The 112,046-nt window shown below is 68.9% G+C and carries 107 protein-coding genes, 4 tRNA genes and 2 pseudogenes (1 of these 113 running past the window's edge); 57 read left to right on the forward strand and 56 right to left on the reverse strand.

Annotated elements, in window-relative coordinates; genetic code table 11:
- Both EPL04_RS14725 and artA read left to right on the forward strand, forming a co-directional pair.
- The coding region (locus tag EPL04_RS14725; RefSeq protein ID WP_134671958.1) for a PGF-CTERM sorting domain-containing protein at positions 1–335 on the forward strand (335 nt) is incomplete at its 5' end.
- Positions 336–536: 201 nt separating this feature from the next.
- Entirely contained in the window at positions 537–1,469 is a 933-nt protein-coding gene (gene artA, locus EPL04_RS14730; protein WP_245154589.1) for an archaeosortase A, read from the forward strand.
- On the opposite strand, the gene dph5 is transcribed toward artA, so the two are convergent.
- Positions 1,470–2,243 carry a diphthine synthase gene (gene dph5 / locus EPL04_RS14735; RefSeq protein ID WP_134671960.1) on the reverse strand — a complete coding sequence of 258 codons (774 nt, stop codon included), beginning with the start codon at positions 2,241–2,243 and terminating at the stop codon, positions 1,470–1,472.
- Positions 2,244–2,358: 115 nt separating this feature from the next.
- On the opposite strand from dph5, the gene EPL04_RS14740 reads away from it, so the two are divergent.
- Positions 2,359–3,339: a class I SAM-dependent methyltransferase gene (locus tag EPL04_RS14740; RefSeq protein WP_134671961.1), complete on the forward strand. Its 981-nt coding sequence runs from the start codon at positions 2,359–2,361 to the stop codon at positions 3,337–3,339.
- Positions 3,340–3,439: 100 nt separating this feature from the next.
- Positions 3,440–3,514: transfer RNA gene (locus tag EPL04_RS14745), tRNA-Thr, on the forward strand.
- A 99-nt stretch (positions 3,515–3,613) separates the two neighbouring features.
- Here the strand turns inward: EPL04_RS14745 and EPL04_RS14750 are convergent.
- Both EPL04_RS14750 and EPL04_RS14755 read right to left on the reverse strand, forming a co-directional pair.
- On the reverse strand, positions 3,614–3,865 hold the full coding sequence (locus tag EPL04_RS14750) for a hypothetical protein (RefSeq protein ID WP_134671962.1): 252 nt from the start codon (positions 3,863–3,865) through the stop codon (positions 3,614–3,616).
- A gap of 61 nt (positions 3,866–3,926) precedes the next feature.
- Positions 3,927–5,018 (reverse strand): pyridoxal-phosphate-dependent aminotransferase family protein, encoded by a 1,092-nt coding sequence (locus EPL04_RS14755; RefSeq protein ID WP_134671963.1) that lies wholly within the window; start codon positions 5,016–5,018, stop codon positions 3,927–3,929.
- Positions 5,019–5,139: 121 nt separating this feature from the next.
- On the opposite strand from EPL04_RS14755, the gene EPL04_RS14760 reads away from it, so the two are divergent.
- The 7 genes from EPL04_RS14760 to EPL04_RS14790 are packed head-to-tail and all read left to right on the forward strand — an operon-like array spanning position 5,140 to position 13,918.
- Positions 5,140–7,023 carry an ATPase, T2SS/T4P/T4SS family gene (locus tag EPL04_RS14760; RefSeq protein ID WP_134671964.1) on the forward strand — a complete coding sequence of 628 codons (1,884 nt, stop codon included), beginning with the start codon at positions 5,140–5,142 and terminating at the stop codon, positions 7,021–7,023.
- Positions 7,020–8,702, forward strand: coding sequence for a type II secretion system protein (locus tag EPL04_RS14765; protein ID WP_134671965.1), 1,683 nt, complete (start codon positions 7,020–7,022; stop codon positions 8,700–8,702). The genes EPL04_RS14760 and EPL04_RS14765 overlap by 4 nt, the downstream gene beginning before the upstream one ends.
- A gap of 32 nt (positions 8,703–8,734) precedes the next feature.
- Positions 8,735–9,199 carry a DUF7283 family protein gene (locus EPL04_RS14770; RefSeq protein WP_134671966.1) on the forward strand — a complete coding sequence of 155 codons (465 nt, stop codon included), beginning with the start codon at positions 8,735–8,737 and terminating at the stop codon, positions 9,197–9,199.
- Entirely contained in the window at positions 9,180–9,566 is a 387-nt protein-coding gene (locus EPL04_RS14775; RefSeq protein ID WP_134671967.1) for a DUF7285 family protein, read from the forward strand. Before EPL04_RS14770 ends, EPL04_RS14775 begins: the two co-directional genes overlap by 20 nt.
- Entirely contained in the window at positions 9,563–10,390 is an 828-nt protein-coding gene (locus tag EPL04_RS14780) for a DUF7284 family protein (RefSeq protein ID WP_134671968.1), read from the forward strand. Before EPL04_RS14775 ends, EPL04_RS14780 begins: the two co-directional genes overlap by 4 nt.
- Positions 10,387–13,452 (forward strand): DUF7286 family protein, encoded by a 3,066-nt coding sequence (locus EPL04_RS14785; protein WP_134671969.1) that lies wholly within the window; start codon positions 10,387–10,389, stop codon positions 13,450–13,452. The genes EPL04_RS14780 and EPL04_RS14785 overlap by 4 nt, the downstream gene beginning before the upstream one ends.
- A 37-nt stretch (positions 13,453–13,489) precedes the next feature.
- Positions 13,490–13,918, forward strand: a complete 429-nt coding sequence (locus EPL04_RS14790; RefSeq protein WP_134671970.1) for a DUF5791 family protein — start codon at positions 13,490–13,492, stop codon at positions 13,916–13,918.
- Positions 13,919–13,950: 32 nt separating this feature from the next.
- On the opposite strand, the gene EPL04_RS14795 is transcribed toward EPL04_RS14790, so the two are convergent.
- Together EPL04_RS14795 and EPL04_RS18850 are read right to left on the reverse strand one after the other, a co-directional pair.
- Positions 13,951–14,616 carry a hypothetical protein gene (locus EPL04_RS14795; RefSeq protein ID WP_134671971.1) on the reverse strand — a complete coding sequence of 222 codons (666 nt, stop codon included), beginning with the start codon at positions 14,614–14,616 and terminating at the stop codon, positions 13,951–13,953.
- Positions 14,617–14,670: 54 nt separating this feature from the next.
- Entirely contained in the window at positions 14,671–14,832 is a 162-nt protein-coding gene (locus EPL04_RS18850; protein WP_167599491.1) for a hypothetical protein, read from the reverse strand.
- Positions 14,833–14,943: 111 nt separating this feature from the next.
- Between EPL04_RS18850 and ligA the strand changes: the two genes are divergently transcribed.
- The 5 genes from ligA to EPL04_RS14820 all read left to right on the forward strand — a co-directional run bounded on the left by ligA (position 14,944) and on the right by EPL04_RS14820 (position 19,330).
- On the forward strand, positions 14,944–16,620 hold the full coding sequence (ligA, locus tag EPL04_RS14800) for an ATP-dependent DNA ligase LigA (RefSeq protein ID WP_134671972.1): 1,677 nt from the start codon (positions 14,944–14,946) through the stop codon (positions 16,618–16,620).
- Between the two features lie 123 nt (positions 16,621–16,743).
- The gene (locus EPL04_RS14805) at positions 16,744–17,082 is read left to right on the forward strand and encodes a DMT family transporter (protein WP_134671973.1); all 339 of its coding nucleotides are present in this window, start codon (positions 16,744–16,746) and stop codon (positions 17,080–17,082) included.
- A gap of 74 nt (positions 17,083–17,156) precedes the next feature.
- Positions 17,157–17,906, forward strand: a complete 750-nt coding sequence (locus EPL04_RS14810; protein WP_134671974.1) for an MBL fold metallo-hydrolase — start codon at positions 17,157–17,159, stop codon at positions 17,904–17,906.
- 39 nt (positions 17,907–17,945) lie between these two features.
- Positions 17,946–18,404, forward strand: a complete 459-nt coding sequence (locus EPL04_RS14815) for a hypothetical protein (RefSeq protein ID WP_134671975.1) — start codon at positions 17,946–17,948, stop codon at positions 18,402–18,404.
- A 107-nt stretch (positions 18,405–18,511) separates the two neighbouring features.
- Complete coding sequence (locus EPL04_RS14820; RefSeq protein ID WP_134671976.1) at positions 18,512–19,330, forward strand: zinc ribbon domain-containing protein; 819 nt, start codon at positions 18,512–18,514, stop codon at positions 19,328–19,330.
- Here the strand turns inward: EPL04_RS14820 and EPL04_RS14825 are convergent.
- Positions 19,327–20,412: a DNA topoisomerase IV subunit A gene (locus EPL04_RS14825; protein WP_134671977.1), complete on the reverse strand. Its 1,086-nt coding sequence runs from the start codon at positions 20,410–20,412 to the stop codon at positions 19,327–19,329. The genes EPL04_RS14820 and EPL04_RS14825 overlap by 4 nt on opposite strands.
- Positions 20,409–22,799, reverse strand: a complete 2,391-nt coding sequence (locus tag EPL04_RS14830) for a DNA topoisomerase VI subunit B (RefSeq protein WP_134671978.1) — start codon at positions 22,797–22,799, stop codon at positions 20,409–20,411. Before EPL04_RS14830 ends, EPL04_RS14825 begins: the two co-directional genes overlap by 4 nt.
- Positions 22,800–23,057: 258 nt before the next feature.
- Here EPL04_RS14830 and gyrB point away from each other — a divergent pair, with 258 nt between their 5' ends.
- Both gyrB and gyrA read left to right on the forward strand, forming a co-directional pair.
- Entirely contained in the window at positions 23,058–24,977 is a 1,920-nt protein-coding gene (gyrB, locus tag EPL04_RS14835) for a DNA topoisomerase (ATP-hydrolyzing) subunit B (protein WP_134671979.1), read from the forward strand.
- The gene (gene gyrA, locus EPL04_RS14840; protein WP_134671980.1) at positions 24,974–27,466 is read left to right on the forward strand and encodes a DNA gyrase subunit A; all 2,493 of its coding nucleotides are present in this window, start codon (positions 24,974–24,976) and stop codon (positions 27,464–27,466) included. The genes gyrB and gyrA overlap by 4 nt, the downstream gene beginning before the upstream one ends.
- On the opposite strand, the gene EPL04_RS14845 is transcribed toward gyrA, so the two are convergent.
- From EPL04_RS14845 to EPL04_RS14855, 3 genes are all read right to left on the reverse strand, one after another.
- Entirely contained in the window at positions 27,467–28,132 is a 666-nt protein-coding gene (locus tag EPL04_RS14845) for an HAD family hydrolase (protein WP_134671981.1), read from the reverse strand.
- A 146-nt stretch (positions 28,133–28,278) separates the two neighbouring features.
- On the reverse strand, positions 28,279–29,199 hold the full coding sequence (gene rocF, locus EPL04_RS14850; RefSeq protein WP_134671982.1) for an arginase: 921 nt from the start codon (positions 29,197–29,199) through the stop codon (positions 28,279–28,281).
- Positions 29,200–29,295: 96 nt separating this feature from the next.
- Positions 29,296–30,225, reverse strand: a complete 930-nt coding sequence (locus tag EPL04_RS14855) for an NAD-dependent epimerase/dehydratase family protein (RefSeq protein ID WP_134671983.1) — start codon at positions 30,223–30,225, stop codon at positions 29,296–29,298.
- Between the two features lie 154 nt (positions 30,226–30,379).
- On the opposite strand from EPL04_RS14855, the gene EPL04_RS14860 reads away from it, so the two are divergent.
- Together EPL04_RS14860 and EPL04_RS14865 are read left to right on the forward strand one after the other, a co-directional pair.
- Positions 30,380–30,913 (forward strand): Rrf2 family transcriptional regulator, encoded by a 534-nt coding sequence (locus tag EPL04_RS14860; protein ID WP_134671984.1) that lies wholly within the window; start codon positions 30,380–30,382, stop codon positions 30,911–30,913.
- A 223-nt stretch (positions 30,914–31,136) separates the two neighbouring features.
- On the forward strand, positions 31,137–32,294 hold the full coding sequence (locus tag EPL04_RS14865) for an NAD(P)/FAD-dependent oxidoreductase (protein WP_134671985.1): 1,158 nt from the start codon (positions 31,137–31,139) through the stop codon (positions 32,292–32,294).
- Positions 32,295–32,315: 21 nt separating this feature from the next.
- Here the strand turns inward: EPL04_RS14865 and EPL04_RS14870 are convergent, their stop codons facing one another.
- Together EPL04_RS14870 and EPL04_RS14875 are read right to left on the reverse strand one after the other, a co-directional pair.
- Complete coding sequence (locus EPL04_RS14870) at positions 32,316–32,750, reverse strand: adenylyltransferase/cytidyltransferase family protein (RefSeq protein WP_134671986.1); 435 nt, start codon at positions 32,748–32,750, stop codon at positions 32,316–32,318.
- Positions 32,747–33,253: a Mov34/MPN/PAD-1 family protein gene (locus tag EPL04_RS14875; RefSeq protein ID WP_134671987.1), complete on the reverse strand. Its 507-nt coding sequence runs from the start codon at positions 33,251–33,253 to the stop codon at positions 32,747–32,749. Before EPL04_RS14875 ends, EPL04_RS14870 begins: the two co-directional genes overlap by 4 nt.
- Before the next feature lie 107 nt (positions 33,254–33,360).
- Between EPL04_RS14875 and EPL04_RS14880 the strand changes: the two genes are divergently transcribed.
- The gene (locus EPL04_RS14880; protein WP_134671988.1) at positions 33,361–35,262 is read left to right on the forward strand and encodes a DHH family phosphoesterase; all 1,902 of its coding nucleotides are present in this window, start codon (positions 33,361–33,363) and stop codon (positions 35,260–35,262) included.
- On the opposite strand, the gene EPL04_RS14885 is transcribed toward EPL04_RS14880, so the two are convergent.
- The gene (locus EPL04_RS14885; RefSeq protein ID WP_134671989.1) at positions 35,259–36,905 is read right to left on the reverse strand and encodes a phospholipase D-like domain-containing protein; all 1,647 of its coding nucleotides are present in this window, start codon (positions 36,903–36,905) and stop codon (positions 35,259–35,261) included. The two genes, EPL04_RS14880 and EPL04_RS14885, sit on opposite strands and share 4 nt — an antisense overlap.
- 79 nt (positions 36,906–36,984) lie before the next feature.
- Here EPL04_RS14885 and EPL04_RS14890 point away from each other — a divergent pair, with 79 nt between their 5' ends.
- Positions 36,985–37,227, forward strand: a complete 243-nt coding sequence (locus tag EPL04_RS14890; protein WP_209019640.1) for a hypothetical protein — start codon at positions 36,985–36,987, stop codon at positions 37,225–37,227.
- Positions 37,228–37,315: 88 nt separating this feature from the next.
- Here the strand turns inward: EPL04_RS14890 and EPL04_RS19540 are convergent.
- The 3 genes and pseudogenes from EPL04_RS19540 to EPL04_RS14900 all read right to left on the reverse strand — a co-directional run.
- Positions 37,316–37,372 (reverse strand): annotated as a pseudogene (locus tag EPL04_RS19540) (hypothetical protein); the annotation flags it as partial.
- Between the two features lie 76 nt (positions 37,373–37,448).
- The gene (locus EPL04_RS14895) at positions 37,449–38,711 is read right to left on the reverse strand and encodes a HEAT repeat domain-containing protein (RefSeq protein ID WP_134671990.1); all 1,263 of its coding nucleotides are present in this window, start codon (positions 38,709–38,711) and stop codon (positions 37,449–37,451) included.
- A 57-nt stretch (positions 38,712–38,768) separates the two neighbouring features.
- Entirely contained in the window at positions 38,769–39,494 is a 726-nt protein-coding gene (locus tag EPL04_RS14900; RefSeq protein ID WP_134671991.1) for a protein sorting system archaetidylserine synthase, read from the reverse strand.
- A gap of 113 nt (positions 39,495–39,607) precedes the next feature.
- Here EPL04_RS14900 and EPL04_RS14905 point away from each other — a divergent pair, with 113 nt between their 5' ends.
- Positions 39,608–40,048, forward strand: coding sequence for a plastocyanin/azurin family copper-binding protein (locus tag EPL04_RS14905; RefSeq protein WP_134671992.1), 441 nt, complete (start codon positions 39,608–39,610; stop codon positions 40,046–40,048).
- Between the two features lie 39 nt (positions 40,049–40,087).
- Here the strand turns inward: EPL04_RS14905 and EPL04_RS14910 are convergent, their stop codons facing one another.
- From EPL04_RS14910 to EPL04_RS14925, 4 genes are read right to left on the reverse strand one after another with little or no spacing between them, the layout of a single operon-like run.
- A complete protein-coding gene (locus tag EPL04_RS14910; RefSeq protein WP_134671993.1) occupies positions 40,088–40,723 on the reverse strand; it encodes a 30S ribosomal protein S3ae in 636 nt (211 codons plus the stop codon).
- Entirely contained in the window at positions 40,720–40,989 is a 270-nt protein-coding gene (locus EPL04_RS14915) for a KEOPS complex subunit Pcc1 (protein ID WP_134671994.1), read from the reverse strand. The genes EPL04_RS14910 and EPL04_RS14915 overlap by 4 nt, the downstream gene beginning before the upstream one ends.
- Positions 40,986–42,137, reverse strand: a complete 1,152-nt coding sequence (locus tag EPL04_RS14920; RefSeq protein ID WP_134671995.1) for an exonuclease RecJ — start codon at positions 42,135–42,137, stop codon at positions 40,986–40,988. The genes EPL04_RS14915 and EPL04_RS14920 overlap by 4 nt, the downstream gene beginning before the upstream one ends.
- Complete coding sequence (locus tag EPL04_RS14925; RefSeq protein WP_134671996.1) at positions 42,138–42,605, reverse strand: 30S ribosomal protein S15; 468 nt, start codon at positions 42,603–42,605, stop codon at positions 42,138–42,140.
- 297 nt (positions 42,606–42,902) lie between these two features.
- Between EPL04_RS14925 and EPL04_RS14930 the strand changes: the two genes are divergently transcribed.
- Together EPL04_RS14930 and EPL04_RS14935 are read left to right on the forward strand one after the other, a co-directional pair.
- A tRNA-Ala gene (locus EPL04_RS14930) sits at positions 42,903–42,974 on the forward strand.
- A 381-nt stretch (positions 42,975–43,355) separates the two neighbouring features.
- Complete coding sequence (locus EPL04_RS14935) at positions 43,356–43,694, forward strand: HalOD1 output domain-containing protein (protein WP_134671997.1); 339 nt, start codon at positions 43,356–43,358, stop codon at positions 43,692–43,694.
- A 51-nt stretch (positions 43,695–43,745) separates the two neighbouring features.
- On the opposite strand, the gene EPL04_RS14940 is transcribed toward EPL04_RS14935, so the two are convergent.
- Positions 43,746–43,937, reverse strand: a complete 192-nt coding sequence (locus tag EPL04_RS14940; RefSeq protein WP_134671998.1) for a hypothetical protein — start codon at positions 43,935–43,937, stop codon at positions 43,746–43,748.
- A gap of 48 nt (positions 43,938–43,985) precedes the next feature.
- A complete protein-coding gene (locus tag EPL04_RS14945) occupies positions 43,986–44,309 on the reverse strand; it encodes a HalOD1 output domain-containing protein (RefSeq protein WP_134671999.1) in 324 nt (107 codons plus the stop codon).
- Positions 44,310–44,540: 231 nt separating this feature from the next.
- Between EPL04_RS14945 and EPL04_RS14950 the strand changes: the two genes are divergently transcribed.
- Complete coding sequence (locus tag EPL04_RS14950; protein ID WP_134672000.1) at positions 44,541–46,043, forward strand: DUF7289 family protein; 1,503 nt, start codon at positions 44,541–44,543, stop codon at positions 46,041–46,043.
- Here EPL04_RS14950 and EPL04_RS14955 read toward each other — a convergent pair.
- The 9 genes from EPL04_RS14955 to EPL04_RS14995 form a co-directional block, all read right to left on the reverse strand.
- Positions 46,040–46,774, reverse strand: coding sequence for a DUF7289 family protein (locus EPL04_RS14955; RefSeq protein WP_134672001.1), 735 nt, complete (start codon positions 46,772–46,774; stop codon positions 46,040–46,042). The two genes, EPL04_RS14950 and EPL04_RS14955, sit on opposite strands and share 4 nt — an antisense overlap.
- Positions 46,771–47,232 carry a DUF7266 family protein gene (locus tag EPL04_RS14960; protein WP_134672002.1) on the reverse strand — a complete coding sequence of 154 codons (462 nt, stop codon included), beginning with the start codon at positions 47,230–47,232 and terminating at the stop codon, positions 46,771–46,773. The genes EPL04_RS14955 and EPL04_RS14960 overlap by 4 nt, the downstream gene beginning before the upstream one ends.
- Positions 47,229–48,149, reverse strand: coding sequence for a DUF7261 family protein (locus EPL04_RS14965; RefSeq protein ID WP_134672003.1), 921 nt, complete (start codon positions 48,147–48,149; stop codon positions 47,229–47,231). Before EPL04_RS14965 ends, EPL04_RS14960 begins: the two co-directional genes overlap by 4 nt.
- On the reverse strand, positions 48,143–48,787 hold the full coding sequence (locus tag EPL04_RS14970; RefSeq protein WP_134672004.1) for a DUF7288 family protein: 645 nt from the start codon (positions 48,785–48,787) through the stop codon (positions 48,143–48,145). Before EPL04_RS14970 ends, EPL04_RS14965 begins: the two co-directional genes overlap by 7 nt.
- Positions 48,781–49,224 (reverse strand): DUF7287 family protein, encoded by a 444-nt coding sequence (locus EPL04_RS14975; RefSeq protein ID WP_134672005.1) that lies wholly within the window; start codon positions 49,222–49,224, stop codon positions 48,781–48,783. Before EPL04_RS14975 ends, EPL04_RS14970 begins: the two co-directional genes overlap by 7 nt.
- Positions 49,225–49,226: 2 nt before the next feature.
- Positions 49,227–51,260 (reverse strand): type II secretion system F family protein, encoded by a 2,034-nt coding sequence (locus EPL04_RS14980; RefSeq protein ID WP_134672006.1) that lies wholly within the window; start codon positions 51,258–51,260, stop codon positions 49,227–49,229.
- A complete protein-coding gene (locus EPL04_RS19240) occupies positions 51,257–54,739 on the reverse strand; it encodes a type II/IV secretion system ATPase subunit (protein ID WP_245154590.1) in 3,483 nt (1,160 codons plus the stop codon). The genes EPL04_RS14980 and EPL04_RS19240 overlap by 4 nt, the downstream gene beginning before the upstream one ends.
- Before the next feature lie 172 nt (positions 54,740–54,911).
- Positions 54,912–55,607, reverse strand: coding sequence for a DJ-1/PfpI family protein (locus EPL04_RS14990; RefSeq protein ID WP_134672007.1), 696 nt, complete (start codon positions 55,605–55,607; stop codon positions 54,912–54,914).
- Positions 55,608–55,850: 243 nt separating this feature from the next.
- Positions 55,851–55,925: transfer RNA gene (locus EPL04_RS14995), tRNA-Met, on the reverse strand.
- A gap of 177 nt (positions 55,926–56,102) precedes the next feature.
- Here EPL04_RS14995 and EPL04_RS15000 point away from each other — a divergent pair.
- Complete coding sequence (locus tag EPL04_RS15000) at positions 56,103–58,409, forward strand: DUF2298 domain-containing protein (RefSeq protein ID WP_134672008.1); 2,307 nt, start codon at positions 56,103–56,105, stop codon at positions 58,407–58,409.
- Here EPL04_RS15000 and EPL04_RS15005 read toward each other — a convergent pair.
- From EPL04_RS15005 to EPL04_RS15020, 4 genes are all read right to left on the reverse strand, one after another.
- Entirely contained in the window at positions 58,394–58,624 is a 231-nt protein-coding gene (locus EPL04_RS15005; protein WP_134672009.1) for a DUF7576 family protein, read from the reverse strand. The genes EPL04_RS15000 and EPL04_RS15005 overlap by 16 nt on opposite strands.
- Before the next feature lie 56 nt (positions 58,625–58,680).
- Entirely contained in the window at positions 58,681–58,980 is a 300-nt protein-coding gene (locus EPL04_RS15010; RefSeq protein ID WP_134672010.1) for a HalOD1 output domain-containing protein, read from the reverse strand.
- Positions 58,981–59,159: 179 nt separating this feature from the next.
- Complete coding sequence (locus EPL04_RS15015) at positions 59,160–61,895, reverse strand: PAS domain S-box protein (RefSeq protein ID WP_134672011.1); 2,736 nt, start codon at positions 61,893–61,895, stop codon at positions 59,160–59,162.
- A 108-nt stretch (positions 61,896–62,003) separates the two neighbouring features.
- Positions 62,004–62,516, reverse strand: coding sequence for a hypothetical protein (locus EPL04_RS15020; RefSeq protein WP_134672012.1), 513 nt, complete (start codon positions 62,514–62,516; stop codon positions 62,004–62,006).
- Between the two features lie 167 nt (positions 62,517–62,683).
- Here EPL04_RS15020 and EPL04_RS15025 point away from each other — a divergent pair, with 167 nt between their 5' ends.
- Positions 62,684–63,106, forward strand: a complete 423-nt coding sequence (locus EPL04_RS15025; RefSeq protein ID WP_134672013.1) for a CBS domain-containing protein — start codon at positions 62,684–62,686, stop codon at positions 63,104–63,106.
- 172 nt (positions 63,107–63,278) lie between these two features.
- On the opposite strand, the gene EPL04_RS15030 is transcribed toward EPL04_RS15025, so the two are convergent.
- The 4 genes from EPL04_RS15030 to EPL04_RS15045 form a co-directional block, all read right to left on the reverse strand.
- Positions 63,279–63,349, reverse strand: a tRNA-Gly gene (locus tag EPL04_RS15030).
- 97 nt (positions 63,350–63,446) lie between these two features.
- Positions 63,447–64,097 carry a class I SAM-dependent methyltransferase gene (locus EPL04_RS15035; RefSeq protein ID WP_134672014.1) on the reverse strand — a complete coding sequence of 217 codons (651 nt, stop codon included), beginning with the start codon at positions 64,095–64,097 and terminating at the stop codon, positions 63,447–63,449.
- A 62-nt stretch (positions 64,098–64,159) separates the two neighbouring features.
- Entirely contained in the window at positions 64,160–66,304 is a 2,145-nt protein-coding gene (locus EPL04_RS15040; RefSeq protein ID WP_134672015.1) for a type II secretion system F family protein, read from the reverse strand.
- Complete coding sequence (locus EPL04_RS15045) at positions 66,301–67,965, reverse strand: type II/IV secretion system ATPase subunit (protein ID WP_134672016.1); 1,665 nt, start codon at positions 67,963–67,965, stop codon at positions 66,301–66,303. The genes EPL04_RS15040 and EPL04_RS15045 overlap by 4 nt, the downstream gene beginning before the upstream one ends.
- A 164-nt stretch (positions 67,966–68,129) precedes the next feature.
- Between EPL04_RS15045 and EPL04_RS15050 the strand changes: the two genes are divergently transcribed.
- From EPL04_RS15050 to cdd, 8 genes are all read left to right on the forward strand, one after another.
- Entirely contained in the window at positions 68,130–68,603 is a 474-nt protein-coding gene (locus tag EPL04_RS15050) for a DUF5793 family protein (protein ID WP_134672017.1), read from the forward strand.
- A gap of 293 nt (positions 68,604–68,896) precedes the next feature.
- Positions 68,897–70,285 carry a phosphomannomutase gene (locus EPL04_RS15055; protein WP_134672018.1) on the forward strand — a complete coding sequence of 463 codons (1,389 nt, stop codon included), beginning with the start codon at positions 68,897–68,899 and terminating at the stop codon, positions 70,283–70,285.
- A gap of 91 nt (positions 70,286–70,376) precedes the next feature.
- Positions 70,377–71,501, forward strand: a complete 1,125-nt coding sequence (locus EPL04_RS15060) for a BMP family lipoprotein (RefSeq protein WP_134672019.1) — start codon at positions 70,377–70,379, stop codon at positions 71,499–71,501.
- A 103-nt stretch (positions 71,502–71,604) separates the two neighbouring features.
- Entirely contained in the window at positions 71,605–72,621 is a 1,017-nt protein-coding gene (locus EPL04_RS15065) for a BMP family lipoprotein (protein ID WP_245154591.1), read from the forward strand.
- Positions 72,622–72,698: 77 nt separating this feature from the next.
- Positions 72,699–74,255: an ABC transporter ATP-binding protein gene (locus EPL04_RS15070; protein WP_134672021.1), complete on the forward strand. Its 1,557-nt coding sequence runs from the start codon at positions 72,699–72,701 to the stop codon at positions 74,253–74,255.
- The gene (locus tag EPL04_RS15075; RefSeq protein ID WP_134672022.1) at positions 74,252–75,490 is read left to right on the forward strand and encodes an ABC transporter permease; all 1,239 of its coding nucleotides are present in this window, start codon (positions 74,252–74,254) and stop codon (positions 75,488–75,490) included. Before EPL04_RS15070 ends, EPL04_RS15075 begins: the two co-directional genes overlap by 4 nt.
- Positions 75,487–76,569, forward strand: coding sequence for an ABC transporter permease (locus EPL04_RS15080; RefSeq protein WP_134672023.1), 1,083 nt, complete (start codon positions 75,487–75,489; stop codon positions 76,567–76,569). Before EPL04_RS15075 ends, EPL04_RS15080 begins: the two co-directional genes overlap by 4 nt.
- A 246-nt stretch (positions 76,570–76,815) precedes the next feature.
- Complete coding sequence (cdd, locus tag EPL04_RS15085; protein ID WP_134672024.1) at positions 76,816–77,208, forward strand: cytidine deaminase; 393 nt, start codon at positions 76,816–76,818, stop codon at positions 77,206–77,208.
- Here cdd and EPL04_RS15090 read toward each other — a convergent pair whose 3' ends face one another.
- On the reverse strand, positions 77,209–77,676 hold the full coding sequence (locus EPL04_RS15090) for a hypothetical protein (RefSeq protein WP_134672025.1): 468 nt from the start codon (positions 77,674–77,676) through the stop codon (positions 77,209–77,211). It lies immediately after the preceding gene.
- Between the two features lie 93 nt (positions 77,677–77,769).
- On the opposite strand from EPL04_RS15090, the gene EPL04_RS15095 reads away from it, so the two are divergent.
- Entirely contained in the window at positions 77,770–78,591 is an 822-nt protein-coding gene (locus EPL04_RS15095) for a nucleoside phosphorylase (RefSeq protein WP_134672026.1), read from the forward strand.
- A 6-nt stretch (positions 78,592–78,597) separates the two neighbouring features.
- Here the strand turns inward: EPL04_RS15095 and EPL04_RS15100 are convergent.
- The 3 genes and pseudogenes from EPL04_RS15100 to ribH all read right to left on the reverse strand — a co-directional run bounded on the left by EPL04_RS15100 (position 78,598) and on the right by ribH (position 81,712).
- Positions 78,598–80,010: pseudogene (locus EPL04_RS15100) on the reverse strand (sugar porter family MFS transporter).
- 161 nt (positions 80,011–80,171) lie between these two features.
- A complete protein-coding gene (locus tag EPL04_RS15105; RefSeq protein ID WP_134672027.1) occupies positions 80,172–81,314 on the reverse strand; it encodes a pyridoxal phosphate-dependent aminotransferase in 1,143 nt (380 codons plus the stop codon).
- Positions 81,311–81,712, reverse strand: a complete 402-nt coding sequence (ribH, locus tag EPL04_RS15110; protein ID WP_134672028.1) for a 6,7-dimethyl-8-ribityllumazine synthase — start codon at positions 81,710–81,712, stop codon at positions 81,311–81,313. The genes EPL04_RS15105 and ribH overlap by 4 nt, the downstream gene beginning before the upstream one ends.
- Before the next feature lie 80 nt (positions 81,713–81,792).
- Here ribH and EPL04_RS15115 point away from each other — a divergent pair, with 80 nt between their 5' ends.
- From EPL04_RS15115 to EPL04_RS15185, 16 genes are all read left to right on the forward strand, one after another.
- The gene (locus tag EPL04_RS15115) at positions 81,793–83,574 is read left to right on the forward strand and encodes a flippase activity-associated protein Agl23 (protein WP_134672029.1); all 1,782 of its coding nucleotides are present in this window, start codon (positions 81,793–81,795) and stop codon (positions 83,572–83,574) included.
- 69 nt (positions 83,575–83,643) lie between these two features.
- Complete coding sequence (purK, locus tag EPL04_RS15120; RefSeq protein WP_134672030.1) at positions 83,644–84,795, forward strand: 5-(carboxyamino)imidazole ribonucleotide synthase; 1,152 nt, start codon at positions 83,644–83,646, stop codon at positions 84,793–84,795.
- Positions 84,792–85,409 carry a 5-(carboxyamino)imidazole ribonucleotide mutase gene (purE, locus tag EPL04_RS15125; protein ID WP_134672031.1) on the forward strand — a complete coding sequence of 206 codons (618 nt, stop codon included), beginning with the start codon at positions 84,792–84,794 and terminating at the stop codon, positions 85,407–85,409. Before purK ends, purE begins: the two co-directional genes overlap by 4 nt.
- A 249-nt stretch (positions 85,410–85,658) precedes the next feature.
- Entirely contained in the window at positions 85,659–86,069 is a 411-nt protein-coding gene (locus EPL04_RS15130; RefSeq protein WP_134672032.1) for an NADH-quinone oxidoreductase subunit A, read from the forward strand.
- Complete coding sequence (locus tag EPL04_RS15135) at positions 86,066–86,773, forward strand: NADH-quinone oxidoreductase subunit B (RefSeq protein ID WP_134672093.1); 708 nt, start codon at positions 86,066–86,068, stop codon at positions 86,771–86,773. The genes EPL04_RS15130 and EPL04_RS15135 overlap by 4 nt, the downstream gene beginning before the upstream one ends.
- Positions 86,770–88,434, forward strand: coding sequence for an NADH-quinone oxidoreductase subunit D (locus EPL04_RS15140; protein ID WP_134672033.1), 1,665 nt, complete (start codon positions 86,770–86,772; stop codon positions 88,432–88,434). The genes EPL04_RS15135 and EPL04_RS15140 overlap by 4 nt, the downstream gene beginning before the upstream one ends.
- Complete coding sequence (locus EPL04_RS15145) at positions 88,434–89,516, forward strand: complex I subunit 1/NuoH family protein (RefSeq protein WP_134672034.1); 1,083 nt, start codon at positions 88,434–88,436, stop codon at positions 89,514–89,516. Before EPL04_RS15140 ends, EPL04_RS15145 begins: the two co-directional genes overlap by 1 nt.
- Positions 89,516–89,977: a NuoI/complex I 23 kDa subunit family protein gene (locus tag EPL04_RS15150; protein WP_134672035.1), complete on the forward strand. Its 462-nt coding sequence runs from the start codon at positions 89,516–89,518 to the stop codon at positions 89,975–89,977. The genes EPL04_RS15145 and EPL04_RS15150 overlap by 1 nt, the downstream gene beginning before the upstream one ends.
- A 58-nt stretch (positions 89,978–90,035) precedes the next feature.
- Positions 90,036–90,302 carry an NADH-quinone oxidoreductase subunit J gene (locus tag EPL04_RS15155; RefSeq protein WP_134672094.1) on the forward strand — a complete coding sequence of 89 codons (267 nt, stop codon included), beginning with the start codon at positions 90,036–90,038 and terminating at the stop codon, positions 90,300–90,302.
- Positions 90,299–90,700 carry an NADH-quinone oxidoreductase subunit J gene (locus EPL04_RS15160; RefSeq protein WP_134672036.1) on the forward strand — a complete coding sequence of 134 codons (402 nt, stop codon included), beginning with the start codon at positions 90,299–90,301 and terminating at the stop codon, positions 90,698–90,700. Before EPL04_RS15155 ends, EPL04_RS15160 begins: the two co-directional genes overlap by 4 nt.
- The gene (nuoK, locus tag EPL04_RS15165; protein ID WP_134672037.1) at positions 90,700–91,002 is read left to right on the forward strand and encodes an NADH-quinone oxidoreductase subunit NuoK; all 303 of its coding nucleotides are present in this window, start codon (positions 90,700–90,702) and stop codon (positions 91,000–91,002) included. Before EPL04_RS15160 ends, nuoK begins: the two co-directional genes overlap by 1 nt.
- A gap of 4 nt (positions 91,003–91,006) precedes the next feature.
- A complete protein-coding gene (gene nuoL, locus EPL04_RS15170; RefSeq protein WP_134672038.1) occupies positions 91,007–93,043 on the forward strand; it encodes an NADH-quinone oxidoreductase subunit L in 2,037 nt (678 codons plus the stop codon).
- Positions 93,044–94,573 (forward strand): complex I subunit 4 family protein, encoded by a 1,530-nt coding sequence (locus EPL04_RS15175; RefSeq protein ID WP_134672039.1) that lies wholly within the window; start codon positions 93,044–93,046, stop codon positions 94,571–94,573.
- Entirely contained in the window at positions 94,574–96,067 is a 1,494-nt protein-coding gene (locus EPL04_RS15180) for an NADH-quinone oxidoreductase subunit N (RefSeq protein WP_134672040.1), read from the forward strand.
- A gap of 137 nt (positions 96,068–96,204) precedes the next feature.
- Positions 96,205–96,378: a hypothetical protein gene (locus EPL04_RS18855; protein ID WP_167599492.1), complete on the forward strand. Its 174-nt coding sequence runs from the start codon at positions 96,205–96,207 to the stop codon at positions 96,376–96,378.
- Between the two features lie 97 nt (positions 96,379–96,475).
- A complete protein-coding gene (locus EPL04_RS15185) occupies positions 96,476–97,963 on the forward strand; it encodes a DHH family phosphoesterase (RefSeq protein WP_134672041.1) in 1,488 nt (495 codons plus the stop codon).
- Positions 97,964–97,984: 21 nt separating this feature from the next.
- Here EPL04_RS15185 and acs read toward each other — a convergent pair whose 3' ends face one another.
- The 10 genes from acs to EPL04_RS15235 all read right to left on the reverse strand — a co-directional run bounded on the left by acs (position 97,985) and on the right by EPL04_RS15235 (position 107,859).
- Complete coding sequence (acs, locus tag EPL04_RS15190; protein WP_134672042.1) at positions 97,985–99,976, reverse strand: acetate--CoA ligase; 1,992 nt, start codon at positions 99,974–99,976, stop codon at positions 97,985–97,987.
- A 115-nt stretch (positions 99,977–100,091) separates the two neighbouring features.
- Positions 100,092–100,310: a hypothetical protein gene (locus tag EPL04_RS15195; protein WP_134672043.1), complete on the reverse strand. Its 219-nt coding sequence runs from the start codon at positions 100,308–100,310 to the stop codon at positions 100,092–100,094.
- A 41-nt stretch (positions 100,311–100,351) separates the two neighbouring features.
- Positions 100,352–102,052 carry an acyl-CoA mutase large subunit family protein gene (locus EPL04_RS15200; protein ID WP_134672044.1) on the reverse strand — a complete coding sequence of 567 codons (1,701 nt, stop codon included), beginning with the start codon at positions 102,050–102,052 and terminating at the stop codon, positions 100,352–100,354.
- Positions 102,053–102,137: 85 nt separating this feature from the next.
- Positions 102,138–102,965 (reverse strand): CBS domain-containing ParB/RepB/Spo0J family partition protein, encoded by an 828-nt coding sequence (locus EPL04_RS15205; protein ID WP_134672045.1) that lies wholly within the window; start codon positions 102,963–102,965, stop codon positions 102,138–102,140.
- A gap of 65 nt (positions 102,966–103,030) precedes the next feature.
- Positions 103,031–103,303 (reverse strand): DUF7520 family protein, encoded by a 273-nt coding sequence (locus EPL04_RS15210; protein ID WP_245154592.1) that lies wholly within the window; start codon positions 103,301–103,303, stop codon positions 103,031–103,033.
- 218 nt (positions 103,304–103,521) lie between these two features.
- Positions 103,522–105,330, reverse strand: a complete 1,809-nt coding sequence (gene ctaD, locus EPL04_RS15215; RefSeq protein ID WP_245154593.1) for a cytochrome c oxidase subunit I — start codon at positions 105,328–105,330, stop codon at positions 103,522–103,524.
- A 168-nt stretch (positions 105,331–105,498) separates the two neighbouring features.
- The gene (locus EPL04_RS15220) at positions 105,499–105,723 is read right to left on the reverse strand and encodes a DUF6684 family protein (RefSeq protein WP_134672047.1); all 225 of its coding nucleotides are present in this window, start codon (positions 105,721–105,723) and stop codon (positions 105,499–105,501) included.
- A 49-nt stretch (positions 105,724–105,772) separates the two neighbouring features.
- The gene (locus tag EPL04_RS15225) at positions 105,773–106,132 is read right to left on the reverse strand and encodes a DUF7541 family protein (protein WP_134672048.1); all 360 of its coding nucleotides are present in this window, start codon (positions 106,130–106,132) and stop codon (positions 105,773–105,775) included.
- Between the two features lie 24 nt (positions 106,133–106,156).
- On the reverse strand, positions 106,157–106,492 hold the full coding sequence (locus tag EPL04_RS15230) for a DNA-binding protein (RefSeq protein ID WP_244605497.1): 336 nt from the start codon (positions 106,490–106,492) through the stop codon (positions 106,157–106,159).
- A complete protein-coding gene (locus tag EPL04_RS15235) occupies positions 106,489–107,859 on the reverse strand; it encodes a hypothetical protein (protein WP_134672049.1) in 1,371 nt (456 codons plus the stop codon). The genes EPL04_RS15230 and EPL04_RS15235 overlap by 4 nt, the downstream gene beginning before the upstream one ends.
- A gap of 106 nt (positions 107,860–107,965) precedes the next feature.
- Between EPL04_RS15235 and EPL04_RS15240 the strand changes: the two genes are divergently transcribed.
- A complete protein-coding gene (locus tag EPL04_RS15240) occupies positions 107,966–108,217 on the forward strand; it encodes a hypothetical protein (RefSeq protein WP_134672050.1) in 252 nt (83 codons plus the stop codon).
- Here the strand turns inward: EPL04_RS15240 and EPL04_RS15245 are convergent, their stop codons facing one another.
- Positions 108,218–108,478 (reverse strand): MTH865 family protein, encoded by a 261-nt coding sequence (locus EPL04_RS15245; protein WP_134672051.1) that lies wholly within the window; start codon positions 108,476–108,478, stop codon positions 108,218–108,220. It abuts the gene before it with no gap.
- A gap of 150 nt (positions 108,479–108,628) precedes the next feature.
- Between EPL04_RS15245 and EPL04_RS15250 the strand changes: the two genes are divergently transcribed.
- Positions 108,629–109,210 (forward strand): DUF7553 family protein, encoded by a 582-nt coding sequence (locus tag EPL04_RS15250; RefSeq protein WP_134672052.1) that lies wholly within the window; start codon positions 108,629–108,631, stop codon positions 109,208–109,210.
- A gap of 99 nt (positions 109,211–109,309) precedes the next feature.
- Positions 109,310–109,900, forward strand: coding sequence for a plastocyanin/azurin family copper-binding protein (locus EPL04_RS15255; protein WP_134672053.1), 591 nt, complete (start codon positions 109,310–109,312; stop codon positions 109,898–109,900).
- Here the strand turns inward: EPL04_RS15255 and EPL04_RS15260 are convergent, their stop codons facing one another.
- Together EPL04_RS15260 and EPL04_RS15265 are read right to left on the reverse strand one after the other, a co-directional pair.
- Entirely contained in the window at positions 109,901–110,431 is a 531-nt protein-coding gene (locus EPL04_RS15260; protein ID WP_134672054.1) for a type II toxin-antitoxin system RatA family toxin, read from the reverse strand.
- Positions 110,432–110,503: 72 nt separating this feature from the next.
- Positions 110,504–110,869: a DUF7344 domain-containing protein gene (locus tag EPL04_RS15265; RefSeq protein ID WP_134672055.1), complete on the reverse strand. Its 366-nt coding sequence runs from the start codon at positions 110,867–110,869 to the stop codon at positions 110,504–110,506.
- 201 nt (positions 110,870–111,070) lie between these two features.
- Here EPL04_RS15265 and coaBC point away from each other — a divergent pair, with 201 nt between their 5' ends.
- Positions 111,071–112,046, forward strand: partial view of a bifunctional phosphopantothenoylcysteine decarboxylase/phosphopantothenate--cysteine ligase CoaBC gene (gene coaBC, locus EPL04_RS15270; RefSeq protein WP_134672056.1) — the 5' portion only. It continues 215 nt past the right edge of the window; 976 of the gene's 1,191 nt are visible here — the first part of the coding sequence; it begins with the start codon at positions 111,071–111,073; its stop codon lies off the right edge, out of view.

The following is a 112,046-nucleotide window of genomic DNA, read 5'->3' on the forward strand; positions in this document are numbered from 1 at the left end:
GCACCCAGCTGACTCGTGTCTACGCCGAGGGCGGAGACACTGACGACGAAGTGACTGATGCGGTCCTCGTCGAATCGATGTCCGACGACGACGGCGAAGGCGACGAGACCACGACCGAAGAGACGACTGAAGAGACGACGACTGAAGAGACGACGACGACCGAAGAGACGACCACGACTGAAGAGACGACCACGACCGAAGAAGAGGAGACGACCGAAGCGACCGAAACCACGGAAGGTGACGGTGGCGACGGCGGTATCCCCGGCTTCGGCATGGCTGTCTCGCTGGTCGCGCTCATCGCGGCCGCGCTGCTGGCAGTCCGCCGCAGCAACTAACGCAACCTAACCACCGAACCCTCCCCGGGTTCGATTCAACGTGCCGTGCGATTCGCGGTTCCCATTCTTTCGCAGACCCGACCCACGTAGCGACGGCGCCCGGCGCAGAAACGGTACGTTTCGCGTGAGCTAAGCCGCGGTTACCGGTCGCGGTCGGAGCCGTCAATGCTTTATCCTTCGCGGACTTGGTACCGCTTAACTGTGACTTCCGCGTTCACGGACGCGCTCGCGTGGCTGACCGTCGGACTGTTCGCCGCGGCCGTCGCCTACGACTGGTACGAGGGCGAGCGCGGTCGCGGTCGGGCGCGCTATCTCGCCGCCGCGTCGTGGGTGGTCTTTGGCGTCTTCTGGGCCGCCCTCTTCCCGCACTTCGCGTTCGAGCAGCGCAGTTTCATCGAGGGCGCACTGAGCTTCGCGGCGCTACCGGCGTGTCTCTACGCCGCCTACCTCCTCGTCGACGGCCGCGAGACTCTCTTTCTGCTCTCGCGGGCGGTCGCCATCATGGGGCTGATCTACCTGCCGTTCACGATGATCACGCCCGCAAAGCACCTCCTGATCGAGACCGTGGCGGCCCAGGGGGCGTTCGTCATGGACGCGATGGGCTACGAGTTCGAGGTCATCAACCACGGCCGCGAGATTCAGGGCACGTACCTGTTCGTCCACCCGACGAAGGGCGAGTTCACCACCAACGTCCTGCTGGCCTGCACCGGCCTCGGGAGCATGGCCATCTTCGGCGGGCTGATCGGCGCGGTCCGGGCCCCGCTCGGTCGGAAGCTCCGGGCGCTGGCGATCGCGATCCCCGTTATCTGGGGGCTCAACCTCGTCAGAGTCGTGTTCATCACGCTCGCGTTCAGCTTCCAGTGGTTCCAGATCTTCGTCGACCCGATCAGCGGGCTGGTGGGCTACCAGAACCCCAACATGGTCTCCTATTTCATCTCCGATCGGGTGCTCGCCCAGAGCCTCTCGGTCGTCGCGCTGGTGGGCATCGCGTGGGCGGTCGCCCGCGAGGTCCCCGAACTCCTCACCGTCGCCGAGGACGTGCTGTACATCGCGACCGGCGACGACTACGACCTCCACGACGCCGTCGGGACCGACCGCCCCGTCAGGGCCGACGGCAACGGCGAAAAACGGTAGTCACTCGACGTCGAGCAGTTCCTCCGGCGCGCCCGCGAGCGTCCCGAGCGCGTCGGCCTCGATGTGGTGGAGGTCGCCCGGCACCACGAGCAGGTGGAGCGGGTCGCCGAACTCCCGATCGGCGAGCGCCGAGAGCCGATCGGCGGCGACCAGCGGTTCGGGGCTTCCGGCCCGCGCGACCACCACGCCGAGCGCGTCGCCGTACTCCGCCGCGAGCAGGCCGGCCGCGTGGTCGGCGGTCATGTACTCCTCGCGATCGGCTTTGATGTCGAGGTACACCAGCGTGTGGAGCCCGCGCTCGCGGTTGTCGTCGATGGTGTCGGTGACGCTGGCCGGCAGTCCGTCGGCGCCGTGGGCGTACTCGAAGGGGAGCGTGGTCGCCTTCCCGAACCGGTAGTTCTGGAGTCCCGTAAGCCCGCTGGCGGCCGACTCGGCGGTCGGAGCGTGGACGATCCGAGTGTCGATCCCCCGGTCTTCGGCGCGCAGTCGGAGGTCGACGTGGGTGGTCGAAATCATCGTGTCGCCGGCGGTGAGGAAGACGGCGTCGCCGTCCTCGGCCGCCCGGAGGACGGGCTCGGGGTCGCGCTCGACGCCCGCCCGGTCGCGAACGTCGATGTCGACGCCGTGGTACGATTCGAGGTCCTCGACGGTCGCGCCGAGGAGCCTGCTCGTGTAGAACTCCGCGAACACCCGATCGGCGCTCCGGACGGCGTCTCGGCCCTCGACGGTGATCGAGCGCTCGTCGTAGAGGCCGAGTCCGACGAAAGTGAGCATACCAGGGCTACGAGCGGACCGGTGTATAGCTTTTCGAGTGCGGCCGAGCGAGCCCGGCGTCGCCGTCGGCCGGCGAAGCGTCAGGGTTAACGCCGGACCGACCCAACGCTCGGTCATGGAAGCGCCGTGCGTGCGCGTCGACCGCGAGCGCGGCGAGGAGACTCGCCGCAGGCTCGCGGACGCAGACCTCGTCGCCGAGGACCGCGAGATCGAATCCGAGGACGGCTCTCTGTTCGTGCCGGTCACCGACCCCGAGGCGGTGCCCGAGGACCTGACCGTCGTCGTCCGCGAGGTCGACGAGCGACGCACGCAGGACACCCCCGCCGACCTGCTCGGGTTCGAACCCTCCTACGAGCGGCTCGGCGACATCGTGATCGTCGACGAGGACGACGCCGACCGCGCTCGCGAGCTCGCCGACGCGGTGATGTCGTCGGACGTTCCGGCCGAGACCGTCCTCAACCGCGCCTCGAAGGTCAAAGGCGAACTCCGGGTGCGCGACTGGGAGGTGCTCGCCGGCGACGGGACCGAGACCGTCCACCGCGAGTACGGCTGTGAGTACCTGCTCGATGTCGCCGAGGTGTACTTCTCGCCGCGGCTCGCCACCGAGCGCCACCGGGTCGCCAAACAGGTCGAGTCCGACGAGCGGACCTTCGACATGTTCGCGGGCGTCGGCCCGTTCGCGATCCCGTTCGCGAAGCGCGGCGCGGAGGTCGTCGGCGTCGATCTGAACGAACGAGCCGTCGAGTACCTTCGGGAGAACGCCCGTCGGAACGGCGTCGCGGATCGGGTCACCGCGAGACGGGGCGACGTCCGAGAGGTCGCCCCCGACTACGCCGACTGGGCCGACCGCGTGGTGATGAACCTCCCGCACAGCGCCGACGACTTCCTCGACACCGCGGTCGAACTCGCGGGCGACGACTGCGTGATCCACTACTACGACATCCAGCACGACGAGGACCCGTTCGGACCCGGCGAGGCCGCGATCAGGGAGGCCGCCGAGCCCGAGTACGCGGTCGCGGTCGAGACCCGCCACACGGTCCGGTCGTACGCGCCTCACGAACTCAACGTCTGTCTCGACGTGCGGCTGAGTCGCTGAGGTCGTGCGATTTCGGAACGCTTATCTTCACCGTCGCAGGTAGTAATGAGTGCAGGCGAGCGCCACGAGGTCGCGCTCGGTGTGCGTACAAGCCGAGCGTGCCGGTGTAGCTCAGACTGGCTAGAGCGATTCCTTCGTAAGGAATAGGCCGAGGGTTCAAATCCCTCCACCGGCTCTTTCTGACGGAACGAGGCGACGGGTCGTTCGGATGTCGTGTCTCACCCATCGGACACTCTCTACCGGGTGGGCTGCCCGACCGACCGGCGACGCCACGTCACTCGAAGGCGCGTTCTTTCTCGCGGGACTGCGATCGGGATCGGGACCCGCCCGAGCCACCGGAGCCGCCGAACAGCTTCGAGACTCCGAGGTACGCCAGATACAGCAACAGCGCCAACACGAGCAGCGAGACGACCGTGCTCACGACCCACGAGAGGAAGCCGAGGACGACGCTCACGACCTCGAAGACCACCCAGAGGCCGACCAGTGCGAGCGCGGCCCACCCGCCGATGCGTAGCCACTTGTTCATACCGAACAGTTGTGAGTCGTTCCACATGAGTGTTTGCCCGGACGGCGGGGTCGCTCTGACCCTACGACGCCTCGAGCATCGCCCCGAGCGCGTCCATCGTCTGGTCGACTCGCTCGATCGTCGCGCCGTACCCCATGTGGCCGACTCGGAGCAGGTCCTCGGCGTGCTCGCCGAGTCCGGTGGCGACGACGACGCCACGGTCGGCTTCGAGTCGGTCCCGGATCTCGTCCGCGCGGCCCTCGATCTCGAACGCGGTCACGGTCGGCGACGCCATCGACTCGGGCGCGAACGGCTCCAGCCCGAGGTCGCGACCGCGCTCGCGACACCGCTCGGCGGCGGCCTCGTGGCGCTCGAACACCGACCCTAGCCCCTCGTCGAGGAGCAGATCGAGCGACGCCTCCAGCGCGTAGAGGTTCGACACCGCGTGGGTGTACGGGAGCATGTCGGGGTCCTCGTCGGCCAGATCGAGGCCGCGCCACGGTTCGAGGCTCGCGTAGAAGCCGCCTTGATCGGTCGCCGCGACTTTCTCCCACGCTCGGTCGCTGACCGAGAGGGTCGTCAGCCCCGGCGGCGAACTGAGACACTTCTGGGACGCGCCCAGACAGACGTCGATCCGGTCGGTCGGAACCGGCGTCCCGCCCAGCGAGGAGACGGCGTCGACCACCGTCACCACGCCGGCGTCCTGTAGCACGCCGAGTAGCTCCTCGATGTCGTTGAGCACGCCGGTCGGGGTCTCGCAGTGGACCAGCGTGGCGACCGCGTAGTCGCCGTCCTCGACCGCGGCTTTGACCGACTCGACGTCGAATCCCGCGTCGAACGGAGCCTCGTGGAGCGTCGGCTCGCCGCCGTGGGTCGTCACGAAGTCCGCGAACCCCTCGCCGTAGGTCCCGTTGGCGAGCGAGAGCACCTCCTCGCCGTCGTCGACCAGCGACGCGACCGCGGCCTCCAGCCCGAGGATACCCTCCCCGGCGAGCACCACCACGTCGTCGTCGGTGCGGTAGACGCTCGCCAGTTTGTCGAGCAGCGAACGGTAGTAGTCGGCGAACTCGGGCTGGACGTCCGGGTTCAGCGGCGGACGGGACATAGCCTCCCGGACCGCCGGCGGGAGCTCCGTCGGACCGGGCGTCATCAGCAGGTCGTCGCGTTCGTCCATGCCGGCGCTTGGACGCTCACCGCCCTAAAGGTGGCCGAACCGGCAGGGCTCGGCGACGATCTCGCGACCGGGCCGAGCGGCTCCCCGACATTTAACACCGAGGGGGCGGCGACCACGCCACATGCGTGACCTGCTGGCGCGACTCGGCGATCCTGCGAGCCCCGATCCGGCCTGCGCGTGCGACCCCGGCTTCGAATCGGGGGCGCTCGTCGTGGACGCGACCGACTGCCCCGGCGACGGCGACCTCGCCGACAGCGCCGACTGCCGAGCCACCGTGATCCGTGCGCTCGCCGACCGGGCGGCCGACGCGGTGGTGACGCGGACCGACTGGCTCGAACGCGCCTACGAGGCCGACGCCGCGGCGCTGCTGGCGGCGGCGGGTCGGTTCGTCGAGCGCGTCGCGTTCTACGACGCTGACCTCGCCGACCGGGCGACGACGGCGCCGATTCGGGCGGCGCGCGACGCCGTCGGTCGCGCCGGTCCCGCGAGCGAGATCGCCGCCGAGACCGGTCTGGCCGCGATCGCCGAACGCGAGTCCTCGGCCGCCGACGCGCTCGCGGCGTTCGTCGGCCCGCCGATCGCGAAGGCCCGGGTCGGGGCTCGCCCGCCCGCGGACGCGACGCTCCGCGATCGCCGAACCGCCGCGAACGGCGCGACCGTCCGGATCTACGACGGTCCGGGGCCGATCGCGACCTATCACCTCGACCCCGTCGAGCGCGACCTCGACCGCCCCGCGCTCGAAACGCTGGCTCGGGCCCACGACCTGCTCGCGGCCGGCGACGTCCCGGGCGGCGAGCGCGCCCCGGGCCGGGCAGTCCGCCGGGCGGCCGACGACGCCGACGCGCCGGTCGCGACCATCGCCGACGTCCTCGAAAAGCACACCCGCGGGTACGGCGTGCTCGCCGATCTGTTCGGAGACCCCGGGGTTTCGGACGTGTTTGCCACCGCGCCGGTCGGCGACAACGCCCTACGGGTCGTCGCCGACGGCGAGCGGATGCGGACCAACGTCCGACTCACCGAGACTGGCGCCGAGACGCTGGCCTCGCGGTTCCGGCGCGCGAGCGGCCGGGCGTTCTCGCGGGCCTCCCCGACGCTCGATGCGACCGCCGACACCGCGGCCGGGAGCGTCCGGGTGGCCGGCGTCACCGACCCCGCGAGCGACGGGCCGGCGTTCGCGTTCCGGGCCCGCGACCCGACGCCCTGGACCCTGCCGGCGCTCGTCGCGAACGGGACCCTGCCGGCCGACGCCGCGGCGTTCCTCTCGCTCGCGGTCGAGCGCGCCGGGGCGGGGCTGATCGCCGGGCCGCGTGGCGCGGGCAAGACCACGATGCTTGGCGCGCTGTTGTGGGAACTGCCCGCTCGGACCCGCACGGTCGTCATCGAGGACACGCCCGAACTCCCGGTCGCCGGACTCCAGCGCGAGGGCCGGGACGTCCAGCCGCTCCGGACGTCGACCGACGACGGGACCGGGCTCGACCCGACCGAGGCGCTCCGAGCCGCGCTCAGACTCGGCGACGGTGCGCTGGTGGTCGGCGAGGTCCGCGGCGAGGAGGCCCGCGTCCTCTACGAGGCGATGCGGGTCGGCGCGAACGGCGATGCGGTGCTCGGCACCATCCACGGAAGCGGGGGCGCGGGCGTCCGCGAACGGGTCGTCTCGGACCTAGACGTGCCGGCCTCCTCGTTCGCGGCGACGGACTTCGTGGTGACCCTCGACGCCGGCGACGCTCCGGAGGGCGGCCGCCGCGCCGCGCGGATCGAGGAGGTCGTCGACGGCGACCGGTTCGAGCCCCTGTTCGAGCGCTCGGGCGGCTCGCTCGACCCGGCGGGGCGGATCGAGCGCGGCGAGAGCCGGTTCGCCGCCCGACTCGCGCGCGGCGACGAGCGCTACGCGGACGTCCGGGCGGCGCTCGCCGACCGCGAGGCGCTGCTCGCCGAGCTAGCCGCCGACGACTGCACCGACCCGGCGGACGTGACGGCGGCCTACGCGGACCGGAGGCGCTCGTGAGACTCGTCGGGCGGTTGGGTCGGCTCGTCTCCGGACCGGCGTCGACCGGTCCGGAACTCGAACGCGCGCTCTCGTACCTCGGCGCGGACGCCGACGCCGATGCGGTGGTGCGTGCCGGGCGCGGAGCCGGCGTCCTCGTCGCCTGTCTCGGGGTCCCTGCGCTCGCCGTCGCCCCGACGGGGCTCCAACCGCTGGTCGCCGCGGCGTTGCTCGCGGTCGCAGTCGGCGCGGCTCGGTGCGTTCGACGCGCTCCGATCGCGCTCGCGACGGCTCGGCGGACCGCCGCGATGGGAGCCGCGCCAGCGCTGGTCGCCCGACTCGTACTCCGGATGCGCGTCGAGCCCGCGAGCGAGCGGGCGGCGTCGTTCGCCGCGACGGCCGAGGGGCCGCTCGCGGCCAGCCTCCGCGATCACGTCCGGCGCGCCGCGGGCACGCCGGGATCGGGACTCGCGGCGTTCGGCGCGACGTGGGCCGACCGGAACCCACCGCTCAGGCGGGCGGTCCTGCTCGTCGAGGCGGCCGCCGATGCCCCCGCGAGCGAACGCGCCCGGAGCCTCGATCGGGCGATGACCGCGATCCTCGACGGCACCCGCGACCGGATGGCGTCGTTCGCCGACGACGCCCGGGCGCCGACGACCGGGGTGTACGCGTTCGGCGTCCTGCTCCCGCTCGCGCTGGTCGCGGTGCTCCCGGCCGCACGGGTCGCTGGCGTCCCCGTCTCGATCCCCGCGCTCGCGGTCGTCTACGACCTGTTGTTGCCGGGACTGCTCGTCGGTGCGGGCGCGTGGCTCGTCGTGCGCCGACCGGCGGCGTTTCCCCCGCCCGACGTGGCCCGCTCTCACCCCGACGTGCCCGAGCGCCGCTGGCCGGTCGTCGCCGCGAGCGCGGCCGCGGGACTCGTCGGACTCGCCGTGACGACGCCCCTCGCGGCGTGGACGCGCTGGCCCGCGACGCTCGGGCTCGCGGTCGGGGCGGCTCTCGTCGTGCGGTTCCGGCCGGTCACGCTCGTCCGGAACGACGCCCGGCGGGTCGAGCGCCATCTGACCGACGCCCTCTACCTCGTGGGCCGGCGGGTGAGCGACGGCGCGGCCGTCGAGTCGGCGATCGCCGACGCGGCCCCGGAGGTCGCGGGCCGCACGGGCGAGACGCTCGCGACCGCCGCGGGCGTCCAGCGTCGCCTCCGGGTCGGAGTCCGGACCGCGTTCCTCGGCGAACACGGCGCGCTCGCCGACGTGCCGAGCCCGCAGGCCCGGAGCGTCGCCGCGCTACTCGCGCTCGCCGCCCGCGAGGGCCGGCCTGCGGGCCGGGCGATCGTCTCGATGGCCGACCACGTCGAGGACCTCCAGCGCGTCGAGCGCGAGGCCCGCCGCGAGCTCGCCCGCGTCACCGGCACGCTCCGGAACACGGCGGCGGTGTTCGGGCCGCTGGTCGGCGGTGCGACGGTCGCGCTCGCCGACGGGATGGCCGCGAGTGCGCTCGGCGAGCCGTTCCCCACTGGCGCGCTCGGCGTCGTCGTCTCGACCTACGTGCTCGCGCTCGCGGCGGTGCTCACCGCGCTCGCCACCGCGCTGGAACGGGGCTTCGACCGCGCGCTGGTCGGCTATCGGGTCGGACTCGCCCTTCTGGCGGCGGTCGGGTCGTTCCTCGCGGGGTTCGTCGGTGCGGGGCTCGCGGCGTAGCTTTAAGTCCGATCCCGCGACCAACCCGGGCCATGTTCGATGCCCCTGCCGACGCGTGGTACGTCTGGATCGGCGTGGCGCTCGCGAGCACAGTCGCGGTCGGTCTGGCGACGTCGCTGCCGCGCGCCCCACCGCCGGACGCCGCGGGGGTCGCCGACACGGTCGATACGGTCGCCGCGGCCGACCACGCGACGACCGCGGGCCACCCGATCGCGGCCGAACGGGTGAAGGTCGGCCCCTACCGGGTGTGGCTCCGGGACGACGCCGCGACCGGTCACGCGTCGTTCGCCTACGGCCCGGTGGCGCCGGTCTCCCGAGACACCGCGCTCTGGGACGTGCTCCGCGGGACGCCGCCGGACGCCGCGTTCGGGTCGCCGACCGCGTTCCGACGGGCCGTCGCGGCCGCGCGCGACCGAACGCCGGAGTGGCGATCGGTCGACGAACTGACCGTCCGGGCGGTCTCCTGGGAGGGCGTCGATGTCACGCTGGTCGGATAGAGGGCAGGTCGAGCCGCTGGCGGCGCTGGTGGCGGTGTTCGCGGTTTGCGCCGCGCTCTCTACGTACGCGGGCGTGCTCGACGGCGCGGTCCCGACCCCCGATCGGAACGTCGCTTCGCCCACCGTCGACCGCGTCGAGCGTCGAATCGCCGACGCCGGTGTCGTCGACCCCGACCGGATCGCGGACGGACTGCGCGCCGGCCCCGACGGCTACGGGCTGAACCTCACGCTCCGGGCGGCCGGCGAAACGTGGTCCGCCGGCCCGACGCCGCCGCCGAGCGCCGACGCGGCCGCCGCGACCGTGAGCGTCCGGATCGGCTCGGGCCGGGTCCGTCCCGGTCGGCTCCGCGCGGAGGTGTGGCGGTGACTCGCGGGATCAGCACCGTCCTCGACGCGTCGGTCTGTCTCCTGCTCGTGAGCGCGAGCGCGCTCGCGCTCGTCGGGATTCCGGCCGACGAGTCCGATCCGGACCGCGCCGACGAGGCCGCCGAGACGCTCGCGTCGAGCACAGCGCGCGTGTCCTACGACGACGGCTCCCGGACAGCCCACGGTACGCTGGCGGGCCTGCTCGCCGCGACGGCCGTGCGAAACGCAACGCTCGGCGAGTCGCGACTCCTCGCGGATACGGGACTCGCGCGGGCCGTCACGGAGCGCGTCGAACGGTCGCTGGGGCGTGTCGAGTACCACCGCGTGCAGGTGATCGCGCGCTGGGAGCCGTTCCCGAGCGCGAGTCTCCGCGGGCGAGTTGCGGCGGGACCGACCCCGCCGCCCGGCGTCGACGTCCACGCGGCCGCGTTCTCGGTGTCGAGCGGCCTCCCGAGCGTTCGATCGAGCGTCCGAGCGGCGGGCCGCGGCGGCGGGTTCGAGCGCGTCGCCCGAGCGATCGCGGGCGGCGTCGTCCGCGGGCTGTTTCCGCCGATCGAAACTCGGACCGCGCTGGGTGCCCGCCCGGACCGGGCCGCCCGTGCTGTCGAGCGATATCGGACGTCGGCCGACGCGGTCGGCGCTCGGTCGGCGGTCGAGGAGGCGCTCACCGACGGGAACGCGACGCGGGCCACCCGGATCGTGACCGACGCGCTCGCGACACTGCTCGAACCGACTCTCCGCGAGCGCTTCGACGGGGCGACCGACGCGGCCCGCGAAACCGCCGTCGGCCGGGTCCGGATCACGGTTCGGACGTGGTTGCGGTGAGGCTGGCCGACGACCGCCGCGGCCGGGTCCCGTTCGCTCTGGTCGGGGTCGTCCTGCTCGTCGGGAGCGCAGGCCTCAGCGCGACGCTCGCCGGCGGCCCCGCCCCCGAGGTCGACCGTTCGGTCGGGGTCGCCGTCGAACGAACGACGGCCGCGAGCTCCACCGCGCTCCGCGGGGCGGTCGCCCGCGCCGGACGGGCGGCCGCCCGAGACCCGGTCGTCGCGCCCGCCGAAACGCCGGCGGGCCGCGTCCTGAACGACTCCGCGCCGTACCGCGACTACCTCCGGGTTCGAATCTATCTCGCGGCGCGGGCCGCTCTCGACGACGTCGCCGTTCGCGCGAACGGCGTGCGCGGAACCGCGTCGCTCCCGGCGGTCGGGAACGCGAGCGCGCTCGGGGACGCCAAGCGCCGAGTCGAGATCGCGGCCGCCGGCGACTCCGAGAGTGCGGGGCTCCGGGTTCGAATCCGGAACGTCACCGTCGTCGCGAGTCGGGACGGGCGTGCTGTCGAACGCGCCGCGGTCTCGCCGACGCTGGTCGTCGCGACGCCCGCGCTGGCGCTCCACGAACGGGTCGAACGCTTCGAGAGTCGACTCGAACGCGGGCCGCTCGCGCCGGGGCTGGGGCGTCGGTTGACCGCACGTCTCTACGCCGTCGCGTGGGCACGGGGGTACGCCCAGCGGGGCGGGGCGCCGATCGAGAACGTCGTGGCGAACCGCCACCTCGAACTCGCGGCGAACGGCGCGCTCGTCCGCGAACAGCGGGCCGCGTTCGGTCGGTCGGACCCCGCGGCTCGCGGAGCGCTCGCGATGGCGACCGCCCGAACCGGTCTGACCGACCTACTCGCGGGCGCCCACAATCAGCGCGGCTCCAGAGCGACGGAGCTCCTGACGGCCGGGTTCGACCGCTACCGCTCGGCGACCCCGCTTCCCGGCGGCCCCGCGACGGACGCCCCCGAGCGGCCGCCGTCGCGGACCGTCGCTGTCAATCGGACCGCAGACCGTGCGTTCGCGTCATTCGTCGCCGACGAGACCGACGAGGGGTTCGACGCGACCCTGCGGTCGGCGTACGCCCCGAACGTGCGAGTCGTGACCGCGACTCGGACGGTCCGCGACGGGCGTCGGCCCTCGCTCGACTCGCCCGGCGGGAACTGGACGCTCCGCGAGCGCCGGGTCGAGACCACGACCCGGGTCGAGCGCGCCGACGGCCCGCGTCCGGCTTCGCCGGGCGGCTGGCACCTGCTGGCCCACGAGATCCGGCGGGTCGTCCGAGCCCACGCGCTCGTCGGCGAGTGGACTCGGGACAACGACTCGCGGACGACCGTCCAGCGGTGGGCCGACGTCTCTGCGGTCGGAGTGGGCCTCGCGGGCGACCACCGGGGCTCGGTCGGCCCGGATCGCCCGATCCGACACGTCCACGAGCGAGGCGGCGCCCTCGACGGGCCGAACCTCCGGGGGGTCGCCGAGACGGCGACCGAGCGCCTGATTCGGGACCGCGGCGGGTTCGACGCGGCGGCCCGCCGGGCGGTCGACGGGAGGATCGACGCTCGGTCTGCGTCCGTCGCTGGGCGTCGGCCGTCCGAACTCCGGCCGTGGCTCTATCGGGACCTCGCCGGGCTCCGCGAGCGCGTCCGGAACGTCTCGGCCGCGGTAGCGCGTACGGCGACGGTCGCCGACGGGCGGCCGCCGGCCGCCGCGCTCGCCGGGGAACTCCGGTCGCGCCGCGCGGCCCTGCTCGATGTGCCCGAACGCTACGACGGTGTGGCCGACCGTGCGCGCGTCGCGGCGCGGGCGGCGTACCTCGACCGGACGGTCGCGCGCCTCGACGCGCGGGCGAATCGGACGCGCGAGACCCGAGCGGGCCTCGACGGTGCGCTCGCCGACGCGGGTGTGGACCTCGACCGTGCGCGGCGGATTCTCGCGGATCGCGGCCGCCCCGCGACCCCGCCCGCGGAGCCGATGGCGGCCGCCGGGCCGGGCGCGCCCGCGAACCTGACGGTCGCCGGCGCGCCGCCGTACCTCACGCTCGCCGAACTCGACCGCGAGCAGGTCGCCGCGATACCCGAAGGCGAGACGCGCCACCCGCTCGCGGCCCGGAACCTGAACGTGTTCTCGGTGCCGTACGGCGACGCCGCCGACGCCGTCGCTTCGGTCCTCGACGGCGCGACCGACCGATCGGCGACCGATCTCCGGACGGCGGGTCTCGCGCTCCGTGCGGCAAACCGGACGCTCGACGCCGTCGGAAATGAGACGCTCGACGCCCGCCGCGACCGGCTCCGGGCGGAGGCGTCGAGGTCGCTTCGAGCGCTCCGCGCGCGACTCGTCGCCGAGTTGGCGACCGCGGGACTCGAACTCACGGCCGCCGAGCGCCGCCGTGCGGTCCGGGCCGGGTTCGATCGGTGGGACACGACCGCGGGGCGCGCGCTCGCGGCGGCGAACGGTTCGGCCGCCGATGGCGTCGTCGCGGAACTGCTCGCGGCGACCCCGTCGCTCCGGGTGACCGAGCGACGCGACTGGACGTCGGTGACCGTCGAGTTGGCGCTCGAAGACGCCCGGTCGGCGGTCGACGGACCGTCGCGGTCGACGGTGAGCCGGACCCGCTCGGTCGCGCGCGATCTCGCGAGAGACGCGCTCGCCGACGCGGGCGAGCGGGCGGCCGACCGGGCCAGAGAGCGGTGGTTCGGAGAAGTGCTGTCGTCGGTCCCCGCGGGGCTGCCGGTCGCGCCCGTGCCCGGCTACTGGTACGCGACGCTCAACGTCTGGGACGTCTCCGTCCGGGGGGCGTACGAGCGGTTCGCGGTTCGGGCGCCGACTGCGGCCGCCGGGGCGGGCGATCCGGACGGGGCGGTGACCTACACTCGACGGAACCAGACAGTCGAGTTCGACGTCGACGCCGACGGCGCCGTCGAGCGACTGGGCCGGACGACGCGGGTTTCGTTCGAGACCGAGACGGTCGTCGTGGTCGTCGTTCCGCCGGGAGCGCCGGGGGTCGGCGACACCGACGGGAACGCCGACGAGCGCTCGCCGGGGTGGAGTATCCCCCGGCCGGCCCGCGGCGGCTAAGTGAAACCCTTTCAACGCCGGCCCCCTGTGTTCGGGTATGCTGTACGACGACATCGAGGACCCCGAGTCGACGACCCCGGCCGAGCTTCGGGTGGCGTACCTCTCGGAGCTCGCGACGGTCATCGCCGAGGTCGGCGCGCCGACCGTGGCCGACCGGAGCGACGTGGCCCGCGAGACGATCGACGCGATCGCCGCAGGCGAGGAGCCGACGGTCGAGTTGGAGGCGGCCGCCGCCGTGCTCGCGGTCGCCGAGGACACCCCGCCCGCGGACGCCATCCTGCTCGAAACTCGCGACCACCTCCTGATGGGGATGACAACCGCGGTCCTCGACGTCGACACGATCGCGGTCGAGATGGACGGGATGGACGCAAAGCAGATCCAACAGAAGATCGAGGGCCGCGCGCCGATGACCCTCGGGGAGTTCGCGCGACTCCAGCACTTCATCGCGTCGCGCAACGACCGATAGTTCGGCGCTCTCGTCGCGGACTCGTCGGTACGCTATCGCGGCGAGCCGTCCGGGCCGTCGTTCGGATCGTCTCGATCGTCCGTCCACCCGCTCTCGCGGCGTCGCTCGGCGTCGCCCGGACCGCTCTCCTCGCGCTCGGCGGCCGCCATGTCGGCGACGAACTCGGTCGTGGCGACCGTCAGCGCGAGCGCGAGCGGAGCGGTGGCGACGGCGCCGACGAGGATACCGACCGGGCCGAAGTTCACCGCGACGACGGTGACGAACACCGATACGATCGCGGTGAACACCGCGTATCCCACGGCGTACGAGAGGTAGGGGCCGGCCGCGGTCGCCCACTCGTAACTCCGGGCGAGCGCGGCCCCGACACCGAGATCCTCGACGACCAGCAGGTACGGGGCGGCGTAAAACAGGTACGCCAAGACGAAGTAGCCCGGAATCGCGAGCACCAACAGCGGACCCGCGACCGCCCCGATCGCGACCCCCGCGAGCGCGACCCCGAACACCAGCAGTTGGTAGCCGAGGACGCGGACGAAGTACCGCTTGACGTTCCGGACGAAGTCGTACGTCCCCGTAGAGAGCAACTGGTGGACGCTCCCCAGGAGGCCGGCGACGAGCGCGGCCTGAACCGCGACGACCATGGGGAGCAAAGAGAGGGTCGGCGAGACGTGGAGACCCGGCCCTCGGCTCGGCAGGCTCACGAACGACCAGAGATCCGGCGGCGACGCCGGGAGTCCGAACGCGATTCCCCCGTGCTAGCCGGTCGAGGAGAGCGCTCGCTCGACGTCGTCCGGGCTCGTCAGGCTCGACATCAGCGGGACGACCGCGAGCGGGAGGGCGTCGGTCGCGACCTCCCACGCGGCCTCGAACCGCTCGGCGAACGGCGTGTCGGTCGCGGGGGCGTCGGCGGAGACCATCGGTCGTCACTGGCACACGTCGCCCGCATAAGTCTTGTCGACGACGTCGGATTTCGTCCCGATCGGACGGAGTCGGACCGCTTAACTGCGACTGCCGACTACGCCCGGTCGATGAAGTTCGGGGAGTTCGCCGACGCCGCCGCCGAGATCGAGTCGCTCAGCGCCGACACCGAGATCACCGAGCGGGTCACGGCCCTGTTCGAGACCGCCGGCTCGGATCTCCCCGTTGTCGCGCGGTTCGTGCAGGGCCGAGTGTTCCCCGCCTGGTCGTCGCGGACGCTCGACATCGGGCCGAACTACTGCTACGAGGCGATCGCGCGGGCCGCCGGGCGGAACGTCTCGGCCGACGACGTCGAGGCCCGACTCGCGGAGGTCGGCGACGTCGGCGAGGTCGCCGCGAGCTACGAGTTCGGCGGCCAGCAGGGGCTGGGCGCGTTCGGTTCGGGCGGGGCCGAGGACCTGACGGTCGCGTCGGTCGCCGACGAGCTCGACGCCCTCGCGGCGGCCGCGGGATCGGGGAGTCAGGACAAGAAGATCGACCTCCTGTTCGGGCTGTTCAACCGCGCGAGCGCCGAGGAAGCCCGATATCTCGCACGGCTCGTGCTCTCGGAGATGCGGATCGGCGTCGGCGAGGGGACCGTCCGGGACGCGATCGGGGCCGCCTTCGACGTGCCCGTCGAGTCGGTCGCGCGCGCCCTCCAGGTGTCGAACGACTACGGCGAGGTCGCCCGGGTCTCTCGCGAGGCCGGCGCGGCGGGGCTCGACGAACTGGAACTCGAAGTCGGCCGACCCGTGCAGGCGATGCTCGCGCAGGCCGGGACCGTCGGCGACGCGCTCGACGACTGGGGCGAGGTCGCGGTCGAGTGGAAGTACGACGGCGCGCGCGTCCAGATCCACTACGATCCCGACGGCCTCGGGTGGGACGACGCCGACGGCGAGGTGGCGGTCTTCTCGCGGAACATGGAGGACGTGACCGACGCGCTCCCCGAGGTGGTCGAGCACGTCCGCGAGCACCTCTCGGCGCCGGCCATCCTCGACGGCGAAGTGGTCGCGACCGACGACGACGGCGACCCCCTCCCGTTTCAGGCGGTGCTCCGTCGGTTCCGGCGGAAACACGACGTGGCTCGGGCCCGCGAGTCGGTCGCGCTCGATCTGTTCGCGTTCGACTGCCTCCACGCCGCCGGCGAGGACCTGCTCGACGCGCCCGTGCCCGAGCGCCGCGATCGGCTCGACGGCGTCCTCGACGCGGGCGTGTCGGCGTTCTGGACGACCGACGATCCCGACGAAGTCGCCGAGATCGAGGCCGACGCGCTCGAAGCGGGCCACGAGGGGATCATGCTCAAAAACCCCGAGTCGACGTACACGCCGGGCCGCCGCGGGCGCAACTGGCGCAAGCGCAAGCCGGACGTCGAGACGCTCGACCTCGTCGTCACCGGCGCCGAGTGGGGCGAGGGCCGCCGGGCGGAGTTTCTCGGCACCTTCCTGCTGTCGGCCCGGGCCGACGGCGGGTTCGAGACGATCGGGAAGGTCGCGACCGGCATCACCGACGAGGAGCTCGGGGACCTCACGGCGCTGCTCGAGCCCCACGTCCAGTCGCAGGACGGCCAGACGGTCGACGTTCGCCCCGAGGTGGTGTTCGAGGTGGGCTACGAGGAGATCCAGCGCTCGCCCACCTACTCGTCTGGGTACGCCCTGCGGTTTCCCCGATTTCTCGGCGTTCGGGACGACAAAGACCCCGCGGACGCCGACTCGCTTCCGCGGGTCGAGCGACTCGCGGAACGTCAGTGATCGACCGACAGGTATCGCTCCCCGGGTCGTTCGCCGTCCGGGCCGCCGGAGAGACGAGCTCGTGGCCCCGCGGCGCAGATGTCGAATAGTTTATGGGATGCGGCGAGCTACTCGGCGACAAGGATGCGAGAGTACGCGTACCTCGCCGCGGCGATCGCGGCCGAAGTCGGCGGCACGACCGCGCTCAAGTTCTCCGACGGGTTCACGAACGCCGTTCCGTCGGCGATCGTCGTCGTCGGATATCTCGGGTCGTTCTACCTGCTCAGTCTCACCCTCCAGGAGCTACCCATCGGGCTGGTGTACGCGACGTGGTCGGCCGTCGGCATCGTGGCGGCCGCGCTCGTCGGGGTTCTCTTTTTCGACGAGACGGTCGATCTCGCGGGTCTGGTCGGGATCGCGCTCGTAATCGGGGGCGTCGTCGTGCTCAACGTCCTCTCGGAGACGTACAGCCCCGCCCACTGATCGCCGCGCTCGGCGCCGCGTCGAGCGCGACAGCAATCCGAACCGTTTACTACGGACTGTCCGAACGCCCGACCATGACCGTCCGACACCGCGACCTGACCGTCGAGTGGCTCGGCTACGCCGGGCTCCGGCTCGAATCGCCCGGCGACACCGTCGTCTACATCGACCCCGGCCGGTACGGCACCCTCACCGGCGAGTACCGCCCCGAATCGGCCCAGAAGCCCCACCCAGACCCCCGCGATTACCGCCCCGAGGACGGGGACCTCGTCCTCGTCACGCACGATCACCACTACGACTCGGACGCCATCGAGCGCGTGGCCGACGCCGACGCGACCGTCGTCGCCTACGAGGCGGTCTACCCGCCGAAGATCGACCGAGACGTGGTCGACCTCGACGATCTCCCCTACGAGACGCTCCGGGTCGACGAGGAGACCGACCGGCTGTTCGGCGACGCGATCGTCAGGACGGTCCCGGCGTACAACGAGCCCGACGGCCCTCGCACGGACGCGAGCGGCGACCCGTACCACCCCGAGGGGTTCGGCGCGGGCTTTCTGGTGACGCTGGCGGACGCGACCGTCTTCTTCCCGGGCGATACCGATCCGCTCGACGGTCACGCGGAACTCGACGTTTCGCTGTTTTGCCCGCCGATCGGGGGCTCGCTCACGATGGACCGGCGCGAGGCCGCCGAACTCGCGGCGGCGCTGGACCCCGATCTCGTGGTCCCGGTCCACTACAACACCTTCGAGTCGATCGAGACCGACTCTGGGGCGTTCGCCGCCGACGTGGCGAGCCGCGGCGTCCCGGTGGTGCTCGACGAGGCCTGAAAGGTTAGATTCTTAACTCTTCTGCCGGAACGTGGGCGTATGTCGCGACGGGAACCGACGGCGGCGGTCCCCGACGGGTGGCCCTACACCGACGAGCCGACGGCGTGTGCCGCCTGCGGGAGCGACGACGACCGCTACGCCGTGGTCGACTCGCTCGGACTCGTCTGGGGCGGGGCGACCGACGGCGGGCTCGCGCCGACCGACCTCGGCGACTACGTGGGGACGCTCGCGTTCCGGTGCTGTCACGACTGCTGGACCCGCGAGGGCGTCGCGGCCCTGGCTGATGCCCGGACGCTCACGAGACCGGACGCGGTCGGCGCCCGCGAGGCGGTCGCGCTCGACGACGCGAAGGTGGCCGCGGCCGCGAGGCTCGCCGCCGACCGCGTCGCGGTGGACACCCTCCACGAACTCGACGTCCGGAGCGCCGCCGAGCGCGAACACCTCCGGGCCCGCGACGCGGCGATCGAGGACGCGCTGGCGTCGTGGAGCCGGGAGTGAGCGGACTGCGGGCGACCGACGCGACCGCCCAAAAAACCGCGGGCGCGTTTCGCGGGACGGCAACGTGTGACCAGCATTTACTTACTGGGGGCCTAACACCTTCGCATATGAGTCCTCCAAACGGCTCGAACTTCTGCTCGCAGTGCGGGTCGGCGCTGGGTCCCGACGACTCGTTTTGCTCGGACTGCGGGGCGCCGATCGGGAGCCGCCGGTCGAACCGCCGCGACGACTTCCGGCGCCGAGTCGAGGACCACACGGTCGAGGGGTGGGACGTGAAACACGACTACGGCGATCGGGTCGTGCTGATCGACCGGGGGTTCGGCTCGCTTGGCGTCCACGCGCTCTTGTTCCTGTTCACCTGGGGCTTTGGCAACCTCCTGTACGCGTGGTACAGCTACTCGCCGGGGGCCGACCGGATCGAACTTCGAGCCGACGGCACCGAGCGGTACGTCTCCGGGGGCGGCGAGGACGACGCCTCGGGCGATGACCTCGTCTCGGATCCGGCGAGCTACTTCCTCAGCTTCCTGTGTGCGATCTTCGGATTCGCGGTCCTCGGCGACGCGGTCGCCCTCCCGGCCGCGCTCTTCGGCGTGACGTGTCTGGCCGTCGCGCTGTTCGCGTTCCCCCCGTTCCGGAAACGGTTCGCCGACCGCGAGTCGGTCACCACGTTCGGCAGGGTCCGATCGACCGACGAGGAGGTCGTCGAGGCGCCAGACGTGCCCTGCACGGCGTGTTCGCGGCCGGTCGGCACGGGCGTCAAGCGCACGTTCGGGGAGACGCTGTACGTCGCGGGACTCCCGATCTCGACCGACGAGAAGGGCGAGAACTGGTACTGTCGGTCCTGTGCGCAGGGCGATCCGTTCACGGGCGGTGAGGTCGGGGATAGCACGGCCCGAGACGCCGACGAGTTCGTCAGGGAGCGCTAGAGGACGCCCATCTCGTCGAGGCGCTCGGGCAGGTACGTCTCGGTCACGAAGTCGAGTCCGTGGGACGCCAGCGACTGCTGTTCGGACTTTTTCTCGATGTCGAGTTGGATCTCGATCTGTTTTTCCCAGTAGTCGGTCTGGTAGCGGGGGTCCTCTAGCTCGCTCTCGAGGGCGTTGACGTCGGAATCGCTCAGCGGGTCGGTCGGGAGGTCGTACTCCACGATGTCCTCGGGCTGGATGCCGATGAACTGGGCCTCCGGGGTCGCGAGGTAGTCGCTGAGGTGGGCCGACTTGATCGAGCCGTACGCCACCGAGCCGAAGATGCGGTACGACCACGGGTCCCCGTCGGTGAACACCGTCACCGGAAGGTCGAGTTCGTCGTGGAGTCGCTTCGTGATCCGGCGGGTCGCGCGGGCGGGCTGGCCCTTGAGGTGGACGATGATGGTGTTGTACTCCTCGTCGAAGCCGTTTTCCACCAGCCGGTCGCGCATGCCGCCGGTCTCCACGCAGAGCACGAAGTCGGCGTCGTTGTCGAGGAACTCGATCGTGTCGGGGTTGTTCGGGATCTGGTAGCCGCCCTCCCCGACGTCCTCCTGACAGTGGATCTCGCGTTCGCCCCGTCGGGTCTGCTCGCGGAGGTACAGCGGCCCCATGATGGTCGCGCCCGACTCCTCGGGCCGCATGTGGAAGTCCTCGCGGGTGACCTCCGAGACGATCTCTAAGTCCTCGACGAGCTGGTTCGACTCGTCCTGAGAGGAGAACTGCGCCTCGTCGACGTCCCAGCTCTCGCTGAGGTAGTAGAGTTCACGCAGGGTCGACGACCGGTCGGCGTCGAGCTGGTCGGCGAGGAACTCGATCGTGTAGATCGCCTTGAGGAGTTTGCGCGCCCCCCGGACGCTGTTTGCGCTCCGGGTGCTCTCGCGGTCGCCGTACACCCACACGTCCGAGTCCTCGTCGAAGACGATGTTGCTCTTGGTCCGGGTGGGGACCGACATCTCGGGGATCTCGCCCCGCTCTAGCTGATCGTAGAACTCCGCGGCGAGGTCGATGAGTTTCTCTTGGGCTGTGGTGTCCGTGCTCATTGGTTGAGGGTGAGTTTGGGGTCTTCGATTCCTTCGACGCTGAGGTCGAACGATGCCTCCGCCGAGACGTCGTACTCCAAGACGGCCTCCTCGCCGCTGGGCACGGTGGGCGACCACTTGACGAACCACTCGCCGTCCATGTCGACCGCGGTCGCGCCGTCCGAGAGGTTCGACGGCTCGGCGGTCACGATGTCGGTGATGTCGGGCGACTCGTTGGTGTCGGTGTGGTTCTCGACGACGAGCCGAACGCGCCCGTCCTCGCGCTCGCGTTCGACGAGGACGTTGTTCATGATCCGGGCCAGCGCGTCGTCGTACTGGGGCTCGTCGTTGTCGGTGACCTCCGCGACCTTCTCGGCCATCTTCGGGAGGATCGAGGCGATGACGTTTTGCTTTTTCTTGCGCTTTTCGAGGGACTTGCGCTTGTTGAGATACGACTTGAGCTCGCGGGCGGCCTCCCGGATCGCGAGCTCGATCTCGTCTTCGATCTCGGGGACGTTCGCCACCGCGTCCTTGCTCTCGCTCGTGAACGGGACGTTCGTCGAGGCGACGTGGACCATGATCACCGCCGGGCCGTTCGGGATTCCGGAGCCGCCGGGCTGGCTGAGGTTGTAGTTTCGCCACCCGATCGACTTCACCACGTCGGTCGTCGCGCAGGCCCCGCGCTGGTAGACCAGCGGCACCCGGTTGGCGAACCGCAGGACGTCGGCCTGCCCGTCCGCCTCGAGGTCGCCGCCGTACGCGATGCCCGCCTCGACGATGAACGGGTCGCCGCCGTGGACGTCGGCGTCGCGGGTCGAGGCGGCGTAGAAGTCGGCGTCGTACTCCTTCTTGAGTCCGGCCTCCACGAGGTCGGCGGTGATCGGCGACAGACAGTTGGTCGGCGGCGAGATGATGTCGGTCTCGCGCATCGCCTCCAGCAGGTCGCTGGCGGCGTCGCGATCCTCGGCGAGGTCCCGTACCTTCGGCACCTCGTCGGGCACCGTCACCATCACCGACCAGAGCTCGGTCACGACGTTCTCGCGGGCGGTCTCGCCGAACGTCGCGTCGTCGTACTCCTCGGTCTGGTCGGCGGCGCGGTCGACGTACTTTCGGAGTTCGGAGTGGGTCGCCCGATCGCGCTCGCGGCCCTTCTCGAAGCGCTTTGCGAGTCGCTCGGCCAGCCCGTCGATCGCCTCGTCGTCTTTTCGGGTGGTCGTGGCCGCGTCGACCAGCTGGTAGAGGTCGCTCGTCCGGTCGGCGGTCAGCTCGTCCCACGCCGCCCCAATCGCGTTCTCCCGGACCGTCGCGCCGAACGTCACGCCGTGGTCGTCGCCGATCTCGGCGGCGTCGGCGACGATCTCGCGGAGCTCGCTGTGGGCCACCCGGTCGCGGGCCGCGACCGCGTTCGCGACCTCGTCGGCGAAGGCGTTCGTCGCCTCCGCGCCCTTGTTGGCGACCGCCTGCTGGACCGCGCGGGCCACGTCGGCCTCGTCGTGGGACCGCGGCGCCCGCCAGGCGGCCTCCCGGCCGAAGTGGCGGTCACGGAAGTTGTCGACGATCGAGTCGGCGGTCTTTTTCCCGACGCGGGTGAACTCCGATTGGACGAACCCAGAGACGCTGTGTGAATCGGTCTCGGCGAGCATCTTCAACACCGTGCCGAGTTCGACTCCGTGGGGGTGCGGGCGGATCTCCTCGGTCTCGGCCGGGAGCTGGTCGGTCGCCCGCTCGAACTGGCGGGGCTCGTCCATGCTCGGCTCCTCGAAGGTGATGCGGGCGTGGGGGTTGACGACCGCGGTGTGTTTGATGTACTTGAGCAACTGGGACCGCGCGCGCATGTTGCCCTCCATCTCCAGCTCGATGCGCGTGCCGTGGGTCCGGTCCCACGAGGTGGTCTCGGCGTGCTGGATCTCGGGTTCGTTCTCGTCGGTGTCGATGATGAGTTCGAAGTACTCGGCCTCGGCGCTACCTTTCGTCCGGCTCGTGATCTTGGCGGGCTTGCCCGAGGTGAGCTGGGAGTACAGGACCGCGGCCGAGATCCCGATCCCCTGCTGGCCGCGGGACTGCTCGCGGGCGTGGAACCGCGAGCCGTAGAGGAGCTTCCCGAACACCTTGGGGACCTGTTCTTTGGTGATGCCGGGACCGTTGTCCTCGACGACGAGGGTGTAGTAGTCGCCCGCGTCGTCGATCTCGACGTAGATGTCGGGAAGAATGCCCGCCTCCTCGGTCGCGTCGAGGGCGTTGTCCACCGCCTCTTTCACCGCGGTCACCAGCGCCCGGGCGCCGCTGTCGAACCCGAGCATGTGCTTGTTCTTCTCGAAGAACTCGGCGATGGAGATCTGTTGTTGGCTCTCGGCCAACTCCTCGGCGATCCCCTCCTCCTCGCCGAGCGTCGACTGAATAGATGGCATTCTGTGGACTCAGGTAACGACGGGACATTTATAGCCTTCTCGGTGGACCGGAGTGAAAGTGAAAGTGGAGACGGCGGTCGGGGGCGACCGCGATACACACCATTCGACTATACGAATTGCCGAGCCGAGATGACACCCGACGTGACAGGACGCTCTCCGCGCCGTTCGCGGCGAAACCCTCAGTCACCTGACCTAGCATTCGCGCGCGCGTGTGCGAGGGTTTTATCCGTACCCGACTACTACCGTGAGACAGTCTTTATGAGTCAGGAAAGTGAGTACGGGGCCGGGCAAATCCAGGTCCTCGAAGGGTTACAGGCGGTGCGCAAGCGCCCGGCGATGTACATCGGGTCGACCGACGCGCGGGGGCTCCATCACCTCGTGTTCGAGGTCGTTGACAACTCTATCGACGAGGCGCTCGCCGGCTACTGTGACTCGATTGATGTAACTATCCACGGTGACGGGTCGGTGAGCATCTCCGACGACGGCCGGGGCGTCCCGGTCGACACCCACGAGGAGTACGACAAGCCCGCGGTCGAAGTCATCCTGACGGTCCTCCACGCTGGCGGGAAGTTCGATAACAAGTCCTATCAGGTCTCGGGCGGCCTCCACGGCGTCGGCGTCAGCGTCGTCAACGCGCTGGCCGCCGAGCTCCGGATCGAGGTGAAACGCGACGGCGCGCTCTGGCGACAGGAGTTCGAGCGCGGCGAGCCCGCCGCTCCGCTACAGCGGGTCCGGGATCTCGACCCCGACGAGGGGACCGGCACCACGATCCGGTTCTGGCCCGACGGCGACATCTTCGAGACCACCGAGTTCACCTACTCGACGCTCGAGAGCCGACTGCGCGAACTCGCCTTTCTCAACTCCGGGGTCGAGATCGGCCTCGCCGACGAGCGCGAGGCCGACGGCCAGTCGGACACGTTCAAGTACGACGGCGGCATCCGGGAGTTCGTCGCGTACCTCAACGAGACGAAGTCGCCGCTCCACGACGACGTCATCTACTTCGAGAACGAAGCGCAGGACATCCGGGTCGAGGTGGCGATGCAGGCGACCGACGAGCTTCAGGGGTCGCTCCACGCGTTCGCCAACAACATCAACACCCGCGAGGGCGGCACCCACCTCACCGGATTCAAGACCGCGCTGACGCGGTACGTCAACGACTACGCCGACGAGAACGGACTGCTCGGCGACCTAGACGAGAACCTCAAGGGCGAGGACGTCCGGGAGGGGCTGACCGCGGTCATCTCGATCAAGCATCCCGACCCCCAGTTCGAGGGCCAGACCAAGACCAAACTGGGCAACAGCGAGGTCCGGGGCATCGTCGAGTCGGCGATCCACGAGGGGCTCGCTACGTACTTCGAGGAGAACCCCCGGACCGCCGAGGCGATCGTCTCGAAGGCGGTTGAGGCCGCGAAGGCGCGCAAGGCGGCCAAGAAGGCCGAAGAGCTGACCCGACGGAAGAACGCGCTGGAATCGAGCGCGCTCCCGGGCAAGCTCGCGGACTGTCAGTCCAGAGACCCCAGCGACTCAGAGCTGTTCGTCGTCGAGGGCGACTCGGCGGGCGGATCGGCAAAGCAGGGTCGAAACCGCGAGAATCAGGCCATCCTCCCGCTGAAGGGGAAGATCCTCAACGTCGAGAAACACCGGCTCGATCGCATCCTCGAGAACGACGAGATCCGGTCGCTCATCACCGCGCTCGGGACGGGTATCGGCGACGAGTTCGACATCGAGGAGGCCCGGTACAACCGGATCATCATCATGACCGACGCCGACGTCGACGGCGCCCACATCCGGACGTTGTTGTTGACGCTTCTGTATCGCCACATGAAGCCGCTGATCGAGGCGGGCTACGTGTACGCGGCCCAGCCGCCCCTCTACCGGGTCCGGTATCGCGGCGAGACCTACGACGCGATGACCGAGGCCGAGCGCGACCGGATCGTCGAGGAAGTGTGCGACGGCAATCCCACGCAGGTCCAGCGGTTCAAGGGCCTCGGGGAGATGAACCCCGACCAGCTCTGGGAGACCACGATGAACCCCGAGAACCGCGTCCTCAAGCAGATCACCATCGAGGACGGCGCGGCCGCCGACAAGATGTTCTCGGTGCTGATGGGCGACGCCGTCGAACCGCGAAAGCAGTTCATCAAAGAACACGCAACCGAAGCGGAGTGGGTCGACATATGAGTTCGGAAGTACCCGATCCGGCCGACGTCGGCGCCGCGGAAGTCACGTCGGCCCGGATCGAAGACGAGATGGAGCAGAGTTACATCGACTACGCGATGTCCGTCATCGCGGGGCGTGCGCTCCCCGACGTCCGCGACGGGCTGAAGCCGGTCCACCGCCGGGTCCTCTACGCGATGCACGAGGAGGGGGTCACCAGCGGCTCCAGCCACCGCAAGAGCTCCTCGGTGGTCGGCGACACGATGGGTGACTACCACCCTCACGGCGACTCGGCGATCTACGACACGCTGGTCCGGATGGCACAGGACTTCTCGATGCGGTATCCGCTGGTCGACGGACAGGGGAACTTCGGTTCGATCGACGGCGATCCCGCCGCCGCGATGCGGTACACCGAGGCCCGGATGAGCCCCATCTCCGAGGAGTTGCTCGCCGACATCGAGATGGACACCGTCGACTTCCAGCCCAACTACGACGACCGCCTCCAGGAGCCGGAGGTCCTTCCCTCGGCGTTCCCGAACCTGCTGGTCAACGGGTCGTCGGGCATCGCGGTCGGCATGTCGACGAACGTCCCGCCCCACAACCTCGGGGAAGTGATCGACGCGACCGTCGAGCTCATCGAAGACCCCGACGCGACCGTCGAGGACCTGATGGACCACGTCAAGGGGCCCGACTTCCCGACCGGCGCGAACATCGTCGGCCGGAACGCGGTCCACGCCGCGTACAAGACCGGCCGCGGACGCATCCGGATGCGCGCGGAGTTCGAGGTCGAGGAACGCGAGAACGGGAGCGACCGCATCGTCATCACCGAGCTCCCCTACCAGACCAACAAGGCCCGGATGATCGAGAAGATGGCCGACGCGGTCAACGAGGGGTCCCTGGAGGGCATCCGGGACCTCCGCGACGAGTCCGACCGCGACGGCATCCGAGTCGTCGTCGAACTCAAGCGGAACGCGATGACCGAGGTCGTCAAAAACCAACTGCTCGAGAGCTACCTCGAGAAGACGTTCGGCGTCATCAACCTCGCGCTGGTCGATGGCGAACCCCGGGTCCTCTCGCTGAAAGAGACCCTCGAACACTACCTCGACCACCGCAAGGAGGTCGTGCGCCGGCGGAGCCAGTACGAACTCGACGAGGCCCAGGACCGCGCCCACATCCTCGAAGGCCGGCTCACCGCGCTCGAACACGCAGACGACGTGGTCGAGATCATCCGCGACGCAGAGGATCGCGACGCCGCGAAAGACGGCCTCCAGTCGGCGTACGGCTTCTCGGACGATCAGGTCGATCACATCGTCCGGATGCAACTCGGGAGCCTCACCTCGATGGAGGCCGCCGAGATCGAAGACGAGTACGAGGACGTCCAGGCCCGCATCGAGCGTCTGGAGACCATCCTCGGCGACGAGTCCGAACTGCTCTCGGTCATCGAGGAGGAACTGCTGGAGATCAAAGACCAGTACGCCGACGAGCGGCGGACCTCGTTCATCGACGACGACGAGGAGGTCACCCGCGAGGACCTCATCGCCGAGGAGGACGTGGTCGTGGTCGTGACCGAGCAGGACTACGTCAAGCGGATGCCCGCCGCCCAGTTCGACGCCCAGAACCGCGGCGGCAAGGGGATCATCGGCGCCGACGTGAAGGAGGGCGACCGGGTCTCGAAGGTGTTCCGGGCCAACTCCCACGACTACCTGCTCTGTTTCACCAATCAGGGGCAGGTCTACCGGCTCAAGACCTACGAGATTCCCGAGATGTCCCGGACCGCCCGGGGCAAATCGGCGGTCAACCTCCTCGATCTGGACGACGGCGAGGAGATCACCGCGGTCGTCAACACCGACGAGTTCGAGGACGACGAGTCGATCAGCATGGTGACCCGGGACGGCTACGTCAAGCGGACCGCCGCCGCCGAGTTCGAGAACATCCTCTCGACTGGCATCATCGCCGCGAAACTCGAAGACGGCGACCAGTTGGTCGACGTCGAGGTCACCGACGGCTCGAAGGACCTGCTGTTGGCCACCGCCGACGGGATGGCGATCCGGTTCGACGAGTCGGAGGCTCGCGAGATGGGTCGGAGCGCCCGCGGGGTCCGCGGCGTCGACCTCGAAGGCGACGACGAAGTGGTCGGCATGGTCGCGGCCGACGCTTCGGGACCGTCGGACGGCGACGACCGGGACCTGCTGACGGTGACCGAGCGCGGCTACGGCAAGCGCACGCCCCTCGGCGAGTACCGGCGCCAGTCCCGAAACGGGAAGGGGCTCGTCGACATCAAGACCGGCGGCCGCAACGGACGGGTCACCTCGGTCAAGGCGGTCGGCCCCGACGAGGACCTCGTCATCATGAGCGCCGACGGCCAGATCATGCGGATCCGGGCGGCCGACATCTCCGAGGTCGGCCGGAACACGATGGGCGTGACGGTGATGGAACTCGAAGGCACCGACGCGGTCGCGAGCGTCGACGTGTTAGCCGAGGCCAGCGACGAGGCGAACGCGGACGCCGAGTAGCTACGTTCGGCCCGCTATCTCTGCGACGCCCCAGAGGTCTTCGACCTCGTAGGTCGGATCGACCGACAGTTCGAGGTCGGCGCGGTGGCTGCGCCGGACGAACGCCGAGTCGAGCCCGGCCCGATCGGCGGCCTCGACGTCGCTCTCGCTGTCGCCGACGAACAGCGCCGATTCGGTGTCGAGGTCCGCGAGCGCGCGTTCGAGGTAGTGTGGATTTGGCTTCTTGCGCCGGACGCTCTCGACGGTTAGCTCCCGGCCGTAGTACGTGTCGAACAGCTCCTCGAATCCGAAGAACTCCACGACGAACTCGATCGTGAGGTGCTGGTTCGAGCTCACGACACCGAAGTCGTGATCGAGGTCCGCGAGCGCCGCCACGTCGTCGTAGCGGTCGCGCTCGCCCTCGCGGAACTCGGTGCGCTGGGCCGCGGCGGCCCGGCGGTCCCGGGCCTCCCAGAAGGCCGCCCGGTCGAGCCCGTAGTGGTCGCACACGCGCCCGAGCAACTCCGGGGTCACGCCGTACATCACGTCCTCGACGTGGCGCTCGTCGGCGTCGTCGACGCCGACCGCCTCGAAGGCGGTCCGGGCGGCCTCCCGAAGCGTCTCCCGAGACGGGGGTTCGACCAGCACGCCGTCGTTGTCGAAGAGGATCGCGTCGTAGTCGGTCACAGTAGCCGACGCGCGCGAGACACTCTTGAGGCCGTCGGTTTTCGCCAAGCCGGCGGGCAGACGGGGGAAGAAAATCACGCATCGAACAGTGCGTCGCTGGCGCGCACACCAGCAGTGCTCCCGCGAGCGACCGCAGGGAACTCGCGTTACAGGATGCGCTTTCCCAGTCCGCTCGCCGCGAGTTCGGTCGCCAGCTCCGCGGTCTCGTTGTGCTCGTCGAGGATCGGGTTGACTTCGACGACCTCCATCGAGCGCAACACGCCCTCGGCCTCGTCGCGTTCGGCGACCGTCTCCAGCGCCGAGTGGGCCTCTCGGTATGTGACCCCGCCCCGGACCGGCGTCCCGACCCCCGGCGCCTCCTTCGGGTCGAGCCAGTCGAGGTCGAGGCTGACGTGGATCCCCTCGGTGCCGTCGCTCGCGATATCGAGGGCGTCCTCGGTGACCGGACCGACGCCGCGCTCGTCGATGTCCGACATGGTGAACGCGGTCACGTCGCTGTCGCGGATCTCCTCGCGCTCGGTGTCGTCGAGGCTCCGGAGCCCGACGATAGCGACGTTCTCTTCGGCGAGGGTCGGGACGTTCGCCCACTCGGTGTCGGCGAAGTCGCCGATGCCCAGCGCGGCCGCCAGCGGCATCCCGTGGACGTTGCCGCTCGGGGACGTCGCCGGCGTGTTGAAGTCGCCGTGGGCGTCGAACCACACCGCGCCGAGGTCGGCGTCCCGGCCCGCCCCGCGCATGGTGCCGACCGCGATGGAGTGGTCCCCGCCGAGCACGAGCGGGAACGCGCCGTCGTCGAGTGCGGCCGCGACCTCGTCGGCCAGCCGCGTACAGACGTCGGCGGTCTCCCGGAGGAACTTCGCGGTCCCCTCGCTTGGCTGTTCGGCGTCGGGGTCGCGCTCCTCGGCGTGTGGCACCAGCAGGTCGCCGGTGTCGGTCGTTTCGACGCCCGCCGCCCGGAGTTCGTCGGCCAGTCCCGCGTATCGGATCGCCGAGGGGCCCATGTCGACGCCGCGTCGGTTCGCGCCGAGGTCCATGGGAGTCCCGATCAGCCGCACCTGTCGGCTCATACACGGGCGTTCGGCCGGGTAGTGTAAAGAAGGGTCTGTTTTCGGTTCGGACCGGACCGGAACGGCGGGCGGCGCTCGCGAGCCGTCAGGAGGCGGTCACTTGTACTGGGCACAGACCCGCTCGATGCCCTCCTCGAACCCGATCTCGGGCTCCCAGCCGGTCGCCTCGGCCATCTTGGTGGCGTCGGCCATCGTGTCGTGGACGAACATGTCCTCGGGGATGGGGTTCTCGACGTGTTCGGGTTCGACGTCGGCGTCGAGTTCGTCGGCCAGCAGTTCGACCACTTCGTTCGCGCTGTAGGACTCGCCGGTCCCGAGGTTGTAGATTCCGGTGAGCCGGTGGTCGGCCGCGAGTTCGAGCCCGCGGACGATATCGGAGACGTGCGTGAAATCGCGGGTGTGGCTCCCGTCGCCGTAGATGACCGGCGGTTCGCCGTTCGCGATGTCGTCGGCGAACTGCGCGATGATGTTGGCGTACTCGCCCTTGTGGCCCTCCGAGCCGCCGTAGCCCTGATACACCGAGAAAAACCGCATCCCCGCGACGTCCATGTCGTGGGCGTTCGAAAAGTACTCGCCGTAGCGCTCGCGGGCGAGCTTCGAGGCCTCGTAGCCGGTGTGGGCCTCCACGGCCATGCTCTCGGGCGATGGGTCGGTCCGACTCCCGTAGATCGAGGAGGTCGAGGCGTAGACGACGGTGTCACATCCGTCCCGGCGCGCCTGCTCGACCGCGTTCGCGAACCCCTCGACGTTGACCCGCGCCCCGCGCCGGAGTCCGTCGATGCTGTCCTCGTGCATCGTGAGCGACGACAGCGCCGCGAGGTGAAAGAGCACGTCGACGCCGTCGGTGGGGAGGTCGTCGTCGAGCACGCTCGCGTCGTGGAACTCGACAGACTCGTCGAGGTTCTCGGGCGTTCCGAGATAGCAGTCGTCGACCGCGATCACGTCGTTGTCGGCCGCGAGGTGGTTCGAGAGGTTCGATCCGATGAACCCCGCGCCGCCGGTCACGAGAACGCGATTTCCTTGCATGGTTCGAGAGTCCAGAGCCAGCGCCAAATCGGTGTCGTTCCGTCGTCGATCGGGGGCCGCGGGAAGCACGAGCCCCCTATCCCCGAATTCCGAAAATATCGGGCGCCACCGGCCGTTCGCCGCATTTAAGGAAATCTACCCCCAAGGTTCGGTAATGTCTACTATCGAACTGACCCCGAGCCAGAAGACGATTCTCACCGCCCTCGTCAACCTCCACCGCGACGCCGGCGACGCGGTGAAAGGAGAGGACATCGCCGCGGAGGTCGACCGCAACCCCGGCACCATCCGCAACCAGATGCAGAGCCTCAAAGCGCTCCAGTTGGTCGAGGGCGTCCCCGGGCCGAAGGGCGGCTACAAGCCGACCGCGACCGCGTTCGAGGCCCTCGACGTCCAGCAGATGGACAGCGCCGCGGAGGTACCGCTGGTCCACGACGGCGAACTCATCGAGGAGTCGAACGTCGAGGAGGTCGACCTCACGAGCGTCCACCACCCCGAGCTCTGCCGGGCCGAGATCCACCTTCAGGGGTCGGTTCGTGACTTCGACGAGGGCGACTCGGTTCGCGTGGGTCCGACGCCGCTGTCGAAGCTCGTCGTCGAGGGCACCGTCGACGGCACCGACGACACCAGCAACATCCTCATCCTGAAGATCGACTCGATGGAAGCCCCGTCCGAAGAGCCCGCCCACTGAGTTCGGCCGCCGATATCAGTCTCGCGGCGCCCGCCGGCTCTCACAGATCGGTCTCCGCCTCTCGACGTTCTCTCGTGGTCCCGCGACGCCGGTCGTGTCCGTTCGTCCAGTCGCGTGCTTCGGGTTCGAGCCGTCGGGTTGGCCGCCGTTCGTGGTAGGTACTCTCACTCAACCGCGTGAGGCTTCCAAAGCCTTTGTATCGGAGGACTCCGGAGTTGGCGGTATGACTGAACAGGTCGTCGTGCTCGGCGCGGGGTACGCCGGGGCAGGCGCGATTCAGCGACTCGAAGACGAACTGGACGCCACGGACGCCGAGTTGACCTGGGTCTCCGAGAACGACTACCACCTCGTCCTCCACGAGGCCCACCGTGCCATCCGGGACCCGACCGTCGAGGACGACATCACGATCCCGGTCGGCGAGATCGCCGATCGGTCCACCGAGTTCGTGCAGGCGACGGTCGAAGGGGTCGACACCGAGGCCCAGACGGTCGCGCTCGACGGCGGCGAGGACCTCGACTACGACTACCTCCTCGTCGCGCTCGGGAGCCAGACCGCCTACTACGGCATCCCGGGGATGGAAGAGCACGCGCTCACGCTCAAGAGCCTCGACGACGCGATGGAGATCCACGAGCGAGTCACTCAGGCCGCCGCCGAGGCGTCCCGGAACGACCCGGCGACGATCGTGATCGGCGGCGCCGGACTGTCGGGCATCCAGAGCGCCGGCGAGGTCGCGGAGCTCCGCGACGAGCGGCGCGCGCCCATCGACGTCTACCTCGTCGAGGCGCTCGAAGAGATCATGCCCGGGCAGGACTCCGAGCTTCAGGGCGCGGTCCGAAAGCGCCTCGAAGACGCCGACGTCGAGATCCTGACCGACGACCCGATCACCGAGGCCGACGAGTCGACGATCCACTTCGACGAGGGCGACCCCCTCGATTACGACGTGTTCGTCTGGACCGGCGGCATCACCGGTCAGCAGGCGCTCGACGAGTGCGAACTCGAAAACGAGCACAACCGCGTGACCTGCGAGTCGAACTTCCGGACGAGCGACGACCGGGTGTTCGCCATCGGCGACTCGGCCATCGTCGATCAGGGCGACGGCCCCGCGCCGCCGACCGCCCAGGCCGCCTGGCAGGCCGCCGAGGTCGCCGGCCAGAACGTCGCTCGCGCGATCAACGACCAGCCGCTCGTGACCTGGACCTACGACGACAAGGGGACGCTCGTCTCGGTCGGCGAGAAGGCGATCGCCCACGACGTCGACGTGATCCCGATCCGGACGTTCAACTCCGTGCCCGCGAAGTTCCTCAAGAAGTTCGTCGCCGCCCGGTGGATCGCCGACCTCACCTCGTGGCCTCGCGGTCTGAAGGCCTGGGACTCGCTGTAAGCCGACGGATTTTCTCTGCGATCAGGACCGGCTTCGCTCTTCGAGTATCCGGTCGATGATCCGGCCCGTCGAGAGGAGTTCGCCCTCGTAGGCGGGCTCGCAGGCGCTCGCGCGCCGGACCTCACAATCGAGCCCGCGCCGCGCCAGTTCGTCCGCGATGGCGGCCTCGTCGTGGTGCTGGTCGTGGCCGAGCGCGATCACGTCGGGCGCCAGCTCCTCGATCGGCGCGAAGATGTCCTCGGGGTGGCCGACGATCGCGTCGTCGACCGCCCCGAGCGCCGCCACCACGTCGCGTCGCTGGCGGTTCGCGAGCACCGGCGGCTGTTTGTGCGTGACGTTCTCGCGGCGGGCGACGATGACCGTCAGTCGGTCGCCCATCGCGGCCGCGTCCCGGAGGTAGTGGACGTGTCCGGGGTGGAGCAGATCGAAGGTTCCCTGCGCGATGACGTGAGTCATGGTGAGTCCTGATCGAAGTCGTAGTCGAGTTCGGCGTCGATGTCCGCCTGCGTGAAGTCGAAGAACGATTCGCCTTCGGGGAGCGAAACGTCGAGCACGTCGAGATCGCGGGGCTCGCCCTCCCGACCGAAAGCCGCCCAGTCGTCGTCGCCGTAGGGGTAGCCGATGATGATGTGGACTTTCCCCCGCCCGAAAGTCGACAGATCGGCGTCGCTGGGCTTGAGCACGCCGTTCGGGTGCGAGTGGACCGATCCGACCGAGTTGAAGTCGTTCGGTACCTGACTGGTCTTGACCGTGGCGCTCACCGGGTTCGACTCGGTGCCGGGGATGACCAGCACGTCGGTGATGACGGTCCCGTCGCGGTCGAGTCCGAGCGAGCGGGCGTCTTCGCCCCTGAGAAACCCCATGTACTCGTGGGGGTGGGCGTCCTCGGACGCCGCCAGAGCGAACTGGAGGGCGTCCTCGGCGATGCCGAGAATCTCGCTCGAACGGAACAGCCGCATGGAGAAAACTCCGGGCGGGCGCGTTCTAAAGGTTGCGAACGGCGCGTCGATCCGTCCGGGCCACTTGCAAACCCTTAAAATCGGGCGAACCGAAACCACCGACAAGAATGACTGCTTCAGATTCCGACGCCGAGGGGGACGCCGTGGTCTACGACCTCGACCCGGCGTGTACCGTTTCGGACGTCGAAACCGGCGGCTACTACGCCGCGACGGTCAACGGCGTGGTCGACTACGGCGTGTTCGTCGACCTCTCCGAGTCGGTCTCCGGACTCGTCCACGAGTCGACCTACGACGGTAGCTACGCGGTCGGCGACGACCTCGTGGTCGAACTGACCGAGATCCGAGAGAACGGCGACCTGAGCTTCGAGCCCGTCGACCTCGGCGACCGCGAGACGGTCGCGGTCGAACACGACTACGATATCGCCGACATCGACGAACTCGTCGATCGGGTGGGCGACACTGTCCACCTCGAAGGCGAGGTCGTCCAGATAAAACAGACCGGCGGCCCGACCATCTTCCACCTGAGCGACGAGACGGGAGTCATCCCCTGTGCGGCCTTCGAGGAGGCGGGCGTCCGGGCGTACCCCGAGGTCGAGATCGAGGACGTGATCCGGGTGACGGGCGTAGTCGACGAGCGCGAGGACGGCCTCCAGGTCGAGGTCGAGCGCCTCGACGCCCTGACCGACGGGGACGCCGAGGCGGTCGAGGGGCGGCTCGCGGACGCGCTCGACGACCGCGCCGAACCCGAGGAGACCGAACCGCTGGTCGAGTGGCCCGCACTAACCCAGATGTTCCCGGATCTTCGCGAGGTCGCCGCCCAACTGCGCCGGACCGTCCTCGAGAGCCGGCCGATCCGGGTGCGCCACCACGCCGACGGCGACGGGATGTGCGCCTCGATCCCGGTCCAGTACGCCCTCGAACGGTTCATCGAGGAGACCCACCAAGACCCCGAGGCCAAGCGCCACCTGTTCAAGCGCCTCCCCTCGAAGGCGCCGTTCTACGAGATGGAGGACGTCACCCGCGATCTGAACTTCGCGCTCGAAGACCAGGCCCGCCACGGCCAGAAGCTCCCGCTCCTGTTGATGCTCGACAACGGGAGCACCGCCGAGGACGTGCCGGCCTACGAGAACCTCGCACACTACGACATTCCCATCGTCGTCGTCGACCACCACCACCCCGACCCCGACGCGGTCGAGCCGTTCGTCGACGCCCACGTCAACCCCTACCTCCACGGCGAGGACTACCGCATCACCACCGGGATGATGTGCGTCGAGCTCGCCCGGATGATCTGGCCGCCGATCACCGACGAGCTCCGCCACGTCCCCGCGGTCGCGGGTCTCTGTGACCGGTCGAAAGCCGACGCGATGACCGACTACGTCGCGCTCGCCGAGTCGGAGGGGTACGCGGAGTCGACGCTCCGGGACGTCGGCGAGGCACTCGACTACGCCGCCCACTGGCTGAAGTACGACGCCGGGCGAAACATCATCAACGACGTGTTGAACGTCGGGACCGACGACGAGGAGCGCCACCGCGAGCTCGTCGAGTTCCTCGCGGGGCGGGCCGAATCCGACGTCGACGACCAGCTCGACGCCGCAATGGCCCACGTCGAACACGAGCGCCTCGACAGCGACGCTCACCTCTACCGGATCGACGTGGAGAACCACGCCTACCGGTTCACCTACCCCGCGCCGGGCAAGACCACCGGCGAGATCCACGACCGGAAGGTCCAAGAGACCGGCGAGCCCGTCATCACCATCGGCTACGGCCCGGACTTCGCAGTGCTCCGGAGCGACGGCGTGCGCCTCGACATCCCCGAGATGGTCTCGGAGCTCAACGAGGAGATCGTCGGCGGCGGCGTCTCGGGCGGCGGTCACCTCGTCGTCGGCTCGATCAAGTTCGTGCCCGGCATGCGCGAGGAAGTCCTCGACGCGCTCGTCGAGAAGATGGCCGACGCCGAACTCGACGAAGACCTCCAGAGCACGGTCGTCGGCCACGAGCAGAACGACTAGCGCTCGAACGTCACCTCCCTTCTCGCGAGCAGTATCGCCGCGAGCGCACCGACCGCGACGGCCCCGATCAGCCCGACGGCCGGGGGCTCGCCGCCGGGCGCGCTCGCCGACCAGTCGCGGTCGAAGGCCGCGGCGTAGTAGCCGCCGACCTCCTCGCCCCGGAGCACGGCGACGACCTCCCGGTTGTCCCGGGCCGAGTTGTTGTTCCAGTTGAGGCTCCCGACCGCGGCCGCCTCGCCGTCGACGACCACGCCCTTCGCGTGGATCTTCTCGTAGCGGCCCGCCGGACGGGCGACCCGCGCCTCCAGCGAGAGGTCCGCCGCGGCAGCACGCTCGTTTAACCACTCGACCAGCGCGCGGTTCTCCGACTCGACGTACCACGCGTTGCTCACCAAGAGGCGCACCTCGACCCCGCGGCGGGCCGCCCGGAGCGCGGCCCGCACGAACGGCTGTGCGCGTCCGCCGACCGCGGACTGTTGGACGCGGATCGACTCGTCGGCCGCGTCGAGCAACGCGACCAGTTCGGACTCGGCGTTGTCGGGCGCGACCAGCACCTCCGTCGATTCGACCCGGACCGACGCCGGCGCGATTTCGGCCGGGAACGTCCCGTTCGCGGGAGTCGACGGCTCGAAGCTCCGGCCCTCGCTGAACGCCGACCACGCGATCGCGCCCCGACCGTCGGCGTCGGCTTCGAACACCCTCGCCAGAGCGTCTGCGGCCTCGGGGTTCCGGAGGGTGACGCCCCAGCCCCGACTCGCTCGGCCGCCGGTTCCGGCCGGCTTCCAGTTTTCGGTGAGCACGAGCGCCCGGTCGTCGGCGACCGCGTACTTCGGGTGGTGGAAGTCGTAGCGGGCGGTCGGCCCGCCGACGACTCGGACGTCGACCCCGCGCGCGACCAGCGAGTCGAGCAGTCTGGCCTGCCGACGGGTCATCCCGCCGACCGGCGCGCCGTCGAGCAGGAGTCGAACGTCGACCCCCCGTCGCTCGGCGTCCGCGAGCGCGTCGGCGACCCGCGCCGACCCGAAGGTGTACCCCGCCACGAGGAGTCGATCGTCGGCGTTCCGGAGCGGGTCGAGCGCCGCTTCGGGAGCGTCGGGCAGGACGAACGCGGTCGCGTTCGCGGGCCCGGTGTCGGCGACCCGGAAGTCGGTCGCGCCGAGCGGTTCCCACACCCAGTCGCCGCCCTCGCGGTGCCAGCGGTCGCCCTCGGGCGCGTCGGGGTACGAGACGGTCGCGACGGTCTCGTTGCCGACCAGCCGGACGGTCTCGCCGCCGTTCGCCAGCGCGAGGTGGCCCGCGAGTCCGACGACTCGCTCGTCGGTCAGATTCCGCGCGACTTCGGGGTCGGTCGAGAGGGCGACGGTACCCGAGAGGGTGCGGTTCGGGAGCCGCGCGCTCGACTCGTCGTCGCGCAGGCGCCACCCCGAGACGTCCGTCGCCGCGGGCATCCGAACGACGAGGAACTCCCCGGCGTCGTTGGGCGTCGCGGGGTTCGGATAGACGGCCCGAATCTCCGGGGCGGTAGCGCTCTGGGCGCGAACGGCGTCCGGAGAGACGCTCGCGGTGGCAGCCGGCGGGACGGCACAGATCGCCGGACCGGCGACCGCAAGCACGACGAGGACTGCGAGGATGGACGGGCGCACGGGTCGGGGTGGTCCCGCCTTCGGATTTAAAGCCTCGGGGACCGGTGGATTTTTGCTCGACAGGTTCGGCGGTGTTCGTATGGTCGCGACCGCGTTGGCGATCGAACTGGCGGGGTACGCGCTCGGCGCGCTGGGAGCCAGCCTCGTCTTCTTCGAGTTCTTCCAGATGCCGAGCTACGTCGAGTACAGCTCCGAGTACAACGACTACAGCGTCGACATCTCGCCGGCGGAGGTGACCGAACACACCTGGGCTGGGCGGGTCGGCGCGTTCCTCATCGCGGTCGCGTTCGCGCTCCAGTTTCTGGCGGCGTTACTCCGCTGACGGGTGGACGACGTCCCGACAGTCGGGACACTCCGCGAACGCGGCCGGCCGGCCGGCCCTCCGACTCGTACTCGATGAGCACGTAGTCGCGGGTGATCGACCCGTGACAGTTCGGACACTGGCCGAACGGCTGTCGGCGTGTCATGTCCAGCTACCCGAAGAAAGCTCACCGCGGCCTTTGTTATCCGGCGTGTAAGACGGAGTAATCGGGTGTTACCGATTCAGAGCGCCTTCTCGGCCTCGCTCTGGACGAGGAACGCCCGGTCGTCGGTGTACGGACGGACGGCGTCGAGCGCACGCTCGGTGCCGATCTGGTTCAGCGCCCACGCCGCGCTGGCCCGCACCTCGTCGGCCTCGTCGTTTTCGAGGGTGTCCGCGAGCGGTTCGATCGCGCGGGTGTCACCGATGAGCCCCAGCGCGCGGGCGGCCTGACTCCGGACCGACGGGTCGTCGGCCACGAGCCGGTCGGCCACCGGCTGGGTCGCTTCGTCGCTACCGATCTCGCCGGCCGCCTTGAGCGCGGGCTTGGCGAGGTTGGGGTCCGAATCGACGTAGTCGAGCACGGCGTCGAGGCCCTCTTCCTCCCCGATCTTGCCGAGGATGCGGATCGCGGGCTTGTCCCGCCGACCCGCCCGCTCGACCATCGCGTCGAGCGAGTCGGGGTTGCCCATCCGTTCGAGCGATTCGAGGCAGTGGCGCTCCATGAAGTTCGACTCGAGGCTCTCGAGCGCGAGCAACACCATGTCGGCCCGGTCGCGCTTCTCCCAGACCTTCAGGGCGTGCCACTCCGGCGGGTAGTCCTTGCGGTGGTCGAGAACCTCGTAGAAGCCCTGTGCGCGGAGTTGATCGCGGGTTTCGAGGTCGTCCCACTCCTCGGCGTCCTCGACGCCGGTTTGGAGCGTCTCGGCGGCCTCGACCAGTTGCGCGATCGTGTCGGCGTCGTCGTCGGGATCGAGCGCCGCGTCGCCCACCGCGACCGCGGCGTCCGAGAGCGCCGACGAGAGGTCCTCGATGTCGGTCGTGAGGCTCGCGGCGAGGTCGGTGTCGAGAATCTCTTCGACCTCGGCGACGAAGGTCTCGACCGTCTCCCGGAGCTGGTCGCGGCCGTCGTCGGTCCACCGGGTGTCGGCGACGGTCGACTCGACGCCCTCGATCTCCTCGATGACGTCCTCTGCGTAGGGGCCCCGGGCGGCTTCGAGGTCCCCGCGCAGATCCGAGAGTTGCGACTCGTACTCCTCGCGCCGGCTCTCCTCGTCCTCGTCGTCGGGCTCGGGGAGGTCGGCGCTCTCGAGCAGTCCCTCGATCTTGTCGAGTTCGGCCTCGACGGCGTCGAGGTCGGTCTCGGTCTCGGCGGCGTCGAGGTTCTGGGCGGCGGCGTCGAGTTGGTCCTCGACGGTGTCCGCCGAGACGGGCGTCTGGGCGTCCGCCTCGGCTGGGTCGTCCTTAGCGTCCTCCGCGGGCGCGTCGGCCTCGTCGTCGCTCATGCGGCCCACCCCGCTGGACTGGCTCGGCTCATATACCCGAAACTGGGTTCGTACGCCTCAAGAGCGTTTCCCTTCCATCTGAGCCGCGGGCCGGGCGTCCGAGCCCTCGCGCCAGTAGAATCGGGGCGCGAGCAGGAGGTACGCGAGCGCCGCCCCGAGCAACAGCCGGGGGAACGCCCGCCCGAACGCGGTCGGCGCGAGCACCGCGAGGAGCTGTACGCCACCCATCGCGATCGCATCGCGGGCGAACAGGTCGGGGTAGGGAATGCAGGTCACCATCAGGTACGCGAACGCGGCGGTCGCGCCGACGAGCACGGCGGCGCTCTCGACGCCCGCCAGCACCGCCGCCGCCAGCAGGGTGGCCGCGAGCGTCGAGGGGACGCCCTCCGTGCGGTGGTCGCCGACGTCGTAAGCGGTGTAGAGGCCGAGTCGAACGACCGCCATCGCCACGAACAGCGCTGGCACGCAGAACGCCGCCGCGCTCGCGAGCGACGGACCGCCGAGCCCCCACTGCTCGCGCGCGATCACGAACGAGATGAACGCCGGCGCGACCCCGAAGGAGGCGACGTCGGCCAGCGAGTCGAGGTACTCTCCGGCGGGCGTCCCGCCGGTCCGGCGCGCGACGACCCCGTCGAGGCCGTCGGCGATCGCCGCGAGCAACACCACGCGCGCCGCGAGTTCGGGTTCGACGGTGGCGGCGACGGCCGCGAGAAAGCCCAGTCCGGCGTTCGCGACCGTCACGGCGTCGGCGAGGCCGAGCCGACCGACGAACCGAGGTTGCATACGTTCGGGGTCGGTGATCGGCCTTCATACGTTTTTATAATCGACCGCCCCCGCGTCGGCCCGACCGCCGGGCTTCCGTGAGCCATATACCTTCGCCGTCCCGAGAGTCGACCATGGACCGCCGAACGTTTCTCGCCGGGGCGTCTGGCGTCGCGACGGTCGGGCTCGCTGGCTGTGCGCGGCTCGGCATCACCGAACCGGACGACTCGGGAGGCGACGACGCCGACCACGACGTGGGGATGGGCGCGTCGTTCTTCCGGCCGGCCGAGATAACCGTCAAGGCCGGAACCACGGTCGTCTTCCAGAACACGGGCAACCGCCGCCACACCGTCACCGCGTACGAGTCCGGGATCCCCGAGGACGCCGAGTTCTTCGCGTCGGGCGGGTTCGACACCGAGCAGGCCGCCCGCGAGGGGTGGATGGCCGGCTTCGAGGGTCGCATCGAGTCGGGCGAGGTGTACGAACACACCTTCGAGGTGCCCGGCGAGTACCAGTACTTCTGTATCCCCCACGAGCCGTCGGGGATGGTCGGAACCGTCGTCGTGACGGAGTAGCCACTCTGGACCGTCGATAAAACGAAAAATGCGACCGGCTCAGACCTCGACTTCGTCTTCGTCGACGTCGACCGCGGTCTCTTCCTCGGCGGCGACTTCCTCGGGTCGGGCTTCGAGGGTCGTCTTCTTGATCTCGACGCGTCGGAGGGGGTAGATCGTCTTCGCGTCGCCGTAGATGGCCGACGAGAGTCGGCCCTCGACGATGGAGTCGACGAGGTCTTCGAACGTCCGGTCCTCGGCGGCCTCCTCGACGATGCGGGTCATCGTGTCCCGGATCGCCTTCTCCTGGCTCGCGTCGGCATCTTTGGTCGTGAACGCCACCGGCTGGACCTGCACGCGGTAGTCGTCGGTCGTGAGGACCGTGACGTACGCCTCGACCTTCGAGGCGCCGCGCCGTACCAGACTGCGGAGGTAGTCGCGGGTGAGTTCGTGCTTGACGAACTCGGTGTAGGCCGCGTCGCTTCCCACGTCGTTGATCTTGAACGTGAGCTTCGTGTTGTTCTCGCTGGCGTCGCCCTGCAGGTCGCCGAGCGTCGTCTCGACGTTGCGACCCAGCACTTTGTCCGGTTCGTCCGCGGGGGTCTCACCGAGTTCGGCCCGGTCGAACTGCTGTGGGGCGTGAATGGTGTACCACCGCTTCTCCTGTTTCTGCTTGGAAACTGATCGTTCGCTCATGGTTGTGTTGTAGCGTCTGCGTGTCGTTTGGCTGCCTGTACCACTCGCTTGGCCACCGCGAGGTTCACCACGTAGTCGTCGGCCGTGGTCCGGAGTCCGCCGGTCGTCTCGCGCTCGACGGTCGTCACCACGACGCCGTCGGCGTCGGCGCCCCCGCTCGTCTCGTCGACGCGAGTGTCGATTTCGGACGTGTTGTCGGGGCGGACCGCCGCCGCGATCGTCTCGGCGTCGTCGAGTTCCGTCCGGATCGTCGCCGTGCGACTCATGCGTTGGCCTCCCGGAAGGCGGTGAGAAACTCCTTGGCGTCCGTCTCGGGATCGAACCGCGCGTAGCCGCGTCGGGCGGTGCCGCCGCCGACGCCGCCGACCGCGTTGACCGCGTCGGTCATCGCGGCGCCGATCGCCCGCTCGTCGGTCGCGGCCGCGGCCGCTTCCTCGTCGGTCACGACGAGCGCGACGGGTTCGGGCGACCGGAAGTCCCGGAGGAGTCGGGCGACGGTCTCGACGGGCGCGGCGTCGGTTCTGGCGGCGAACAGGCCGTCGTACCGGGCGGTCGTGGCCGCCCGGAGCGCCCCGTGGGCGGCGCGGGCGTGGTCGCGCCACGCGTCGAGCGCGTCGGTCCGCGCGTCGTGACCGAGCGCGAGCGCGCTCGCGGTGCCCGGTCGTTCGCGGGCGACCGCCGCCAGCACGTCGGCGTACCCCTCGACGGTCGCGAAGGGACCGTCGGCGAGCGCGTGCGGTCTGAGCGCGCGTTCGACCGCCTCGGCCGCCCGCGCGGTCGCCTCGGGGCCGCCCGTAACCGCGAGCGCGAACTCGGAGGCCACCGTCCGTCGGGCCGACTCGTCGAGTTCGGCCGGGAGGCCGAGTTCGGCGAGCGTCGCCTGCGCGGCGCCGGCGTCGCCGGAGTAGTCGGCGTGGGCGAGCGTCGTGTGCGCGAGCCCGTCGGCGAGGTCATCGGTCGGCACCCCGACGCCGGGTCGGCGCTCGACGCCCGACTCTCGGGCGGCCTCGCGAACGCGGACCGCTCGGTCGCGGGGTTGCGCGTCGCTCGCGAGGACGCCCGCCAGCGCGAGCGCCGGATCGGGCGAGGCGTCGAGGTCGCCCGCCGCGTCGAAGGCGGTCGCACTCGCCGGCGTCGCCTCGGCCGGCAGGTGGGCGTCGGCCGACGGATCGAGTCCGACGCCGACGGTCGCGTCGCGATCGCCGTCGGCGAGCGTCTCGCCGAACCGGCCGACCCGCACCTGATAAGGGACGCCGCGCTCGGCGAGCGCGCCGGCGAGTAGCCCGGCCGCGGCGAGGCAGTCGCCGTCGGCGCGCGCGAGCAGCCGGACGAACTCCGACTCGCGGAGCGTCGCGGCCACGTCGCTGGCGTCGGGAGCGTGCCCGTCGGCTGTGCGGCGACCCGAGGTGGACATCTACTCTTCGAGGAGCGCCTTGGCGGTGTCGTACGAGTACGTGAACTCCTCGTCGAGCTCGTCGCCGCGATAGTAGTCGACGAGGCGACGGACCTTCGACTGGGTGTTCTGGAGCGCGCGCTTGTTGGCGTGGTCCTGGGGGTTCTCGTCCATGTGCTCGCGCAGGCGGACGGCCCGCTTCATCAGATTCCGGAGGTCCTCGGGGAGGTCGTCGTCGGCGTCGTTCTCCTCGAGGATCTCGGTGACCTTCTTGCCGGTCGCCAGCTTCACGTCGGGGACCGGCGTGCCCTTCACGCCCTCGTCGCGCAGTTTCAGCCCGATCTCGCTGGGGCTGTGGCCCTGCTCGGCCAGCTCGACGATGCGGGCTTCGATCTCGTCTTCGTCTACGTCGCTCCACTCCGGGGGTTCGTCTGCCACCGGCTTGTCCGAGTCGGACGAGCCGCGGCGGCGGGTGTGCATTCGTGCCATTGTTGGTGATTGGAACTGCACAGTCCGCTGTGGTCCTGTGGGTGTGCGGTGCGTCGGTCCGACGCGTGCACGTCCGCAATCCCGAGCCGGTCAAGAGGCGGGGTCCGAGACCCCGTCGCGGGCGAGGCCTGCGAGCGCCGGCGAGTCAGATTTGCGGCTGTGCCGTTCCCGTAGCTCAAGGAAGTGCCCGGAGGTAATTAAATGGTCACATTCCCCGCCGGCGTGTGAGCGCCCACCGGGGTGGCCGGATTCCGAGAGGTTTATCAGTAGCCCCGGACAACGTGAGGATGCGTTCGAGGGCTCGTAGATCAGCGGTAGATCATCCCCCTGGCACGGGGAAGGCCCCGGGTTCAAATCCCGGCGAGTCCACTCCTCTCGTTGCACTCGCTCCGTTTTTTCGCCGACATCACGCTCGCGTGATTCCCGTCGTGTCCCTTCATTTCGTCACTCCGTGCTCCGCCCGCCGGACTGTCCGGCGACAGACCGGCTACGCATAGCGATTCGCGGAGCTTCGCGGCGCATCGCCGGGAGCGACGCCGTCGCACGTCGGACGGCTCAAGGGGCCGTTACCTGACCGACCCGCTACCACTCGCGGCCAATACCCCCGTCGGGAGTGCCCGAAGCGGTGTTGGGAGTCTGATGCGCTCGGCGGCGTAAACGCGAGCGTACGAAATTCGAATCCGTACCGACGCGGCGGAACGCTACGGACGGACTCGGTCGTTCAAAAGGACGGGGACCGAAGCGGTGGGTATGATCGATTCGACCCGCGAGATCCTCGATTACGACCTCGACTCGGGGACCCTCCGGACCACGTACAGCTACCCGTCTCAGCCGCCCTCGATCGCGGTCCCGATCGCGCTCGGCGCGCTCACCCGGACGTCGCCGACCGAACTGACTCCGATGTACGAGGCCGCTGGCGTCGACCCCGACTCGCTCGATGACCTGTTTCGGCCCACGCCCGGCGGCGCCGAGCGGAACGCGACGGTGTCGTTCGACTATCGCGGCCACCGCGTCACGGTCAAAGGCTACGGGCGGGTCGTAATCCGAACCGACGACGCCGACTCCGGGGAGCGTGATCTCGGCTCGTGAGCTCAGGGGAACGTGACCCCGATCCGTGAGGTCCGGTTCGCGGCGCCGGCCTCAGAACTCCGCCCGGGAGATCCACTCGCGGGCGACCGCCACGAACCACGCCATCCAGACGGCGAAGGCGCCGAGCCACGCCGCGTATCGAACGGGCGGACCGAGGGAGAGACACGACGCCGCGCCGATCAGTCCGGCGCCGACCGCCAGCGCGGCGAGGTCGCGAGAAGAGAGTCGGGAAAATCCGGTCATGGCCGTCGGCTACGAGCCCGAGTCACATCGTTCTCACGCCGCGCTCCGCTACGTCTGGACGACCACGCGGCCGCTCGAATGGACGGTGACGGTGTAGACGTCGTAGGGGAACGACACCGAAACGTCGTCGCGTAGATCGCCGTACCGCCGGGGCTGAAACAGCAACTGGAGGGCGTCGCAGTCGACGACCGACGCGAGCGGCGTCATGTGGTCTGCGGGCTGGTCGGTGACCTCTGCGAGCGCGAGCGCGATTCCCGTGCACACCTCGCCCGAGAGCATGTAGTCGGTCAGGTCGAGCATGTAGGTCGAGCTCGTGTCGCCGTCGGCGGCCGCCATTTCGATCTCGACCGGATCGATGTTCTCGTTCGGCATGTTCATCTCGTTGGTACGCGTTCTCAGGCTGGACCGTACATAGCCCTTCCGGTGGAAATAATCGGTGCCGGAATCTCAATCTCTCGCCACACCGAACGCGCCACGCGACCGAGGACCCGGCCGTCGCTCCCGGGTCGCGTTCGGATTCGCTTCCGAGCGCGACCCCCCGAAACGAAAGAACTCCTACCATTTACTAGGTGATTTATACTGGTGTAGTTCTTCGCCCACCGTATGTTCGGGCGTGGACCGGCGACCGGAGGCGATCCGCGCGGTCAGTCGGAGGTCGTCGGTCTCGCGTTGCTGTTCGGGTTCACGCTGTTGACCGCCGTCGGGGTCGTTCTCGTCGGCGGGACCGCGATGGACGCTCTGGAGGGGTCGGCGTCCCTCCAGCAGGCAGAAAACAGCATGCGCGAGGCCGACGCTCGGCTGAGTCAGGTCGCGTTCAGCACGAACGACGCCCACACGATCGACTTCAGCGGACAGGCGGGCGACGTTCGGGTGACCGACAGCGGGAACGTGACGGTGACGGTCGTCAACGGCTCGGACACCTGCACCGCCCAGATCGGGTTCGGCTCGATAGAGTACCAGAACCGGAACGGCGACCTCGTCACGTATCAGGCGGGCGGCGTCTGGAAGCGGGTCGACGGCGGGAGCGTGATGCTCTCGCCGCCGGACATGCAGTATCGAAACGGGACGTTCAGCTTCCAGTTGGTCAACGTCAGCGGGTCGGTCGAGGGACCGGTCGAGTCGCTCCGAGCCAACAGGAACGCCGAGGCGTCCCGGGATCAGAGCGAACAGCTTCGGCGGACGTTCGGCGACCCGGCGTGCAATCCGCCCGACGAGGTCGTCGTCACCGTCGACAGCAAGTACTACCGCGCGTGGGGCGACTACTTCCGGGAGTACGTCGGCGGCAACGTCTCGACCGACCCCGCCGACGGCACCGCGTCGGTCGAACTGATCAGCGTCGGCTCCTCGGTGTCGATCTCTGGCGAGAACAACACCGTCGAGTCGTCGTCGGACTTCTCGGCGACCGTCGAGGTGCTGGGGACCGAACTGTCGGGGATCAGCGGCGATTCGATCCTGTACGGGCCGACGACCTTCGACGTGACGGTGAACGGGACCGAACTCACTCCCTGGCCGGACGGCGACCCCGACGACGGACTCGCGGCCGACCCCGCCGAGGACGACCTCAACGACCCGACGGCGGGCGAACAGTTCGTCTACGACCTGCGGAACCGCTCGTCGGGGACGACGATCACCGTCGGAGCCACCTCGTGGGAGTGTTCGTCGTGGTACTGGGAGGACACCGGGCAGGACCGCTACGTCGAGGGGTACGGCGACCTCGACCAGTACCGGTGTGGGGCGGTCACCGACGAGCGCATCGCCATCGACTCCGACTCGAACTCCGACAACCTCGTCTTGCTTCAGGACGGCGAGCGGGTGCCGGACTTCGGCGAGGCGGGCCCCGAGCAGCGAAACCTGACCGAGGTCCTCGGCGACCGGATCAACGACACGGGACACGTCCAACTGTCGGCCAACGAGGTCGTCTTCCTCTACGAACTGTCGAAAGCGGACGCAGACCCCGACAACGCCGACGACGCCGACGACCCCGACTACAACGACGCGGTCGTGTTGCTGACCATCGAGGAGGACAACGGCGTCGAGGACCCCGAGAGCTTCGCGGTCCACGTCTCGACCAACCACGTCGAGGTCACGGCCGACTCCGAGAGCTAAACGCGGATCGCCACCGAGAGGACGGTCCGCCGAACGAACGCCCGGGCGGTCGTACACTCGTAGCGGTCGCCCGACCGGACCCACCCGTTGTCGGTGAGATACCGGTCCCACGCGTCGCGGTTCGCCGACGAGGCGACCTCGAACCGGACGACCGTGTCCTCGTCGTCGGTCTGGGCCGTCGAGGTTCGCGGGAACACCGTCGACGCCTCGGCCCGCCGACCGACGACCACGACCGTCCCGTCGCTCGTCACCGACGCGGTGTCGGCGGTCGGGCGGACCGAGACGGTCGAGACGAGCGCCCGGTCGTCCGAACACTCGAACGCGGGCCGTCTGACGAGTACGCTCCCGCCGTCGGCCTGCCGGAACACCGCGCCCGCCTCGTACCGGATCGCGGTGTCGTCGTACCGGTAGACGAGCGCGCCGACCCCGACGTCCTCGGTGACGACGTCGCCGTCGTGAGCGACCGTCACCCGGAACCCGGTCGTCTCGTTGATGCTCAGCGTGCCGCCGTTGAGTCGGACCTCGCCCGCACGACCGGGCGCGCGACCGCGGTGGACCGCCTCGAAGTTCTGGGCGAGCGCCGCGACGGCTCGCTCGGCGTTGTTGACCTGTTCGGCGTCCCGAACCCCTTCAAGCGACCCGATCCCCGACCCGTAGAGGGCGCCGATCGAGACCACCACCACGGCGAACACGAGCACGAACCCGACGACGTTGCTGACGCCGCGGCTCACGCCGTCCCCTCCAGCGCGAGCGTTCCGTTCTCTGGCTCGTACGCCACGACGACGTCTCCGCCCGACACCGCGGTCGACCGGACCGGGGTCGCGTTCGCGAGCGTAATCGTCACGCTCGTCTCGGGGTTCGACGCGTTCAGCGCGAGACAGGGCGAGCGGTCGCACGGTCCCGACGGACCCGCCACCAGCGCGACCGTGTATCGGGCGCCGGCGAGTCGGGCGGGATGGGTCGTCCGGAGCCGAAGCTCCGCTTCGCGGTCGGCCACCAGTCGGTCGGCGCCTTCGAGTTCCGCCGCGAGTCGTTCGCCGACGACGCCGAGTTCGTTTCGCACCGCTCGCTCGCGCTGATCGGAGACGGCGCTCCCGGCGGCGATGACCAGCCCGCTCACCAGCACCGTCGTGACGGCGATGGCCATGGTGTACGTGACGGTGGTCGTGACGGCGCGTTCGTCGGTCATGGGTTCTCGATCGTGAGGTTGGTCGTGGTTCTGTAGCGCAGTTCGGGGGTCGCGTACGTGACGTTCACCGCGAGCGCGTCGACGGCGTAACTGCGGTACGGCGACGCCCACGGTGCGGCCGTCTCGACCGCGCCCAGCGAGGCGTCGGTCCCATCGAGGACGAGTCGGTACCGGCCGGTCGCGTTGGTCGCGTTCGCGTAGCCGAGTTCGTATGGCTCGCTCACGCCCGCGCCGAACTCGAACTCACAGCCCTCGGCGGCGGTTCCGTTGACGAAGTCGACGTCGACGGCGCCGTCGGCGGGCGACATCGTGCAGGTCGTCACCGAGCCGTCGGGCGCGACTCGGTCGAGGGCCACGTCGCTCCCGTCGGCGTGAATCCGCATCGTCCACTCGTCGCCGCCCGACGCGACCCGGACCCGGAACGCCTCCTCGTCGCTCGTCGCCAGCGACCCGGCGTCGACGCGCATCCGATAGCGCTGGACGGTCGCCGGGTCGGCGACGGTCCACTCGGCGTCGCCGTCCCGGTCGGTGAACGGCCTGCCGTCGTCGTCGTGACCGACGACGAGTCCGACCGACTCGCGTCCGGCGACCCGCGTGCCGATCGACGCCGGCCGTCGGCGGGTGACCGACGTGCCGACCAGCGCGCCGTACCGAGCGACGGTCTCGTTGATCGCGTCCCTGACCGCGCCGGCGCTCGCATAGGTGGCGTTCCGGTTGGCCCGCCCGACGAGCCCGGGGATCTCGGCGACGACGGAGGCTTCGAGCGCCGCGGCGTCGGCCGTCGCGTCGAGCGCCTCGCGGTTCGTGACGTTCTGCGTGTACAGCACCGTGTTGAGGACGACGACCAGCCCGACGACGGCGATCGCCAGCACGACCGCACCGATCAAAAGGAGCTGTCCGCGGTCGTCGCTCACCATACGACGAGTCGCACCTCCACGACGTTGAACACGGGACCGGGGTCGGCGTCGGCCGCGTAGAAGTGGCGCTCGTCGTCGGCGTCGAGCTCCGCGAGCGTCCGCCCGTCGGCGTCCTCCGGGGCGGTGAGTCCCATGTCGTCGTAGAGGACGACGGTGTGGGTCGCGATCACCGCGTTGTCCGACGGGACGCCCCGGTAGACGACGCGCTCGGTCTCGGTCCGGCGGGGCGCCGAGGCGTTCCGGTAGTCGACGTAGAGGTTGTAGACGTACCCCTCCGAGGCGAACGTCTCGTTCAGCAGTTCCCCGAGACCGTCACACACCTCGGCTCGCCCCGGCGGGCCGCGGGTGCAGGGCGGGTCCGAGCCGTACCCGCGGTCCCGACTGTAGGCGTAGGCGAAGGTTCTGGAGGAGTTGTTCCAGTACCGAGCGAGCGGGCGGAGCTGGCGATTCTCGGCCGCGACCGCGAGCGCGTCCTCGGCCTCCACGCGGAGCTGGGCCTTCACGTCCTGGTCGACCGTGCCCGCGGTCGTCGGCGTGAGGACGACCGCCTGTAGCGCGAACAGCACCGCGGTCAGCACCACGATGCTTGCGACGATCCCCTCGAGCGCGAACGCCTGCCCGCGATCGTCGCCTACCATAGGTACACCGTGAATCGGTAGGTCTCGTCGCGTATCGTGACGATTCTGGACGAGGCGGCGGCGGGCCGGTCGCCGAGCGCGCCACCGCCCCGGAGCGACTCCCCGTCGACGGTCGCCACCGACTCCGTCTCGGGATCGGTGACGGTGACGTTGATCCGGGTCGTCGCCGACAGCCCGTACGACGACCGGAGCGCGGTCTCGGTCCCGTTGGTCGCGTCGAATCGGCTCGCGGCCCGATCGGGGTCGAGCGCGTTGCCCCCGGTCGAGAGGTCCGCCAGCGCGGTCGCCGCGGTCCGGTCGGCCCGCGTCGTCAGCCCGTCGTCGATGGGCGCGTTGAACGGGGCGAAAAGCGACGGGATCAGCCCGAACGCGAACGCGACCGTGAGCACGAAGACGCTGACTCCGAGCGCGAAGTCGATGGTTGTCTGTCCTCTCATGGTCAGATGAAGCTGAAGACGACGAGCGCGACCGTCGGGAGCGCGACCGCGAACTTCACGCCCGACAAGAGCGAGGCGTCGCGGATGTACCCCGCGATGAACCCCGAGAGGATCGCCTGAAGGGTGACGGCGTGGAAAAACAGCATCGACAGCAGGGTGCTGTCGACGCCCCCACCGAAGTCCATCCCGCCCGATCCGACGGCTTCCCCGCCGCTCGCGGCGGCCTGCCCGGAGAGACCCGTCATCACGTCGAGGAACTTCACTTTCAGGATCGCCATCACCGCGAGCAGGGTGAGGTAGGTCATCACGATGATGACGACCTGCATCCGGGCGCGCGACCGGCGCTCGCGGTCGATGTCGTCTTGGTTCTCGCTGGCCTGGGCCGCGGTCGACAGCACCGCCGAGATCTGGCTCGAGGCCTCCTGGGACTTCGAGACGAGCTTGACCGTCCGGGCGAGCCGCGGGACGTGATACCGGTTGTTGAACTCGATGAGCGCGGGCCTGAGCCCCATACCGTACTCGACTTTGGCGTGGAGCACGTCGAACTCCTCGGCGAGCTTCCCCGAGGAGGTGTCGGCGACCGTCCGGATCGATTCGAGCAGGGTCAGTCCGGTGTCGTTCGCGCTCGATAGCTTCCGGAGGCTGTCCGAGAGCTTCGTGACGATCGCGCGTCGCGACCGGAGGTTCCACGAGTGGAACACCGCAAGCGGGAGGAAAATCACGTATATCGGGACGTACACGTAGACGAACGTCCCCCACACCGGGCTCTCTATCATCCCGTCGACGGTCCGGGGCGCCGCCCCCGACCAGACCGCGTTGCCCACGAGCACCAGCGCGGCCGGCACCGTGAGCCCCAGCGTGAAAAGCGGTCGGTCCCGAAAGAAGACGTGGGGGCGCTTGAGCAGCGACACCGTCTCGTGGGTTCCCTCCCGGCTCTTGATGCGGTCGAACACCGAAAACTCCCCGACGTAGCGCTCGATCAGCCCGAGGTGGAGCAGGCCGGCGCCGGTCCGGGCCGCGAGTCGGTCGCCGCCCGCCTCGGGGTCGAGGTAGCCGTCGCCGGGGTCGTCCTGCTTGACCGTCGAGACCAACACGAGGAAGCCGACGCCGGTCAGCGGGATCAGCCCGTAGACGGTCGCGTACAGCAGTCGCTCCTGGGCCTGCCCGAGCATCGACATGATCACGAGGATGATGATGAGCAACAGCGGGAACAGCGAGAGGGTCATGTACATCTCCCCGAACAGTTCGAGGGTCTCGAGGGTCATCTCCTGTTCCTGCTTGGCGGTCCGCATGTGCTTGTCCTTCTTGTCGTCCAGGAACGCGCTCATGTCGCCGCCGGAGTTGACGATCGAGAGCATGTCGGTCAGAAACTGCCCGAACTCGTCGCTCGGGGTCTCCAGCGAGCGCTTGCGGATGGCGGTCCGGTAGTCGGTGTCGAAGTACTCGGTCTCCTGGACGATCGACTGGAACTCCCGGGCGACCTCGCCGTAGGTGTCGTCGGCTTTGGCCATCGCCTCCAGTATTTCGAGTTGATTCAGTCCGCCGACCGACAGCGCGTACATGAACGAGACCGCGTCGGGCAGCAGCATGTTGATCTCGCGCTCGCGCTCGCCGGCCCGGTAGTAGGGGATCGCGGCGATCGTCCCGAACCCGGCTCCCATCCCGATCGCGCCGAAGACCAGCCCGCTTCCCGCGACCAGCGCCGGCACCTTCAGAGTCTCGACGAGCGCGAGCGCCGCGTCGTTCGGCACCGGCACGCCGATGAGGACGTCGACGCCGACGACGCCCGTGGCGAACAGCGCGTAGCCGACCAGCGTGCCGAGCACCCAGAGGACGCCCCCGAGGATCGCGCCGATCGCGAGCCCCCGCGAGAGGTACAGTTCGACGGTGTCGGCCATCCGGGCCTCCGCGAGCTTTCGCTCGACGTCGGCCACGAAGTCGCCCTCGGCGTCGAACAGGTAGTCGAACACCGGGTAGAAGGCGTCGGCCAGCGCGTCGCCCGACCGGCGGGTCCCGGTCGCGGTGCCGTGGCTCATTCTCGGTCCTCCCGGTCGCCGTCGGTGTCGTCGTCACTCGCCTCGCGCTCGGCCTCTTCGTCCTCGCCGTCGAAGGCGGCCTCGAAGCCGCCGAACGAGTCGTCGTCGGCTTCGTCGTAGGCCTCGGGGAAGCTCCCCAGTTCGCCGCCCTCGTGGGTCTCCCGGACGCTGTCTTCGGGACCGACCGACTCGGTGTCGCGGACTCGTTCGCCCTCCGGCGGACCGGTATCGGGGCGGTCGCCCGCCGCGTCCGGATACGACTCGGCCGGGGTATCGGCGGGTTCGGCACTCTCGGCGAGCGCGACCGCGAGTCCCTCGACGTCGGCGTCGGCGCCGCGGTAGTCGTCGAGGATGCGCTCGTCGGCTTCCGCGAGGATACCCTGTGCGAGCTCGTAAGTCTCCTCGTCGGGGTCGGGCCGGGGCACCATCTCCTCTTTTTTCGGGTCGATGTCGATGTGGACGCTCTCCATCTCCCGGAGGTCCGCCAGACTCGCTTCGAGTTCGCCGTTGGCGATCAGCGTGAGGATGGTGTCGGGGTCGTTGATGAACGCCTGGGCGGTGGCCGCGACCTGTGTGTACTCGTTGAGCCCGTTGGTGATGAGGTATGCGAGGATGACCCGGCGCTTGAGAATCTCGTCTTCCAGTCGCTCGCGGGACCACCCCCGGTCGAACATGATATCTTCCATCGTCGACGACCCTGACAGCCGCATGAACTCGTCGTCCTCGGCGCGCCACTGGAAGATGTCCTGAACGTTTATCTCGTCGTTCTCGGCGCTGTACTCGTTGATCTCGGTGAGCGACTTGTTCCGACGCACCTTGCTCCCCTGGACCCGGGTCTGGGTCTGGATCGACACCAGATCGAGCGCGGTGAACAGGGTCTTCGAGACGTTGATGGGCTCGGTCGTGAACCGCTTGAGCACCTCGCCGACCGTGTCGGCGTGGAAGGTGGTGTAGGTGGTGTGGCCCGTCGACATGACCTGAAAGAGCGTCCGGCCCTCCTCGCCGCGGATCTCGCCCATCACGATGTAGTCGGGGCGCTGGCGGAGCGCCGCCTCCAGCAGGTCGAACTCGTCGACGTCGCCCTTGTCGTCGTCCGAGAACGAGGGCCGGGTCACGCTCGCGATCCAGTTGCGCTGGGGGAGTTCGACCTCCCGGGTGTCCTCGATGGAGACGATCTTGGTGTTGCTCGGGATGAAAAGCGAGACGGCGTTCAGGCTGGTGGTCTTGCCCGAGGCGGTCCCGCCCGCGAAGATCAGCGACTTGTGGTTCTCGATGGCGAGCCACATGAACGCCATCTCCTCCAGCGAGAACGTGTTCCAGTTCACCAGATCGATCGGGGTGAACGGCACGTCCTTGAACTGTCGAATGGTGTAGTTGGTGCCGTGGTCGCTGACCTCTCGGCCGAGCGTGAGTTGGGCGCGCGAGCCGTCGGGCAGGGTGGCGTCGACCTGGGGCTGGCGCTTGCTGATGCCCTTGCCCGAGCGCTGGGCGAGCTTCACCACGAAGTCGTCGAGTTCGGACTCGCCGTGGTGGACGTTGGTGATGATCTGCTCGTAGTCGGTGTGGTAGACGAAGATCGGGGCGTTGTAGCCGTCGCAGGAGATGTCTTCGACGTTGATGTCGTGTTTGATGCCGTCGATGCGCTCGTAGCCGATGAAGTCCCGTTCGAGAAAGTACAGGAGCTTCTCGGTCTGGTACTCAGAGAGGCTGTCGTCGTCCTCTTCGAGCAGGGCGGGCTCGGGGCGGGCCGCGATGCCGTCGAGACCGCCCGACTCGTCGGGTTCGAGCGCCTCGATCTCGGCCTCGATCGCGGCCCGGACCTGCTCGCGGAGGCTCCCCGAGGCGTCGAACTCCAGATCGAGGTGCTCGTCGAGTCGGACCAGCGGCTCGTCGTCCGAATCGGAATCTGGGCGGGTCTCGCCCGGCGGGTCGTCCTCGCCCGCGAGTTCGGGATCGGCCGGCGACTCCGGGCCGCCGGGCGAGTCGGTCCCGGTCGCGTCCTCGCCCACCGCGCCGCCGTCCGCGACCGCCTTCTCGGCGTCCCCGTCGGGGCTCGGTTCGTCGTCGTCCTCGCGCTCGTCGCTCTTGTCGTCGTCCCGGTCGCCGGCGTCCGCTTCCGAGTCGGCGGCGCCCGCTTCGCTCGGGTAGGACCGCCCCTCCGCGAGCGCTTCCCGGAGGGGTTCGATCGCCGCGTCGGCGCCCTCCCGAGCGCGCGCGAGATACTCCGAAACGATGTCTCTGGTCTCGTCGTAGCGGTCGAGCAGTTCCCGGAGCTGTTCGGCGCGCTCGCCGTCGTTCTCGGCGTAGAGGTCGTAACGCGCCAGCAGGTCGAGGGTCTCACGCTCGATAACCGCCGCCCGATCCTCGGCTTCGGCGTCGACCACCACGTCGTCGCTGGAGTACTTGATCGCGGCCCGGAGCTTCCCCGTCAGGAACTCGGTCAGGTCGGCCTCGATCGGCGTTCGGTACGGCTCCACGAGGTAGTACTTGGTCTCGTTTTCCTTCGTGGAGTGAAAGAGCACGACGAACGCGTAGGGCTTGTTGACCCAGTAGCGATCGACCTCCCGGAAGTGTTGTTTCTTCGGGAGCGAGACGGCCTTCTCGAGGTCGTACCTGTTGACCAGCGTCGTATGGCCCTCGACCGTCGAGAAGAACGCGTCCTCGTCGAGTTCCGGGGGCACGTCGAGGGTGCGCTCGTCTTCGACCGCCAGCATGTGCTCGGCGTCGGCCGCCCCCTGCGCGAGTCGGGCTTCGAGGTCCTCTTCGGGGAAGCCGAGCCACTCCGCCTCGTCGAAGCGCTCGATTTCGCCGTCCGCGTCGCGCGGGCGCTCGGGCGCGGTGGTGTCTGTGTCCTGATAGTAGTACTCGTACTTGAAGTGCTCCCAGTAGTACTCGCCCTTCCGTACGGGCGTGGTCGCGGGGTCGAGCCACGACTCGAAGTCCGCGCTCAGGTCGGTGACGGCGACGCCGGCCTCGAAGACGCTCGCGCCCACGTCGTCGTGGCCGGTCCACTCGCTGGGATCGAACGCGACGACCTCGCCGTCTTCGTCTCGCGGGCGCGCGAGCGCCTCGCCGGTCTCCTCGTAGTAGTGTTCGTACTTGAAGTGCTCCCAGCGGTACTCGCCGAGCGCGACCGGCGTCTGCTCGGGGTCGAGAAACGCCTCGAAGGACGCGCTCAGTCGCGCCGCGCGCTCGGCCGCGATCTCGACCCGCGCGGGCGTCTCCTCGGGCGTGTGGCCGAGGTACGCCTCGCGGTCGAACTGTCGGGCCTTCCCCCGCCAGTTCGTCGGCGGGTCCCCGTCCTCGTAGAAGTACTCGTCTTTGAACGCCTCCCAGTCGTACTCGCCGACCGTCACGCGGTCCGACGCGAGCGTCTCGTCCGGGACGTCGAGTTCGTCCACCCCCGAAGACCCTCCGGTCGCCTCGCCCCCGTCGCGCTCGTCGTCGCCTCCCTCGACCGGGGCGTCTTCCTCACTCATCGTTCATCCCCTCGCGGGATCGCCGAAGAAACGTCAGAAGATATAAAATACGTTTCTTCATAACGTACGTTACATCGTAAATGAGAAGGTAATGAATGTTTCGGCCAAAGATTTCTAAACTGACACGATAGAAGCGCCGACTCCGCGTCCGACGCCGACGACCCGCGACCGATCAGGCGGTCTGGGTAGCGCCGAGCGCTTCGAGCAGCGCGTCCGCGCCGGCGTGAGACGACTCGGGGCCACGCGCGGTGAGGAGGTCGCCGTCGACGGTGACGCTGGTGTCCGAATCGAGCTCGGCGTCCCAGTCGCCGCCCGCCGCGATCACTTCGTCCTCGGTCCAGTAGGGGAGCTTGCGCCCGTCGGGCATGCGGTCTTTCTCGTCGACGATGTCTTGTTCCCACTCGTTGGGGAACCCGGTCACCTCGCGGTCCTCGACGAGGAAGCCGCCGTCGCTACGCCGTGCGAATCCGAGGATTCCGACCGCGTGACAGACGACCAGCGCCTTCCCGCCGTCCTCGCGCTCGACGACCTCCCGGAGGAGCGCGCGGGCGTGCTTGTCCTGGTTGACGTCCCACGCGGTGCCGTGGCCGCCCGGAATCACGAGGGCGTCGTACGCGTCGGCGTCGGCGTCCGCGACCGCCATCGGATTCTGGAGTCGCTCGTCGTTCTCGTGGGCCTTCCTCACCCGTTCGGCGGTCTCCTCGCCGACGTTCTCGGGGTCGATCGACCGTTCGTCGACGACCGGCACGTCCCCGCTCGGGGTCGCCACGTCGACGTCGACGCCGGCGTCCGAAAGCGCCTCCAGCGGATCGACACATTCCTCTGCCCAGTAGCCCTCCTCGCTGACGACGAACAGTGCTGATGTCATCACCAGTGGTAGGCCCCGTAGTTCAATAAGCGGCGTGGCCTCTCACCGGCTTGCCGCTTCCGGAAGATGTCGCCGTCGTGGAGCCCCGCGTCGAGTAGGTCGCACAAAACAGCGGGAGGTAGATTCGAACGACGGCCGCTCCGGGACGCTCCACTCTCGTTCGAATCTACTTCGCGCGAGAGTGCCGAACTCGACGGACGCTCGGCGACGAAGCGTCTCGCGGAACTGAGTTCGGCAAAAGTATAGCGGGAGGTAGATTTGAACTACCGATCTGCGGGTTATGAGCCCGCCGGAATCTCCTGGCTATCCCATCCCGCTACTATCTCGTAACCCCGTTTGACGGATAAGGATTGTGATTCGGTCGCCCTGTGTGGGTTTGTGGCGGTGAACCACCCTGCCTCGACGCCGACGGTCCCGGGGTCTCGGGGCCGCTACGCCCGTCGAGACTCCCAGAAACCCCAAGAGGTTTATCGGTTCGCGGCCCGCCTATTGTCGATGGAGTACGCGCTCGTCGTGCTGTGGCTCGCCGCGTTTCAGGCGCTGGCGTTCGCCGCGCTGCCGATCGCCGCCCGGCTGTTCGTCCGGTTTCCCGACCGGGGCGCGAGCTTCGCGGTCCCGGTCGGGCTGGCGGTCACGACCACCGCGGTCTTTCTGGTCGGACACGTCGGGTTCGGTCGGTGGACCGCCTTCCTCGGGGTGGCGGTGCTCGCGGGGCTGTCGCTGGTCGTCCTCCGGCGCGAGACGGACTCGCGGGTGATCCGCCCCCGCGGGTACGCCGAGGCCGCGCTCGTCTTCACCGTCGCTTTCCTGTTGCTGGTGGCGGTCCGTGCGGTCGATCCCGCGATCGTCCCCGGGGGCGGCGAGAAGTTCCTCGACTACGGCATCTACCGGTCGTTACTCCGGGCCGACGCCCTGCCGCCGGCCGACATGTGGTGGGCCGGCGACCACGTCCGCTACTACTACGGCGGCCACCTGATGGCGGCGGTCCTCACCCACCTCACCGGCACCGCGCCCGAGTACGGCTACAACCTCGCGCTCTCGGGGTTCTACGCCTCGCTCGTCACCGCGGCCTACGGGCTGGCCGCGGCGCTCGGCGATGCTCGCGGCGCCTCGCGGACGACCGCGGGCGCTCTCGGGGCCTTCTTCGTGGGGGTGGCGAGCAACCTCGTCGTTCCCGTGACCGGGCTGGTCTGGCTGGTGCCGGACCCGATCGCGTCGGGGATTGCCGACCGCCTCTCGGGAGCGATCGACGGGAGCTCGGCGAGCGACCTCGTCGCCTCGGGACTCTCGGAGTTTGGCTACTGGGCGCCGAGCCGCGTGATCCCCGGCACGATCAACGAGTTCCCGCTGTTCGCGTTCCTCAACGGCGACCTGCACGGCCACATGCTCAGCACCCAGTTCCTGTTGGTGATCGCCGCGCTGGGGTTCGCCTACTACCGGACCGACCCCGAGAACCGCCGACGGCGTCGGGTCCTCGCGCTCGTCGCGCTCCCGCCGGTGGTCGCTCTCCTCACGCTCGTCAACGTCTGGAGCTTCCCGACCGGGCTCGGGGTGGCGTGGCTCGCGTTCGCGTTCGGTCCCGCCGATCCCCTCACCCTCCTGCCGGGCGTCGCGACCGGGGGCCGGAGCGCCTCGGTTCCGGACGGAGGGACGGCCTCGCCCGGGGCCGCTGTCGCCGCCGAAGCCCGCCGGATCGGCGCGGCGTTCGTCGGGGCGGCCGCGGTCGGCGCGCTTGCGGTCGTCTGGCTCTCGCCGTTCGTCGTGGGCGTGTTGCTCCAGTCGGCGAGCAACCGGAGCCTCGGCGTCCTGCCGACCCCGACCACCGCGACCGGCCTCCTGCTCGTCCACGGCGCCTTTTTGCTCGCGTTCGCGCTGTTCCTCTGGCCGCGGGCCCGCGAGTCGCTGTCGGTCGACCCCGGCCGGTTCGGCGTCCTCGCGGCCGCGCTGGTCGCGGTCGGGTGGTGGCTCGGGTACCCGGTCGTCGTCCTCGTGGTCCCGCTGGTGGTCGCGGGGTGGCTCGTCCTCCGGGCCGACGGCGACGTCGGCTACGAGACCGTGTTGGTAATCGCGGGCGCGGGGCTGGTCACGCTCGTGGAGTTCGTCTACGTCGAAGACAGCGCAATCTCCGGTCGGTTCAACACCGTGTTCAAGGTGTACATGCAGGTGTGGGTGCTCTGGGGCCCGGCCGCCGGGGCCGCGCTGGCGACTCTGATGAGCCAGCGAGCCGACCTCGGGTGGTCGGTGCCGGGCCGCGACGTCTCGCGAGGCGACGTCGCGACCGGCGTCGCCGTCGCGCTCGTGCTCTCGACCGGCATGTACGGCGGGCTCGCGCTGGAGAACCACTTCGAGTCGACCGGCGCCGACGGGGCGACCCTCGACGGCCTCGCCTATCTCGACGACCGCCACGCCGACGAGGGCGAGGCGATCCGGTGGCTCGACCGCAAGTCGGGCCAGCCCCACGTCGTCACCGCGCCGGGTCGGAGCCCCTACTCGTGGTCGAGCCCGGTCCCGTCGCTGACCGGTCTGCCCGCGGTCGTCGGCTGGGTGTACCAGGAGGGCGTCTACCGCGGGTCGACCGTCGCCGAACGCCGGGCCGAGGACGTCGATCTCATCTATCGGGGCCAGTGGAGCGACCGCGCCGAACTGCTGAAGCGCTACGACGTCGAGTACGTCTACGTCGGCCCGCTCGAACGCGAGGCCTACGCCGACGAGAACCTCGACTTCGGGCGGTATCCCGGCATCGAACCGGCGTTCCGGAACGACGGGGTGGTCGTCTACGAGGTGAATCAGTCGGCGGTGTAGTCGGAGTTCCGGTCGCGCTCGCGGACCCACGCGCTCCGGCAGTCCTCACAGCAGAAGTCGTGTATCTGTATCCGGCCGTCCTCGTCGCGTCGGGTCGCGACCGGATGCCAGTCGTCGGTGTCTATCGGGTCGCCACAGCAGTGACACCCGATCGATGCGCTGTCGCTCCCGCGTTCGCGAGACTCCCTCGACGTGTGATCGAACCGGTCGGTCATCGCTATCGGCTCGCCGTCGCTCGACGTCGTTTCCGTCTCACTGTTCGAGGTCGGACCTACGTCCGGTCGCGGTCGGTATCGACGCCGCCGTCGGTCGCCGAGTCGAGGCGCTCGACCTCGATTTCGCCGTCGCCCCGGACGACGACGTCACAGCCGCCGAAGGTGAACGTGACGTGGCCGGCCCTGACGGCGCCCCGGTTGGTCGGCGCGAACAGTCGGTCGAGCGCGTCGGGATCGACGACGTGGTAGAGCGGGCCGACGTCGGTCGGATCGCTGTCGGTGGCGTCGGCGACGGCCTCGATGACTCGCTCGCTGGTCGCGGCTTCGAACGTGGTCGGAGTTGCTGTCTGGCTCATTCTCTGTCCCATCGGAGGTACCGTACGTAAAAATCGGTTCCCGGTAGGTGTATACGCGAGCCGATCCCGGTGGGGTTATATGTATAAATTGTCTCCGGACGGGTCCGAACCGATCTCGTGTGTGATATAGTGGCACAGGATCGCGTCGGGGTTTCCGGCGGGTCGGCGTTCGACGGGGCTCACTCCGCGTCCTCGAAGTACAGCGAGAACAGCGCGCGCTCGCCCGCTCGGACGTGTCGGCTCACGGTCGGCTGGGACACTCCGAGCATCTCGGCGATGTCCTCGGCGGTGGCGTCCCGGGGCCACTCGAAGAAGCCGCCGAAGTAGGCGACTTCGAGCACCTCGCGCTGTCGCTCGGTCAGCCGGCCCTCCAGTTTCGAGGCGAACGCCTGCTCGGACAGCACGGGCTCGTCGCGCTCGCGGCGCGCGACCAGTTCGACTTCCTCGAACGCCGACTCGAACAGCTCCACGAACGTCCGGACGTTCGCGCTCTCGGGGATTCGGACCACGACTCGGCCCTCACCGTCGCTCGCGGTCAGCGACTGGGGGACCGCGCCGCGATTCACAAGCGACGCCAGGAACGACGACGCGACCAGTTCTCCCTCGTAGCGGTACTCGCCGTCGCGTTCGGCGACGAGCCGGGTGTTCTCGATCTCGGTCAGCGCCTCGGCGAACGTCAGCGTCTCCGTCGGCTCGGCCCCTCGAACGGTGAAAAACAGGTGGAGACTGCCGTCGCCGCGCTGGACCACGCTCTCGAACTCGAACTCCCCGTCGGTCTCGGTGACGAACGTCAGTATCGGGTACTCGGACCCTCGGACCCGGAAGTCGAGATCGATCGACCGGTCGCTCACGAGCGCCTGCTTGCGTTCGAGGGCGTTGAGCGCGTAGCCGGTGATGTCGCCGAGTTCGGCGAGTACGATTCGTTCGGTCTCGTCGAAGACGTCGGGCTCGCCCGCGTAGATGTTGAGCACGCCGTAGCGGTTCTCGTCGTAGACGACCGGGATCGCCGCGCTCGACCGATAGCCGCGCTTGAGCGCCTGTTCGCGCCACGACTCGAACGGCGGGTCGCCGAAGATGTCGTTTTGGACCTGTGGCTCGCCGGTCCGGATCGCCCGACCCGACGGTCCCTGACTCTCAGGATCGTCCGACTTGGCCCGGACGGTCACGCTCTCCAGATACCCCTCCTCGACGCCGGCCGTCGCGGCCGGGACGACCTCCCCGGTCGCCCGATCGTACTCGCCGAACCACGCGAACCGGTAAGGGCCGCTCTCGGTCAGGCGCTCGCACACCGACCGCAACAGTTCGTCGCGGGTCGCGGCCTCGATCAGCGCCCGGGTCAGCTTCCGAATCACCTCGTTCAGCCTGTTCGCGCGCTCGAGCTCGCGGTTTTTGGCTTCGAGTTCGTCCCGGCGGCGTCTGAGCGTCTCCTCGCGTTCGGCCCGGTCGAGCGCCGCGGTGACGGTCGCACACAGTAGTTCCGCGAGCGAGCGGTCGGTCTCGTCGAACGCGCCGGGCTCGGGGTCGCCCGCGAGAAACGCGCCGTGGCGCCCGAGCGGGACTGCCAGCACGCTCGCCATCGCCGCCTCGTCGCCGCGCTCGACCCGGAGGTCGTCGACGCTCCGGCTCTCGCTCGCCGCGAACGCCTCCCACGCGACGCCGTCGCCGCGCCGCCCTACGAGCGCGTCGTCGATCTCACCCCCGGCCCACTCGCGGGCCGCCGGGACCAGCGCGCCCGACTCGTAGCTGACGATCGCCACGTTCTCGAACCCGAGCGTCCCCACGCCGGCGTCGACGGCGGTGTCGTACACCTCGGCGTCCGTCTCCGCGTCCGCCAGCGACTGCACCAGATCGTGGAGCGAGGTGAGCTTCGCCTCCCGTCGCTTGCGGGCCGAGACGTCCCGAACGATCCCGACCCGCCCCGTCTCGCCGCCCTCGAGCGGGCACCGGGACAGCCGGATCTCGACGGGGCGCGACTCGCCGTCGGCGCTCGGTACTGTCGTCTCTATCGTCGCGGGGCCGCCCGACTCGTCGGCGATCTCCCGGAGGCGATCCGGGCTCCCGGCGAGGGACTCTCCGAAGACGCTCGCGGCGCGCTCGCCGAGCAGTTCGGTTCGGTCGATCCCCGTCAGTCGACAGTAGGCGTCGTTGACCGCGATGAACCGCGAGTCGGCGTCGAGCGCGTAGATGCCGTCGTCGACCGCTTCGACCATCGCCTCGTACCGTTCGAGCCGGCGCTCGCGCTCGGTCACGTCCCGGATCACGCCCGCGAATCGGCGTTCCCCGCCGCGGGTGAACTCGCTGAACGAGACGCCGAGCGCGAGCTCGCGGCCGTCGCGGTGACGACCGGGGAACTCGACGTACTCCCGGTCGAGGGTCCGATCGCCCTCCCGGAGGTAGCGTGCCATCGCCCCGCGGTGGCGCTCGGGGACGAGCCGCGCCAGCGGTTCGCCGATCAGCTCCGCCGGCTCGTACCCGAACACGCCCTCGACCGCGTCGTTCGCGAAGCGGACGACGCCGTCGACGTCGACGACGAGCACGGCGTCGGACGCCGCCCGCGCGACCGCGCCGAACTCGGGTTCGGGTGACATCGGTCGATCGCCGTTCGCGGTCGCCGCGCGGGCGATCCGGTCGGCGAGCGCGCGCGCCGCGACGTCGGTTGACGCCTCCGGGGGCGCGGCCAGCGTCTCGACCGGCAGATCGGGGTCGGCCGCCCGGAGCGTTGCGGCCGCGTCCGCGACGTGTTCGTCGACGACCGCCCGGTCGATATCCCGGTCGTCGATCGCGGCGAGCGCCTCGGCGGCGGTCGTCGCGACCGAGATGTCGACCCCCGAGGGGCCGGCCGCGAGGTACGACTCGACGGCGTCCCCCCGCTCGGGGGTCGGTGCGACGTAGAGTACGCGGGCGAGGTCAGTCATCCGTTAGGTGGGGATCGTTTCGGTGGCGCACTACCGGCGTCTCGTACCGGAACCAATGACTGGGACGGTAAAATAACACCGGCTACCGGGCTCCGGGCTCGCGACGGCTCAGGCGTTCGATCCGAACCACGTCCCGAGCGTGAGCCCGTACACGACGTGGCCGAGGTGGAAGACGAGTCGCTCGTCGGGGTCGAGGTCCACGTCGAGCGCGCGGCCGAGTAGGACCCGGACGCCGAACGCCGACAGCGCCAGCCCGTAGGCGACCCCCAGCGCGGTCGCGCGCGCCTCGCGGCCCGCCTCCGAACCGCAGTCGCCGTCCGGAGTCGTCGCGCCGAGCGCTCGCGCGGCGAGTCCGCCGAAGACGCCGCCGGCGGCCGTCCCGTAGCCGAGGTGAAGCGCGAGCGCCTCCCAGCCGTAGTCGCCGGGCTCGCCCCCGAGATACTTCGCCAGAAACGGTCCGGTGGGCGGGAGCGACCTGCTGATCGGCATCCGGAACGCGGTCATCGCGACCGTCGCGACGGCGCCGCCGATCGCTCCCAGTCCGAGTTCGCGGCGGTTCGTCGGGCGGGCGTCGGTCGGTTCGTACGCGTCGTCGAGCGCGTCCCGGCGTTGCTGGCTCATCGGTTCGCGTCTCGACGCCGGGCGCGAAAGCTCTGGTGGCGGTCGGGCGTGCGTTCTCGGTGGTCGGCGTCGGCGACACTCGAATCTACCCGACGATTCTCGGGTCGCGGTAACGTCCCACTACTGCTTTCCGTCTCAGTGTCCAAGTCTCGTACGGGGGAAAACCAATGCCAATCGAAGACCTCGCACGCGACGACGTCGTCAGCGCCGGCGCCGAAACGACAGTTTCGGACCTCGCGACGACGATGCGAGACGAACGAGTGGGGAGTATCGTTATCACCGACGGCGCGACGCCGGTCGGCATCGTCACGGACAGGGACCTCGCGATGCGCGTGCTGGCCGACGGCGACGCGGCGACCGACTCGACGGCCGAGGCGGTGATGTCAGAAGACCTCGTCACGATCGAGCGCGATCACGGCTTCTACGAGGCCGCGGACCTGATGAGCGACAACGGCGTCCGACGCTTGCCGGTCTGTGACGCCGACGGCGAGCTGACGGGCATCATCACCGCCGACGACCTCTCGGAACTCATCGCCGACGAACAACAGCACCTCGCGGACGTCATCCGGGCACAGCGGCCGCCGTACTGAGTCGCGGGCTCAGTTCGGACGGACCCCGGCGGCGACCGGGAGTCGGCCCGGCCGGCACGCTCCCGGTCGCGTCGCGAAGGGGAGGGCCGGTCGGGAGTCGACGCTCTCTCACCTCCCACTCGCTGATTCAAATCCTCGTAGCGATTTTCGCCTCGCTTCACTCGCCAGAAAATGCGCCGACCGGGATTTGAACCCGGGCCATGAGCTTGGAAGGCTCAGGTCCTACCACTAGACCATCGGCGCTCACTCTCGTTAGTCGCTCGCGCCGCGCATCGACGGACTTCGTCCGTCTCACCATCGGCGCTCGCACTCCTAAATTCCCCAGCCGACGTTAAGGGCCTTACTGTTTCGCGCCGCGGACGGTGGCGTAGCAGTTGCCCGACGACACCTCGAACTCGATCGGATCGAGGTCGCTGTCGGCCACGTCGGCCTCGAACTCGGCGGGAGCGTAGATGTGGTAGAACCGCGGGACGGTCTCGCCGCCGGGGAGCGTCCAGTCGACCTCGGTGTCGAAGCCCGCCTCCTCGTCGAACCGGTCGTGGGCCGTCGACCACGCGCTCACCAGCGCCCGGCCGTCTTGGGTCAGGACGCGGGCGAGTTCGTTCAGGCTCGCGACTCTGGCGTCCCGGCTCGGCAGGTGGTGGAGGGTCGCGACGTACACCGCCCGGCCGACGGCGTCGTCGCCGAGCGGAACCCCGGCGGCGTCACACTGCAGGAGGTCGGCGTCGAACCCCCGATCCGCGGCGCGGTCGCGGGCCTCGCACAGGAGCCGGCCGCTCGCGTCGGCGCCGACCACGCGGTCGGCCGACTCCGCCAGTAGCTCGGCGTGGCGGCCGTTACCGCACCCGAGGTCGAGCGCGACCCCGACTCGCGGCGCGTCCGCCAGAAACGCCTCGATCTCGGGCCAGGCGTGTTCGCGGGTCTTCGAGAAGTGGGCCGCGATGCGGTCGTAGGTCGCTCGCACCTCGCGGCGCTCGTCCGCTCCGTCCATACCCGACGGTGGGCGTCCCGGCGGGAAAACCGCTCGGGTTCCGTGCGCCGGCGCGGGGCCGGTCACGGCAACAGCAGGAACACCGCGTACGCGATAGCCAGCATGACCGCGGCGTGTTTCGCGCCGTTCTTCACGCTGGTCTCGCCCATCTGGCCGGCGACCAGCCCGGAGAAAAGCGCCTGTATCAGCGCGGTGTGGAAAAACAGGAGGGTGTAGGCTTCGACGTCGACCTCCGAGATGCCCGCGAGCGGGCCGCCGCTGATCGCGCCCCCGGTGTCCGGTGCGGCCGCGCCGGTCGGGAGGCTCGGGATGAGGATGCTGTTGAGCGAGCCGATGATGACCAGAAAGACCACGAACGCGAGGTAGATGATCACGACGTAGGTCACCATCTCCTGGCGGCGCTTGCGCTTGAGCCGGCGGGTGTCCTGCGCTTCGTCGGCCGCGATCCGGAGCACGCGCGCGAGGTCGCTACTTGCGTGCATCGCGTTACCGAGTAGCGTGGTGACCCGCGTGATCACCGGCGCGTCGATCCGGTCTTCGAGCCGGTAGAGCGCGGTCCGGGCCTCGACGCCCCACGCCATGTCGGTCCGGAGACGCTCGACCTCGGCGTCGAGGGCCCCGAGTTCGGTGTCGGCGACTCGTTCGAGGCTCTCGACGATCGACATGCCCGCCTCGTTGACGCTGGCGAGCCGATCGAGGAAGTCGGGCACCGCGGCCTCGATCGCGTCGATCCGCCGGCGGTGGAGCTCCTGGACGACCGCGAACGAGCCGACCACGACGAGCGCGGCCTGCACCACGAAGTCGTCGAGCGTCTCGACGGTGAGCGTCCCGGCCACGAGGTGGGGCCACGCCCGGAGCACCACCGAGAGCACCCCGAGCGGGACGGTCGCGTACAGCACGTACACGGGATTTTCCCGGAGCGTGCGGGCCGGGTTCGACAGCAGGTCCCGGAGCCACCGGACCCGTTCGAAGGCCGCGAGACGCTCGAAGGCGAGCCCGGCAGACGAGTCGGCGGCGGGGCGCTCGCCCCCGTCGCTCCGGACCGCCGACCCCTCGACCGCCGGGCGCTCGGTCCCGGTCCGGTCGGCGTCGGGGTCGTCGGTCCGCCGGACCCCCGCCAACAGCCCGGGCGCGGCGTCGATCTCGCGGGCCTCTCGGGTCGCCCGGAGCGACTCGGTGATGCTGTCGAGGTAGATGATGAAGCCGACGTTCGCCAGCGGGACGGCGAAGTACGCGATGACCCGGAGCAACGGCAGGGTCCGGCCGATCGCCATCAGCCCCATGATGACGAGGATCGTGATGAAAAGGAGCGGCGCGACCACGAACACCGACACGTACGCCTCCGCGAGCGTGGCGAGCAGTTCGAGGAACGCCTCCTGTTCGGCCTCGGCGTCCTCGCGGTAGCGCTCGTACTGGTCGTCGAGGTACGCCGGGATCGACTGGCCGCTCTGGAGGACGCTGGCGAGGTTGTCGGTGAACTCCCGGAACTTCTGGCTCGGCGTGCGGTCGGCGAGGCGTTCGATCGCCGACAGCATGTCGAGGCCGGCGTAGTCCATCGACTTGACCGCGACCGCGACCTCCTCGGCGGTCTCGCCGTAGACGCTGCGGTTGCGCGCGAGGCTCCGCATGATCTCGGGAAACGCCATTCCGCTCCGGGACAGCGCGTAGAAGAACGCCACCGTCCGGGCGATGCTCTCGTCGATCTGGCGGGCGCGGGCGTTCGCCCGGTACGAGAGGTTCTCCCACCGGATCCAGTACGTGATCGCCCCGCCCGCCACCCCGAGGGTCGCGCTGCTGAACGCCAGCAGGGTGAACAGTTCCCCGAGCGAGAGATCCGGGAACACGAGCAGGTCCGCGAGAAACCAGAGCTGTTGGGGGAGCGTCGCCCGCACTGTTTCGGGCGAGATCTTGAACAGCGCGAGCACGCCCGCCGCCAGATACACCCCGACGACGCTCCCGGCGAGCGCGACCAGCCCCGCGTACAGCAGGGTCTTCGAGGCGTACATCCGGTAGGTGTCTTCGAGGTGGACCGCGTAGAGTAGTTCGCGGCGCTCGCGCTGGCGCCGCCCGCGGTCGGCGACCCACCCGTCGAACAGCGCCAGCGCGAGCCGGGTGAGCGCCCGATCGCCCCGGCGGGTCAGCGCCGCGAGCGCGAGCGGGACGCCGACGATCGCGACCACCGCGAGCGGGAGGTATTCGAGCATCATTCGAACCCGGCGTCGATCTCGGTGTCGAGGTCGATGGCGTCGAGCACGCGCTCGGGGTGGGCGTAGTACTCGTTTATCATCGCGGTGAACCGGCGGTAGTCGGTGACCCCCCGATCGCGGAGATACTCCAGGACTCGCTTGCGATTCCGGATCTCTTTGAGGAGTTCGCTACGCGACCAGCCCCGCTCGTCTTGGATCTCGTCGAGGACGGAGCTGTCGTTGCGCCGGAACGTGTCCTCGCCGGCGTTCCACGAGAAGGTCGTCGAGTAGTCGAGGTCGCCGGTGCGCTGGTCGATCCCCTCGATCTCGGCGAGCACCTTGTTCCGGCGGACTCGCTCGTCGCCGACGTACGTCAGCGTCTGGACCGACAGGATGTCCAGACTCTGGATCATCGCCCGGGGGACGTTGATGGGGTCGTTCTCGAGTCGGTTGATCACCGTCTGGACCGAGTCGGCGTGCATCGTCGAGTAGGTGGTGTGGCCGGTGTTCATCGCCTGAAACAGCGTCATCGCCTCCTCGCCCCGGACCTCCCCGACCACGATGTACTCGGGGCGGTGGCGAAGCGCCGACCGAAGCAGGTCGTACATCGTGATGTCGGCGGCCGACCCCCGGCGCTCGCGGGTGACCGACGACAGCCAGTTGTCGTGGTACAGCGCCAGCTCGCGGGTGTCTTCGATTGTGAGCACCTTCGAGCGCGGCGGGATGAACATCGAGATCGCGTTCATCGACGTGGTCTTGCCCGAGGCGGTCCCGCCCGCGAAGATCAGCGACTTGTTGGACTCGATGGCGAGCCAGAGGTACGCCATCTGGTCGAGGCTGAACGTACCGTACTCGATGAGGTCGACCGGCGTGAACGGCTCGTCGGCGTACTTCCGGATGGTGAACGCCGACCCGCGGGGCGTGACCTCCTCGCCGAGGGCGAGTTCGGCGCGCGAGCCGTCGGGTAGCGTGGTCTCGACGACGGGGTCGCCGATGCTGACGTGCTTGCCCGACCGCTGGGCCAGCCGCATCACGAGGTTGTCGAGTTCGCGCTGGCCGTACGCGATGTTGGTCTCGATGTCGGTGTAGTCGTCGTGGTAGACGAAGATCGGGAGGTCGTAGCCGTCACAGGAGATGTCCTCGATGCGGGGGTCGGCCAACAGCGGATCGAGCTTCCCGAACCCCCGAAACGACCGGTGGAGGTAGTAGAAGAGCCGATAGAAGCTCGCGGGCTCGACCTCGACGCCGTACACCGACAGCAGTTCGCGGAGCTCCTCTTTCAGCGCGGTCTCGGCCACGCGCTCGGCGGTCGCCTCGGCGTCGGGGTCGCCCTCGTCGGCGGTCTCCCCGCGGTGGATGAGCGAGTCGCGGATGTCGTCGATCAGCCGGTCGAGCAGTTCGGTTTCGAGGTCGTCGAGGTCGGGCTCGACCACCTGATACAGGTGTTCGTTCTCGACGTCGTCGTAGTTGACCGAGACGAACGCGAACGGGGCGTCGACCCAGTAGCGGTCGACCTCCTCGTAGCCGTCGAGCCCCGAGAACGAGACCAGCGGTCCGTGGTCGTCGGGATCGTAGCCGTCGACCTCGACCGACGAGCCCCGGAGCACCTCGGCGGTCCGGCGGAGCCTGCGCTCGAACTCCCGGATTCGGATCCGAACGTCGTCGGCGGTAAGCTCGGGCATGGATAGGCGAGTGACGGCGAGCGCGCCCGCCGTCGGGTTCACCCGGCAAATCGAATCGGGGGTACTTAAATCACGGGTCGACTCTCCCGCGGCGAGGGCTCGCCACATCGACGGTCCGGCGGCGTTACGTTCATGACGCGTCGGACCGTACGTCGAAGTACGGAATGAGGCGCGATTACTTCACGCTGGACGTTCGGAACGTCGACTGGGTCGAGGAGGGCGACGACGCTCGGAAGCCGACGGTACTCATCGATTTCGAGGGACCGTCCTCGACGCTCCGAGAGCGCCTCAGCGGGACCGACGGCGACCTGCTCGACGCGGGTGAGACCGACGTCGCGTTCCGGCTGCAGGGGCCGGTCGACGGCGAGGACACCACGGGGGTGGTGAGCGTCACCAACCGCATCACCGGAGACTTCGTGCTCGAACTCAATCAGGACGCCGACGACGTGCTGAAGTTCATCCGGGCCGCCCGCGAGTACGGCAAGGCCACCGGCGACCCCGACGGCCGGTACCATGTCGAGATCAGCATCAACGGCGAGGACCTCGTCGAGTACGACAAGGAAACGTTCCTCGTCTACAACCGCGACGGGAACCTCCTCCGCCAGCACAGCCTGATCCCGAGCGGCGTCGAGCTCTGAGCCCTCGGCCCGGTCGATCAGTACGTTCCGAACGCCAACAGCGCGATCCCGATGAGCGCCGACAGCGCCACGATTCCCCACAGTAGATAGTCGAACAGTCCCTCCGGCGTGGTCGGACTCGGTAGTTCCATGTGCCCCCGTACGCAAGTCGACGGTTTAGGTTTCACGGGTCACCGATTCGGCCCGCTCCGGCTCAGGCCGGCCCGGCCGGTCGCCGGCCGATCTGTCAGCGCCCGGAGGGTCGCGCCCCGAACCGCGGAAAGCTAAGTGGTCCCGGACGCGAGATAGGCTACATGGATCTGTTCGGAACCGCGGGTATCCGCGGCAGCGCAGTCGAGACCGTGACCCCGGAGCTCGCGCTCGCGGTCGGCCGCGCGGCCGGCCGCGAGGCGGTCGAGCGCGCCGGGACCGACGCCGACCGGACGTCGTTCGTCGTCGCCCGCGACGGTCGCCAGACCGGCCCCGCGCTGGCGGCCGCGATGGAAGCGGGACTGGAGAGTGCGGGCGCGGACGTGCGCCGGGCCGGCCAGCTCCCGACCCCCGCGCTCGCGTTCGCCTCGCGCGGCCGACGGGGCGCGATGCTCACCGCGAGCCACAACCCCCCGACCGACAACGGCATCAAGCTGTTCGTCGACGGACAGGAGTACGACCGCGACGCCGAGCTGACGGTGAACGACCGGGTCGAGGCCGACGAGCCGCCGGTCGCGTGGGACGAGTGGGGCGGCGGCGAGCGCGCCGGCGTGCTCGACGCCTACCGGGACGCGGTCACCGACTACGCGATCGGTCACGGCGCGCCTCTCGACGGGCTCCGGATCGCGGTCGACTGTGGCAACGGGATGGCGGCGGTCGCCACCCCGCAGGTGCTTCGGGCGCTCGGGGCCGACGTGGTCGCGCTCAACGCCAACGTCGACGGCCACTTCCCCGGTCGGGAGAGCAAGCCGACGCCCGAGACGCTCGCGGACCTCCGGGAGTTCGTCGCGGCCGACGAGGCGGCGTTCGGGATCGGTCACGACGGCGACGCCGACCGCATCGTCGTCGTCGACGGCGACGGCGAGGTCGTCCACGAAGACACCGTAGTCGCGATTCTGGCGTCCCACTACACCGCGGCCAGCGACGCCGACGACCCCGTGGTCGTGACGACGCCGAACGCCTCGGGCCGCATCGACGAGCAGGTCGAGGCCGCGGGCGGGCGGGTCGAGCGGGTCCGACTCGGCGCGCTCCACGAGGGGATCGGGGCGGCCCGGGAGGCGGGCGCCGAGGGGACCGAGGTCGCGTTCGCGGCCGAGCCGTGGAAGCACGTCCACACCCGGTTCGGCGGGTGGATCGACGGCGTCGCGAGCGCGGCGGTGATCGCCCGACTGGTCGCGGCCGCCGGCGGGCTCGGGCCCCTCCGTGACCCCGTGACCGAGCGCCCGTACCGCAAGCAGAGCGTCGCCTGTCCCGACGACGCCAAGACCGCGGCGATGGGGCGACTGGAGACGGCGATCCCCGAACGATACCCCGAGGCGTCGGTCGAGACCGAGTACGGCGTCCGGGCGACCCTGCCCGACGGGTCGTGGGTGCTGGTCCGCCCCAGCGGTACCGAACCGTACGTGCGAGTGTACGCAGAGAGCGACGACGTCGACGAACTGGTGGGGTCGGCGGTCGCGGCGGTCGAGGCGGCGGTCGACGCCGCGAAGTAGTCGCTTCGCTGAGTTCTCAAACCGCTGAGTATTCGGGTTTCAGCCCCGAAGCGACGGGTTTATGCGTAGGTGACGGAATCCATACCGTAAGATGACGAAGATCGACGACCGGAGACGGCGGATCGTGAAAGTCGGCGGCGCGAGCGCGCTCGGACTCGGCCTCGCCGGCTGTCTGGGCGGCGGCGACGGGAGCGAGGAGACCACCGCGGCCGACGACGCCGACGGAAACGGAGAGACCACCGAGAGCGGCGGAGTCACCGACGTCGGGATGGTGTACGCGACCGGCGGGCTCGGCGACAACTCGTTCAACGACATGGCCCACCAGGGCGTCCAGGACGCCGCCGACGAGTACGACGTGGCGTTCACGAACGCCGAACCCGGGAGTCCGAGCGAGGTCGCGAACCTCCAGCAACGGTTCGCCCAGTCGACCGACCCCGACTACGATCTCATCCCCTGCATCGGATTCGTCCAGCAGGACTCCCTCTCACAGAACGCCGCGAACTTCCCCGATCAGAACTTCATGGTCGTCGACACCACCGTCGACGCCGACAACGTCGCCAACTACGTGTTCAAAGAACAAGAGGGGTCGTTCCAGGCCGGCCACATGGCGGGGCTACTCACCCAGATGGACTTCAGCGCGGGCGCGGGCGAGACCACCGACGACGCGGTCGTCGGCTTCGTCGGCGGGAAAGAGACCCCGCTGATCAAGAAGTTCGAGGCGGGATACCGCGCGGGCGTCGCCCACGCCGACGGGGACGTCGAGGTCCGGACCGCCTACGCCGGGTCGTGGAGCGACTCCGCGCAGGGCCAGGAGATCGCGCTGTCGATGTACGACAAGGGTGCAGACTTCGTCTATCACGCCGCGGGCGGGACGGGCAACGGCGTCTTCAAGGCGGCCCAGGAGGCGGGCCGGTTCGCGATCGGCGTCGACGCCGACCAGTCCAAGAGCCTCGCGAAGTACGACGACGTGATCCTCGCGAGCATGGTAAAGCGGGTCGACGAGGCGGTGTACCGGTCGATCGAGAACGTGGTCAACGGCGAGTTCGAGGGCGGGAGCACCGAGACGCTCGGCCTCGAACAGGACGGCGTCTCGGTCGTCTACGGCAACAACATCGGCTCGGAGGTCCCCGAAGACGTACGGTCGGCGCTCGAAGAGTCCGAGACCGCCATCGTCGAGGGCGACATCGAGGTGCCGACCGACCCCAGCGACCTGTAACGGTCTTTCGTCGGGGCGGCCGGTCGAGCAACAAAGCGTCGATTTCATCACGGACGATGGTGATGGTACCGGTATGCGGGGGAGACACACGAGACGACGCTTCTTGGGGGGAATCGCCGGTGTCGCGGCGCTCGGCACCGCCGGATTCGTACAGGACGACGTGACGAACGTCGGGATGGTGTACGCGACCGGCGGGCTCGGGGACAACTCGTTCAACGACATGGCCCATCAGGGCGTCCAGAACGCCGCCGACGAGTACGACGTGGCGTTCACGAACGCCGAGCCCGGGACTCCGAGCGAGGTCGCGAACCTCCAGCAACGGTTCGCCCAGTCGAGCAGTCCCGACTACGACCTGCTCTGTTGTATCGGGTTCGTCCAGCAGGAACCGCTCCGGCGCAACGCCGAGCGGTTCCCCGACCAGCGGTTCATGGTCGTCGACACCACCGTCGACGCCGACAACGTCGCCAGTTACACGTTCCGCGAGCAGGAGGGGTCGTTTCAGGTCGGCCACATGGCGGGGCTACTCACCCAGATGGAGTTCAGCGCTGGCGCCGGCGAGACGAACGACGACGCGGTCGTCGGGTTCGTCGGCGGCCGGGAGGTGCCGTTGATCGAGAAGTTCGAGGCGGGGTACAAGGCGGGCGTCGCCCACGCCGACGAGGACATCGAAGTCCGGACCGCGTACGCGGGCGCGTGGAACGACCCGGCACAGGGCCAAGAGATCGCGCTGTCGATGTACAACGAGGGTGCAGACGTCGTCTACCACGCCGCGGGCGGCACCGGGAGCGGGGTGTTTCAGGCGGCCCAGGAGGTAGGCCGGTTCGCGATCGGCGTCGACGCCGACCAGTCCGAGAGCCTGCCCGAGTACGCCGACGTGATCCTCGCGAGCATGGTAAAGCGTGTCGATCGGGCCGTGTTCCGGTCGATCGAGAGCGTCGTCGACGACGAGTTCGATGGCGCGACCAACGTCCTGGGGCTCGAACGCGACGGTGTCGCGGCGGTGTACGGCGCCGAACTCGGCGACGCCATCCCCGAGTCGGTCACCGAGAGCCTCGCGGCGTCCCGGGAGGCGATCGTCGCGGGCGAGATCGAAGTGCCGACCGAGACCAGCGAGCTGTAACCGTCGTGTCGGCCGTCCGAGACTCCGGAAAATAATTCCGGGTTCCTTAAGCACGCCGGCCCGGAACACCGAGACAGATGAGCGCAGCCGTCTATCTCGAGGGGATAACAAAGCGGTTCCCCGGCGTGGTCGCCAACGACGAGGTCGACCTCGAAGTCGAGGAGGGCTCGATCCACGCCCTGCTCGGTGAGAACGGCGCGGGAAAGACGACGCTGATGAACGTCCTCTACGGACTGTATCAGCCGGACGGCGGGACCGTCCACCTCGACGGGGAACCCCGGGAGTTCGAAACGCCGCGGGACGCCATCGACGCGGGGGTCGGGATGATTCACCAGCACTTCATGCTCGTGGACACGCTCACCACCGCCGAGAACATCGTCCTCGGTCACGAGCCCCGCAAGTGGGGCGGGCTCGCGATAGATCGCGTCCGGGCCGATCGGGAGGTCCGGGAGCTGAGTCGGCGCTACGGGTTCGACGTCGACCCGGAGGCCCGGGTCGAGAACGTGAGCGTCGGGGTCCAACAGCGCGTCGAGATTCTGAAGGCGCTGTACGGCGGCGCCGACGTGCTGATCCTCGACGAGCCGACCGCGGTGTTGACCCCACAGGAGGTCGCGGACCTCTTCGAGGTGTTCGACGAACTGGCGGCCGAGGACAAGACGATCATCTTCATCACTCACAAGCTCGGGGAGGCGATGGAGGCCGCCGACGACATCACCGTCCTCCGGAACGGGAAGAACGTCGGCACCGTCGACGCCGATGCCACCACCCGCGAGGAGCTCGCGGAGCTGATGGTCGGCCGGGAGGTGTTGCTCGAAGCCGACAAGGAGCCCGCCGACCCCGGCGCGGTGGGGCTCGCGGTCTCGGACCTCCGAGTCACCGACGACCGCGGGGTCGAGCAGGTCCGCGGCGTCGACATCGACGCCAGAGAGGGCGAGGTGTTCGGGATCGCGGGCGTGGACGGCAACGGCCAGTCCGAACTCGTCGAGGCCGTTACCGGGCTCAGGACGCCCGAGTCGGGGCGGGTCGAGATCGGCGGCGAGGACGTGACCGACCGGTCTCGGCGCGAGCGCATCGACGCCGGGATGGCCTACATCCCCGAGGACCGCCAGGAGCGCGGGCTCGTGATGGAGTTCGACCTCGTGGAGAACGGACTGCTCGGGAGCCAGCACACGAGCGAGTTCGCCGCCGGCGGCCGCATCGACTGGGAACACACCCGCGAGCACGCCGAGGAGATCATCGCGGAGTACGACGTGCGCCCGCCGAACGCCGACGCCGAGTCGGCGTCGCTGTCGGGGGGAAACCAGCAGAAGTTCATCGTGGGCCGGGAGTTCGCCCGCGACCCGGACGTGATCGTGGCCTCTCACCCGACCCGCGGGGTCGACGTGGGCTCGATCGAGTTCATCCACGACCGCCTGCTCGACCTCCGGCGGGCGGGCAAGACGGTGTTGCTCGTCTCCTCGAAGCTCGACGAGGTCCAGCAGCTCTCGGACAGGCTCGGCGTCATGCACGAGGGCGAACTCGTCGACGTGGTCGACCCCGATCGGGTGACCGAGGAGGAGCTTGGCCTGCTGATGGCGGGCGAGACCCCCGAGGACGCCCCGAGCATCGCCGACCCCCCGGGTGGTGACCGATGAGCGGCGACGACTCGACGATCGGTCGCGCGCTCGGCGGGCTGGTCGACGCCTCGGCGATCGAGCGCATCCTGATCAGCCTCGCCGCGCTCGGGCTGTCGGTCGTGGTCGGGGCGGTGGTCGTGCTGATCTCCGGGTGGGTGTTGTCGCCGTGTCCGTCCGCGCCGTTCGCCACGCTCGGCGGCCTCGGTGAGTTCTGTTACAACCCGATCGAGGTGTACTGGGTCCTCCTGAAGGGAGCGTTCGGCTCGACGTTCAACCTCGCGACCACGCTCCAGGAGACGACGCTGTTGCTGTTTACCGGGCTGTCGGTCGCGGTCGCATTTCGGGCGGGCATGTTCAACATCGGGACGCAGGGCCAGCTCGTGCTGGGCGCGCTCGGCACCGGCCTGTCGGTGCTGTGGGTCGCGCCGGTCGTGCCGGCTGGCCTGGTCGGCGGGGTCGTCCTCGTCGCGGTCGGCCTGCTGGTCGGGGCGGCGGTTGGCGGCTTCTGGGGGGCGATTCCCGGGGCGCTGAAGGCGTACGCCGACGCCAACGAGGTCATCACCACGATCATGCTCAACTTCGTCGCGACGGGCATCGCGTTCACCCTCGTCTCGGAGGTGTTCAAAGACCCCGGGAGCCAGACGGTCCAGACCCGGTTCGTCCCCGAGTACGCCCAGCTCCCGGCGTTGGTCCTCGGGATCGACGGGTTCTCGATGCTGGCGCTCGTCGGCGGGCTGGCGCTCGCCGGACTCGTCTACTGGGTGCTTCGGGGGACCAGCTTCGGCTACGATCTCCGGACCAGCGGGGTCCAGCCCGACGCCGCCGAGTACGGCGGCGTCGACGCCAAGAAGACGATGGTCTCCAGCATGGCGCTGTCGGGCGCGCTCGGCGGCGTCGGCGGCGCGGTGTACGTGCTGATGGTCGCCGGCCAGTGGCAGAGCGGCATCCCGTCGCTCGGGTTCGACGGCATCACCGTCTCCATTCTGGCGGGCAACAACCCGATCGGCGTGGTCCCGGCCGCGCTCCTGTTCGGTGCGCTGAAGGGCGGGAGCCTCGTCATCGAGTTCGACCTCGCGGTCCCCCAACAGCTCGTGGGGGTGCTCCGCGGGCTGGTCATCCTGTTCGTCGCCATGCCGGAGTTCTTCCGGATGGCGGGAATCCGCTACGGCTACGGCGACGACGAGCCGGCGGTCGCGACCGACGGCGGGACGCCTCGGATGGGCGGCGCCGACGACGGAGGTGACTCCGAATGAGCTACGCCGACACCTCGCGCAAACGGCGGTGGCTCCTCGGCGCGGTCGGACTGGTGGTCGCGGCGCTGATCGCGATCGAGGTGCTGTTCCCTGCCAACCCGTTCACCGGGCTCGCGGTCGTGTTGCTCACGCTGGTCACCGACCCCAACTACGTCGGCTCGGTGCTCCGGCTGACCGTTCCGATCGCGTTCGCGGCGCTCGGCGGGATCTTCGCCGAGAAGTCCGGAGTCATCAACATCGGGCTCGAAGGCCTGCTCATCATCTCGGCGTTCACCTCGATCGCGGTTGCGGCGACGCTGGGCGGGGGCACCCCGAGTCAGTTCGACCTCTGGGTCGCGTTCGGCGTCGCGGTGCTGGCGAGCGTCCTGTTCGCGCTGCTGTTCGCGGTGGTCTGCATCGAGTACAAGGCCGACCAGATCATCGCGGGGCTGGCGGTGTGGCTGATCGCGCTCGGGCTCGCGCCGTTCGCCAGCAAGGTCATCTGGGGGCAGGTCAACAGCCCGCCGATCGCGACGCTCAACGACTGGACCGTGCCCGTCCTCTCGGAGATCCCGTTCTTCGGGCCGGTGCTTTTCGACGCCAACCCCACCGTCTACATGCTGCTGGTCGCGGTCGCGGCGTCGTGGTACACGCTCAACCGCACCGCGTTCGGCCGGTGGATCGAGGCCAGCGGCGAGAACCCTAAGGCGCTCGACACCGTCGGCGTCGACGTCCGGAAGGTCAGGTACGCCGGCGTCCTGCTCTCGGGACTGTTCTCGGGGATCGGTGGCGCCGGGCTCGCGCTCGGTCGCGTCGGCCAGTTCATCGGCGGCGGCACCACGATGATCAACGGCCGCGGGTGGATCGGCATCACCGCCTACCTGTTCGGCAACTACAACCCGCTCGGGGCGTTCGGCGCGTCGTTCCTCTTCGCGAGCCTCGACGCGCTCCAGATCCGACTCCAGCAGTTGGGGTACAGCATTCCGAGCGAACTCATCGGGATCATCCCGTACGTGACCGTCGTCGTCGTGCTCGCGTTCGTCGGCCGGACCCAGATTCCGGACGCCGCGGGCGAGCACTACGACTCGGGCGAGGACTAAGCGCGAGCTTTTGCAAGGGCGGCGCATACGCGCGCCGCCCTTGCAAACGCTCGATCAAAAACCTGCGCTCGTCCCTTCGGTCCTCGCTTGGTCCGCTCGCTCGGGCTTCGGCCTCGCTCGCGGGGACAACGTCCCTTGATGCTTGATCGGGGTAGCTCAGTCCTCCCGTGTTCGGCCGGGCGAGTTCGATCCTCCACCGACCGACAGCGGGAGATATATGCCGGCCGCCCGCCAACGTCCGCCACCATGGACGACCTCGTCGAAGCCGCCCGCGACGTACAGATCAAGGCCCACGTCCCGTACTCGGACTACCCGGTCGGGGCCGCGATCCGGACGGCCGACGGCACCGTCTACGTCGGGTGCAACATCGAGAACGCCAACTACAGCAACAGCCTCCACGCCGAGGAGGTCGCGATCGCGGAGGCGGTCAAGGAGGGCCACCGGGAGTTCGACGCGCTGGCGGTGAGCTCCGCGGCCCGGGACGGGGTGACCCCCTGCGGGATGTGTCGCCAGACGCTCGCGGAGTTCTGCGACGACGACCTGCGGGTGTACTGCGACGAGGGCGAGAGCCGAGAGCCCTCGGCGTACGCCCTCGGCGAACTGTTGCCCGACACCATCAGCGAGGACATGCTGGAGTGACTACCCGTCCACGTCGGCGAAGCAGTTGAACTCGATCGTCAGCGAGTCGACCGTCCGGTCGCCGGCGACCGCCTCGATGCGGTATCGGCCGTGGAGCGGACGCTCGCCGAGATACTGCTCGTAGTAGAGCTGACCGTCGCCGGCCCGGCCCTTGTTCGCCATCACGTCGGCGTCGCCCGGCGACACCGGGACGAAGTGGGCTAACCGACCGTCCGCGTCGGACAGTTCGAGCGCGTCGACGTCGTGTGTTCGCACGTCCTCGACCGCGAGCGCGACTCCGAGCCGGACGTCCTCGCCGTCGACGAACGCCTGTGCGCCGGCGTCGAGGAGGTCGCCGTCGCCGTGGTCGACCGCGCCCGTCTGGCAGTCTCTGGTCGCCGATCCGCCCGACCCGGAGCCGCCACAGCCGGCGAGGCCGACCGCCGTCGCGCTCCCGACCGCGGCGAGTAGCTGTCGTCTGGAGGGCATCGTCCGGAGTTCTCGGAGCGGTCCGATAAGCGTTGGCTCTCGGACGCCGGCGCGACGAACCCTTTATATCCGCCGACCGAGTCAGCCATCGGCATGACCGGCGACAGCGAAGACCCGAACGACGAGGTCCAGTATCACGTCGAGGTCGGCGAGGGCGACGTGGCCGACGCGGTGCTCCTGCCCGGGAACCCCGAGCGGATCGAGAAGATCACCCGGTTCTGGAACGACGCCGAGGAGGTCGCGCGCAACCGCGAGTACCGCACCGTCACCGGCGACTACGAGGGGACGCCGATCAGCGTCACTTCGACCGGGATCGGGAGTCCCTCGGCCGCCATCGCGGTCGAGGAGCTCGCGCGGGTCGGCGTCGACACCTTCCTCCGGGTCGGCTCCTGTGGCGCGATCCAGCCCGAGATGGACGTCGGCGATCTGGTCATCACGACCGGCGGCGTCCGCCAGGAGGGGACCAGCGACGAGTACGTTCGGGAAGACTACCCTGCGGTCGCCGACTACGAGGTGGTGTCGGCGCTGGTCGCGGCCGCCGAGCGGCTCGACTACGACTACCACACCGGGCTCACGATGAGCGCCGACAGCTTCTACGCCGGGCAGGGCCGGCCCGGCTTCGAGGGGTTCGAGGCCGCGGGGAGCGACGACCTCGTCGACGAACTCAAGCGGGCCAACGTCAAGAACATCGAGATGGAGGCCAGCGCCATCCTCACGCTCGCGAACGTCTACGGTCTGCGGGCGGGCGCGGTGTGTTCGGTCTACGCTAACCGCGAGACCGGGGAGTTCCGCACCGAGGGCGAGAACCGAGCGGCCGAGACCGCGAGCCTCGCGGTGAAACTGCTGGCCGAGATGGACGAACGGAAAGCCGAGGCAGGCGTCGATCGGTGGCACCCCGGTCTCCAGTTGGAGTAAGCGCCGTCAGTCGTCGGCGTCCGGAACGGCGTCGACTCCGCCTCGAACGTGCTCGCCGACGTTCTCTCGGAGGTCGGCTTCGATCGCCTCCAGCGACCGCCCCTTCGTCTCGGGGACGTAGTAGTAGGTGAACGCCAGCGCGGCGGCGCTGAACCCGCCGAACAGCCAGAACGTCACGGAGGTGCCGACGTTCGCCGTCAGAATCGGGAAGGTCAGCGACACCGCGAGGTTCGCGCCCCAGTTGGCGACCGTCACCAGCCCCATGGCGGTCCCGCGGGCTTCGAGCGGGTAGATCTCGGAGATGAGTAGCCAGAACACCGGCCCGAGCCCGATCGCGAAGAAGGCGACGTACAGCATCAGGCTCCCGGTGGCGAACCAGCCGAGCGCGCCCGAGAACCCCGGCAGGTAGAACACGCCCCCGAGGATCGCGAGCGTGACGACCATCCCCGAGACGCCGACCAGCAGGAGCGCGCGGCGCCCGACCCGGTCGATGACCGCGATGGCGACCACGGTCATGAGGACGTTGATGAGCCCGATGCCGACCGTCGCGAGGATCGAGGTCGTGCTCCCGAAGCCGGTCGATTCGAGTACGGTCGGCGCGTAGTACATCACCGCGTTGATGCCGGTGACCTGCTGGAACACCGCCAGCCCGAGTCCCACGATCAGCGCGGGCCGGAGCCACGGCGCGAGCAGATCCCCGAGCCCGGCGGCCGACTGCTCGGCGACCGTCTCCTCGATCCCGGCGAGCTCCTCGTCGACGCCGCCGTGCCGGGTGCGTTCGAGGACCTCGCGGGCCTCCTCGCGGCGGCCCCGCTCGAACAGCCACCGCGGGCTCTCGGGCATCTTGAGCATGCCGATCGCGAGAACGACCGCCGGCACCGTCCCCGCGCCGAGCATGAGCCGCTACGCGCCCGCGTCCGCGAACGCGTAGTTCACGAAGTACGAGACGAGGATGCCCACCGTCACCATGAGCTGATTGAGCGAGGTGAGCGCCCCGCGGATCTTCGGCGGCGCGATCTCGGAGATGTACAGCGGCCCGACGATCGAGGCGAACCCGATCGCCACGCCGTCGATCAGCCGCCCGGCGACCAGCACGGGGACGTTCGGGGCGACCGCCATCGTGAACGACCCGACGAAAAAGACCCCCGCGCCGAGCAGGATGAGCCGCCGCCGGCCGATCTCGTCGGCCAGCTTCCCGCCGAGCGCCGCCCCCGCCGCGGCGCCCGCCATCGCCCCGCTGACGACGATCCCCCGGACGAGCGGCGACATCTCGAACGTCTGTTTGATGTAGAGGAACGCTCCCGAGATGATTCCGGTGTCGAACCCGAACAACAGCCCGTTGAGGGCGGCGAGCGCGGCCGTCACGTACACGAACCGATCGCGACCGCGGATGCTACCCCCAGTATCGATTGTGGACATAACGCTCCAATCCGGTCGGTTTCCCGCGGTCGGTAAGGAACCTTTTGCATTCTTACTACGATGGTAGTAAATAGTTAATCGTTATGAAATCCCGGCGGCGATCGCGCGACGTCGGGACGGGCGGGACGGAGTTCGGGCGTCGAAAACAGCGTGGGCCGAACTTACAGCAGGTCGGCGTCGACGAGTCGGTCGACGGCCTCGCCGATGCGTTCTTTGCTGTTGGCGTACGAGATGCGTGCGTAGCCGGGCGCTCCGAACGCGCTCCCCGGAACGGTGGCGACGTGGGCGTCTTCCAGAGCCGACTCACACCACTGCTGGTCGTCCTCGTCGACAGGGATCATGAGGTAGAACGCGCCGTCGGGCTCGGGGGCCCCGACCCCTTCCTCGTCGAGGCGGTCGAGCAGGAACGTCCGGCGCTCGGCGAACGCCTCGACCATCTCGTCGACGGCGTCGTCGGTGTTTTCGAGCGCCTCGACGCCCGCCCGCTGGACGAAGTTGGTCGCACAGGACACCGAGTGCGAGTGGAGCTTGCCGGCCTCCGAGACGAGCTCCTCGGGGCCCGCGACGTAGCCGAGCCGCCAGCCGGTCATCGAGTAGGCCTTCGAGAAGCCGTTGACCGTGACGGTCCGGTCGGCCATCCCGTCGAACGTGCCGAGGCTGGTCGGCTCCTCGCCGTAGGTGATCTCGGCGTAGATCTCGTCGCTGAGGACGGTCACGTCGTTGTCGACCGCGAGGTCGGCGACCCCTTCGAGGGCGGCGTCGGAGTAGACCGCGCCCGTGGGGTTGTTCGGGGAGTTGACCACGAGCAGTTCGGTGTCCTCGGAGATCGCGCCCGCCAGCTCGTCCAGCGCGGGCTCGAGCTGGAAGTCGTGGGGCGCGAGGTCGACCCGCTTCAGCTCTCCGCCCGCTAGCTTCACCATCGCCTCGTAGGAGACCCACGCCGGGTCGAGCAGGACGACCTCGTCGCCGTCGTCGACGAGCGTCTGCATCGTCTCGTAGAGCGCCTGCTTCGCGCCGGGGGTGACGATGACGTTCTCGGGGCCGTGATCGAGGCCGTCCTCGCGGAGCTTCGCTGCGATCGCCTCCCGAAGCTCGGGGATGCCGTTCGAGGAGGTGTAGCCCGTGTGGCCCGCGTCCATCGCCGCCTTCCCGGCGTCGACGACGTTCTCTGGCGTCGGGAAGTCGGGCTCGCCCACGCTCAGGTCGACGACGTCGGCGCCGTCGGCCTCCAGCTCGGCCGCGAGGTTGCTGATCGCGAGCGTCGCGCTCGGTTCGACCCGCCGGATGCGTTCGCTGAAGTTCATAGCGCTTGTACCATCTCGACCGCGGCGTTTACCGCTTCCGCTCCCTTGTCGACGCGCTCGCGGGCCTCCGCGCCCGACATCCCGGGACCGCTGACGCCGAAGGCGACCGGGGTGTCCCGATCGAGGCTCACGTCGGTCAGCCCCTGGGCGGCGGCGTCGGCGATGACCCGATCGTGGTCGGTGTCTCCGGTCACGATCGTGCCCACGACCGCCACGGCGTCGATCTCTTCTTGGCGGGCGAGTCGGTCGGCGGCCAGCGGCGAGTCGTACGCGCCGGGCACGCGGAGGGTCTCGACAATCTCCGCGTCCCGGTCGGCGGCCGCCTCGCGGGCGCGCTCCTCCATCTGCTCGGTCACCTCGCGGTTGAACCGCGAGACGACGAGCCCGAGTGCAGTCATACCGCAAGGGTGGCTTGGGCGAGTGAAAGAACTACCGCTCTCCGGAAAACTTGTGTGCGCCCGGATAGTTCCCGGGAACGATGGGAACCGACGAGCCGACGGCGGACGCGGGTCGGGTCGCCGACGACCGCCTGTCGGGGCTCTTTCGCGACGCCCGGATGCGGACGGCGGCCGCGATTCTCGCGGTGGTGGTGCTGGCGCTCTCGATCAGGCTGTTCGGGCTCGGAGCGCGGGTGTTCCACTGGGACGAGGGGCGGGTCGGCTACTGGATCCTGCGGTACGCCGAGACCGGCGTCTGGGAGTACCGCGCGGTCATCCACGGCCCCTTCTTCTACCACGTCAACAAGTACCTCTTCGGGCTGTTCGGCGCGAGCGACTTTCTGGCGCGAGTCCCGGTCGCGGTCGTCTCGGGGCTCCTCCCGGCGTCGGCGTGGCTGTTCCGCGAGCGACTGAACCGCGTCGAGGTGGTCGCGCTCGGAGTGCTGTTCGCGCTCGATCCGATCGTGCTCTACTACTCGCGGTTCATGCGCAACGACGTGTTGCTGGCGGCGTTCATGCTCCACGCGCTGGCGTTCTACGTCCGACTGTTCGACACCCGACGGCCGCGATACCTCTATCTCGGGACGCTGTTGGTCGCGCTGGCGTTCACCACCAAAGAGAACGTGCTGGTGTACGCGGTGACGTGGCTCGGCGCGGCGGCGCTGTTGGTCGATCACCGGCTGGTCCTCGCGGCGGACGCCGACGACCGAAAGGAGTACGTCGTGTCGTCGCTCCGGTCGCTCCGATCGGGCGGCTGGCTCGTCCACGCCGGCCTCGCGATCGGCCTCTTTTTCGCGGTCGTGATCTTCTTTTACGCGCCGCGGGCGCGCACAACCCCGGACCCCGGCCTCTGGAAAGCGTTCGCGAATCCCGGCATGTTCCCGGCGGTGATCGAGGAGGCGACCGTCGGCTCGTGGGAGAAGTTCCTCGGCAAGTGGGGCGAGGGCAACCAGACGGCGTACCTCGACACCTTCGAGGCGCTCGGGCGGGTCCTCTGGGAAGGCGGGGCGCTCACGCTCGCGCTCGCGGCCGCCGGCTTCCTGTTCGATCGGTACCGGCGCGACCGACCCCGCGACCTCGTCGCGTTCACGTTCTACTGGGGGGCCGTGACGGTGGTCGGCTACCCCGTCATCGTGGAGAACCCGTTCCCGTGGGAGGTCGTCCACGCCGTCGTGCCCCTGGCGGTCCCCGCCGCGGTCGCGCTTGGCGCGCTGGTGACGCTGGCGGCGAACGCGAGTGCGGACGGCGACGGACTCAGCGCCGCCCTCGCGGTCTTGCTGGTCCTCGTCGTCGTGGGCCAGACCGCGACAACGGCGGTCGCCGCGTCGTTCGTCCACCCGCAGGACCGGTATCTGGACGACGCCGAGACGCCCAACCGACTCGTCCAGTACGGTCAGCCCGCGGAGGGACTCCGACCCACCCTGGAGACGATAGAACGCGTGATCGCCGCGAACGACGGCACCGACGTGCTCTGGTACGGGTCGGACTTCTACGTGGCCGACGAGTCCGAGAACGACGACTGGGCCGCGGGCGGCGGGTGGTACGACCGGTTGCCGATCCCGTGGTACACCGAACTCTACGGCGCAGACGTCGACAGCACCGTCGAGCGCGAGGCGGTGGGCGCGGACCCGCCGCCGATCGTGATCGCGCGCGCCGCCGATCGGGAACAAGTCGGCGAGGCGCTCGACGGCTATCGCGCGTTCGAACACGAACTGACGATCTACGGGAGCGAGACCGTCTTCTTCGTCGACGCGTCGTCGCTCGACGACGGAGCGTCGGCGGCCGGCTCGCGCGGTAGCCCCGACACGGACGCGCGGATGTAACCACGTTCGTGTATATCGAGCACCACGGTTGGGAAATTTTATGCAGGTGCGCCCATAACCTCGGCGTAGATGAACGACACGGAGACGCTCGGCGTCGTCGGGGGCGGTCAGCTCGGGCGGATGCTCGCGGAGGCGGCCGCGCCGCTCGGCATCGAGGTGGTCGTCCTCGACCCGACGCCGGACTGCCCGGCATCGCCGGTCGCCCGCGATCAGATCGTCGGCGACTTCGACGACGAGGACGGCGTCCGCGAACTCGCCTCGCGGGCGGACTACCTCACGTTCGAGATCGAACTGGCGGATCCCGACCTGCTCGAAGCCGCCGCCTCGGAGTTCGACGTGCCGGTCCATCCGGACCCGGCGACGCTCCGGACGATTCAGGACAAACTGGTCCAGAAAGAGCGCCTGCGCGAGGCCGGGGTTCCGGTCCCGGAGTTCCGGCGCGTCGACGACCGGGCGGACCTCGAAGCCGCGGCCGCGGAGTTCGGCTACCCCCTGATGCTCAAGGCCCGCGAGGGCGGCTACGACGGCCGGGGCAACGTCCCGGTCGAGAGCGAGGCCGACCTCGACGCGCTCGACGAACTGGCCGGACCGGCGATGGCCGAGCGGTTCGTCGACTTCGAGCGAGAGGTCTCGGTCATCGGGGTCAAAGGCGAGACGGCGACCGCGACGTTCCCGCTCGGCGAGAACGTCCACCGCGAGGAGATCCTGCGCGAGACCGTCGTGCCCGCCCGGACCGACCCGGCAGTGGCCGACCGCGCCCGCGAGGTGGCCGACGACGTGCTCGACCTGCTCTCGGGCCGGGGCGCCTACGGGATCGAACTCTTCGAGACCGCCGACGGCGAGATCCTGCTCAACGAGATCGCGCCCCGCCCGCACAACTCCGGCCACTACACGATCGAAGGCGCGCTCTGTTCGCAGTTCGAGCAACACGCCCGCGCGGTCACGGGTCGGCCGCTCGGCTCGACCGAACTCCGGAGTCCGATCGCGATGGCGAACCTGCTCGGCGACGGCGACGAGCGCCGGCCCGCCGAGCCCGCGGGCGAGGAGGCGGCGTTGGCCCACCCCGACGCGAGCCTCCACTGGTACGGCAAGCGCGAGGTGTACCCGCTCCGGAAGATGGGCCATCTCACCGTCGCGGGCGACGGCGACAGCGACGAGACCGACTTCGACCGCCTGCTCGATGACGCCCGGGAACTGCGGGCGGAGGTGACCTTCGAATGACCGAGTTACAGGCACTCATCGATGATCTCCGAGCCGAGGCACAGCGCGACCGCGACCCCGAGGACACTCCCGAAGTCGGCATCGTCATGGGGAGCGACTCGGACCTCGACGTGATGGCGGGCGCCTACGAGGCGCTCGAAGAACTCGGGTTCGCGGAGCTGACCGACTACGACGACCCGCCCGAGGCGCGGTTCACGTTCGAGAGCTACGTGGTGTCGGCCCACCGCACGCCCGGTCTGATGTACGCCTACGCCGAGACCGCGGAGGCCCGCGGCCTCGACGTGATCATCGCCGGCGCGGGCGGGAAGTCTGCGGACCTGCCGAACATGACCGCGTCGCTGGCCTACCCCCTGCCGGTGGTCGGCGTCCCGGTCCAGGAGAAGTCGGTGCCCTCGGTCATCGGGATGCCGACCGGCGCGCCCATCGTGGCGGTCGACGCGGGCAAGTCGTTCAACGCCGGGCTGTCGGCGGTCCAAATGCTCGCGCGCGAGCACGATCGGCTCCGGGACGCGCTCGTCGACTACCACGACGACCTGCAGGCCGGCGTCGCGGACGTCTCCCGGCGGCTCCACGAGCGGGGCATCGATCGGTTCCGCGACGGCGCCGGCGAGTAGCGCGGCCGATTCGACACGTTTCTGCGAATAAGTCCGGCTTACCGGCCCGCACGCCCGCGCCCGGAGGGGGTTCCGCGGCGATCGGTGCGTGCGACTCCGTCACTATTCACCGAACCGAAACGTCCCGTTTCCCGACAGCAACCGTCAGAGCGATTACGCGTGCTTGAGCCGCCGAAACACGCGAGAACAACAAGAATCAACGTTTATAGGGGTGCGCTCGTAACTCCCGGATGGTAGGAGAATATCGGCATGAATCCATGGATAGCTATTGGCGCGTTGGCGCTGGTGGGGCTGTTGATACCGCTCGGGATGATGTCGGTGTCCAGCCTGCTCCGGCCCACCGTGCCCGAGAAAGGCAAAACCACCGTGTACGAGAGCGGTGAGATCCCGACGGGTGGCACGCGCGTCCGCTTTAACATTCAGTACTACATGGTCGCGCTGCTGTTCCTCGTCTTCGACATCGAGACCCTCCTCATCTTCCCTTGGACGGTCATCTACCGAGAGGCGGTCTCGATGGACGGCGTCGGGCTCTCAGGTGCGCTGTACCCGATGCTCGCGTTCGTCGGCATCCTCGTCGTCGGCCTCGCGTGGGCGTGGCGGCAGGGCGCCATCGAATGGGTCCGCAACCCCACCGACTCACAACGGAGCGTGGAGAGATAATGAGTAACGAACCACGGGACGCAATCAGCGGTAGCACAGACCCACAAACGAAGACCCGCGAGGCCCGAATCGGTCCGGACCTCGACAACCGGTTCAACTCGAAGCTCCGGGAGGCGTTCGGCTCCTCGCCGTTCATCCTCACGAAGTTCGACAAGTTCATGAACTGGGTTCGGGGGTCGTCGATGTTCATGCTGCAGTTCGGGATCGCCTGCTGCAGCATCGAGATGATGCACACCTACGCGGTCAAACACGACCTCGACCGTTTCGGATCGGGCGTGCCGCGGGCCTCGCCCCGGCAGGCAGACGTGATGATCGTGCCCGGCACGATCGTCTCGAAGTTCGCGCCGCGGATGAAGCGCGTCTACGACCAGATGCCCGAGCCCAAGTTCGTCGTGAACATGGGTTCGTGTGCCATCTCCGGCGGGCCGTTCCAGGAGGGGTACAACGTCATCAAGGGCGCCGAGGAGGTCATCCCGGTGGACATCCACGTCCCCGGCTGTCCGCCTCGCCCCGAGGCGCTCGTCTACGGCGTCGTCAAGCTACAAGAGCGGATCGCCAACGGCGAGAGCAGTCCGGTGACGGTAAAGCCCTACGAGCTCGAGCAGTTCGGCGACCTCGAACAGGACGAGCTCGTCGACAAGCTCGCGGCGGAGATCGACGAAGAGGACCTCGTGATGCGGTACAACTGGGCTGATTCGCCATGAGCCTCCAAGAACGCCAGCCCGTCGGCGTGACCGAAGACGGGCTCGATTACGACGCGCTTGCCGACCTGCTCGGCGATCGAGTCATCGGCCGAGAGCACCACCTCAACGCCGAGGGGTTCGTCGTCCGGCCGACGGACGTCGAGGAGACGCTCGAACTCCTCCGCGACGAGGCGGGGTTCGACCACCTCTCGTGTCTCACGGCCCAGGAGTACGAGGACCGCTACGAGAGCATCTATCACCTCACGAAGTACGACGACCGGACCCAGGAGCTCAGCGTCGTCGTTCCGGCCGATCCGGAGGACCCGGTGAGCGAGTCGGCCGCCGGCGTCTACGAGACGGCCAACTGGCACGAGCGTGAGGCCTACGACCTCGTCGGCGTCGATTACGACGACCACCCGGACCTCCGTCGGATCCTGCTCCCCGAGACGTGGCAGGGCCACCCCCTGGCGAACGACTACCACCAGGACCGGCCCCAGCTCGTCCCGTTCCAAGAGCACAAGAACCCCCTCGAGGACGACCACCACGACGCCGAGTCGGACACGATGTTCCTCAACATCGGTCCCCACCACCCGGCGACTCACGGCGTGCTCCACCTCAAGACCACCCTTGACGGCGAGCAGGTGGCCGACGTCGACCCCGACATCGGCTACCTCCACCGGTGTGAGGAGCAGATGGCCCAACAGGGCACCTACCGCCACCAGATCATGCCCTACCCCGACCGGTGGGACTACGCGTCGGCCGGCCTGCTCAACGAGTGGGCGTACGCGCGCGTGGCGGAGGACCTCAACGACATCGAGGTGCCCGAGTACGCCCAAGTCATCCGGACGATGGGCGCCGAGCTCTGCCGGATCGCGGCCCACATGCTGGCGGTCGGGACGTTCGCGCTCGACATCTACGGCGACTTCACCGCCATCTTCATGTACGCGATGCGCGACCGCGAGAAGGTCCAGAACATCCTCGAAGACCTCACGGGCCAGCGGATGATGTTCAACTACTTCCGGCTCGGCGGGGTCGTCTGGGACCTCCCGGAACCCCGCGAGGAGTTCTTCGAGCAGACTCGGGACTTCCTCGACGACCTGCCCGAGACCCTCGAGGAGTACCACGACCTCATCACGAACAACGAGATCTTCCAGAAGCGAGTCATCGACACGGGCGTACTCGACCCCGAGGACGCCAAGTCCTACGGCTGTACCGGGCCGGTCGCCCGGGCGTCGGGCATCGACTACGACCTCCGCCGGGACGACCCCTACGGCTACTACGACGAGCTCGACTGGGACGTCATCACCGAGAACGGCGGGGACAACTACTCGCGGTTCCTCGTCCGGATGCAGGAGGTCGAACAGTCCGCCCGGATCATCGAGCAGTGTGTCGACCTGCTCGAAGACTGGCCGGAAGACGAGCGGACGATCCAGTCGAACGTCCCCCGGACGCTGAAACCAGAACCCGACACGGAGACCTACCGGGCGGTCGAGGGCGCGAAGGGCGAACTCGGCATCTACGTCCGGTCGGACGGCACCGACAAGCCCGGCCGGTTCAAGATCCGGAGCCCGTGTTTCTCGAACCTCTCGGCGCTCGAATCGATGTCGGAGGGCGAGTACGTCCCCGACCTCGTGGCGACGCTGGGTAGCCTCGACGTGATCCTCGGGGAGGTGGACCGCTGATGTTCGCGCCGTTGCAGGCCGAGCCCACCCTGCTCCCGGAGACGATCGGGCGATTCCTCTTCGGCTCCGAGATGGCGATCTGGCAGGAGATGATCGCCGCGTTCCTCGCGGCGTTCGTCGTCGCGAACGTCATGCTGGCGCAGGCCGGCGTGGCGGGTCCGTGGGCCAAGCGGAAGATCACCGCGGCGTTCACCGACCGGATCGCGGTCAACCGTCACGGCCCCGCGGGGCTGCTCATCATCCCCGCCGCCGCCGTCCAGCTGATGGCCAAAGAGCTCATCATCCCCGACGGCGTCGATCGGCCGGCCTACGACCTCGCTCCCATTCTGCTCGCGTTCTCGGCGCTCATCGGTTTCGCGGTGATCCCGATGGGTTCGATCTTCGGCATCAACCTCCAGATCGCCGACCCCGAGAGCGGGGTCGCGTACGTCTTCGCGGCCGCGTCGATCGCGACGCTCGCGCTCACGATGGCGGGCTACGCGTCGAACAACAAGTACTCGCTGATGGGCGGACTCCGCGCGATCGCCCAGAACATCGCCTACGAGATCCCGCTCATCGTCACGGGCGCGTCGGTCATCATCTTCACCGGTACGCTCCAGACCAGCGAGATCGTCGCCCAGCAGGCCGAGCCGCTGGTGACGATCGCGGGCGTCTCGATCCCGTCGTGGTTCGCGTTCGTCAACCCGTTCGCGTTCGTGCTGTTCATGGTGGCGAACCTCGCGGAGGTCGGCCGGAACCCGTTCGACATCCCCGAGGCCCCGACCGAGATCGTCGCGGGGTACATGACCGAGTACTCCAGCATCTACTTCGTCCTGTTCTACATGGGCGAGTTCATCCACATCTTCCTCGGCGGCGCCATCGTCACGACGCTGTTCCTCGGCGGCCCGTCGGGTCCGGTGTTGCCCGGGTTCGTCTGGTTCGTGATCAAGATCTGGGCGATCTTCCTGTTCACCCAGTGGGCGCGGTCGGCCGTGCCGCGCGTCCGCATCGACCAGTTGATCGAGATCGGCTGGAAGGGCATGCTCGTCCTTTCGTTCGCCAATCTCATCCTCACGGCCGTCATCGTCGGGGTGATGCTCTAATGATCGGAGTCCTCAAATCAATGGCGACGACGCTGAAGCACGCACTGGACGGGTCCACGTTCACGGTCGAGTACCCGGACGTGGCGCCCGAAGTAAGTCCGCGGTTCCGCGGGGTCCACAAGTTCAGCCAGGAGCGGTGTATCTGGTGTCGCCAGTGCGAGAACGTCTGTCCGAACGACACGATCCAGATCGTGCAGGACGACCAGCGCAACGGCGAGCAGTACAACCTCCACATCGGACAGTGTATCTACTGTCGGCTGTGCGAGGAGGTCTGTCCGGTGGACGCCATCCTGCTCACCCAGAACTTCGAGTTCACGGGCGACACCAAAGACGATCTGGTGTACAACAAAGAGCAGTTGAAAAACGTCCCGTGGTACAAGGACATCGACCCGCTCGAATCCCGCGAGCCCGATCGGGGCGCGTGGATCGGCGAGGGCGAAGGAGAGTTGGACTACCAGTGACGAGACGCCCATCTCGAAACGTTAAAAGGGCGATTCCGAGAATTTCAAGGTGACTCAAATGGTGTACGAAATGCTCGCGTTCGGACTGTTCGCGCTCGTGACGGTAGCGAGCAGTCTGGGCGTCGTCCTGGTGCGGGACGTGTGGCACTCGGCGTTACTGCTGGGTGTCGCGCTCCTCTCCGTCGCCGTCCACTACGTGATGCTGGAGGCGGAGTTCCTCGCGGCGATGCAGGTCCTCGTCTACGTCGGCGGGGTCCTCATCCTCATCACGTTCGCGGTGATGCTGACGCGCCAGGCAACGACCGAGGAGGTGGCAGAGGTATGACAAACAACACTGACGACCGAAGCAGTTTGGTACCGGGGCTGGCGGCCGTCGCGCTGTTCGGCGTGCTCGCCGTCGTGTTCGTCCGGGCGTCGTTCGGCGACGCCGCGGGCTTCACGGGCGGAGAGGGCGTGGTCGCGAGCATCGGCTACGCGCTGTTGAACATCCAGCACCCCGACGCGATCCCCAGCGAGGGCTTTCTGGTCGCGTTGCTCCTGATCGCGGTAGTGCTCGACGCCGCGCTCGACGGCGCGGTGCTGCTCGCGCGCCGCGACGAGAACGGCGAGATCACGACCGCCCTGCGGTCGAACGCGGCCGACGACGAGGCGACCGGCGAACCCGTCGCCGCCGCTGACGGCGGCGTCGTCGCGTCCGACGACTCCGAGGAGGTGACTGGCTGATGGTGCCTGTCCAGTACTACCTCCTGGTGTCGGCCGCCGTGTTCTGTATCGGCGTGTTCGGCATCCTGACCCGCCGGAACGCCCTGGTGTTCCTGATGAGCGTCGAGCTGATGCTCAACGCGGCGAACATCAACCTCGTGGCGTTCTCGCGGTTCCACGGGAACCTGACGGGACAGATGTTCAGCCTGTTCACGCTCGCGGTCGCGGCGGCGGAGGTGGCCATCGGCATCGGCATCATCCTCGTGCTGTACCGCAACTTCGCGGACGTGGACGTGACCAACGCGACGACTATGAGGTGGTGAAACGATGGCAGCACTCCCCTTCGAACTGGCTCCGGTCATCGCGGCCCTGCCGTTCGTCTCGTTTTTGATCGCACTGCTCGCCGGCGCGTTCGCCCCGCGGCTCCTGCCGAAGGGCGGCGCGATCCCCGGCATCGCCGCCACCGCCGGCTCGCTGTTGCTGTCTGCGTGGGCGGCCCTGGCGGTCTGGAACAGCTCCGAGGGCGTCTACCACGAGTCGATAACGTGGGTCGCGGGCGTGGGCGACGCGGCCTTCGACCTGCACTTTGGCATCCTGCTGGACCCGCTCTCGACGATGATGCTCGTCATCGTCTCGCTGGTCGCCGTGCTGGTCCACGTCTTCAGCCTCGGCTACATGAACGACGAGGGCGAGACCGGCCTGCCGCGGTACTACGCCGGCCTCGGCCTGTTCACCGCGAGCATGCTCTCGTTCGTGTTCGCGTCGAACCTGCTGATGGCGTTCATGTTCTTCGAGCTGGTCGGGCTCTGCTCGTGGCTCCTGATCGGGTTCCACTTCCGCGAGCCCGGTCCGCCGAGCGCGGCAAAGAAGGCGTTTCTCGTCACGCGGTTCGGGGATTACTTCTTCCTCGTCGGCGTCGTCGGCGTCTTCGCGACGTTCGGGACGACGGCGTTCGCGGGCAGCGAGTCGTTCCCGCACCTTGCCGAGCAGGTGCTCGCCGGTGAGGCGAGCGCGACCACGTTCCTCGGCCTCGACCCCCAGGCGTGGTTCGCCGTTCTCGGATTGCTCGTGCTGGGCGGGGTCGTCGGCAAGTCCGCCCAGTACCCGCTTCACACCTGGCTTCCCGACGCGATGGAGGGTCCGACTCCGGTCTCGGCGCTGATCCACGCGGCCACGATGGTCGCGGCCGGCGTCTACCTCGTCGCGCGGATGTACGGCTTCTACGCCCTGCTTCCGCAGGTGCTCGCGTTCATCGCGTTCGTCGGCGGCTTCACCGCGCTGTTTGCCGCCTCGATGGGCGTCGTCAAGAAGGAGCTCAAGCAGGTGCTCGCGTACTCGACCATCTCCCAGTACGGGTACATGATGCTCGGGCTGGGCGCTGGCGGCTACGTCGCCGCGACCTTCCACCTGATGACCCACGCCTTCTTCAAGGCGCTGCTGTTCCTCGGCGCCGGCTCGGTCATCATCGCCATGCACCACAACGAGAACATGTGGGACATGGGCGGGCTCAAAGAGAAGATGCCCGTGACCTACTACGCGTTCCTCTCGGGATCGCTCGCGCTCGCGGGCATCGTGCCGTTCTCGGGCTTCTGGTCGAAAGACGAGGTCCTCTACGAGGCGCTCGTCCACGGCCTCGACAGCCCGCTGTTGCTCGGCGCGTACGCCATGGGGCTCCTCGCGGTGTTTTTCACCGGGTTCTACACCTTCCGGATGGTCGCGCTGACCTTCCACGGTGACCCCCGGACCGACACCGCCCGGGACCCCCACGGCGTCGGCTGGAACGTGAAGCTCCCGCTCGTCGTGCTGGGGACCCTCGCCGCGGTCGCCGGGCTGGTCAACATGGTGCCGGTCGCCGAACTGACCGGCGCTCATCTGGAGTTCCTCCACGACTGGCTCGACGCCGGTCCGGAGGCGCTGACCGCCCACCACTACGGCGACCTGCTTCCCTACTCGTCGGGGACGATCGGGACCGAGCTGACGACCGTGCTCCTCAGCGCAGGCGTCTCGCTCGGACTGGCGCTCGCAGGCGCCGGCCTCGCGTGGAAGCTCTACGCGGTGGCCGACCCCGACGAGCACACCGACAAGCTCGGGAGCGCCAAGACGGTGCTGTTCAACAACTACTATCAGGACGAGTATCAGGTCTGGATCGCGACCGGCCTCACTCTGCCGCTCGCGCGGGCCGCCGACAAGTTCGACCAGGGCGTCATCGACGGCGTGGTCAACGGCGTCTCCAGCGTGAGCCTGCTGAGCGGGAGCCGGGTCAAGCGGATCCAGAGCGGCGTGGTCACGAACTACGCCTTCCTGCTGACGGCGAGTCTCGTCGTCTTGCTCGTCGCGATCGGACTCATCGGAGGTTGGTTCTGAATGTGGATCGAAGCACTCATCGCGGTGACGCTGGCCAGCGCGGGCGCGGTCTTCCTCTCGCCCAACAAGGTCGCGGGGAAGCTCGCGTTCGTGCTCAGCCTGCTCCCGGTCGGCGGGAGCCTCTGGATGTACAGCACGTACGAGGCCAGCGGGAACGCGCTCCTTGAAGGGAGCACCCTGGCCTTCGAGACGAACGCCGATTGGATCGTCGCCGGCCCGTACAGCCTGAACTGGCACGTCGGGCTCGACGGCATCAGCATGCCGCTGATCGCGCTCACCACGGTGCTCACGTCGCTGGCGCTGCTGGCGTCGTGGACGCCGATCGACGAGCGCCAGAGCCAGTTCTACGGCCTGATGCTGTTCCTGGAAGCGAGCCTGCTCGGCGTCTTCTCGGCGCTCGACTTTTTCGTCTGGTTCGTCTTCTGGGAGATGGTGCTCGTCCCGATGTACGTCCTCATCGGCGTCTGGGGCGGCCCCCGTCGGAAGTACGCGGCCATCAAGATGTTCGTGTACACGAACATCGCGAGCCTCGCGCTGTTCATCGGCTTCACGGCGCTGGTGTTCGGCTTGGGCGATGCGGTCAACACCTTCGACATGGCCGCGGTCGCACAAGCGCTCCGGGCCGGCGAGCTCGGCGCGCTCGGTCCGATCGGCGCCGGGACCCTGAAGCTGGTGGCGTTTGTCGCCATGTTCGTCGGCTTCGCGGTCAAGGTGCCGGTCGTCCCGTTCCATACGTGGCTCCCGGACGCCCACGTCGAAGCCCCGACCCCGGTCTCGATCATGCTGGCCGGCGTCCTGCTGAAGATGGGCACCTACGCGTTGCTCCGGTTCAACTTCACGATGCTGCCGGACATCGCCCAGCAGAACGCTCAGCTCATCGCGCTGTTCGCGGTGATCAGCGTGATCTACGGCGCGATGCTCGCGCTGGCCCAGACCGACCTCAAGCGCATCGTGGCGTACTCTTCGGTTTCCTCGATGGGGTACGTCATCCTCGGACTGGTCGCCTACACCGTCTACGGGATGGGCGGTGCGACCTTCCAGATGGTCGCACACGGCCTCATCTCGGGGCTGATGTTCATGGCGGTCGGCGTCATCTACAACACGACTCACACCCGGATGGTCTCGGATATGTCCGGGCTCGCGAGCAAGATGCCCATCACCGTCGCGGTGTTCGTCGCGGGGGCGTTCGGTTACATGGGCCTGCCGCTGATGGCCGGGTTCGCGGCCGAACTGTTCATCTTCCTCGGCGCGTTCGGCGCGTTCGAGGGGTCGGTACTGTTCACCGCGGCCGCGATGTTCGGCATCGTCATCGTCGCGGGCTACCTGCTGTTGGCGATGCAGCGCACCCTGTTTGGACCGTTCGAGATCGAGACCGACTACGAGGTCAGCCCGGCGGCGTTCCACGACGTGGCGCCGCTCGTGGTGCTCATCCTGCTCGTTGTCTTGCTCGGCGTCGATCCGAACATCTTCTTCGAGATGATCCAGAACGCGGTCGATCCGCTCGCCCCGGCCGCGGGAGGTGGTGTATAGATGGTGTACCAGCTCCCGCCGTGGGCGGCGCTCGCACCGACGCTACTGTTCGTGGCGGTGGCGCTCGTGCTGTTCGTGATCGACAGCATCAACCCCGACACCGAGAACCGCCTCCTGCTCGCGGCCACCGCGACCGCCGGGTCGCTGGCGGCCGCCGGCGTCTCGGTGTGGTACCTGCTCGCCGGCACGGGCGAGGCACCGATCCGGCTGTTCCAGAACACGCTCGTCGTCGACACGATGAGCCTGTTCTTCGCGTTCGTGTTCGCCAGCGTCACCGCGCTCGTGGTCGTGGCGAGCTACGACTACATGCGCGATCACTCCTATCAGGCCGAGTACTACGCGCTCGTCGCGCTGGCCGCCTCGGGGATGACCCTGATGCCCGCCGCCAACAGCCTCGCGGTGGTGTTCATCAGCCTCGAACTCTCCAGCCTGCCGTCCTACGCGCTCGTCGCGATCCTCAAGCGTAACCGCGGGAGCGTCGAGGCGGGGCTGAAGTACTTCCTGATCGGCGCGCTGTCGTCGTCGATCCTGGCGTACGGCATCAGCCTCGTCTACGCGGTCAGCGGTTCGCTGTTGCTCCCGCAGGTCGCCGAGGCCGCGAGCGTCGAGGGGCTGACCGGCGTGCTCGGCATCGGCGTGTTGATGGTGCTGGGCGGGTTCGCGTTCAAGACCGCGAGCGTCCCGTTCCACTTCTGGGCGCCCGAGGCCTACGAGGGCGCGCCCGCGCCCGTCTCGGCGTTCCTCTCCTCGGCGTCGAAGGCCGCCGGCTTCGCGGTCGCGTTCCGCGTGTTCACGGTGGCGTTCCCCGTCGAGACGTACGTCCAGACCGCGGCCGCGAGCATCGACTGGGTGCTGGCGGTCCAGATTCTGGCGGTCGTCACCATGACGCTTGGCAACTTCGCCGCCGCGACCCAGGACACGGTAAAGCGGATGCTCGCGTACTCGTCGGTCGGCCACGCCGGCTACGCCCTCATTGGGCTGGCCGCGCTGACCGGCGGTAACGACCAGTTCGTGCTGGGTGCGAGCATGGCCCACCTGCTGGTCTACGGCTTCATGAACACCGGCGCGTTCCTGTTCATCGCGCTGGCAGAGTACTGGTCGGTCGGTCGCACGTTCGAGGACTACAACGGTCTCGCCACCCGGGCGCCGTTCGCGTGCGCCGCGATGACCGTGTTCATGTTCAGCCTCGCCGGCCTCCCGCCGTTCGGCGGGTTCGCGAGCAAGTACCTGCTGTTCGCCGGCGCGGTCGGCGCGGGCTTCTGGTGGCTCGCGGCGGTCGGCGCGATCAACAGCGCGCTGTCGCTGTACTACTACTCGCGGGTCGTCAAGGCGATGTGGATCGAGGAGCCGTCCTCGGAGTTCGCCATCGAGTCGAAGCCGGTCGGACTCTACGCCGCCATCGCGGCGGCCGCGGTCGCGACCGTCCTGCTCCTGCCGGGCTTCGCCCCGGTCTGGGAGTACGCCCAGAGCGCCGCCGCGGCGCTCGTGGCGTGACGACGACCGCCGCGTAACACGCGATCCGGTCGGTCTTTCCATTTTCGCGTTCGTCGAGGCGGAGTCCCCGATTCGGTCGGGCGCCGGATACCGTTAGACGGAAGACACTTACCGCGGCCGCCGGTAGGTTCGGCGGAATGGTACACTGCCCGGAATGCGACGGAGAGATAGCGGAGGAATCGGACGTCGAATTTCTCGACCTCGACGCGAAGATGGCCGGCCTCTTCCGGTCGTCCAAGCGCTTCTACGTCGTCGCGTGCAACGACTGTGGCGCCGCAATCGGTAGCGGCGTCGCCGGCGGCGGCGGGTAGTCCTGACAACGGGCCCGACCGCGAGTCACACGGCCGGCGGGCGGGTCGTCGCGTAGACGGTAGACTTTAGGCCGAGCAAGCGAAATCGCGGGCTACAATGGTCTCCCGGCTCGTCCTGGGCTGTGGCACCGTCGGCCAGACCCTCGTCGACGCGTTAGCCGGCATGTCGGGCGAGCTGTTGGTCGTCGACGACAGCGAGAACAGGGTCGAGACCCTCCGCGACGACAAGGTGTCTGCGAACTGCGAGGACCCCACCGACTCGGCGGCGGTCCTCGAGGCGGTCGACGCCCCCGAGATGGTGGTGATCGCCGACGAGGATCCGGTCGCCAACCGCGAGGCCGCCTCGCTCGCGGCCGACTACTTCCCCGACGCCTACCTCGTGGTGTACGTCGGCCGGGACGCCGCCGAGCGCGACCGAGCGGCGATGGCGGCGGTCGCGGATCGGCTCGTCGATCCGACCGACGCGCTGGCAGCGCGGGTGCTGTCGGTGTCGCTGGGCGAGAGCGCCGACCGCACCGCGAATCTCCAGCGGACCCTCCGGGGCATCGACGGGACGCTCGGAGTGTTCATGCACGACAACCCCGACCCGGACGCCATCGCCAGCGCGGTCGCGCTCGGGCGGATCGCGGCGGCGCTCGGCGTCGACGCGGAGCTCTGTTATTTCGGAGAGATCTCCCACCAGGAGAACCGGGCGTTCGTCAATCTCCTCGAGATCGACCTCCGGGACCTCGACCCCGAGGACTTCGACCGCTCGGAGTTCGGGGGGATCGCGCTGGTCGACCACTCCAGACCGGGGGTCAACGATCAGCTTCCGGCCGACACCCCCGTCGACATCGTCGTCGACCACCACCCGCCGAAAGAGCCGGTCGAGGCGACGTTCGTCGACCTGCGGCGCAACGTGGGCGCGACCTCGACCCTGCTCGCCGAGCACGTCCAGCGGTTGGGGATCGAACTCACCGAGGACGTCGCGACGGGACTGCTGTACGGTATCCGAGTCGACACCAAGGACTTCGCCCGCGAGGTCTCGATCGCGGACTTCGAGGCCGCTTCCTTCCTGTTGCCCCACGCCGACACCGGCGTCCTCGACCGCGTCGAGAGCCCCTCGGTCAGCGCCGACACCTTCGAGACGATCGCCCGAGCCATTCGAAATCGATGCATCGAGGGCACCGTGCTCGCGAGTTGCGTCGGGTCGCTCTCCGATCGGGACGCGCTGGCCCAAGCCGCCGACCGACTGCTCGACATGGAACAGGTGACGACCACCCTCGTCTACGGCTTTATGGACGGGACGGTGTTCGTCTCCGCGCGCTCGCGGGGGACCGACGTCGATCTCGGCGAGACGGTGCGGGCGGCGTTCGGCCAGATCGGGAGCGCCGGCGGTCACGCCGACATGGCGGGCGCCCAGATCCCGCTGGGACTGCTCGGGGAAGTCGAAGACGAAGAAGAGTCGTCGCTGACCGAGGTGGTCAGCGAGGTGATCACCGACCGCTTTTTCGAGACGGTGCGTTCGATCCCCGAAGACGACGGGGAGTACGCCCGCGAGGGCGAGATGCGGTTCGACACCCCGGTCGCCGAACCCGAGGACTGAGCCGGCCCGGCGCCCGAGCGATCAGTCGCCGCCGACCTTCGTCTGGATGTCCTCGACGACGTCGGGGTTGCGTAGCGTCGAGGTGTTGCCGAGTTCCTCGCCGTTCGCGATGTCTTCGAGCAGTCGGCGCATGATCTTGCCCGATCGAGTCTTCGGCAGTTCGGGCGTGAACACGACCTGTTCGGGGCGGGCGATCGGACCGATCGCGTCCTCGACGCCCTCGACGATCCGCGAGCGCATCTCCTCGTCGCCCTCGTAGCCGTCCTCGGTGATCACGTACGCGTAGACGGCCTCGCCTTTGATCTCGTGGTCGCCCCCGACGACCGCGGCCTCGGCGACGCCCTCGACGCCGACGATCGCCGACTCGATCTCCATCGTCCCCAGCCGGTGGCCCGAGACGTTGAGCACGTCGTCGACCCGGCCCAGTACCGTGATGTAGCCGTCGTCGTCGATCTTCGCGCCGTCCTCTGGGAAGTACACCCAGTCGTCGGGGTCCTCGGAGTCGGTGTCCGAGTACTCCGCCCAGTACTCGTCGACGTAGCGCTCGTCGTTGTCGTAGAGGGTGCGGAGCATGCCGGGCCAGGGCTTGTTGACGGTGAGATAGCCCGCGCGGCCCGCCTCGACCTCCTCGCCCTCGGTGTCGACGATCCGGACGTCGACGCCCGGGAGCGGCGGGCCCGCGCTTCCGGGCTTCATCGTTTTGACGCCGGGCAGCGTGGTCACCATCATGCCGCCGGTCTCGGTCTGCCACCACGTATCGACGATGGGACACGACTCGTCGCCGATGTGCTTGTAGTACCACTTCCACGCCCGCGGGTTGATGGGTTCGCCCACCGTCCCGAGCAAGCGCAACGACGAGAGATCGTGGTCGTCGGGGTACTCGGTGCCCCACTTCATGAACGCCCGGATGGCGGTGGGCGCGGTGTACAGCTGGGTCGCCTCGTACTCCTCGACGATCTCCCAGAGGCGGTCGCGCTCGGGGTAGTCCGGGGTGCCCTCGTACATCATCGTCGTCGTCCCCAGCGCGAGCGGGCCGTAGACGATGTACGAGTGGCCGGTGATCCAGCCGATGTCCGCCGAGCAAAAGTACGTGTCCTCGGGCTTGATGTCCAGTACGGCCTGGGAGGTCCAGGCGGCCCAGGACAGGTAGCCGCCGGTCGTGTGCTTGACGCCCTTTGGCTTGCCCGTCGTGCCCGAGGTGTACATCAAGAACAGCATGTCTTCGGCGTCGCGGGCGACCGGTTCGACCGTCGCGCCCTCGTGGTCGGCGACGAGGTCCCGATAGTAGCGTTCGCCGTCAGCCAGCTCGTGGCCGTGGTCGTCCTCGCCCAGTCGGTCGACCACCACGACGTCCGACACCTCGTGGCCGACGTCGGCGAGCCCCTCGCGGGTCTTCTCGTGGTGGTCGAGGGGGTCGCCCCGCCGGTAGTAGCCGTTTGCGGTGACCAGATACTCCGAGTCGGCGCTCTCCATCCGGGTCGCGAGCGCTTCGGCGGAGAACCCCGCGAACACGACGCTGTGGGGCGCGCCGATGCGAGCGCACGCCAGCATCGCGATCGGGAGCTCGGGGATCATCGGCATGTACATCGTCACGACGTCGTCCTCGCCGACCCCGAGGTCGCGAAGCGCGGCCGCGAACTCGTTGACCTCCCGGTGAAGCTCCTCGTAGGTGTAGGTGCGGTCGTCCTCGTCGGTGGGCTCGCCGACCCACTCGATCGCGGGCTCGTCGCCGCGCTCCTCGAGGTGCCGGTCCAGACAGTTCGCGGAGGCGTTCAGCTCCCCGCCGGTGAACCACTCGTAGAACGGCGGGTTCGAGTCGTCGAGTACCGTATCGTACTCCTCGTCCCAGTCGAGGAGGTCGGCGGCCCGCTCCCAGCACTCGGGCCAGTTCTGTTCGAACTCCTCGTAGATCGACTCGTCGGCGACGTTCGCCTGCTCGACGAACTCGGCCGGCGGCTCGAACGCGTCCTGTTCTGCCAGTCGCGCTTCGAGTTCCACGGTATCGTCAGACATAGGGTCGTCCTAAACCTCTCTAAGGAGAGTAATAAAGCTTGCCGAGAAGTGCCACACTGTCGGAGGGGGCCGCCTTCGAGCCGCCGGTCGCGGGAAACGGGCGGTTGCGCGTCGCTCAGTTGAGCGCGTCCACTTCCTCGGTGAGGTCTTCGGGGCCGTCGACCGGCCCCCTGACGAACAGCCCGTGCCCGATCAGCGCCGCGGCGAGCAGGCCTGCGAGGGTGATCGCGGTCGGCAGCGCCAGCGCGGTCAGGTAGCCGACTGCGGCGCCGCCGGCCATCGTCGCGATGATGGCGACGAGCACGAGATCGTAGTACTGGACGGTGTAGCTCACACCGAGACTGTGATCGCCGCCTCGGAAAACCGTTTGGACTGTCAGGCCACGTTGACGGTCTCCTGATAGCTCCCGTACTCGGCCTCGAACACCTGCATGATCTCGCCCATCGTGGCGTAGGCCTTCACGGCGTCGACGATCGACGGCATCACGTTGCGATCGTCGTCGATCGCGTCCTGCAGGTCGGCCAGCGCCGCCTCGACCGCCTCGTCGTCGCGTTCGTCTTTGACCGCGGCCAGCCGTTCGCGCTGGCGCTGTTGGACCGTCTCGTCGACCTTGAGGATGTCCGGCCGGGTGTCCTCGTCGATCTCGTACTTGTTGACCCCGACGACCGTCTCCTCGCCGTCCTCGACGCGTTCTTGGTACTCGTAGGAGGCGTCCTGTATCTCGCGGTGGAAGTACCCCTGCTCGATGCCCGCGAGCACGCCGTCCCGGACCGACCCGTCGCCCATCTCTTTGATCTCCTCGATGTACGCCATCGCCTTCTCCTCGACCTCGTCGGTCAGGCTCTCGACCGCGAACGACCCGCCGAGCGGGTCGACCATGTCGGCGGCGCCCGACTCCTCGGCGATTATCTGCTGGGTCCGGAGCGCGACCCGGACCGCCTTCTCGGACGGGAGCGCCAGCGCCTCGTCGAAGCTGTTGGTGTGGAGGCTCTGGGTGCCGCCCAGCACCCCGGCGAGCGCCTGAATCGTCACTCGCACGACGTTGTTGAGCGGCTGTTGGGCGGTCAGGCTCTGGCCGGCGGTCTGGGTGTGGAACTTGAGTTGTTTGCTCGCCTCGGCCTCGGCGCCGTACCACTCGCCCATCACGGTCGCGTAGATCCGCCGGGCGGCCCGGAACTTCGCGACCTCCTCGAAGATGGCGTTGTGGGAGTTGAAGAAAAAGGACAGTTGGGGCGCGAACTCGTCGACGTCGAGCCCGCGGTCCAGACAGTCCTCGACGTACGCGAACCCGTCGGCGAGCGTGAACGCGAGCTCCTGGACCGCGGTCGAGCCCGCCTCCCGGATGTGATAGCCCGAGATGGAGATCGGCTTGATATTGGGAGTCTCCTCGACCGCGAACTCGACGGTGTCGGTCACGATGTCAAGCGAGGGCTCGGGGGGAATCACCCACTCTTTCTGGGCGATGAACTCCTTGAGCATGTCGTTTTGCATGGTGCCCCGGAGCTCCTCGCGGGGGATCCCCTGCTGGTCGGCAAGCGCGATGTACATCGCGTAGATCACGGGCGCCGAGGGGTTGATCGTAAAGGAGGTCGAGACCTCCGAGAGGTCGATGCCGTCGAACAGAATCTCCATGTCCCGGAGGGTGTCGACCGCGACGCCCTCCTTGCCGACCTCCCCGTCCGAGAGGGGGTCGTCGGAGTCTTTGCCCATCAGGCTCGGCATGTCGAACGCCGTCGAGAGGCCGGTCTGGCCCTCGTCGATCAGGTAGTGGAACCGCTCGTTGGTCTCCTCGGCGGTGCCGAACCCCGCGAACTGTCGCATCGTCCACGTCCGGCCCCGATACATCGTCGGGTACGGCCCCCGGGTGTAGGGCTCCTCGCCGGGAAAGCCCAGATCCTCTTCGTAGTCGAGGTCGGCGACGTCGTCGGGCGTGTACAGCCGGTCGACTTCGAGGTTCGAGACGGTCGCGAACCGGTCTTTGCGCTCGCCGTACGCGTCGAGGACCGGACCGAGGGTCTCGTCTTCCCACTCGTCCTTCGCGTCGCGTATCTCCGCGAGGTCGTCCTCGTCGTACATACGTCAACATTTGCCCGAGGGCTAATTAATATGAGTGGGTCGTTGCGGTCCGTCGGCGTCGCGGAACACAGCCGGTGGCCGGCCGCTACTGGAGGCGCTTGGTCGTCTCGACCAGCGGGTGGCGGGCGTAGTCGACCACCTTCACGTCGTCGATCGTTTCGAGACCCTCCTTCTCGGCGGTCTTCTCCATCCCGAGCTCGACCACCTCGTCGACCACGATCACGTACGCGTCCATCTCCTCGATGTCAAGGCGGTCGGCCGCCAGCGCCCGGTGGTGGCCGTCGGCCAACAGGAAATCGGTTCCCTCGCGCGTCGCGTGTTCGATGACGACCAGCGGCTCGGCGAGCCCGCGTTCGAGCTCGTAGGACCGACCTTCGAGCTCGTCGGCGTACACCTTCCCCTGCGTGGGAGTGAGTTCGTCGAGCGGGATCTCGCGGCGGGTCTGTTCGACCTCGGTGTCGTGGATCGATTCGAGGGTCCGCATCAGCTTTCCGACCTTCTCGGGGGTCGCGCGCTCGATCTGCGAGCGGATCACGTCGGTGTTCGAGATGATCCCGACGAGGTTGCCCGCGTCGTCGACCACCGGGAGCTTCTGGATGCCCGACCGGAGGATCACTCTGGCGGCGTCGTTGACGTCCATGTCGGGGTGGGCGACGATGAGCTCCTGGCTCATCACCTTGAAGATCGGCTCCTGTGGGTCGGCCAGCAGCATGTCGCGGGCGGTGATGAACCCCTCGACGCGCCGTCCGTCACACACCGGAAAGCCGTTGTGCTCGTTGCTCTCGGCGATGCGACGGGATACCTCCTCGACGCTGTCGTCGGGCGTGACCGTCGCCACGTCGCGGGTCATGTAGTCTTTGACCTTCGGTTTGCTCCCGGAGAGGCCGCCGTCTGCCACTGCCGACACGTCCATACCGCAACGTTGTGCCGGCCGGTGAAAAGGTTATCCCGAGCGGTTCGCCGGCCGGGGCGGGCCTCTCAGCTCTGTTCGCCGGCCCGTTCGGCGTCGACCCGTCGCGAGACGTACGCGACCAGCCCCAGCAGGACTCCGAGTATCAGACCGATGGTGGTCGCGCCGTAGACCGCCAGCCCGAGCGGCGTGGGCTGGATGTCGATCAGTCCGAACAGCGCGACCGGGGTGAGGTCGTCGGGTCCGAACGCGCCGAGTATCGCGCCGACGACGCCGGTGATCCCGACGATGACGGCGTAGAGCGCGACCACGATCGACCGCCCGCGGAGCGTCCCAGTCACGGCCGAACGTCGGGCGGGCGGAAGGATTAGCCTTTTCATCCGGTCGGCGCGTAGCACGAACGTGACCGAAAAAGACCTCCTCGCCCTGCTGTTGGGGGGACTCGCGATCCTCATGTTCGCCATGGGGATCATCCTCGCGGTGACGTGAGCCTCCCGGTCGCCGGTGGAGACCAGCGGCGAGACGAGACGAACTGAAACGACGGAAAAACGCGGCCGCGTTACTCTTCTTCGCTACGCCGACCGGAGCGAGAGTCGGTCTCCTCGCCGCTCGGCTCGCCGCCGTCGGTGCGGACGTCCTGCTCGTTCGGTTCGCCGCCGTCGGTGGCGATTGCGGTCTCGCGCTTGCGCTCGAACCACGTCCACTCCTTGGTCTTGAGCCCGTCGTCTTCGAGGTCCCACGGGTCGCCCGAGCCGACGCGGGGGCCTTCGAGCCACGACGTCACGAGGTTCCAGACGAAGACCAACTGGCCGAACGCCATGATGAAGGCGCCGACGGTCGCGACGAGGTGCCAGTCGGTGAACTGCGGGAGGTAGGTGGCGTACCGCCGGGGCATCCCGCCGTACCCCAGGAACAGCATCGCGAAGAACGTCAGGTTCGAACCGATCATGGTGGTCCAGAAGTGCACCTTCGCGAGGGTCTTCTGGTACATCCGGCCGGTGAAAAGCGGGAACCAGTAGTAGATACCCGCGAACCCGGCGACAGCGATCGCGCCCATCACGATGAAGTGGAAGTGCCCGACCACGTAGTAGGTGTCGTGGAGCACGAGGTCGACGGGGACCGACGCGAGGAAGACGCCGGTCACCCCGCCGATGATGAAGTTCTGGACGAATCCGATGCAAAACAGCATCGGGGCGGTCAGCCGGAGCCGGCCGTTCCACATGGTGGTGATCCAGTTGAAGGTCTTGACCGCCGACGGCACCGCGATCGCCAACGACACCGCCATGAACGACGCCCGGATCCGGGGGTCCATCCCGGTCGAGAACATGTGGTGGGCCCACACCCCGAACGAGAGGACGCCGATCGCCAGTGTCGAGTAGACCACGAACTTGAATCCGAACAGCTTCCGGCCCGCAAATCTGGGCAAGATCAGGCTCACCAGTCCCATCGGCGGTAACACGAGGATGTACACCTCGGGGTGGCCGAAGAACCAGAACAGGTGTTGCCACAGCATCGGGCCGCCGCCCTCGACCGCGAAGAACATCGTCCCGAAGTTCCGGTCGAGGAGCAACATCACCAGCGCGCTCCCCAGCAGCGGGAACGAGAACAGGATGAGCCCCGACTGGGTCAGCATCGTCCACGAGAAGATGTCGAGGCGCTCCCAGCCGACCTCATCGCCGCGCTCGGTGAAGATGGTCGCGATGAAGTTGATCGCACCCATCGTCGCCGACACTCCAGAGAGGTGGAGTCCGAGCAACATCAGGTCGACCCCGGGGTTGGCCTGCTCGACCGACAGCGGCGTGTACATCGTCCAGCTGGTCTCGGCGGGCGCGATGCCGATGTCGGTCGCCGCCAGCGGGAAGCCGATCCAGATGAGGATGGCGGCCGGCGGGAGCAACCAGAACGCGATGGCGTTGATCCGGGGAAACGCCATGTCGTCGGCTCCGATCAAGAGCGGGATGAAGTAGTTGCCGAACGCCGCGATGATCGGCGTTCCGAACAGGAATAGCATCGTGATCCCGTGGGTCGTCAGCAGGGCGTTGTAGAAGTTCGCACCGATGATGGCCTCGGTCGGCGTGGCCAGTTCGGTCCGCATCAGCAGGACCGCGATGCCGCCCCACGCGAACGCGGTGAGGCCGTAGAGCCCGTAGAGAATGCCGATGTCCTTGTGGTCGACCGTGGTCAGCCAACGGCTGATCCCGGATGGCTTCTCTTGGTGTGCTTGCCCAGTCTGTTCGCCGACGTAGCCGCCACCGCTCGCGATGGGGGCGTACGACCGCCAGTCCTCGAAGCGCGTGAGGAACGCGGCGACCGCGAGGAGGAACACCCCCATGACGACGGTAAGTGCTATTTGCCCGGCTTCTACCATACCGCAGAGTCAGGACTACAACGTAAAGAAAGGTTAGGTTCCGTCGCCGCCAGTGCGGCGGGCGATTACGAGATGAAAGAGCACGGACGGTATCCGATCGAGTAGATCGCTCGCTCGTCCGTCAGGTCGTAGACTCGCGAACCTAGAGCGGTCGCGTCGACGCGGCGATCAGGCCTCGGCGCCCTCGATGAGCGAGGCCGCGATGTAGGTGAGATACGCCAGCAACAGGAAGGGGACGATCAGCAGGCCGTAGCCGATGACGGAGGTCAGCCCCTCGATCTCCCAGGGCGTGGCGACCGTAAACAGCGCGATGAAGAACCCGATGATGAGAAGCGGGATGATGTTGACCGAGATGTCGAGCCACGTCTCGCGTTCGAACAGCGGTGTTGCCATGCTCGGGTGTTACGAGCGGGGTCTCAAATAAATTGCCGATTCGTCCGGGTCAGGCGGCGGCCGGCTCCCAGAACGAGCCGAACACGCCCGCGAGCAACACTAACAGCCCGCCGACCAGCACGGCGATCCCCCGGAGACGGACGGCGTTCGTCGTGGTCAACGCGACCGCGCCGCCGACCGCGAGACAGATCACCGACGCCGTGACCAGCCCCTTCCACGGGTCCGCGACGTACCCGGATTCGCGCAGGATGCCCACGACGCTCCCGACGAACAGCAAGAGACCGCCGACCGCGACTGGGAACAGCGCCATGACGATGCCCACTTCGAAGATTGCGAGTCCGAACGCCACGAACACCGGCCACGGGCTGGCCTTGCGATACTCGTCGCTCAGTCCCGGTTGCTCGTCCATACCAGTAGTTGCGGACGGCGCCGACTAAAGCGCTCCGACTATCGGCCCGCGAGCGGTCGCGACCATCCCGGCGCTGATGGGGTCGGTCGTCACGTACGAGTAGACGAACAGGAACGCGAAGTAAAGCACCACCAGCAGGCCCAAGAGCTTGAGCCGGAAGCTCCGAAGGCTCTCGCTTTCGGCCGCGTAGGTCTCGCGGAACCGCTCGCGCTCGTCGTCGTCGAGTCGCTCCCAGTGGTCGAGGCCCTTGTGGAGCGTGAGCAACTCGGCGCTCTCCAGCGGGCGCTGACAGTACGGGCACTCCGCGGGCGATTCGTCCGGCGGGACGCGGGTCTCGTGGGTGGCTGTCTCTGAGCTCATACGAACGGGGGTGTGACGTCGGGCGCGGACACGATCCAGAGGCTACTCATGGTGTAGAGGACCATCACGACGACGAACGGGTACTGGCTCCGGACCGCCTGCAGGCGGCCGGGAAACACCTCGTAGGCGGTCGCGTGGGCGACCCAGACCGCCACGAGGTGGCCGACGAGCACGAACGCCACCGCGAGCCCGCCGAACCAGCCGGGGAGCACGATCAACACCGGATTGAGCGGCGGCGACAGCGGGCTGGTCACCGCGGCGGTCAGCGCGGGCGATAGCGAGAGGAAGTATCCGAGGAAGTGCGCGAGGTGGTAGCCGGCCGCGATCGGGAGCAGCGAGGGTGCGAACCGGCGGGCGATCGCGTCGGGGGTGAGGTAGGTCTCGGCGGTCTCGCGCGCGGACCGCGAGGCGAGGCGGTAGGCGCCGAGGAACGCGGCGAACCCGATCAACAGCCCCGCGGGGTAGACCGCGACCGCGGGCACCCCGAGTCCGACGGCGCCGCGGGCGAGGTCGGCCCAGACGGGCGTCCCGACGAAGCCGTCGTAGGTGGTCACCCACAGGAGCGCGACGACGAACGCGATCTCGTCGCGACCGTCGACGAGACGGGGCTCGGTCAGCGCCGCGCCGGGCGGCCGGAGTTCGAGGCCGTCGTCGGTGCGCTGGAGCGGGGCGACCCGGCCGTAGTACCGGAACACCCGCGAGACGGGGTCGACGCGGTCGAACCACGCGTCCGAGCCGTAGACGGCGGCGCCGGCGAGCGTCGCGACCGAGTAGCCGACGACGACGCCCGCGAGCAGTCGCGGCTCGTCGGCCAGCGGGCTCACGACTTCGAGCCAGATGAGCGCGAGCAGTCCGACCACGCTTGGCCACGCGCCGAACCGCTCGGGGTACGCGCGGTCGAGCGACGGGAGCCATTCGGCGAGCGCCCGCCAGGGGTTGAGCGCGGGCCAACTGTTGCCCAGTAGGTAGACGGTCGCGACGTAGCCCGCCCACCAGCCGACCCACACTACCAGTATCGCGGCGTTGCGGAGCGGATCGGTCGGGCCGAGGAAGCCGACGGCCACGACGCCGAACAGCGCGACCACCGACACCGCTCCGGTCGCGCGCCGGGCGACCGCCAGCGGGGCGTCCGCGACCCGGCGCCACTCGTGGACCGCCCGGATGAACGCCCGGTCGGTCACGAAGCTGGCGAGCAGGAACGACGCGCCCACCACCCCGCCGCCGGTCAGCAAGAACAGCCACGTCGGGATCGAGAGCGACCCCGTGGCCGCCCGCAAGCTCCCGCCGTGGGCGAGCGCCCGCCCGACGAACGCGACCGTCGTCGCGAGCGCGACGCCGAGGCCGCGCCGGAGCCACCGCGTTCTCATGACCGACGCTTGGGCCGAGGCGAACTTGGAGCTTCCGACTCCCAGACGGCACCGGGGCGCCGGCAAGGTTTTACCGGACGGGGTGGTACGAGGCGTGGGGGTTATCGTGGAACGTCAAGGCACACCGACAGGACCAGACGAGCGAGGCCAGCACGATCCGACCGAGCCGGCCCAGCCCGAGGACATCGCGGAGATGGACATCACCGAGCCCACAGTGACGTGGCTCGAACTGTCCCATCCCCAACAGCCGATCCCGATCGGCGAGAAAGACCGCGTGCTGGACAGCCACTTCAACGAGCAGTACGGCGTGTGGGAAGTGCTGTTAGTCGCGCTTCCCGAGGAAGAGGACGACGAGTAGCTACAGCATCTCCTTGTCTTTCAGGCCCTGAATCAGGTCCTCGACCAGCGTGTCGACGTCGTCGTAGGGGAAGTCCTGCGCGTCGGACATCTTCGTGGACAGCTCCATCGCGGTGAAGCTCACGTCGCCGGCCTCGAACTTCGTGCCCGGCCCGTCGGGGAGCGCGGGCACCAGATCCATCGGATTGGTGACCGGGTAGTCTGCGCCCTCGAAGGCGTCTGTGAACTGCGACCGGAGCTCGGCTTCGGTTTCGTCTGCCATACCCGTCCAATGTGTCGTTCCGGGCAAAAACGTTCCGGAACAACCGAAAACTCATTGTGTGTTTATTCGTCGACGGGCCGCCTGCCCCGTGTGGGTTCGCGGCCAGTGGACACTTCTCGGTCTGGCCGGTAGGTGTCGGCGGGTGGGACCGTGACACCGCTACCTGCACTCATCGACATCCGCGACGACCTCGCACGAGCGATCGAGGAGACCGACGGGGACGACGACCTGCGATCGGAGCTTCGGACGGTGAGCGACCGGCTCGACGCCTTCGAGGAGCGCGACCGCGCCGACCGCGGCGGCATCGTCGACGAAGTCGACAATCAACTGCTCCGGGTCGAAGAACGACTCGACGACGAGGCGGCCGCCCGCGCGGTGCAGTCGGCGCGCAATCGGCTCCACATCTACCGCGAGAGCCGCCAGCAGACCGACGCGAACCTCGCGGTCGTCGATTCGACCGTCCGGGATTCCGGCGGTCCCGATGCCGACGAGGTGGTCCCGGTCGGGGAGGTGACGGTGGCCGTCACCGTCGCCAACACGGGCGCGGACACCGAAATCGTCCCGATCGTCACGTTCTACGACGATCGGGCCGCCGAGGTGGAGTCGGTCCGGGGGCCGGAGTTCGCCCTTGCGGGCGGCGAGCAAGCGCAGTTCGAGTTCGACACGGACGCGCCCGCGGACGCGACTACACATGCGATCTCGATTTCGGACACCGGGGAGGTGCGAACGTAGCAGGTCGCCGGCGCCGGCGCTCGTTTCGAGCGACGACGCGGTCGGGCGCCGAAAGGTCGGATCGAAAGTATAGAGTACCCGCCACCGCTACCATCACGCATGACGAACACGGAATCGAGCGAGTCGGTCACTCGCCGCGGCTTCATGCGGACCGCCACGGGCGCAGCGGCGGCCGCGGGGGCGGCCGGAACCGCAGCGGCGCAAGACGAGGGCGGCGAGGAATCGGGCGGCGGCGGCGGTGGCGGGGCCACGAAGGAAGTGACCGTCGGCCCCGGCGGCGACCTCGTGTTCGAACCCGCCGAGATCGAGATCCAGCCCGGGACGACCGTCAAGTGGGTCTGGGACTCGGACAACCACAACGTGGTCGCCGACTCGACGCCCGAGGGCGCGGACTGGGAGGGGACCGAAGGCGGCGACAGCGAGACGTACAACACCGGTCACGAGTACAGCCACACTTTCGAGGTCGAAGGCGACTACGAGTACTACTGTACGCCCCACCGGAGCGCGGGCATGGTCGGGACGATCACGGTGTCGCCCGACGCGGGCGGGGGCGGCGAGGCGGCCGGGCCGGCCATCCCGTCGACAGCCAAGACCCTCGGCGTCGCGACGACCGCCGCGATGGTGTTCACGCTCGGACTCGCGTACTTCTTTCTCAAGTACGGCGGTGATTACGGCGACGCCGGCGAGTAATCACACGGCGTCGGGGGCCTCGTGAAGCGTCAGCTCGACCGCTCGGGGCTCGCCTTCGAGGTCCGCGACGATGCGCTCGACCACCCGCTCTGCTTCCTGTAACACGATCGGTTTCACCTTCTCGACGACCCAACTCAGCGAGACGAGCCGCGGCAGATCGAGCATGTCGGAACTCGCCGAGTCGGCGTCGAACCGGATGACGAGCCGGACCCGCGAGGCCGACCCGCGGTCGGGCGGCGCCTCGTCGGGCGCGGGTTCGACGACCCAGCGCCCGTGGGCGTTCAGGTCCTTGACGAGCCGCCAATCGATGGTGTTCGGGCGGTCGAGTTCGGTCACCGCCGACCGGACGGTGTATTCGAGTTTCCACCACGAGAGGCGGATGTCGTACTCGGTTCCCGGACCGCCGTCGCCGTGCCGATCGACGCCGTCGAGGTGGTTCGAGTAATCGGCGTACCCCTCGAAGTCCGCGAGAAAATCGTAGGCCTCCTCGGGCGGCACGTAGACGACGGTGCTGATTTCGACGCTGTCCACGCTGGGGCCTTCGGGTGAGCGGAGCCTAAAAGTTCCGGCGAGCGGCGGGGATCGGCGGCGGGGGACCGCGACTCAGGCGTTCAGCTCCGAGGCCCGTCGCCCCGAGGTCCGACCGGCGTCGGAGTCCGAGATCGACGCCAGATACGGTTCGAGGTCGCTGACCCCGTCGGCGAGTTCGACCGTGCCGCGCTCGGAGTCGTACTCGACGACGCCCGCGTCCGCGAGCTTCGGCAGGTGGGTGTGGCGCAGGGATAACGCGACGGTCGAGGCGTCGGGGTCGCCCAGCCAGGTCGCGATGCGTTCGGCCAGCGCTTCGACGGACGTCTCCGTCCCTCGGTCGGCCGCGTAGAGGACGCCCCGGCGGCGGGCGCTCGACAGCAGTTCGAAAGCCGCGCTTACGTCGTCGGCACGTTCGTCGGCGAGGGCGTATTCGGGCATACAGTGTGACGGTGACGCCGAGGGTATATCAACCGGGTCCACGTTCCCGGTGCGTTCGGTGTGTTCTGCCGGACCGTTGCAACCGTTTCAAGGATCCCTTTCAGTTTATTATCTCTCTGTTTCCGCGGCGTAGCGCCCCGATTCGGGAGTCGCCGACCCGAACCCCCTCCCATTTAACGTGGGCCGGCCCCAAGATCCGCCATGCTCGCGGGAGTCAACGTCGCGGTGGGCGTGACCGGCAGTATCGCGGCGGTGAAGGTAGTCGAGTTGGCCCACGAACTCCGGAGGCGGGGCGCCGCTGTCCGGGCGGTGATGACCGACAGCGCCGCCGGAATCGTCCACCCGTGGGCGGTCGAGTTCGCGACCGACGCGCCCGTCGTCACCGAGATCACCGGCGGCGTCGAGCACGTCGACCTCTGCGGACGCGACGGGTGGGCAGACGTGTTCCTGATCGCGCCAGCGACCGCCAACACCGTCGGCAAGGTGGCGGCCGCGATCGACGATACGCCGGTCACGACGACCGCGACCACCGCGCTCGGCGCGGATCTGCCGGTCGTCGTCGCGCCCGCGATGCACGAACCGATGTACGACCATCCGGGCGTGCTCGACGCGATCGAGCGCGTCGAGTCGTGGGGCGTCGAGTTCGTCGCCCCTCGGATCGAGGAGGGAAAGGCCAAGATCGCGACTGCCGACGCGATCGCGCTGGCGGTCGCACGCGCGGCCGCCCCGGACGCCCTCTCGGGCGCGCACGTAACGATCACTACCGGGGCGACCGCCGAACCGATCGACCCCGTGCGCGTGCTGACCAACCGATCGTCGGGCAAGACCGGCCGGGCGGTCGCCCGCGCCTGCTACGCGCTCGGTGCGGACGTGACGCTGGTCCATGGCCCGGTCGGCCCCCACCCGGTCGACCGCGAGACGACCGGCGGCCCGATCCCGTACGCCGATCTCGTCTCGGTCGAATCCGCCGCGGAGATGCTCGGGGCGGTCCGGGAGTCGGTCGCCGAGGGCACGGACGCGCTCGTCTCGGCGGCCGCGATCGCCGACTACACCGTCGACCCCGCCGACGAGAAGCTCCGCTCGGGTCGAGAGCGATCGCTCGATCTCGCGCCCACGCCGAAGCTCATCGACGAGATCCGGGCCGACAGCGACCTCCCGATCGTCGGCTTCAAGGCCG

Origin of the sequence: Halorussus marinus (assembly GCF_004521895.1) — an archaeon.
GTDB classification, from domain to species: domain Archaea; phylum Halobacteriota; class Halobacteria; order Halobacteriales; family Haladaptataceae; genus Halorussus; species Halorussus marinus.

Coding starts and splice junctions, on each gene's coding strand:
- purE (WP_134672031.1), top strand. CDS start 84,792: ATGACCGAGTTACAGGCACTCATCGATGATCTCCGAGCCGAGGCACAG.
- EPL04_RS14965 (WP_134672003.1), bottom strand. CDS start 48,149: ATGGTGAGCGACGACCGCGGACAGCTCCTTTTGATCGGTGCGGTCGTG.
- EPL04_RS15020 (WP_134672012.1), bottom strand. CDS start 62,516: ATGAGCCAGCAACGCCGGGACGCGCTCGACGACGCGTACGAACCGACC.
- EPL04_RS14865 (WP_134671985.1), top strand. CDS start 31,137: ATGACTGAACAGGTCGTCGTGCTCGGCGCGGGGTACGCCGGGGCAGGC.
- EPL04_RS15040 (WP_134672015.1), bottom strand. CDS start 66,304: ATGATGCTCGAATACCTCCCGCTCGCGGTGGTCGCGATCGTCGGCGTC.
- EPL04_RS15050 (WP_134672017.1), top strand. CDS start 68,130: ATGAGGCGCGATTACTTCACGCTGGACGTTCGGAACGTCGACTGGGTC.
- EPL04_RS14860 (WP_134671984.1), top strand. CDS start 30,380: ATGTCTACTATCGAACTGACCCCGAGCCAGAAGACGATTCTCACCGCC.
- EPL04_RS15200 (WP_134672044.1), bottom strand. CDS start 102,052: ATGTACGACGAGGACGACCTCGCGGAGATACGCGACGCGAAGGACGAG.
- EPL04_RS14790 (WP_134671970.1), top strand. CDS start 13,490: ATGCTGTACGACGACATCGAGGACCCCGAGTCGACGACCCCGGCCGAG.
- EPL04_RS15090 (WP_134672025.1), bottom strand. CDS start 77,676: ATGCCCTCCAGACGACAGCTACTCGCCGCGGTCGGGAGCGCGACGGCG.
- EPL04_RS15060 (WP_134672019.1), top strand. CDS start 70,377: ATGACGAAGATCGACGACCGGAGACGGCGGATCGTGAAAGTCGGCGGC.
- EPL04_RS15140 (WP_134672033.1), top strand. CDS start 86,770: ATGAGCCTCCAAGAACGCCAGCCCGTCGGCGTGACCGAAGACGGGCTC.
- EPL04_RS15075 (WP_134672022.1), top strand. CDS start 74,252: ATGAGCGGCGACGACTCGACGATCGGTCGCGCGCTCGGCGGGCTGGTC.
- EPL04_RS14820 (WP_134671976.1), top strand. CDS start 18,512: ATGAGTCCTCCAAACGGCTCGAACTTCTGCTCGCAGTGCGGGTCGGCG.
- EPL04_RS15220 (WP_134672047.1), bottom strand. CDS start 105,723: ATGGCAACACCGCTGTTCGAACGCGAGACGTGGCTCGACATCTCGGTC.
- EPL04_RS14910 (WP_134671993.1), bottom strand. CDS start 40,723: ATGAGCGAACGATCAGTTTCCAAGCAGAAACAGGAGAAGCGGTGGTAC.
- gyrB (WP_134671979.1), top strand. CDS start 23,058: ATGAGTCAGGAAAGTGAGTACGGGGCCGGGCAAATCCAGGTCCTCGAA.
- EPL04_RS15230 (WP_244605497.1), bottom strand. CDS start 106,492: ATGAGCTCAGAGACAGCCACCCACGAGACCCGCGTCCCGCCGGACGAA.
- EPL04_RS15095 (WP_134672026.1), top strand. CDS start 77,770: ATGACCGGCGACAGCGAAGACCCGAACGACGAGGTCCAGTATCACGTC.
- EPL04_RS15035 (WP_134672014.1), bottom strand. CDS start 64,097: ATGGACGGAGCGGACGAGCGCCGCGAGGTGCGAGCGACCTACGACCGC.
- EPL04_RS18850 (WP_167599491.1), bottom strand. CDS start 14,832: ATGGTCTCCGCCGACGCCCCCGCGACCGACACGCCGTTCGCCGAGCGG.
- ctaD (WP_245154593.1), bottom strand. CDS start 105,330: ATGGTAGAAGCCGGGCAAATAGCACTTACCGTCGTCATGGGGGTGTTC.
- EPL04_RS14875 (WP_134671987.1), bottom strand. CDS start 33,253: ATGCGGCTGTTCCGTTCGAGCGAGATTCTCGGCATCGCCGAGGACGCC.
- dph5 (WP_134671960.1), bottom strand. CDS start 2,243: ATGCTCACTTTCGTCGGACTCGGCCTCTACGACGAGCGCTCGATCACC.
- acs (WP_134672042.1), bottom strand. CDS start 99,976: ATGTCTGACGATACCGTGGAACTCGAAGCGCGACTGGCAGAACAGGAC.
- rocF (WP_134671982.1), bottom strand. CDS start 29,199: ATGAGCCGACAGGTGCGGCTGATCGGGACTCCCATGGACCTCGGCGCG.
- EPL04_RS14750 (WP_134671962.1), bottom strand. CDS start 3,865: ATGAACAAGTGGCTACGCATCGGCGGGTGGGCCGCGCTCGCACTGGTC.
- EPL04_RS15265 (WP_134672055.1), bottom strand. CDS start 110,869: ATGCCCGAATACGCCCTCGCCGACGAACGTGCCGACGACGTAAGCGCG.
- EPL04_RS15010 (WP_134672010.1), bottom strand. CDS start 58,980: ATGAGCCAGACAGCAACTCCGACCACGTTCGAAGCCGCGACCAGCGAG.
- nuoK (WP_134672037.1), top strand. CDS start 90,700: ATGGTGCCTGTCCAGTACTACCTCCTGGTGTCGGCCGCCGTGTTCTGT.
- EPL04_RS14925 (WP_134671996.1), bottom strand. CDS start 42,605: ATGGCACGAATGCACACCCGCCGCCGCGGCTCGTCCGACTCGGACAAG.
- EPL04_RS15155 (WP_134672094.1), top strand. CDS start 90,036: ATGGTGTACGAAATGCTCGCGTTCGGACTGTTCGCGCTCGTGACGGTA.
- nuoL (WP_134672038.1), top strand. CDS start 91,007: ATGGCAGCACTCCCCTTCGAACTGGCTCCGGTCATCGCGGCCCTGCCG.
- EPL04_RS14770 (WP_134671966.1), top strand. CDS start 8,735: ATGTTCGATGCCCCTGCCGACGCGTGGTACGTCTGGATCGGCGTGGCG.
- EPL04_RS14915 (WP_134671994.1), bottom strand. CDS start 40,989: ATGAGTCGCACGGCGACGATCCGGACGGAACTCGACGACGCCGAGACG.
- EPL04_RS14900 (WP_134671991.1), bottom strand. CDS start 39,494: ATGCAACCTCGGTTCGTCGGTCGGCTCGGCCTCGCCGACGCCGTGACG.
- EPL04_RS15235 (WP_134672049.1), bottom strand. CDS start 107,859: ATGAGAACGCGGTGGCTCCGGCGCGGCCTCGGCGTCGCGCTCGCGACG.
- EPL04_RS14760 (WP_134671964.1), top strand. CDS start 5,140: ATGCGTGACCTGCTGGCGCGACTCGGCGATCCTGCGAGCCCCGATCCG.
- EPL04_RS15205 (WP_134672045.1), bottom strand. CDS start 102,965: ATGGACGTGTCGGCAGTGGCAGACGGCGGCCTCTCCGGGAGCAAACCG.
- EPL04_RS15005 (WP_134672009.1), bottom strand. CDS start 58,624: ATGACCGACCGGTTCGATCACACGTCGAGGGAGTCTCGCGAACGCGGG.
- EPL04_RS14855 (WP_134671983.1), bottom strand. CDS start 30,225: ATGCAAGGAAATCGCGTTCTCGTGACCGGCGGCGCGGGGTTCATCGGA.
- gyrA (WP_134671980.1), top strand. CDS start 24,974: ATGAGTTCGGAAGTACCCGATCCGGCCGACGTCGGCGCCGCGGAAGTC.
- EPL04_RS14870 (WP_134671986.1), bottom strand. CDS start 32,750: ATGACTCACGTCATCGCGCAGGGAACCTTCGATCTGCTCCACCCCGGA.
- ligA (WP_134671972.1), top strand. CDS start 14,944: ATGAAGTTCGGGGAGTTCGCCGACGCCGCCGCCGAGATCGAGTCGCTC.
- EPL04_RS14990 (WP_134672007.1), bottom strand. CDS start 55,607: ATGACATCAGCACTGTTCGTCGTCAGCGAGGAGGGCTACTGGGCAGAG.
- EPL04_RS15130 (WP_134672032.1), top strand. CDS start 85,659: ATGAATCCATGGATAGCTATTGGCGCGTTGGCGCTGGTGGGGCTGTTG.
- EPL04_RS14895 (WP_134671990.1), bottom strand. CDS start 38,711: ATGAGCGACGACGAGGCCGACGCGCCCGCGGAGGACGCTAAGGACGAC.
- EPL04_RS19240 (WP_245154590.1), bottom strand. CDS start 54,739: ATGAGTGAGGAAGACGCCCCGGTCGAGGGAGGCGACGACGAGCGCGAC.
- purK (WP_134672030.1), top strand. CDS start 83,644: ATGAACGACACGGAGACGCTCGGCGTCGTCGGGGGCGGTCAGCTCGGG.
- EPL04_RS14880 (WP_134671988.1), top strand. CDS start 33,361: ATGACTGCTTCAGATTCCGACGCCGAGGGGGACGCCGTGGTCTACGAC.
- EPL04_RS15225 (WP_134672048.1), bottom strand. CDS start 106,132: ATGGACGAGCAACCGGGACTGAGCGACGAGTATCGCAAGGCCAGCCCG.
- EPL04_RS14920 (WP_134671995.1), bottom strand. CDS start 42,137: ATGTCCACCTCGGGTCGCCGCACAGCCGACGGGCACGCTCCCGACGCC.
- EPL04_RS14810 (WP_134671974.1), top strand. CDS start 17,157: ATGACCGTCCGACACCGCGACCTGACCGTCGAGTGGCTCGGCTACGCC.
- EPL04_RS15160 (WP_134672036.1), top strand. CDS start 90,299: ATGACAAACAACACTGACGACCGAAGCAGTTTGGTACCGGGGCTGGCG.
- EPL04_RS14905 (WP_134671992.1), top strand. CDS start 39,608: ATGGACCGCCGAACGTTTCTCGCCGGGGCGTCTGGCGTCGCGACGGTC.
- EPL04_RS15180 (WP_134672040.1), top strand. CDS start 94,574: ATGGTGTACCAGCTCCCGCCGTGGGCGGCGCTCGCACCGACGCTACTG.
- EPL04_RS15070 (WP_134672021.1), top strand. CDS start 72,699: ATGAGCGCAGCCGTCTATCTCGAGGGGATAACAAAGCGGTTCCCCGGC.
- EPL04_RS15045 (WP_134672016.1), bottom strand. CDS start 67,965: ATGCCCGAGCTTACCGCCGACGACGTTCGGATCCGAATCCGGGAGTTC.
- EPL04_RS15015 (WP_134672011.1), bottom strand. CDS start 61,895: ATGACTGACCTCGCCCGCGTACTCTACGTCGCACCGACCCCCGAGCGG.
- EPL04_RS14805 (WP_134671973.1), top strand. CDS start 16,744: ATGCGAGAGTACGCGTACCTCGCCGCGGCGATCGCGGCCGAAGTCGGC.
- EPL04_RS15055 (WP_134672018.1), top strand. CDS start 68,897: ATGGATCTGTTCGGAACCGCGGGTATCCGCGGCAGCGCAGTCGAGACC.
- ribH (WP_134672028.1), bottom strand. CDS start 81,712: ATGACTGCACTCGGGCTCGTCGTCTCGCGGTTCAACCGCGAGGTGACC.
- EPL04_RS14940 (WP_134671998.1), bottom strand. CDS start 43,937: ATGACCGGATTTTCCCGACTCTCTTCTCGCGACCTCGCCGCGCTGGCG.
- EPL04_RS15000 (WP_134672008.1), top strand. CDS start 56,103: ATGGAGTACGCGCTCGTCGTGCTGTGGCTCGCCGCGTTTCAGGCGCTG.
- EPL04_RS14945 (WP_134671999.1), bottom strand. CDS start 44,309: ATGCCGAACGAGAACATCGATCCGGTCGAGATCGAAATGGCGGCCGCC.
- EPL04_RS14740 (WP_134671961.1), top strand. CDS start 2,359: ATGGAAGCGCCGTGCGTGCGCGTCGACCGCGAGCGCGGCGAGGAGACT.
- EPL04_RS15175 (WP_134672039.1), top strand. CDS start 93,044: ATGTGGATCGAAGCACTCATCGCGGTGACGCTGGCCAGCGCGGGCGCG.
- EPL04_RS15245 (WP_134672051.1), bottom strand. CDS start 108,478: ATGGCAGACGAAACCGAAGCCGAGCTCCGGTCGCAGTTCACAGACGCC.
- EPL04_RS14775 (WP_134671967.1), top strand. CDS start 9,180: ATGTCACGCTGGTCGGATAGAGGGCAGGTCGAGCCGCTGGCGGCGCTG.
- EPL04_RS15115 (WP_134672029.1), top strand. CDS start 81,793: ATGGGAACCGACGAGCCGACGGCGGACGCGGGTCGGGTCGCCGACGAC.
- EPL04_RS14815 (WP_134671975.1), top strand. CDS start 17,946: ATGTCGCGACGGGAACCGACGGCGGCGGTCCCCGACGGGTGGCCCTAC.
- EPL04_RS15145 (WP_134672034.1), top strand. CDS start 88,434: ATGTTCGCGCCGTTGCAGGCCGAGCCCACCCTGCTCCCGGAGACGATC.
- EPL04_RS14950 (WP_134672000.1), top strand. CDS start 44,541: ATGTTCGGGCGTGGACCGGCGACCGGAGGCGATCCGCGCGGTCAGTCG.
- EPL04_RS15255 (WP_134672053.1), top strand. CDS start 109,310: ATGACGAACACGGAATCGAGCGAGTCGGTCACTCGCCGCGGCTTCATG.
- EPL04_RS15105 (WP_134672027.1), bottom strand. CDS start 81,314: ATGAACTTCAGCGAACGCATCCGGCGGGTCGAACCGAGCGCGACGCTC.
- EPL04_RS14755 (WP_134671963.1), bottom strand. CDS start 5,018: ATGGACGAACGCGACGACCTGCTGATGACGCCCGGTCCGACGGAGCTC.
- EPL04_RS14825 (WP_134671977.1), bottom strand. CDS start 20,412: ATGAGCACGGACACCACAGCCCAAGAGAAACTCATCGACCTCGCCGCG.
- EPL04_RS15185 (WP_134672041.1), top strand. CDS start 96,476: ATGGTCTCCCGGCTCGTCCTGGGCTGTGGCACCGTCGGCCAGACCCTC.
- EPL04_RS14935 (WP_134671997.1), top strand. CDS start 43,356: ATGATCGATTCGACCCGCGAGATCCTCGATTACGACCTCGACTCGGGG.
- EPL04_RS14975 (WP_134672005.1), bottom strand. CDS start 49,224: ATGAGAGGACAGACAACCATCGACTTCGCGCTCGGAGTCAGCGTCTTC.
- EPL04_RS14970 (WP_134672004.1), bottom strand. CDS start 48,787: ATGGTAGGCGACGATCGCGGGCAGGCGTTCGCGCTCGAGGGGATCGTC.
- EPL04_RS14890 (WP_209019640.1), top strand. CDS start 36,985: ATGGTCGCGACCGCGTTGGCGATCGAACTGGCGGGGTACGCGCTCGGC.
- EPL04_RS18855 (WP_167599492.1), top strand. CDS start 96,205: ATGGTACACTGCCCGGAATGCGACGGAGAGATAGCGGAGGAATCGGAC.
- EPL04_RS14980 (WP_134672006.1), bottom strand. CDS start 51,260: ATGAGCCACGGCACCGCGACCGGGACCCGCCGGTCGGGCGACGCGCTG.
- EPL04_RS15025 (WP_134672013.1), top strand. CDS start 62,684: ATGCCAATCGAAGACCTCGCACGCGACGACGTCGTCAGCGCCGGCGCC.
- EPL04_RS15080 (WP_134672023.1), top strand. CDS start 75,487: ATGAGCTACGCCGACACCTCGCGCAAACGGCGGTGGCTCCTCGGCGCG.
- cdd (WP_134672024.1), top strand. CDS start 76,816: ATGGACGACCTCGTCGAAGCCGCCCGCGACGTACAGATCAAGGCCCAC.
- EPL04_RS14960 (WP_134672002.1), bottom strand. CDS start 47,232: ATGACCGACGAACGCGCCGTCACGACCACCGTCACGTACACCATGGCC.
- EPL04_RS14830 (WP_134671978.1), bottom strand. CDS start 22,799: ATGCCATCTATTCAGTCGACGCTCGGCGAGGAGGAGGGGATCGCCGAG.
- EPL04_RS15150 (WP_134672035.1), top strand. CDS start 89,516: ATGATCGGAGTCCTCAAATCAATGGCGACGACGCTGAAGCACGCACTG.